This is a genomic window from Streptomyces sp. HPF1205 (genome assembly GCF_020400825.1).
Lineage (GTDB): Bacteria > Actinomycetota > Actinomycetes > Streptomycetales > Streptomycetaceae > Actinacidiphila.
This window is the reverse complement of sequence record NZ_JAINVH010000023.1, coordinates 1-115,343: the sequence shown is the minus strand read 5'-3', so window position 1 is coordinate 115,343 and position 115,343 is coordinate 1. Positions and strand designations below refer to the sequence as shown.

At 74.8% G+C, this 115,343-nt stretch carries 86 protein-coding genes (1 of these 86 running past the window's edge); 52 read left to right on the top strand and 34 right to left on the bottom strand.

Going from position 1 to position 115,343, the window contains the following annotated elements:
* Window positions 1-1,565 carry the final stretch of a type I polyketide synthase gene (locus K7G61_RS24470; protein WP_374204222.1) on the top strand. The gene continues 8,386 nt to the left of window position 1, outside the view, so 1,565 of the gene's 9,951 nt are visible here — the last part of the coding sequence; its start codon lies off the left edge, out of view; the stop codon is at window positions 1,563-1,565.
* 97 nt (window positions 1,566-1,662) lie between these two features.
* The gene (locus tag K7G61_RS24465) at window positions 1,663-2,436 is read left to right on the top strand and encodes a thioesterase II family protein (RefSeq protein ID WP_225849111.1); all 774 of its coding nucleotides are present in this window, start codon (window positions 1,663-1,665) and stop codon (window positions 2,434-2,436) included.
* Between the two features lie 161 nt (window positions 2,437-2,597).
* On the opposite strand, the gene K7G61_RS24455 is transcribed toward K7G61_RS24465, so the two are convergent.
* The 3 genes from K7G61_RS24455 to K7G61_RS24445 form a co-directional block, all read right to left on the bottom strand.
* Window positions 2,598-4,430, bottom strand: coding sequence for a non-ribosomal peptide synthetase (locus K7G61_RS24455; protein WP_308190689.1), 1,833 nt, complete (start codon window positions 4,428-4,430; stop codon window positions 2,598-2,600).
* A 150-nt stretch (window positions 4,431-4,580) separates the two neighbouring features.
* Window positions 4,581-7,538 carry a condensation domain-containing protein gene (locus K7G61_RS24450; protein WP_225849110.1) on the bottom strand — a complete coding sequence of 986 codons (2,958 nt, stop codon included), beginning with the start codon at window positions 7,536-7,538 and terminating at the stop codon, window positions 4,581-4,583.
* A gap of 98 nt (window positions 7,539-7,636) precedes the next feature.
* Entirely contained in the window at window positions 7,637-8,875 is a 1,239-nt protein-coding gene (locus K7G61_RS24445) for a cytochrome P450 (protein ID WP_225849109.1), read from the bottom strand.
* Between the two features lie 458 nt (window positions 8,876-9,333).
* On the opposite strand from K7G61_RS24445, the gene K7G61_RS24440 reads away from it, so the two are divergent.
* On the top strand, window positions 9,334-10,209 hold the full coding sequence (locus K7G61_RS24440) for a 3-hydroxybutyryl-CoA dehydrogenase (RefSeq protein ID WP_225849108.1): 876 nt from the start codon (window positions 9,334-9,336) through the stop codon (window positions 10,207-10,209).
* A 157-nt stretch (window positions 10,210-10,366) separates the two neighbouring features.
* Here K7G61_RS24440 and K7G61_RS24435 read toward each other — a convergent pair whose 3' ends face one another.
* Entirely contained in the window at window positions 10,367-11,167 is an 801-nt protein-coding gene (locus K7G61_RS24435) for a hypothetical protein (protein ID WP_225849107.1), read from the bottom strand.
* Window positions 11,168-11,269: 102 nt separating this feature from the next.
* A complete protein-coding gene (locus tag K7G61_RS24430) occupies window positions 11,270-12,505 on the bottom strand; it encodes a cytochrome P450 (protein ID WP_225849106.1) in 1,236 nt (411 codons plus the stop codon).
* Window positions 12,506-12,955: 450 nt separating this feature from the next.
* Between K7G61_RS24430 and K7G61_RS24425 the strand changes: the two genes are divergently transcribed.
* Both K7G61_RS24425 and K7G61_RS24420 read left to right on the top strand, forming a co-directional pair.
* Window positions 12,956-15,655 (top strand): LuxR family transcriptional regulator, encoded by a 2,700-nt coding sequence (locus K7G61_RS24425; protein ID WP_225849105.1) that lies wholly within the window; start codon window positions 12,956-12,958, stop codon window positions 15,653-15,655.
* 318 nt (window positions 15,656-15,973) lie between these two features.
* On the top strand, window positions 15,974-16,996 hold the full coding sequence (locus K7G61_RS24420; protein WP_225849104.1) for a DMT family transporter: 1,023 nt from the start codon (window positions 15,974-15,976) through the stop codon (window positions 16,994-16,996).
* Window positions 16,997-17,024: 28 nt separating this feature from the next.
* Here K7G61_RS24420 and K7G61_RS24415 read toward each other — a convergent pair whose 3' ends face one another.
* Together K7G61_RS24415 and K7G61_RS24410 are read right to left on the bottom strand one after the other, a co-directional pair.
* Complete coding sequence (locus K7G61_RS24415) at window positions 17,025-18,215, bottom strand: FAD-dependent oxidoreductase (protein WP_225849103.1); 1,191 nt, start codon at window positions 18,213-18,215, stop codon at window positions 17,025-17,027.
* Window positions 18,216-18,223: 8 nt separating this feature from the next.
* Window positions 18,224-19,480: a DegT/DnrJ/EryC1/StrS aminotransferase family protein gene (locus K7G61_RS24410; protein ID WP_225849102.1), complete on the bottom strand. Its 1,257-nt coding sequence runs from the start codon at window positions 19,478-19,480 to the stop codon at window positions 18,224-18,226.
* Window positions 19,481-19,926: 446 nt separating this feature from the next.
* Between K7G61_RS24410 and K7G61_RS24405 the strand changes: the two genes are divergently transcribed.
* From K7G61_RS24405 to K7G61_RS24330, 15 genes are all read left to right on the top strand, one after another.
* Entirely contained in the window at window positions 19,927-20,175 is a 249-nt protein-coding gene (locus K7G61_RS24405; RefSeq protein WP_225849101.1) for an acyl carrier protein, read from the top strand.
* Window positions 20,172-21,911, top strand: coding sequence for a (2,3-dihydroxybenzoyl)adenylate synthase (locus K7G61_RS24400; protein WP_225849100.1), 1,740 nt, complete (start codon window positions 20,172-20,174; stop codon window positions 21,909-21,911). Before K7G61_RS24405 ends, K7G61_RS24400 begins: the two co-directional genes overlap by 4 nt.
* A 189-nt stretch (window positions 21,912-22,100) precedes the next feature.
* The gene (locus K7G61_RS36580; RefSeq protein WP_263984785.1) at window positions 22,101-27,809 is read left to right on the top strand and encodes a type I polyketide synthase; all 5,709 of its coding nucleotides are present in this window, start codon (window positions 22,101-22,103) and stop codon (window positions 27,807-27,809) included.
* The gene (locus K7G61_RS24385; protein WP_225849099.1) at window positions 27,806-28,747 is read left to right on the top strand and encodes a 3-hydroxyacyl-CoA dehydrogenase family protein; all 942 of its coding nucleotides are present in this window, start codon (window positions 27,806-27,808) and stop codon (window positions 28,745-28,747) included. The genes K7G61_RS36580 and K7G61_RS24385 overlap by 4 nt, the downstream gene beginning before the upstream one ends.
* Before the next feature lie 118 nt (window positions 28,748-28,865).
* Complete coding sequence (locus tag K7G61_RS24380; protein ID WP_225849098.1) at window positions 28,866-29,126, top strand: phosphopantetheine-binding protein; 261 nt, start codon at window positions 28,866-28,868, stop codon at window positions 29,124-29,126.
* Complete coding sequence (locus K7G61_RS37030) at window positions 29,123-30,325, top strand: acyl-CoA dehydrogenase family protein (protein ID WP_225849097.1); 1,203 nt, start codon at window positions 29,123-29,125, stop codon at window positions 30,323-30,325. Before K7G61_RS24380 ends, K7G61_RS37030 begins: the two co-directional genes overlap by 4 nt.
* Window positions 30,312-31,379: an HAD family hydrolase gene (locus K7G61_RS24370; protein ID WP_225849096.1), complete on the top strand. Its 1,068-nt coding sequence runs from the start codon at window positions 30,312-30,314 to the stop codon at window positions 31,377-31,379. The genes K7G61_RS37030 and K7G61_RS24370 overlap by 14 nt, the downstream gene beginning before the upstream one ends.
* Window positions 31,380-31,587: 208 nt before the next feature.
* On the top strand, window positions 31,588-32,736 hold the full coding sequence (locus K7G61_RS24365; protein ID WP_225849095.1) for an MFS transporter: 1,149 nt from the start codon (window positions 31,588-31,590) through the stop codon (window positions 32,734-32,736).
* 884 nt (window positions 32,737-33,620) lie between these two features.
* Window positions 33,621-35,396, top strand: coding sequence for a fatty acyl-AMP ligase (locus tag K7G61_RS24360; RefSeq protein ID WP_225849094.1), 1,776 nt, complete (start codon window positions 33,621-33,623; stop codon window positions 35,394-35,396).
* On the top strand, window positions 35,396-41,368 hold the full coding sequence (locus K7G61_RS24355; RefSeq protein WP_225849093.1) for a type I polyketide synthase: 5,973 nt from the start codon (window positions 35,396-35,398) through the stop codon (window positions 41,366-41,368). Before K7G61_RS24360 ends, K7G61_RS24355 begins: the two co-directional genes overlap by 1 nt.
* Window positions 41,365-44,469, top strand: coding sequence for a type I polyketide synthase (locus K7G61_RS24350; RefSeq protein ID WP_225849092.1), 3,105 nt, complete (start codon window positions 41,365-41,367; stop codon window positions 44,467-44,469). Before K7G61_RS24355 ends, K7G61_RS24350 begins: the two co-directional genes overlap by 4 nt.
* Window positions 44,466-44,660 carry a hypothetical protein gene (locus K7G61_RS24345; RefSeq protein ID WP_225849091.1) on the top strand — a complete coding sequence of 65 codons (195 nt, stop codon included), beginning with the start codon at window positions 44,466-44,468 and terminating at the stop codon, window positions 44,658-44,660. The genes K7G61_RS24350 and K7G61_RS24345 overlap by 4 nt, the downstream gene beginning before the upstream one ends.
* 188 nt (window positions 44,661-44,848) lie before the next feature.
* Complete coding sequence (locus K7G61_RS24340; protein ID WP_225849090.1) at window positions 44,849-45,859, top strand: beta-ketoacyl-ACP synthase III; 1,011 nt, start codon at window positions 44,849-44,851, stop codon at window positions 45,857-45,859.
* Between the two features lie 215 nt (window positions 45,860-46,074).
* Window positions 46,075-47,052, top strand: coding sequence for an AfsA-related hotdog domain-containing protein (locus K7G61_RS24335; protein ID WP_225849089.1), 978 nt, complete (start codon window positions 46,075-46,077; stop codon window positions 47,050-47,052).
* Between the two features lie 127 nt (window positions 47,053-47,179).
* Window positions 47,180-47,959, top strand: coding sequence for an SDR family oxidoreductase (locus K7G61_RS24330; RefSeq protein ID WP_225849088.1), 780 nt, complete (start codon window positions 47,180-47,182; stop codon window positions 47,957-47,959).
* A gap of 90 nt (window positions 47,960-48,049) precedes the next feature.
* Here K7G61_RS24330 and K7G61_RS24325 read toward each other — a convergent pair whose 3' ends face one another.
* Window positions 48,050-49,036: an enoyl-CoA hydratase/isomerase family protein gene (locus K7G61_RS24325; RefSeq protein ID WP_308190688.1), complete on the bottom strand. Its 987-nt coding sequence runs from the start codon at window positions 49,034-49,036 to the stop codon at window positions 48,050-48,052.
* 513 nt (window positions 49,037-49,549) lie between these two features.
* Between K7G61_RS24325 and K7G61_RS24320 the strand changes: the two genes are divergently transcribed.
* From K7G61_RS24320 to K7G61_RS24310, 3 genes are all read left to right on the top strand, one after another.
* Window positions 49,550-50,872: an FAD-dependent monooxygenase gene (locus K7G61_RS24320; protein ID WP_225849087.1), complete on the top strand. Its 1,323-nt coding sequence runs from the start codon at window positions 49,550-49,552 to the stop codon at window positions 50,870-50,872.
* Between the two features lie 207 nt (window positions 50,873-51,079).
* On the top strand, window positions 51,080-51,697 hold the full coding sequence (locus tag K7G61_RS24315) for a TIGR03086 family metal-binding protein (protein WP_225849086.1): 618 nt from the start codon (window positions 51,080-51,082) through the stop codon (window positions 51,695-51,697).
* A 1-nt stretch (window position 51,698) separates the two neighbouring features.
* Window positions 51,699-52,424: an HAD-IA family hydrolase gene (locus K7G61_RS24310; RefSeq protein WP_225849085.1), complete on the top strand. Its 726-nt coding sequence runs from the start codon at window positions 51,699-51,701 to the stop codon at window positions 52,422-52,424.
* A gap of 136 nt (window positions 52,425-52,560) precedes the next feature.
* Here the strand turns inward: K7G61_RS24310 and K7G61_RS24305 are convergent, their stop codons facing one another.
* Window positions 52,561-53,604, bottom strand: coding sequence for a transposase domain-containing protein (locus K7G61_RS24305; RefSeq protein WP_225849084.1), 1,044 nt, complete (start codon window positions 53,602-53,604; stop codon window positions 52,561-52,563).
* Window positions 53,605-54,253: 649 nt separating this feature from the next.
* Here K7G61_RS24305 and K7G61_RS24300 point away from each other — a divergent pair.
* The 7 genes from K7G61_RS24300 to K7G61_RS24270 all read left to right on the top strand — a co-directional run bounded on the left by K7G61_RS24300 (window position 54,254) and on the right by K7G61_RS24270 (window position 62,522).
* Complete coding sequence (locus K7G61_RS24300; protein ID WP_225849083.1) at window positions 54,254-55,405, top strand: ABC transporter ATP-binding protein; 1,152 nt, start codon at window positions 54,254-54,256, stop codon at window positions 55,403-55,405.
* A 188-nt stretch (window positions 55,406-55,593) separates the two neighbouring features.
* The gene (locus K7G61_RS24295; protein ID WP_225849082.1) at window positions 55,594-56,805 is read left to right on the top strand and encodes an ABC transporter substrate-binding protein; all 1,212 of its coding nucleotides are present in this window, start codon (window positions 55,594-55,596) and stop codon (window positions 56,803-56,805) included.
* The gene (locus K7G61_RS24290; protein WP_225849081.1) at window positions 56,784-57,671 is read left to right on the top strand and encodes an ABC transporter permease; all 888 of its coding nucleotides are present in this window, start codon (window positions 56,784-56,786) and stop codon (window positions 57,669-57,671) included. Before K7G61_RS24295 ends, K7G61_RS24290 begins: the two co-directional genes overlap by 22 nt.
* A 145-nt stretch (window positions 57,672-57,816) precedes the next feature.
* Entirely contained in the window at window positions 57,817-58,632 is an 816-nt protein-coding gene (locus K7G61_RS24285) for an ABC transporter permease (RefSeq protein WP_225849080.1), read from the top strand.
* Window positions 58,633-58,816: 184 nt separating this feature from the next.
* Complete coding sequence (locus K7G61_RS24280; protein ID WP_225849079.1) at window positions 58,817-60,610, top strand: FAD-dependent oxidoreductase; 1,794 nt, start codon at window positions 58,817-58,819, stop codon at window positions 60,608-60,610.
* A gap of 204 nt (window positions 60,611-60,814) precedes the next feature.
* Window positions 60,815-62,026: a P1 family peptidase gene (locus K7G61_RS24275; protein WP_225849078.1), complete on the top strand. Its 1,212-nt coding sequence runs from the start codon at window positions 60,815-60,817 to the stop codon at window positions 62,024-62,026.
* Window positions 62,027-62,144: 118 nt separating this feature from the next.
* Window positions 62,145-62,522: a nuclear transport factor 2 family protein gene (locus K7G61_RS24270; protein WP_225849077.1), complete on the top strand. Its 378-nt coding sequence runs from the start codon at window positions 62,145-62,147 to the stop codon at window positions 62,520-62,522.
* A gap of 15 nt (window positions 62,523-62,537) precedes the next feature.
* On the opposite strand, the gene K7G61_RS24265 is transcribed toward K7G61_RS24270, so the two are convergent.
* Window positions 62,538-62,984 carry an ATP-binding protein gene (locus tag K7G61_RS24265; RefSeq protein ID WP_225849076.1) on the bottom strand — a complete coding sequence of 149 codons (447 nt, stop codon included), beginning with the start codon at window positions 62,982-62,984 and terminating at the stop codon, window positions 62,538-62,540.
* A 337-nt stretch (window positions 62,985-63,321) separates the two neighbouring features.
* Between K7G61_RS24265 and K7G61_RS24260 the strand changes: the two genes are divergently transcribed.
* The 4 genes from K7G61_RS24260 to K7G61_RS24245 all read left to right on the top strand — a co-directional run bounded on the left by K7G61_RS24260 (window position 63,322) and on the right by K7G61_RS24245 (window position 67,198).
* A complete protein-coding gene (locus K7G61_RS24260; RefSeq protein ID WP_225849075.1) occupies window positions 63,322-64,194 on the top strand; it encodes a helix-turn-helix transcriptional regulator in 873 nt (290 codons plus the stop codon).
* 50 nt (window positions 64,195-64,244) lie between these two features.
* Window positions 64,245-64,523: a DUF397 domain-containing protein gene (locus K7G61_RS24255; protein ID WP_225849118.1), complete on the top strand. Its 279-nt coding sequence runs from the start codon at window positions 64,245-64,247 to the stop codon at window positions 64,521-64,523.
* Window positions 64,524-64,587: 64 nt separating this feature from the next.
* Window positions 64,588-65,406, top strand: a complete 819-nt coding sequence (locus K7G61_RS24250) for an SAM-dependent methyltransferase (protein ID WP_225849074.1) — start codon at window positions 64,588-64,590, stop codon at window positions 65,404-65,406.
* A gap of 238 nt (window positions 65,407-65,644) precedes the next feature.
* On the top strand, window positions 65,645-67,198 hold the full coding sequence (locus tag K7G61_RS24245) for an NB-ARC domain-containing protein (RefSeq protein ID WP_225849073.1): 1,554 nt from the start codon (window positions 65,645-65,647) through the stop codon (window positions 67,196-67,198).
* On the opposite strand, the gene K7G61_RS24240 is transcribed toward K7G61_RS24245, so the two are convergent.
* From K7G61_RS24240 to K7G61_RS24230, 3 genes are read right to left on the bottom strand one after another with little or no spacing between them, the layout of a single operon-like run.
* Complete coding sequence (locus K7G61_RS24240) at window positions 67,105-67,302, bottom strand: DUF397 domain-containing protein (RefSeq protein WP_225849072.1); 198 nt, start codon at window positions 67,300-67,302, stop codon at window positions 67,105-67,107. The two genes, K7G61_RS24245 and K7G61_RS24240, sit on opposite strands and share 94 nt — an antisense overlap.
* A gap of 31 nt (window positions 67,303-67,333) precedes the next feature.
* Window positions 67,334-67,540 carry a DUF397 domain-containing protein gene (locus K7G61_RS24235; protein WP_225849071.1) on the bottom strand — a complete coding sequence of 69 codons (207 nt, stop codon included), beginning with the start codon at window positions 67,538-67,540 and terminating at the stop codon, window positions 67,334-67,336.
* Complete coding sequence (locus K7G61_RS24230; protein ID WP_374204220.1) at window positions 67,537-68,427, bottom strand: helix-turn-helix transcriptional regulator; 891 nt, start codon at window positions 68,425-68,427, stop codon at window positions 67,537-67,539. Before K7G61_RS24230 ends, K7G61_RS24235 begins: the two co-directional genes overlap by 4 nt.
* A 212-nt stretch (window positions 68,428-68,639) precedes the next feature.
* Here K7G61_RS24230 and K7G61_RS24225 point away from each other — a divergent pair, with 212 nt between their 5' ends.
* Window positions 68,640-69,107 (top strand): ATP-binding protein, encoded by a 468-nt coding sequence (locus K7G61_RS24225; protein WP_225849070.1) that lies wholly within the window; start codon window positions 68,640-68,642, stop codon window positions 69,105-69,107.
* A 9-nt stretch (window positions 69,108-69,116) separates the two neighbouring features.
* On the opposite strand, the gene K7G61_RS24220 is transcribed toward K7G61_RS24225, so the two are convergent.
* From K7G61_RS24220 to K7G61_RS24205, 4 genes are all read right to left on the bottom strand, one after another.
* Window positions 69,117-70,457 carry a nucleotidyl transferase AbiEii/AbiGii toxin family protein gene (locus K7G61_RS24220; RefSeq protein ID WP_225849069.1) on the bottom strand — a complete coding sequence of 447 codons (1,341 nt, stop codon included), beginning with the start codon at window positions 70,455-70,457 and terminating at the stop codon, window positions 69,117-69,119.
* Window positions 70,454-71,200, bottom strand: a complete 747-nt coding sequence (locus K7G61_RS24215) for a hypothetical protein (protein WP_225849068.1) — start codon at window positions 71,198-71,200, stop codon at window positions 70,454-70,456. Before K7G61_RS24215 ends, K7G61_RS24220 begins: the two co-directional genes overlap by 4 nt.
* A gap of 60 nt (window positions 71,201-71,260) precedes the next feature.
* On the bottom strand, window positions 71,261-72,442 hold the full coding sequence (locus tag K7G61_RS24210) for a hypothetical protein (RefSeq protein WP_225849067.1): 1,182 nt from the start codon (window positions 72,440-72,442) through the stop codon (window positions 71,261-71,263).
* Between the two features lie 267 nt (window positions 72,443-72,709).
* Window positions 72,710-73,198 carry a hypothetical protein gene (locus K7G61_RS24205; protein ID WP_225849066.1) on the bottom strand — a complete coding sequence of 163 codons (489 nt, stop codon included), beginning with the start codon at window positions 73,196-73,198 and terminating at the stop codon, window positions 72,710-72,712.
* Between the two features lie 272 nt (window positions 73,199-73,470).
* Here K7G61_RS24205 and K7G61_RS24200 point away from each other — a divergent pair, with 272 nt between their 5' ends.
* Both K7G61_RS24200 and K7G61_RS24195 read left to right on the top strand, forming a co-directional pair.
* Entirely contained in the window at window positions 73,471-74,046 is a 576-nt protein-coding gene (locus K7G61_RS24200; RefSeq protein ID WP_225849065.1) for a hypothetical protein, read from the top strand.
* 32 nt (window positions 74,047-74,078) lie between these two features.
* Complete coding sequence (locus K7G61_RS24195; RefSeq protein WP_225849064.1) at window positions 74,079-76,481, top strand: bifunctional polysaccharide deacetylase/glycosyltransferase family 2 protein; 2,403 nt, start codon at window positions 74,079-74,081, stop codon at window positions 76,479-76,481.
* A 73-nt stretch (window positions 76,482-76,554) separates the two neighbouring features.
* On the opposite strand, the gene K7G61_RS24190 is transcribed toward K7G61_RS24195, so the two are convergent.
* A complete protein-coding gene (locus K7G61_RS24190) occupies window positions 76,555-76,920 on the bottom strand; it encodes a helix-turn-helix transcriptional regulator (RefSeq protein ID WP_225849063.1) in 366 nt (121 codons plus the stop codon).
* A 105-nt stretch (window positions 76,921-77,025) separates the two neighbouring features.
* Between K7G61_RS24190 and K7G61_RS24185 the strand changes: the two genes are divergently transcribed.
* Window positions 77,026-78,420, top strand: coding sequence for an FAD-dependent oxidoreductase (locus tag K7G61_RS24185; protein ID WP_225849062.1), 1,395 nt, complete (start codon window positions 77,026-77,028; stop codon window positions 78,418-78,420).
* 45 nt (window positions 78,421-78,465) lie between these two features.
* Here the strand turns inward: K7G61_RS24185 and K7G61_RS24180 are convergent, their stop codons facing one another.
* Together K7G61_RS24180 and K7G61_RS24175 are read right to left on the bottom strand one after the other, a co-directional pair.
* Entirely contained in the window at window positions 78,466-79,095 is a 630-nt protein-coding gene (locus tag K7G61_RS24180) for a GNAT family N-acetyltransferase (protein ID WP_225849061.1), read from the bottom strand.
* On the bottom strand, window positions 79,092-82,070 hold the full coding sequence (locus K7G61_RS24175; RefSeq protein WP_225849060.1) for a glycoside hydrolase family 2 TIM barrel-domain containing protein: 2,979 nt from the start codon (window positions 82,068-82,070) through the stop codon (window positions 79,092-79,094). Before K7G61_RS24175 ends, K7G61_RS24180 begins: the two co-directional genes overlap by 4 nt.
* Window positions 82,071-82,392: 322 nt before the next feature.
* On the opposite strand from K7G61_RS24175, the gene K7G61_RS24170 reads away from it, so the two are divergent.
* Window positions 82,393-83,055, top strand: coding sequence for a hypothetical protein (locus K7G61_RS24170; RefSeq protein ID WP_225849059.1), 663 nt, complete (start codon window positions 82,393-82,395; stop codon window positions 83,053-83,055).
* Window positions 83,056-83,092: 37 nt separating this feature from the next.
* Here the strand turns inward: K7G61_RS24170 and K7G61_RS24165 are convergent, their stop codons facing one another.
* Both K7G61_RS24165 and K7G61_RS24160 read right to left on the bottom strand, forming a co-directional pair.
* On the bottom strand, window positions 83,093-83,995 hold the full coding sequence (locus K7G61_RS24165; protein ID WP_225849058.1) for a transketolase family protein: 903 nt from the start codon (window positions 83,993-83,995) through the stop codon (window positions 83,093-83,095).
* A 115-nt stretch (window positions 83,996-84,110) separates the two neighbouring features.
* Complete coding sequence (locus tag K7G61_RS24160) at window positions 84,111-84,818, bottom strand: transketolase (protein ID WP_225849057.1); 708 nt, start codon at window positions 84,816-84,818, stop codon at window positions 84,111-84,113.
* Between the two features lie 55 nt (window positions 84,819-84,873).
* On the opposite strand from K7G61_RS24160, the gene soxR reads away from it, so the two are divergent.
* From soxR to K7G61_RS24145, 3 genes are all read left to right on the top strand, one after another.
* On the top strand, window positions 84,874-85,326 hold the full coding sequence (gene soxR, locus K7G61_RS24155) for a redox-sensitive transcriptional activator SoxR (protein WP_225849056.1): 453 nt from the start codon (window positions 84,874-84,876) through the stop codon (window positions 85,324-85,326).
* A gap of 185 nt (window positions 85,327-85,511) precedes the next feature.
* Window positions 85,512-86,315 carry an SDR family oxidoreductase gene (locus tag K7G61_RS24150; RefSeq protein ID WP_225849055.1) on the top strand — a complete coding sequence of 268 codons (804 nt, stop codon included), beginning with the start codon at window positions 85,512-85,514 and terminating at the stop codon, window positions 86,313-86,315.
* Window positions 86,312-87,043, top strand: a complete 732-nt coding sequence (locus tag K7G61_RS24145; RefSeq protein WP_225849054.1) for a polysaccharide deacetylase family protein — start codon at window positions 86,312-86,314, stop codon at window positions 87,041-87,043. The genes K7G61_RS24150 and K7G61_RS24145 overlap by 4 nt, the downstream gene beginning before the upstream one ends.
* 46 nt (window positions 87,044-87,089) lie before the next feature.
* On the opposite strand, the gene K7G61_RS24140 is transcribed toward K7G61_RS24145, so the two are convergent.
* Window positions 87,090-88,172, bottom strand: coding sequence for a glycosyltransferase (locus K7G61_RS24140; protein ID WP_225849116.1), 1,083 nt, complete (start codon window positions 88,170-88,172; stop codon window positions 87,090-87,092).
* Window positions 88,173-88,520: 348 nt separating this feature from the next.
* On the opposite strand from K7G61_RS24140, the gene hpnR reads away from it, so the two are divergent.
* The 3 genes from hpnR (at window position 88,521) to K7G61_RS24125 (ending at window position 91,953) form a co-directional block, all read left to right on the top strand.
* A complete protein-coding gene (gene hpnR / locus K7G61_RS24135) occupies window positions 88,521-90,005 on the top strand; it encodes a hopanoid C-3 methylase HpnR (RefSeq protein WP_225849115.1) in 1,485 nt (494 codons plus the stop codon).
* A 36-nt stretch (window positions 90,006-90,041) separates the two neighbouring features.
* A complete protein-coding gene (locus K7G61_RS24130; RefSeq protein ID WP_374204218.1) occupies window positions 90,042-90,926 on the top strand; it encodes a DMT family transporter in 885 nt (294 codons plus the stop codon).
* A gap of 100 nt (window positions 90,927-91,026) precedes the next feature.
* Window positions 91,027-91,953, top strand: coding sequence for a DMT family transporter (locus tag K7G61_RS24125; RefSeq protein ID WP_225849053.1), 927 nt, complete (start codon window positions 91,027-91,029; stop codon window positions 91,951-91,953).
* Between the two features lie 217 nt (window positions 91,954-92,170).
* Here K7G61_RS24125 and K7G61_RS24120 read toward each other — a convergent pair whose 3' ends face one another.
* Complete coding sequence (locus K7G61_RS24120; RefSeq protein WP_225849052.1) at window positions 92,171-92,917, bottom strand: class I SAM-dependent methyltransferase; 747 nt, start codon at window positions 92,915-92,917, stop codon at window positions 92,171-92,173.
* A 110-nt stretch (window positions 92,918-93,027) separates the two neighbouring features.
* Complete coding sequence (locus K7G61_RS24115; protein ID WP_225849051.1) at window positions 93,028-93,591, bottom strand: NUDIX hydrolase; 564 nt, start codon at window positions 93,589-93,591, stop codon at window positions 93,028-93,030.
* A 177-nt stretch (window positions 93,592-93,768) separates the two neighbouring features.
* Here K7G61_RS24115 and K7G61_RS24110 point away from each other — a divergent pair, with 177 nt between their 5' ends.
* Window positions 93,769-94,284, top strand: coding sequence for a hypothetical protein (locus K7G61_RS24110; protein WP_225849050.1), 516 nt, complete (start codon window positions 93,769-93,771; stop codon window positions 94,282-94,284).
* A gap of 69 nt (window positions 94,285-94,353) precedes the next feature.
* On the opposite strand, the gene K7G61_RS24105 is transcribed toward K7G61_RS24110, so the two are convergent.
* From K7G61_RS24105 to K7G61_RS24095, 3 genes are all read right to left on the bottom strand, one after another.
* Window positions 94,354-95,169, bottom strand: a complete 816-nt coding sequence (locus K7G61_RS24105) for an alpha/beta fold hydrolase (protein WP_225849049.1) — start codon at window positions 95,167-95,169, stop codon at window positions 94,354-94,356.
* 216 nt (window positions 95,170-95,385) lie between these two features.
* Entirely contained in the window at window positions 95,386-96,156 is a 771-nt protein-coding gene (locus tag K7G61_RS24100) for a trans-aconitate 2-methyltransferase (protein WP_225849048.1), read from the bottom strand.
* A 112-nt stretch (window positions 96,157-96,268) separates the two neighbouring features.
* A complete protein-coding gene (locus tag K7G61_RS24095) occupies window positions 96,269-97,258 on the bottom strand; it encodes a DUF5937 family protein (protein WP_225849047.1) in 990 nt (329 codons plus the stop codon).
* A 55-nt stretch (window positions 97,259-97,313) separates the two neighbouring features.
* Between K7G61_RS24095 and K7G61_RS24090 the strand changes: the two genes are divergently transcribed.
* A complete protein-coding gene (locus K7G61_RS24090) occupies window positions 97,314-98,567 on the top strand; it encodes an MFS transporter (RefSeq protein WP_225849046.1) in 1,254 nt (417 codons plus the stop codon).
* A 131-nt stretch (window positions 98,568-98,698) separates the two neighbouring features.
* Here the strand turns inward: K7G61_RS24090 and K7G61_RS24085 are convergent, their stop codons facing one another.
* From K7G61_RS24085 to K7G61_RS24060, 6 genes are all read right to left on the bottom strand, one after another.
* Window positions 98,699-99,748 (bottom strand): pectinesterase family protein, encoded by a 1,050-nt coding sequence (locus tag K7G61_RS24085; RefSeq protein WP_225849045.1) that lies wholly within the window; start codon window positions 99,746-99,748, stop codon window positions 98,699-98,701.
* A gap of 254 nt (window positions 99,749-100,002) precedes the next feature.
* On the bottom strand, window positions 100,003-103,467 hold the full coding sequence (locus K7G61_RS24080; protein WP_225849044.1) for an alpha-N-acetylglucosaminidase TIM-barrel domain-containing protein: 3,465 nt from the start codon (window positions 103,465-103,467) through the stop codon (window positions 100,003-100,005).
* Window positions 103,468-103,870: 403 nt separating this feature from the next.
* Window positions 103,871-104,641 carry a hypothetical protein gene (locus tag K7G61_RS24075; protein ID WP_225849043.1) on the bottom strand — a complete coding sequence of 257 codons (771 nt, stop codon included), beginning with the start codon at window positions 104,639-104,641 and terminating at the stop codon, window positions 103,871-103,873.
* Between the two features lie 207 nt (window positions 104,642-104,848).
* Window positions 104,849-105,844, bottom strand: a complete 996-nt coding sequence (locus K7G61_RS24070; RefSeq protein WP_225849042.1) for a Gfo/Idh/MocA family oxidoreductase — start codon at window positions 105,842-105,844, stop codon at window positions 104,849-104,851.
* A 174-nt stretch (window positions 105,845-106,018) separates the two neighbouring features.
* Window positions 106,019-108,460 carry a SpoIIE family protein phosphatase gene (locus tag K7G61_RS24065; RefSeq protein ID WP_225849041.1) on the bottom strand — a complete coding sequence of 814 codons (2,442 nt, stop codon included), beginning with the start codon at window positions 108,458-108,460 and terminating at the stop codon, window positions 106,019-106,021.
* 188 nt (window positions 108,461-108,648) lie between these two features.
* A complete protein-coding gene (locus tag K7G61_RS24060; RefSeq protein ID WP_225849040.1) occupies window positions 108,649-109,311 on the bottom strand; it encodes a class I SAM-dependent methyltransferase in 663 nt (220 codons plus the stop codon).
* A 158-nt stretch (window positions 109,312-109,469) separates the two neighbouring features.
* Between K7G61_RS24060 and K7G61_RS24055 the strand changes: the two genes are divergently transcribed.
* From K7G61_RS24055 to iolD, 5 genes are all read left to right on the top strand, one after another.
* A complete protein-coding gene (locus K7G61_RS24055; RefSeq protein WP_263984787.1) occupies window positions 109,470-110,219 on the top strand; it encodes a GntR family transcriptional regulator in 750 nt (249 codons plus the stop codon).
* A gap of 156 nt (window positions 110,220-110,375) precedes the next feature.
* Window positions 110,376-111,296, top strand: a complete 921-nt coding sequence (locus K7G61_RS24050; protein ID WP_225849039.1) for a TIM barrel protein — start codon at window positions 110,376-110,378, stop codon at window positions 111,294-111,296.
* 3 nt (window positions 111,297-111,299) lie between these two features.
* The gene (gene iolC / locus K7G61_RS24045) at window positions 111,300-112,271 is read left to right on the top strand and encodes a 5-dehydro-2-deoxygluconokinase (RefSeq protein WP_225849038.1); all 972 of its coding nucleotides are present in this window, start codon (window positions 111,300-111,302) and stop codon (window positions 112,269-112,271) included.
* Window positions 112,272-112,362: 91 nt separating this feature from the next.
* Complete coding sequence (gene iolB, locus K7G61_RS24040; RefSeq protein WP_225849037.1) at window positions 112,363-113,304, top strand: 5-deoxy-glucuronate isomerase; 942 nt, start codon at window positions 112,363-112,365, stop codon at window positions 113,302-113,304.
* Complete coding sequence (gene iolD, locus K7G61_RS24035; protein WP_225849036.1) at window positions 113,301-115,280, top strand: 3D-(3,5/4)-trihydroxycyclohexane-1,2-dione acylhydrolase (decyclizing); 1,980 nt, start codon at window positions 113,301-113,303, stop codon at window positions 115,278-115,280. The genes iolB and iolD overlap by 4 nt, the downstream gene beginning before the upstream one ends.
* Window positions 115,281-115,343 lie beyond the last annotated feature (63 nt).

Genomic DNA, 115,343 nt, shown 5'->3' with positions numbered 1-115,343 from the left:
CCGTCCTGTCCGACTGGATCCGCCGCAGCCGCGCCCGCGCCACCCCCGCGTACGCGGGAACCGCCGCCCCCGCCGCCGGGCCCCTGCTGCGCGCCACCCTCGCCGACCTCCCCCGGGACCAGTGGTACGAAACGGCGCTTGACGTCGTCCTCGCCCAGTCCGCCGACGTCCTCGGCCACGCCGGGGCCGACACCATCGAGCCCACCCGCGACTTCCTCGACCAGGGCTTCGCCTCCCTCACCGCCGTCGAACTGCGCGCCCGCCTCGCCGCCCTGACCGGCCTGGACCTGCCCGCCGCCCTCGTCTACGACCACCCCTCCCCGGCCGAACTGGCCGCCCACCTCACCGAGATCCTCGCCACCGCCACGGAGGCGGAGGCCGCCCTCGCCCCCGCGGCACCCGCCCTCGCGCCGGAGCCGGAGACCGCCCCGGCCGCGACGGCCCTTCCCGCCGGGACCGTCCCCGTTCCCGCCGCGGCGTGGGCCGGGACCTCGGCCCAGGCCGCCCATGCGCCCGTCCCGGCCCTCGCGCCGGCCGGTACACCCGCCGTGACGGCCGCGCGCGAGGAGGCACGGGAGCCGGCGGCCCTCGCGGCCGGGGCTCCCGGGACCGCCTTCGCCGCGGTGGGCGCCGCGGCCGCAGGGGCCGCAGGGGCCGCTGTCCAGGCCGCACCGGCCTTCACCGACGCGGCCGTCCGGCGCCAGTCGCCGCAGTCGCCGCAGTCGCCGCAGTCGCCGCCGTCCGCGACCCGGGCCCGCGAGGCCGGGGCCTTCGTCTCGCTGCTCACCGAGGCCTGCAGGACCGGCCGGACCGGACAGTTCCTCGACCTCGTCGGCACCGCGGCCGCGCTGCGCAGGTCACCCGGGTCGGGACGCGGCGCCTGGGCACCGGCGCCGATCCCGCTCGCCGACGGGCCGGACGGCACCACGCTGGTGTGCTGCTCCTCGCTGACCGCGCTCGCCGGCCCGGCCCGGTTCCGGCAGTTCGCGGCGGCCCTGCGCGGACGGCGGCGGACCGCGCTGCTGCCGGTGCCGGGATTCCTGCCGGGCGAGGAACTGCCCCGCTCCTACGACGAGCTGATCGAGCGCCAGGCCGACACCCTGCTCGACCACGCCGACGGCGGCGCGATCGCCCTGCTCGGCCACGCCTCGGGCACCCTGACCGCCTACCACCTCGCCCACGAGCTGGAGCGCCGCGGCCGCGCGGCCCGCGCCCTCGTCCTCATCGACGCACCCGCGCCCGGCACCGACCTCACCGAGACGCTGACCGCCGAACTCGTGGGCGGCCTGGTCACCGCCGACCCGCTCACCGCCGAGGACGACCGGCTCATCGCCACCGGCGGCTACCGGACCCTGCTGCCCGCGTGGACCCCGCGGGCGCTGACCGCCCCCACCCTGCTGCTGGCCCCGCAGGGCCCCGCCCTCACCGGCGAGATCGGCGAGGGGCGGCAGCCCTGGCCCGGGGCGCACGACGCCGCCACCCTTCCCGGGGACCCGCTGGAGATCCTGGGCTCTGGCGCATCCGCCACCGCCGAGGCCGTCCACACCTGGCTCGACGCACACTGAAACCCCGTCCGGGGGCCGGTTCCGCCGCGGCGGAACCGGCCCCCGGACGCCGACCGGCGCACGGCACCCGCCGTCCGCCAAGCGAAAGGACCCGACCGTGCCCAACCCCGTGGAGTCCGGCCTCTGGCTGCGCAACTACCACAAGGCCCCCGGCGCCGGCGCCCGGCTGATCTGCTTTCCCCACGCCGGCGGCTCCGCCAGCTACTACTTCCCCGTCTCCGCCGCGCTCTCGCCGGAGTTCGACGTCCTGGCCGTGCAGTACCCCGGGCGCCAGGACCGCCGGAGCGACCCGTTCGTGGACACCATCGACGCCCTCGCCGACGAACTGCACACCGCGATCGCCCCCGCCATGGAGGGCCCCGTCGCGTTCTTCGGCCACAGCATGGGCGCCGTCCTCGCCTACGAGGTCACCCGCCGCTTCGAGGAGCGCGACGGCATCAGCCCGGTCGTCGTGTTCGCCTCCGGCCGCCGCGCCCCCAGCCGGCAGCGGGACGAGAACGTGCACCTGCGCGACGACGCCGGGATCATCAAGGAGATGCGCAAACTCGGCGGCACCGACTCCCGCGTCCTGGGCGACCCGGAGCTGCTGGAGATGGTGCTGCCCGCGATCCGCAACGACTACCGGGCCGTGGAGCGCTACAGCCGCGGCACCGACGCCCGCATCAGCGCGCCCGTCGTCGTCATGACGGCCGAGGACGACCCGCGCACGACCGTCGAGGAGGCCGCCGCCTGGGAGGACCACACCACCGGCGGCACCACGCTCCACACCTTCGACGGCGGCCACTTCTACCTGGAGCAGCACGCCGGACGGGTCATCGACGTCATCGCCACCACCCTGCGCGACCGCCTCCGCGCATCCGTCGCGGGCTGAGCGGGCCGCCCGGGTACCCGCCCGGACGGCCCGCCGGCGCCACCGGGCCCCCGCGCCGGCCCCGGACCGTACGACGAAGCCCCCGCCCGGATCCACGGATCCCGGCGGGGGCTCACCCGTCTCCGGCCGCATCCCGTGGGACGGCCGGCGGGCGGGGGCGGTCAGCCCGCGGGCGCCGCCGCGGCCTCCAGCAGCGGGGCCAGGGCGCGCACCGACGGGGCGTCGAAGATCTCCGCCAGCCGCAGCCGCGTCCCGAACCGGTCCTGCAGCCGGCCCGCCAGTTGCGCCGCCGTCAGGGACGTACCGCCCAGCGAGAAGAACGACGCGTCACGCGGTACGGAGGCCACACCCAGGATCTCCCCGAACAGCTCGGCCAGCGCCTGTTCCGTCGGACCGACCGGCGCCTCCCCGTCGGCACCCCGGCCGCGCAGCCGTACCGCCAGCGCGGCCAGCGCCCGCACGTCCACCTTGCGGTCCTCCAGCACCGGCAGCATGTCCAGCCGGTGGATCTGCCCCGGCACCAGGTACCCCGGCAGGCGTCCGGCCAGCGCCGCACGCAGCCCGGCCTCCTCCAGCGGCGGCGCGGTCCCCTCGCCGATCGGGACGTAGAACAGGCTCAGGTCCTCGCACCCGCCGTCCGGCCCGGTCAGCGGCACCACGGCGCACGAGCCGACGCCCGCGACCTCGCGGGCATTGCGCTCCACGTCGTCCAGCTCCACCCGGAAGCCGCGCAGCTTCACCTGCCGGTCGACGCGGCCGTCGAAGTACACCAGCCCCTCGTCGGACCAGTGCCCCAGGTCGCCCGTCCGGTACACGCGCAACCGGGCGCCGCCCGGCCCCACCGGCAGGTCGGTGAACTTCCGCGCGGTCAGCTCCGGCTCGTCCAGGTAGCCCAGCGCCAGGCCCGCGCCCGACAGGCAGATCTCCCCGGACTCGCCCACCGCGCACAGCCGTTCACCGTCCACCACGTGCACACCCGTGTTCGGGAACGGCCGGCCGATCGGCACCCCCGTCCCCTCCACGCAGTCCACCGGCCGCACCACGTGCCCGGTCGCCGCGATGGTCGACTCCACCGGCCCGTACATGTTGTGCAGCGGGATGTCCGGATGGGCCCGCAGGAACCGCCGGGCGTGGCCGGGGGAGAGGCGTTCGCCGCCGGTGCCGACCACGCGCAGCCCGCGGAAGGCGTCCAGGTCGGTGTCGACGGCCATGTGGAAGACGGCAGTCGGCAGGAACACCGTGTCGACGCCCTCCTCGGCCACCAGCTCCCGCAGCCGGCGCGCCAGCTCCAGCGTGTCGTCCAGTACGACGGCGGTGCCGCCGCCCAGCAGCACCGACCAGGAGTCCAGGCCGAACGCGTCCCAGGTGGCCGCCAGCGCCTGCGGCATCACCGCGCCGCCGCCGACCGGCGCGAACGCCCAGTCGTCGAACAGCCGCACGTTGCCGCGGTGCGCGGTGAGCACACCCTTGGGCGTGCCGGTGCTGCCGGAGGTGAAGAACACCGCGCTCGGGTCGTCACCGCCCACCACCACAGGCGTCGCCCGCCGGCCCTCGGCGAGCAGCGCGTCGAACGCGGCCGGCGGCACCGTCCACACCGGCTTGGCCCACGGGCCGCTCTCGCCGGTCACCAGCACCGGGCCGTCCAGCCGCCCGATCAGCGCCGCCAGCCGCTCCCGCGGCCAGCGCGGGTCCAGCGCCGCGTAGGCCGCGCCGCGCCGCAGTACGGCGAGCAGCACCGCCAGCAGCTCCGGCGACCGCGGCAGCAGCACCGGCACCACCTGGCCCGGCCCCACCCCCGCGTCCTCCAGACCGGCCGCGTAGGCGTGCGAGGCGGCGGCGAGTTCCGCGTACGTCACCCGGCGCTCGCCGTGCCGCACGGCGACCGCGCGCGGCCACCGCGTCACGCACCAGTCGAAGAGATCGTGCACGGTCCGCCCGCGCCGGGGCGCGTGCGGGGCCGGATTCCACTCCGGCGGGGGTGCCAGTCCTGCCACGGTGTCATTCCTCCTGGGCCAAAGGCCCGGTCGCGCGGGCGTGCCGTCCGGCGCGGCCCGTGAACGGGAAGCCGGCGGGACGCGGTCCCGACGGCCGAGGGGGGCGCGGGGCCCGCGCGCGCACGCGCGGGCCCGGGCCGGGGTGCCGGGTCAGGCGCCGGCCACCGCCGCGAGGCGGTCGGCGAGCCGGGCCGGCGTCGGGTGCTCGAAGGCGTCGGCGAGCTTCAGCTTCACGCCGGTCCGCTCCTCCACCCGCTGCACCAGTTGCGCGGCGAGCAGCGAATGGCCGCCGCTGGTGAAGAAGTTGGCGTCCGCGTCCAGGTCGTCCCGGCCGATCAGCTCACGCCACAGGGCGACAAGGCCCGGCAGGTAGCCGGCCGCCGCGCCGTCCGCGCCCGCGTCCGCGCCGCCGTCCGCCCGGCCGGCCAGTGCGGTGACCGCGGCCAGGTCGAGCAGCCCGTCCGCGGTGACCGGCAGCGCGGCCACCACGGCGTACCGGTCCGGCAGCGCGGCGCCGGGCAGCCGCGCCTCGGCGGCCTCGGCGAGCTCCCGCAGCAGCTTCGCGTCGTCGTTCCGCAGCGCGCCGGCGCGCGCCACCACCGCGACGAGTTCCGGCCCGTCGCCGTCGGCCGCGCCCACCGGTACGACCGCGGCGGCCGACACCGCGGGGTGCCCGGCCAGCAGCGACTCGACCTCCTCGGGCCGCACCTCGCCGCCGCGCCGCCGCAGCCGACGGCTCGCGGCGCCCAGCAGTTCCAGCGTGCCCTCGCCGGTCCACCGGCCGACGACCCCGGTGTCCCGGGCGCCGACGCGGACCACGCCCCGTACCCCGACGGGCAGTTCCGCCCCGTCGGGCGCGGCCACCGACGCCCGCGTGCCGGGCAGCGGCCGCAGCGCCGGGACGGTACGGCCCGTGACCGGAGCGCCGGCCCACCAGCCGCCGCCGTCCGCGCGGGCCGCGTACACCCGGGCGCCGGCCGCGACCAGGCGCCGCGTGACCGGTTCCGTCAGGGCGTCGGGGCCCACCAGGACCGGCCGGCCCTCAAGGCGCGCCTCCACCCGCTCCAGCAGCGTCCACGCCTGGGCGCCGGACGTCCGCAGCAGCGCGCCCGGCGCGGCCTCCAGCGTCCCGGGCAGTGTCCTGTCGTCGTCCGCCCGCACCACCTGCCCGCCCGTGGCCAGCGGCAGCCACACCTCCGCCAGCGCGGCGGCGCTGCCCAGCGGGGCCCGCGCGACCGCGTCGAGCGGCCGGCCCGGTTCGCCCAGCGCCTCACCCAGCCACGCCAGTTGAACGGCGAGGTCCCGGTGCGTCAGGCGCGGTCCGTCGGCCGCGCCGCCGGTCAGCACCAGGGCGGCGCGGCCGGGTTCGGGACTCCCGGTGATGTGCTCGGCCGGCGGCGCGGTGTGCGGGTCGACCAGCGGAAGATCGCCGGGCCCGTCGCCGACGACGGCCTTCACCTGCGCCTGCGCCAGTTCCTCGGCCGTCGCGTCCGGGGCGGCGCCGGTCCAGGCCGCCCCGGCCAGCCAGACGCCCAGGGCGGCGGCCACCAGTTCGGCGCCGGCCGGGCCGCGCAGCCCCACCACGTCCTCGGCGCCCACGCCGCGGTGCGCCAGCGACGCCCGTACGGCCTCGGCGGCCCGCCACAACTGTCCGTAGTCGGTGGTGCGGTGCGGCTCGCGCACGGCCACCGCGTGAGGTGCGGCCGCCGCATGCCGGGCCACCGCGGTCACCACGTCCGGCGCCTGCGGCGCGGGGGAGTGCGCCGCCGCCACCGCCGCCCTGTCGGCGTCCGGCCACGCGAGCACCTCGCCGACCGGGCGGTCCGGCTCGGCGCCCAGCGCCGTCAGCAGCGCGTCGTAGCGGCGCAGCAGCGCCTCGACCTCGGCCGCGGTGTGCACGTCCGTGGAGTGGATCGCCTTGACCCGGTAGCCCTCGCCGAGCGGCACGACCAGGAACTCGATGTCGAACTTGCTGCTGCCGGTCTCCACGATCTCCAGCCGGCCGTCCATCCCGCCGATCCGGTACGTGTCCGTCCCCCGCCCCGGCAGGAAGTTGAAGACGTGCCGGAACAGCGCCGACCGCCACGTCGCGCCGATGCGGGGCGCCTGCGGCAGCAGTACGTCCACGGGGGCGTCCGCGTGCGCGACCGCGTCCATGAACAGGTTCCGCACCCGCAGGGTGAACTCCCGGAAGCTCAGGGCGGGATCGACCCGGACCCGCAGCGGCAGGATGTTGACGTGGTAGCCGATGGTCCGGCTCGCCGCCTGGGAGCGGATGTTCACCGGCAGCCCCACAGCGAAGTCCGGCCCCGCCCCGTGCCGCGCCAGCAGCAGGTACGAGGCGGCCAGCATCACCACCGCGTCCGGCGCCTTCAGCGAGCGCCGGGCGCCCTTGAGCACAGCCGCGGCCGGCGCGGACAGGTCGTGCACCACACTCGCGCCCGCCAGCGTCCCCGACCCCGCGGGACGCGAACCCAGCCACAGCTCACCGCTGTCCGGGTCCAGGCCGTCCAGGTGCTCGCGCCACCACAGCAGGCTCGACCCGTCCGGGACGTGCTCCTGCCACGCCGCCACCTCCTCCACCGGCGCCGTTTCCAGGTCCTGCCCGGCGGCGGCCAGGTCGTAGACGGCGGCCAGCTCCTCCAGGAAGACGATGCTGGAGGTGTTGTCGAACACCAGGTGGTGCACCGCCAGGCACAGCACGTCCGCGCTCTTCGTGGAGAAGCACGCCAGCCGCACCAGCGGAGTGCCGTCCAGCGTGAACGGCCGCACCACGAACTCCCGCAATTCGGAGTCGAGTTCGTCCTCGGCCACCTGCCGGGACTCCAGCGGCAGCCGGGCCTCGTCGGCCGGCAGGACCTCCTTGGTCAGCCGGGTGCCCTCCGCGTGGAAGACGGTCCGCATCACCGGGTGGCGGCGCAGCAGCGCCCGCACCGACGCCACCAGCAGGTCCGGGTCGAGGCGCCCCTCCACCCGGACGGTCGCCCCGGGCACGTTGTTGACGTTGCTGCCCGGCACCAGCCGCTCCAGGAGCCACAGGGCCTCCTCCTTGCGGCCGGCCGGCACCGTACGCCCCGTGCCGTCCGGCGTGATCTCGCGAGGGTCCATCCCCGTCGTCTCCGTCCTCGTCGTCGCTGTCTGCCCGTCGAGGCCGCAACGCCTCGCGCACCACGCCCGGTGGCGCCGGAAACCTCACGGCCCCGGCACTAGCCCGCCGCCACCGGGAACCCGCGCAGGCCCCGCGCGGTCGGCGACACCCAGCGCTCCTCCGGGCCGGTCTGCCGCAGGTCCGGCACGCGCCGGGCCAGCGCGCGGAACGCCGCGTCGCCCTCCATCCGGGCCAGTGGCGCGCCCAGGCAGTAGTGCGGGCCGCCCGAGAACGCCAGGTGCTCGGTCTTGCAGTCACGGGTGATGTCGAACCGGTCCGGGTCCTCGAAGACCGCCGGGTCCCGGTTCGCCGCCGCCGTCAGGACGGCCACCAGGCTGCCCTCCTTCAGCAGGTGCCCGTCGACCTCGACGTCCTCGTGCGCCACCCGGGTGGCCATCTGGGCGGGGGAGTCCCACCGCAGCGTCTCCTCGACCACGCCCGGCGCCAGATCCGGGTCGGCCTTCAGCATTTCCCACTGCTCCGGGCGGTCCAGCAGGGCCTTCATGCCGTTGGCGACCAGGTTCGTGGTGGTCTCGGTGCCGGCGACGGCGATGATGCCGGCCGCGCCGATCGACTCCCGCCGGGTCAGCACACCCTCCCGTTCGGCCTTCACCAGCCGGCTCAGCACGTCGTCACCGGGCTCCGCCGCCCGCATCTCCAGCAGTTCCTGGAACATCGCGTACAGCTCGTCGACGGCCCGCTCCAGCTCCTCGCTGCGCTCCGGCGAGACGAACCCCTCCAGCACCAGCGCGGAACCGTGGCAGCAACGGTCGAAGTCCTCCCGGTAGGCGTCCGGGATGCCCAGCAGGCCCCGGATCAGCGCGATCGGCAGATGCTTGGCGAAGTCCCGCACCAGGTCGAAGCCGCCCGCCGGGTCCACCCCGTCGAGCAGCTCCTCGCACACGTGCTCCACGTGCGGCCGGTAGCCGCCCATCTTCTTCGGGCTGAACAGCGGGATCGTCAGCCGGCGCAGCCGCGAGTGGTCCGGCTCGTCCAGCTTCAGGAACGAGTCGTCCAGCGACGAGAACCTGGGTGCCACCCGCGAGCCGTCCGCCTTGCGCGTGCCGAACCTCGGGTGCCGCAGGATCCGGTTGCCCAGCGCGTGGTCGGCCGTCACCCACGTACCGGTGCGGCTCAGGTGCAGCGGTCCGCGCGCCCGCACCTGCTCGAAGAGCTCGTACGGGTCCTCCTGGCCGCGCAGCAGCAGTGCGTACGGGTCGCCCATCGCGCCCATGTACCAGATGAAGCGGGACGTGTGGAGTTCCGCTTCCTTTTGCTCCCGGGTCGGGACAGGCATCGCGGCTCCTCGAAAAGAGATCGAAAAAAGTAAATGGCCGAACGACGGTTCCGCGCCCCGACGCTAGCAACCCGCCCGCCGCGGACAACCCCCTATTCCGGGCCGGCCACACCCCGCCGCCACCCGTATTCCCGGGCACCCGGAGTGAAAAAGACGCGACGGCAGGGGTGCATAAGGGTTCACGGCCCGAGAAACACCTTCCTAGGGTGTTCGCACGCGACGCGGCCACCCCGGCGGGAAAACGCCGTCGGCCGGCCCGCGCGCGGACAACACCGAGACACCGGGAACACCGAGCACACCGAAACACCGAGAACACCGAACACACCGAAGACCCCGAACACCCCGAACACAGCGATAACGCCGTGTCCCACCGGCCCGAAAGGCGTTCGCAGTATGCGCAGACCCGGATCCGACCCGGCGGACGACGTCCGTTCCGTTCCCGCTCCGGGAGCCGCGGCATGACCGCCGCCGAGGCCCCGGACATCACCCGCGTCGGCCTCGTCGGCGCCGGCGTCATGGGCGCAGGCATCGCCGAGGTCTGCGCCCGTTCCGGCCTGTCGGTGACCGTCGCCGTCTCCGGTCCGGCCTCCGCCGAGCGCGGCCGCGCCAGGGTGCGCGGCTCCCTGGACCGCGCGGTCGCCCGCGGCCGGCTCGACGCCGGCGAGCGCGACGCGGCCTGGGACCGCATCACGTTCACCACCGACCTGGCGGACCTCGCCGACCGCCAACTGGTCGTCGAGGCCGTCCACGAGGACGAGGCAACCAAACTGGAGGTGTTCCGGGCCCTGGATCGCGTCGTCGCCGACGACGACGCGATCCTCGCCTCCAACACCTCCTCCATCCCCGTGATGAAGCTGGCCCGGGCCACGGACCGGTCCCAGCACGTGCTGGGCATGCACTTCTTCAACCCGGTGCCCGCCCTGCCGCTCGTCGAGCTCACCGGCTCGCTGCTGACCGCCGACGCCACGCGCGACCGCGCCGAGCGCTTCGTCGCCGAAACCCTGGGCAAACAGCCCATCAAGGTGGGCGACCGCTCGGGCTTCGTGGTCAACGCCCTGCTCATCCCCTACCTGCTGGCCGCCATCCGCATGGTGGAGTCCGGCTACGCCACACCCGAGGTCATCGACAAGGGCATGGTCCTCGGCTGCTCCCACCCCCTCGGGCCGCTCGCCCTGGCCGACCTGATCGGCCTCGACGTCGTGGCCGCCATCGCGGACGCGCTGCACGAGGAGTTCCGCGAACCGCAGTACGTCCGCCCGCCGCTGCTGTCCCGCATGGTCGAGGGCGGTCTGCGCGGCAGGAAGACCGGTGCCGGCTTCCACACCTACGCCTGATCGCACCACCCCTTCCGGGCCGGCCGCGCGACCGCGCGGCCGGCCCTTCCGTACGCCCTGCCCGCAGGCCCGGGAAGACCGTGAACGGACACGCGAACGCCGCGTGCCGGCCCTCCCCGGGGGAAGGAGCGCCGGCACGCGGCGGGTTCTCGCGGGGTCAGCCGGCCAGCAGGCCGGCGACCTCCTTGGCGACCTCCTCGCTGTTCAGCAGCTCGGAGTGGTCCACGTCGAAGCGGTACTCCTCCAGCACCTCGCCCGGCAGGTCCTTCAGCGCGGAGGAGCACACCACCGTCGACGCCGACAGGTCGAAGGTGCCGTTCAGCTCCGCGGCCGCGATCAGATACGTCACGTACGCCCGGAACCAGGACACCATCTGCTCGCCCAGCTCCGGCGACAGCCCGATCCGGTCGAAGGCGAGCTCGCCGACCGAGCGGTAGACCGCCACGATCTCGGTGCGGAACGCCTCCAGGTCCTCCGCGGTGCGGGCGGCGCACTCCCAGCCGTCCTTCTGCACCTGGACGATCTCCTCCTCGGTCAGCGACGAGGACAGGCTCTCGATGACCTTGAAGAAGCCGAAGTGCAGGATCGCCCAGGCGTTGGACGGCGTCGGGTCGAACAGCACCGGCTTCGGCCCGTCCTCCTGGAACCGCGCCACCCCGTCGGCGATCGCGCTCGCGAACGCGCTGGAGGCGCAGTAGCCCAGCACCGCCGACACCCGCCGGCCGGAGTCGCGGACCACGTCCACCCACCGGTCCACGTACTGGGCGGCGGACATGCCCTCCTCCTCGCCGATGGGCGGCGACAGCGTCTCCCAGACGTTCACGTCCGGGCCGAGTCGCTTGGCGAAGTCCTTGAAGCCCGCCTCCCGCCGCCCGTTGACCGAGTAGTCCACGGCCAGGACCAGGTCGCCCTCGCCGGAGTCGGAGATGACGTCCCAGATCAGTGACTTGTCTTCCATGTTCCTCGTTCCCATCCGTTCCGTCCGTTCCGTCCGATCCCGTCCATGCCGAAGGTGGCGCCGTCCATGCCGAAGGGGTGGCGCCGTCCCCGTGCCCGCCGCTCAGGCGGCCACCGGGAAGGCGTGCAGGCCGCGGATGGACGACGCCATGCGCCGCCGCGGCGGTCCCGCCTTGTGCAGCCCGGGCAGGCGCCGCGCCAGGACCCGGAACGTCATCTCGGCCGCCGTCCTGGCCAGGGCGGCCCCCAGGCAGAAGTGGATGCCGGTGGAGAAGGTCAGCGAGTCGGGACCGGCGCCGCGGGTGATGTCGAACCGGTTCGGGTCCGGGTAGGCCAGCGGATCCCGGTTGGCGCCGCCGGTGAGGATGATGACGGTGTCGCCGGCCTCGATGTGCTGCCCGGCGACCTCCACGTCCACGTGCGCGACCCGGCTGATGAGCTGGTTCGGCGGGTCGTAGCGCAGCGTCTCGTCCACCACCGCGGGCGCCAGGTCCGGGTCGGCCTTCAGCAGCTCCCACTGCTCCGGGTGCTCCAGGAGCGCCAGGACGCCGTTGCCCATCAGGTGCGAGGTCGACTCCGTCCCGGCGATCGACAGCAGACCCAGCACGCCGATCACCTCGTCCAGGCTCAGGCCCCCGTCGCGGTGGGCGGCCAGCAGCTCGCTGACCACGTCGTCGCCCGGCGCCTCCCGGCGCAGCTCCACCAGGTCGCGCAGCACGGCGCTCAGGTCCGCCACGGCCGTCTCCAGCTCGTCGAACTGCTCCACCGACGTGAAGCCCTCGAAGACCCGGCCGGTCGTCGTGCAGTTGCGGTCAAAGCGCTCCGCCTGCGCCTGCGGCACCCGGAACAGGTCGCGCACGAGTGTGTTCATCAGCGGCCGCACCACCGCCGCCATCAGGTCGAAGCGCTGCGTGGTGTCGATCGCGTCCAGTGAGGCGTTCAGCAGCGACTCGATACGCGGCCGCTGCGCGTTGAAGCGCCGCGCCCCGAAGAACGGGGTCACCATCCGTCGCAACCGGGTGTGGTCCGGCGGATCCAGCTTGAGGAACGAGTCGTCCATGGACGTGAACCGGGCGTAGTCCCGCTCACCGTCCGCCCGCCGCACCCCGAACCGCTTGTCGCGCAGGATCGCCAGCGCCGTCGCGTGGTCCGGCGTGACCCACGGCCCCACCTTGCTGCGGTGGATGGGCCCGAGCTCCCGGGCCTGCTCGCAGAACCGGTACGGATTGAGCTGGCGCAGCAGGATCTTCGCGTACGGATCGCCCAGTTCGCTCATCTGCCACACGAACGTGGCGGTCATCGCCTGTTCCTGGAGTTGGTCGCTCGTCGGGATTGTCATCCAAAATCCTTCGCCGGTGCCGAACCCTCCTGCCGCATGCCCCGCACGGCATCACGGAAATGCCGCCGGGGGCGCACGCGCCGGGACACGGGAATGCGAGACACGCCCGTACGGGCCGTCCTGTGCCGGGAAAGCTATCGACCGCCGATCCGGCCGCACACCCCTAGCGGACCCGGCCCGACCCCTCAACCCGGCCGCGCCACCGGGCGGCCGGGCCACGGCGCGTCCGCGGTTCGCGGCGCCGGGTACCCAACCACCTGCACCGTCCCTTACCACGAGCCGGCCCCGGTTGCGCGCGGTGCGTCATGCTGCATTGCAACTTCTGGCCAGCGTAGGGATGTTCGACCCTGGATACACTGGCAACCAGTTTCGGGTCGACCGACCATCGACCGATCGAATTCGCGAGCGCGGCGCCCGTCCGCCGTGCCGGGAAAACCGGGGGCTCCGCAGATGTTGGTACAGCGTGAAACAAGTGTCGCGCAGTTGGAATCCGCTCTTGAATGCAGTGCCGCCGGAAATACCACACTCGTCCTTATCGAGGGCGCGGTCGGCTGCGGGAAAAGCGAACTCGTCGAAACGGTGAGCGCCCAGGCGGCCGGCCGCGGACACCTCGTCCTGAGGGCCGTCGGCACCGAGGCCGAGCGGTCCGTGCCGCTGGGCGTGATCTCCCAGCTCGTACGCGGCGCCCCGGAAGGCTCCCTCCCCGACCCGGCCCAGGCCGAGCAGCCCGTCGGCAGCGAGACCATGCACGCCTTCGCCGCCGCGCTGGTGCGCCTGAGCGAGCACACCCCGGTAGTGCTCTGCGTCGACGACATCCACCAGCTCGACGAACTCTCCAGCCGCTACCTGTTCCACCTCGCCGGATTCCGGCGGTCCGCGCGGATCCTCATGGTGCTCGCGGAACTGCTGCACGAGCGCAGCGCCGACCCCCTCTTCGGCACCGAGCTGCTGCGGCAGCCGAACTTCTCCCGGATCCGCCTGGAGCGTCTGGACCACGCCGGCGTCGGCCAACTGGCGGGCGCGGCGAACGAGTTCGAGACCAACCGGCTGCACGCCGCCAGCGGCGGCAACCCGCTGCTGCTGCGGGCCCTGCTCCAGGACACCGGCCCGCGGGCCGGCGGCCCGTTCGCCCAGGCCGTCCTGGCCTGCCTGTACCGCTGCGGCCCGGCCACCACCCGGCTGGCCGAGGGCATCGCCGTCCTCGACGGGGCCGGCAGCCCCGGCCTGCTGGCCGAGCTGCTCGGCACCAGCGCCGCCACCGTCGCCCAGGGCGTCACCGCGCTGATCGCGGCCGGCCTCGTCGACGGCCTCGCCTTCCGGCACCCGGTCGCCCGATGCGCCGTCCTGGAGCGGATGGAACCGTCCGCACGCCAGGCCGCCCACCGGCGTGCCGCCGAGCTGGCGTGGCGGCGCGACGAGCCGGCCGTGGTGGTGGCCGGCCAGCTGCTGGCCGCCCGGCACGTGGGGGAGGAGTGGGGGCCCGGCGTACTGCGTTCGGCCGCCGACCAGTTCCTGGCCGGCGGTGACGCCGCCCGCGCCGCCGCCGCCCTCGAACTCGCCCTGGAGTCGTGCCAGGACACCGGCTGCGGTACCGAACTGCGGCTGCGCCTGGCCGAGATCGCCTGGCACACCGACCCGGCCGCCGCCGAGCGCCGGCTCGCCGAACTCCTCACTGTGCTGCGCGAGGACGGCCTGGCACCGGCCCACCTCAGCCGGCTGGCCCGCCTGCTGGTGGTGCAGGGCCGGGTCGTGGAGGCCGCCGAGGCGCTGGAGGGACTGCACGACGGGCGGAACGCGGCCGGGCAGCCGGCCCCCGGGCAGCCCGCCCCCGGCTGGGAGGAGATCCGGCGCACCGACCCGCTGGACGGCCTGTCGGCCTTCCCGCAGTGGACCGGCGGGCGCCAGCACACGCCGGCCGAGCCCGGCGCGGCACGGCGCCGCCCGCCGCGGACCGACCCCGCGGTCCTGTGGGCGCTGCCCGACCGCGGCGACGAGATGTCGATCGCGCGCACAGCCGAACTCTTCCTGCGCGGCGCCTCGCTCGCGGAGGGCACCGTCGAACCCGTCGTCCAGGCCCTGCGCGCACTGCTCTACCTCGGCGGCGCGCAGCGCGCCGTGACGCTGTGCGCCGGCTTCGTCGAGCAGGCCCGCCGGCGGGGCGCCACCGGATGGTACGCCGCCCTGTCCGGGGTCCACGCCGAGGCCCTGATGCGGCAGGGGGACCTGGCCGGCGCCACACGGGAGGCATCGGCGGTCCTGTCCGCGATGCCGCAGTGGTCCGACAGCGTGCTCCTGACCGGCGTCGCCGCCACCCTGGTGCGCGCCCACGCCGCCGCCGGCCGCCCCGACGAGGCCGCGGCCCTGCTGTCCCGGTCCGTCCCCAGCGGCCTCGGCGGGACCGTCCACGGCCTGGCCTATCTGCGGGCCCGCGGCCAGTACCTGATGCTCACCAGCCGCTTCCACGCCGCCCTCGGCGACTTCCTCGACGTCGGCCGGCAGCTCAAGCGCTGGGGCCTGGACCGGCCCAAGGCGACCCCGTGGCGCACCGACGCCGCCGAGGCGCTGATGCGGCTGGGCGAGGCCCAGCAGGCCGAGAGGTTCATCGTGGACCAGCTCGCCACGCGCGACGGGCAGGACCCGTGGGTCCGCGGCGTCTCGCTGCGCATCCGCGCCGCCGCCCAGGAACCGCGCGAACGGCAGGTGACGCTCGCCAAGGCCATCGACGAGCTGCGCCGCTCCGGCGACCGGTACGAACTCGCCCGCGCCCTGGTCGAGTTCGGCCGCACCCTGAAGGAGACCGGCGACCCGGCCCGCGCCGCGATGGTCAACCGCCGCGCCTGGCACCTGGCCCACACCTGCGGCGCCGACGCGCTGCGCGAGCGCATCATGCCCGGCCACACCGAGGAGCCCGCCGCCCCCGCGGAACCGCCCGCCGCGCGCCCGGACCTGCTGGACACCCTCAGCGACTCCGAGCGCCGCGTGGCCGTCCTGGCCGTGCACGGCCACACCAACCGCGAGATAGCGCTGAAGCTCTACATCACCGTCAGCACCGTCGAACAGCACCTCACCCGCGTCTACCGCAAACTCGGCATCGCCGGCCGCCAGCAGCTCCCCATGGACCTGCAGCTCGGCGTCCTCGAACCCGCCTGATCCCGCCTGATCCCGCCGATCCCGCCACCGGCGCCCGGGCCCCTCGCGCCGCATGCCGCGCGCCACCCCCCTCCCCGGGGCCGGGCCACCCGGCACGGGCACGGGCACGGGCACGATCCCGGGCACGGGCCACGGGCCGGCGCCCGACATGCCGTCAGGTCGCCCGGTGGCCGCCTCCCCCGTCACTTTCGGCCGTTGATCGACGGCCTGCCGGTCTTCGGCCGCGGGATGTGCGAACGTCGTTCTCGCCATCGGCCCGCCGCCGGGGGCGGCGGGAATCCGGGGCGGGCAGCCGTGACACGCCGCCTGGGGGTTGGTTTGGCGGGCAGGTCCGAGGCCGGAGCCGCGGTTGAGAGCGGCGAGCAGATCGGTCGGGCGGGCGGCGAGCCGGACGAGCCGTCCCGCCGCGCCACCTGGCTGGGGGTCGCCGCGGTGGCGGCCGCCGCGCTGGCGTGGTCCACGTCCTTCGCGGTGACGAAGCTGCTGCTCAGGCACCACGGGGCGATGACGGTGGGCGCGATGCGGTTCGTCCTGGGTGCGCTGCTGCTGGCCGTGGCGGTACGCGCACAGCGCGGCTGGCGGCCGCCCCCGGTACGCCGGCGGGTGGGCATGGGGATCGCCGGGCTGCTGGGCATCACCGCCTACTTCGCCCTGGAGAACTCCGGAGTGGGCCTGGCCACGGCCTCCGACGCCACGCTGATCGTCGCCTCCTACCCCGTCGTCGCGATTGCGGTCGAGTTCCTGCTGTACCGCAGGGGTGTCTCCGTGGTGCGGGCGCTGGGGATGGCCCTGGCCGTCGGCGGAGTGGTCGTGGTGGCCCACGGCAGCTCGTCGGGGAACGGCCACCGGCTCCTCGGCGACGTCCTGCTGAGCCTGGGCGGTGTGGTGTGGACCGCGTACAACCTGGTCGGGGAGCGCACGCAGGGCGGCGTGTCGGCGCTGACCGCCACGTACTACCAGACACTGGCCGGGGCGGCCGGGTTCCTGGTGCTGTCGCTGGGGGAGGCGGGTCGCTGGCGGGCGCCGGCCGCGGGGGACTGGCTGCTGGTGGCCTACCTCGCGGGTGTCTGCTCGATCGGCGGCTTCCTCTGCTACAACCTGGGCCTGCGCCGGGTCTCCTCGACCACCGCGGTGACGGTCCTCAACCTGGTGCCGGTCTTCGGCTCGGTCTCCGCGGTGGTGATCGCCGGCGAGTCGCTGGGGCCGGCCCAGTTCGCCGGGGGCGCGCTGGTCGTCGCGGGCGTGCTGCTCAGTCTGCGGCGGCGCGAGGCGGGGGGCGGCCGCGGCCCCCGGCCGCCGCGGTGGCGGCCGGCCGGGCGCGGCGGCGCCCCGCGCAGGTGAACGGGCACCGGCCGAAGGCTTCGGGACTTCAGGATGCGGCGGCGCGCAGCCCGAGGCGCTCGATGTCGAACCCGGTCTTCCCCCGCTCCGCGAGGTCGGCGCAGATCCGGCCGAGCAGCGGCACGAACTTGAAGCCCCATCCGGCGCCGTAGACCACGAGGTTCTCCCCGTGGGGTACGAGGCCGGCGGCGGTGCCGAGGAAGAACTGCCGGTCGGCGTCGGTCGGCAGCACGGCCAGGCAGGTGCCGGTGCGCACCGGGTCGGGGTCGACCGTGGGCAGGTGCCTTTCCAGCCAGGACGTGAGCCTGCGCACCTGCCGGGGATGGGCGGTGCCGGTCGCCTCGCGCGGGTGGCCGAGCGGGTCGGTCTCGAAGTCCGGGCCGCAGCGCACCAGGTCGCCGGGGGCCCAGGGGTTGCGGCCGAAGCCGTAGAAGAGGTTGGTGTCCTCGTCGGTGGGCTGCTGGAAGACGAACCAGAACGGTGACTCCGGAGCCGGCGAGGTGTGCCGGAAGGCGGCGATGACCATCTCGTACACCGCGTACCCGAGCCGTACCCCGAGCGGGGCGAGGAGGTCGTTGGTGTACGGGCCGTTGGCCAGGATGACCTTCCCGGCGCGGTAGACGCCCCGGTCGGTGTGGACGTCGACGCCGTCGGCGTCGGGCACGAGCCCGGTGACGGTCTCCCCGGCGCGCAGGTCGCACCCGGCGGCCTGCGCGAGGGTGAACAGGGCGGCCGTGGTGCCGCGCACGTCGATGGTGCCGCCGTCCGGCTGCAGGAACCCGGCGTACGAGGACGGCAGCCCGCGGAACCCGAACCGGCGCTCGATGTCCGCCGATTCGAGCCACTCGTAGCGGACGCCGAGCCGGTCCATGTGGTGGACGGTCTCGGAGATCCTGCCCTCGTTGGTGGCCACGTCGATGTCGCCGAACCACAGGCTGCCGATCTCGTGGATCAGCCGCCGCTCGCACCGGCTCTCCAGGCTCTTCCACAGCGGCAGGGTCTCCAGGGTGAGGCGGAAGAGATCCTCCTGGGTGTACTGCAGGCGCCAGTGCCGCTCGGCGCCGCTGGTGCCGCTCTTCTCGTTGAAGAACTGGTCCCGTTCCAGTACGAGCACCCGGCAGCCGCGCTCGGCGGTCTGCCAGGCGGCGGAGAGGCCGACCGGGCCTGCGCCGACCGTCACGACGTCATAGGTGCCGCTGTACGTGGGGGTCGCGTTCACTGGGGCTCCTACCTGGAGGTTGCGGTCATCGGCCGGCGGCTCCGCGGTGCGCGCAGGGCCGTCCTGAGGGAGCTCACGACGTACTCGACCTGGTCGTCGGTCAGGGACGGGTGGCACGGCAGGTTGACCTGCTCGCGGAACCACAGGCGTTCGGCGACCGGGCACTCGCCGTAGCGGTGGCCGCGGCCGCGCCACTCGGGCCGCAGGTGGAGCGGGAAGTACCGCAGCTGCACCTGGATGCCGGCCTCCTCCAGGGCGGCGACCACCGCGTCGCGGCCCACCTCGCTCTCGGGCCGGACGAAGAACGTGAACAGGTGGTAGGGGTGGTTCACCTCCGGCGGCACCTCGGGCAGCCGGACACCGGGCACCGCGCCGAGCACCTCGGCGTACCGGGCGGCGATCTCCTGGCGGCGGCTCACCAAGGCGTCCAGCCGGTCGAGTTGTACGAGGCCCACGGCCGCGCCGGCCTCGCTCATGGTGGCGTTGCTGCCGGGAGCGCGTACCGTGCTGCAGATGTTCTCGTAGGAGTCGTCGACCCACATCATCCACGGCTGGCGCCCGTGACCGACGTGCAGCGGCTTGCTGACGTAATCCCCGTCCACCGCGTTGGACCGGATGCGGTCCACCCGCTCGGCCCAGTCGTCGCGGTCGAACGTGATCATGCCGCCCTCGCCCAGAGAGCTGATGTTCTTGGTGGAGTGGAAGCTGAAACAGCCGATGTCGCCGAGGGAGCCGGGACGGCCGCCCCGGTACTCCGAGCCCAGGGCGTGGGCGCAGTCCTCGACCACCAGGACGCCGTGCCGGCGGGCGATCGCCATGATCTCCCGCATCTCGGCGGGCCGGCCGCCGTAGTGGACCAGCAGCAGCGCCTTGGTGCGCGGGGTGATCAGCGCCTCGAACGCGGCACTGTCGATGTTGAGCGTGTCGGGGTCGACGTCGCAGAACCGGACCGCCACCTTCTCGTGGGCGAGCAGCGGTTCCGCGGTGGCCTTGAACGACTGCGGGGTGACGATCACCTCGTCCCCGGGCCGCAGGTCGAGCAGGTGCACCGCGATGGCGAGCGCGACCGTCCCGCTGGTGACGGTGAGGGCGTGCCGGGTGCCGATGTGGGCGCGCAATCGCTGTTCGAACTCTTCCCTGAGCGGTCCCTGGGAGAGCGTGGCACCGGAACGGATCAAGTCGGTGAGGGCCGCGATTTCGGCGTCGCCGAGGACACTCCCCACCTGGGCAGCGGGTATTGAATACTTACCGATCTCCGTTGGCATGTGGGCGGTCCTAGCTCGCTGAAGGAGTGGGATATGACCGCCCGGGAGCTTAGATTCACGGCGGCGGGAACGCAAAGGGTGGGCTTCCGGCCAACGGGGCGTGTTCTGGTCAAGGGGCCGGCGACTCGAAACGGATCAGGGCACCTACACGTACCGTCCTGATCAGCGACTTCATCGATTCTGGCGGCTCTGGAGGGAGATATTCCGCTCACCGGGGAGAGGTTGACGAAGTCGCCGACACGGTGATGATGGGGTCTGGCGAGATTCCGGATCGGGCCCGCGGCTGCCAGTTCGGTCCGCGGTACCCGTGGACGTCATTGACAGTTCCGAGACGGCGGGGTACTTGCTGGGCCGTAATTCCGGTGATCCGTTTTCCACCCCGGTGCCGGGGCATACCGGCCCCCATTTCTTGATCGCTTTCGCCCTCCCGGAAGGAGAGCGTAGCCATGGCTGTGCTCAGTGAATTGACGGATATTCTCGCGGAACTCGGGGTGGAGCCCGAGCTGCTCACCCCCGACACCCGGCTCCGCTCCGGCCTGGGCCTCACGTCCACGGAGACCACCGAGCTCGGCCTGGAGATGACACGCCGCTTCGGTGCCCACATCGACCTGTGGGACGCCGCCGACTACAGCCTGGCCGAGCTCGCCGACGCCATCAGCGCGGAGCGCGGCGCGGCCGGCGGGGAGCGCGGATGAGCGCCGCCGGGCCCGCGGCCCCTGCCTCCCCCGCCCACGGAGCCGGGCCCGCACCCGCTCCCGGTCCCGCTTCCGGGCTCCCCGCGCCCGCCGCCCTTCCGCGCGTACCGGCGGAACGCGCGCAGGAGTACCGGCGGCGCGGCTGGTGGCTGCCCGAGCGGGTGGACCGGCTGGCGCTGCGCCGGGCCGCTGAGCGGCCGGAGGCCGTCGCCGTGGTGGCCCCGGGCGGGCGGCTGACCTACCGGCAGCTCGCCGACGCGGTGGCCGGCGCGGCCCGGCGGCTGGCCCGGCTGGGCGTGCGCCGCGGGGACCGGGTCCTGGTCCAACTGCCCAACGACGTCGAGCTGGTGGTGCTGCCACTGGCCCTGATGCGGCTCGGCGCGCACCCCGTGATGGCCCATCCCGCCCTGCGCCGGTACGAGTTGGCGCACGTCGTCGAGGCGACCGCGCCGGTGGCGATGGCGGTGCAGCGGCGCGTGGGCCGTTTCGACCACGCCGCCCTGGCCAGGCACCTGGCGGCGGACTGCCCGTCGTTGCGCCTGCTGCTCGTGGCCGACCGCGCGGGCGGCGGCGCGCCCGAGCAGGACACGCACGACCTGGTCGCGCTGTGCCGTCCCGAACCCGGCGAGGGCCCGCTGCCCGAGCTGGGGCCGCCGCAGGACGACGAGCCCGCGGTGATGCTGCTCTCCAGCGGCACCACCGGCCGCCCCAAGGCCATCGCGCGGGCGCACGAGGGCTACGGCTACATGATCCGCGCTTCCGCCGAATGGGCAGCCCTTTCCGCGGACACCGTGTATCTGGCGGTGATGCCGGGCGCCCACGGCTTCGTCCTCAACTGCCCCGGCATCCTCGGCACACTGGCCTTCGGCGGGCGCGTGGTGCTGGCATCGGCCGACGACCCGGACGGCGCGCTCGACCTGGTGGAGCGGGAAGGCGTGACGCACTGCGCCCTCGTACCCGCCCTGGTGGACCAGTGGGTCGCCGCGGCCCGCCGGCGCGGGCGGGGCCCGTCCACCCTGCGCGTGGTGCAGGTCGGCGGCGCGCGCCCCGAGGCGCGGCTGGTAACCGAGGCGATGAAGGCGCTGGGCTGCACCGTGCAGCAGTGCTACGGGATGAGCGAGGGCCTGCTGGTCTTCACCGCGCTGGACGACCCCGAAGGCGTCGTCACCGGGACCCAGGGCAGGCCCGCCTCCCCCGGTGACGAGCTGCGGGTGGTCGACGAGTCCGGCGCGCCCGTACCGCCCGGCACCACGGGCGAACTGCTCACCCGCGGCCCGTACACGGTCCCCGGCTACTACAACGCGCCCGGCGCCGACGAGCGGTCCTTCACCGCGGACGGCTTCTACCGCACCGGCGACGTGGTGCGCCTGCTCCCCTCCGGGGGGCTGGTGGTGGAGGGCCGGCTGGGCGACGTCATCAACCGCGGCGGGGAGAAGATCTCCCCGCTGGACCTGGAGGCGCTGGTCATCGACCACCCCGCGGTGCGGGCGGCCGCGGCCGTCGCCGTACCGCACCCGGTGCTGGGCCAGACGGTGTGCCTCTTCGCCGTCCCGCTGGACCCCGCGGCCCCACCCTCCCTGCTGGAGCTGCGCCGCCACCTCCAGGACCGGGGCCTGGCGACGTTCAAGCTGCCCGAGCGCCTGGAGATCGTCGACACGATCCCCTACGTGGGCATCGGCAAGGTCGACCGCGTCGCCCTGCGCCGGGCCGCCACCGAGGCGGGCGCCCCGGACTGAAGACGCCGGAAAGCCGTACCCGCCCCTTGAGCCCGCCCCTTGAGCCCGCCCCCTGAGCCCGAAGCCGTCCGGAGCCCCGCCCCCGAACCCGCGCCCGCTCGGAGCCCGAACCCCCGAACCCCCGACCCGTACCCGTCCGGAGACGGAGCCGCCGTCCGGAGCCGACGTCCGACCCGAAGGAGCCCCCACATGGCCGCACCCGGCGCCCCCGCCTCCGCCGGCGACATAGCGATCATCGGTATGAGCGGACGCTTCCCGCGTTCGCCGGACCTGCGGGAGTACTGGCGCAACATCAGCGGCGGGGTGGAGTGCGTCACCTTCTTCTCTCCCGGCGAACTCGACGCGGCCGGCACCCCGGCCCGGCTGCGCGACCACCCTCGCTACGTGCCCGCCCAGGGCGCCCTGGACGGGACGGACCTGTTCGACGCGGAGTTCTTCGGCCTGAACCCGAAGGAGGCCGAACTGATCGACCCGCAGCAGCGGCTGCTGCTGGAGTGCGCGTGGCACGCCTTCGAGGACAGCGGCCACCTGCCGGAGCGGGCCGGCGGGCCGGTCGCCCTCTTCGCGGGCGGCTACCGCAACGGCTACTTCGAGCTCATCGGGCAGAGCCGGGACCCGCACCAGTCCTTCCTGCGCGACGTGGGCAACGAGCCGGACTACATGGCCACCCGCATCGCCTACCTGCTGGGGCTGACCGGTGCCGCGGTGACCGTGCAGACCGCCTGCTCCAGCTCACTGGTCGCCGTCCACCTGGCCGCGCGGGCGCTGCTGGCCGGGGAATGCCGGATGGCACTCGCCGGCGGGGTCACCGTCCGCGCCGCGCAGGGCCCGGGCTACATCGCCACCGAGGGCGGGATCTACTCGGCCGACGGCCACTGCCGCTCCTTCGACGCCGCCGCCGAGGGCACGGTGATCGGGGAGGGCGTGGGCCTGGTGGTGCTCAAGCGGCTGGAGGACGCGCTCGCCGACGGCGACCACGTACGGGCCGTGATCAAGGGCTCCGCGGTCGGCAACGACGGCTCGGCCCGCGTCGGCTACACCGCGCCCGGCGTGGCGGGACAGGCCCGGATCGTGGCGGCTGCCCTGGAGGCCGCCGGGGTGCACCCGGACACCGTCGGCTACGTGGAGGCGCACGGCAGCGGCACCCCGATGGGCGACCGCATCGAGGTCGACGCCCTCACCCGCGCCTGGCGGGACCGCGGCTGGAGCGGGGGACGGCGGCCGATCGGATCGGTGAAGACCAACATCGGCCACACCCACGCCGCCGCCGGCATCGCCGGGCTGCTCAAGACGGTGCTCGCCCTGGAACACGAACGCGTGCCCGCCAGCCTCCACTTCGACCGGCCGAACCCGCGCATCGACTTCGACGCCTCCCCCTTCGAGGTCGCGCGCGAGGCCGTGCCCTGGCCGCGCGGGGACCGGCCGCGCCGCGCCGGGGTCAGCTCCTTCGGCCTGGGCGGCACCGGGGCGCACGTGGTCCTGGAGGAGGCCCCCGTACCGGCTCCCGTACCGGCCACCGCACCGGCCACCGCGGCCGGCGGTGGGCGCCGCTGGCACCTCCTGACCGTCTCCGCCCGCTCCGAGGCCGCGGGCGCCGCGCTGTGCCGCGAACTGGCCGGCCGGCTGGGCGAACCGGACGCCCCGGACCTGGCCGACGCCGCCTGGACCACACACGCCGGCCGCCGCGCCTTCGCGCACCGGCGGTTCGCGGTCGCCGACACCCCGGCCGCGGCGGCGGCCGCGTTCGCCGACCCGGACGCGCTGCCCGGCGTGCGGGCCCGGCCGGGCCCGGGCCCGTCGGTCGCCTTCCTGCTGCCCGGCCTCGGCGACCAGCACATCGGGATGGCCCGGCGGATCCGCGAGACCGAGCCGGTCTTCCGCGCCGAACTCGACCGGTGCGCCGACCTCCTGGGCGCCCGGGACGGCCTGGACCTGCTGGGCGCCCTCTACCCGCCGGGTGTCCAGGACGCCGCGGAGCCGGCCCCGGGGGACGGCCTCGACCTGCGGGCCATGCTCGGCCGCGGCCGCCGCCGCGACGACCTGCCCGACACCCGGCTCGCCCAGCCCGCGGTCTTCGCCGTCGAATACGCCCTGGCCAGGCTCTGGGAACACTGGGGGGTGCGGCCGGACGCCCTGCTCGGGTACAGCATCGGGGAGTTCACCGCGGCCTGCCTGTCCGGGGTGCTCGGTCTTGAGGACGCGCTGCACCTGGTGGCGGAACGCGCGCGGATACTCGCCGCGCTGCCCGGCGGGTCGATGCTCGCGGTGCCGCTGGGCGAGGAGCGGCTGCGCGACCTGCTCGCCGCGGACGGGGCCGGCCACAGCCAGGTGGCGGTGGCCGCGGTCAATGGCCCCGAGCTGTGCGTGGCCGCCGGGCCCGCCGACCAGGTACGGCAGTTGGCCGAGCGGCTGGCCGCCGACGGCGTTCCCAGCCGGCCGGTGCAGACCACCCACGCCTTCCACACGCCGATGATGCGCCCCGCCGCCGCCGAGTTCGCTGCCCTGGTGGCCTCGCTCGACCTGCGCGAGCCGCGGATCCCCCTGCTGTCGAACGTCACCGGGGACTGGATGACGCCCGAGCAGGCGCTCGACCCCGGCCACTGGGTGCGGCACCTGTGCGAGCCGGTCCGGTTCGCCCGGAGCGCGGCACGGCTGTGGGAGGTGCCGGGCAGGGTGCTGCTGGAGGTGGGCCCGGGCCGCGCGCTGGGCAGCCTCGCCCTGCAGGCCCGCCCGTCCGGCGCCGCCGAGGGCGTCGAGGTGCTGGCGTCGCTGCCGGCACGGCACGAGCGCGAGCCGGAGGACCGGTTCCTGCTCTCCACCGCCGGACGGTTGTGGCAGGCGGGGGTGCCCGTGGACTGGGACGGGTTCCACTCGGGGGAGCGCCGCCGCCGGGTGCCGCTGCCCGGCTACCCGTTCGAGCGGCGCCGCCACTGGGCGGCCCCGGCCGCCGCCGACGCCCCGGCCGGCACCGCCCGTACCACCGCCCGTTCCGCCGCCGGGACGCGGGACGCGGAAGCCGCCGGCACGCCCGGCGACGGCCTCGCCTCCTGGTTCTCGGTACCCGGGTGGCGCCAACTGCCGCCGCTGACCGCCCGGGTGCGGCCACCGGCGGGGGAGCCATGGCTGGTCTTCCTCGACCCGGCCGGGATCGGCGGCGAGCTGGCCGCCGAACTGCGCCGTCTCGGCGCCGAGGTGGAGACCGTCGCGCCCGAGGGCGTGGCGGTGCCCGGCGAGCCCGACCACGTACTCGACCCGGAGGACCGCGCCGGCTACCTGCGGCTGCTGCGCGGGCCGGGCGGAACCGGCCGGGCGGCGCGCCGGATCGTGCACTTGTGGTCCGTCACCGGTGAGCGGGCAGCCTCCCGCGACACGGACCGGGCGCAACGGCTCGGCTTCGGCAGCCTGCTGCTGCTCGCCCAGGCACTCGGCGAGGACGGCGGCGGCGAACCGGCGCGGGTGACGGTGGTCTCCTCCGGCCTGCACGCTTTCGGGGCCGGGGCGGGCTCCAGCCCCGAGAAGGCGGTGCTGCTCGGCATCAGCCGGGTCTGGCCGCTGGAGAACCCGGCGGTCGACTGCCGGGCGGTCGACATCGCGCCGCCCGCCGAGGCCGACTCCGGGCGCGTCGCCCGCCAGGTCCTGGCCGAGTGCCTGGCCAGGAGCGGGGCCGCGGACGAGGCCGAGGTGGTGCTGCGCGGCCCGGCCAGGTACGCGCGGGACATGCTGCCGGTCCCGCTCCCGCACGGCGGGGGCGACGGCGCCGACCGGCCCGCGCCCGTCCTGCGGGAGCAGGGCGTCTACCTGATCACCGGCGGCCTCGGCGGCCTCGGCCTGACCGTCGCCCGGCACCTGGCCGCCACCGTCCGCGCCCGGCTCGTACTCACCACCCGTACGCCGCTCCCACCGCCCGGGGCACCGCCCGCCGACGCCGCCGCGGCCGCCCGTGTCCGCGCCGTGCAGGAGCTGGAGAAGGCGGGGGCGCGGGTGCTGGTCGTGCGGTCGGACGCGGCCGACGCCGAGGACATGGCGGCGGCCGTACGCGAGGCGGTGGCCAGGTTCGGGACGGTGCACGGCGCGGTGCACGCCGCCGGGATCGCCGGGGGCGGGGTCATCCAGTTCCGCGATCCGGGCTCCGCCGCGGCCGTACTCGCCCCGAAGGTGCGCGGCGCCCGGAACCTGGTGGAGAGCCTGCGACCGCTCGCTCCGGACTTCGTCGCCCTGTTCGCCTCCACGCTCGGCGTCACCGGCGCCCCTGGCCAGGCCGACTACTGCGCGGCCAACGCCTACCTCGACGCGCTCGCCGCGCACGAGCAGGAGCACGGCGGGCCGCCCGTGGTCGCGATCGACTGGGACGGCTGGCAGGAGGTCGGCATGGCGGCCCGGGAGGCCGCGGGCGACGGCCCGGCCCGGCCCACCGGGCATCCGCTGCTCGGCGCGCTGATCGAGGAGGACGCGCGGCACGCGGTCTACGAGAACAGGATCAGCGCGGCCGCGGACTGGCTCGTCGACGAACACCGCATGCACGGCCACCCGGTCGTGCCCGGCACCGGCCACCTGGAGCTCGCCCGCGCCGCCTTCGCCCGCCACCTGCCGCAGCCCGGTGCCGGCCTGGAGCTGGACGAGGTCTCCTTCTTCGCGCCCGTCGTGCTCGACGAACAGGAGACGCGGACCCTGCGCACGGTCCTGGAATGGCACGGAGCCGCAGACGGCGCCCCGGACGGCGCCCCGGACGGCGCCCCGGACGGAGCCCGGCAGGACGGCCCGGACGGCGGTCCGGACGCCCCCCGGGCCCTGAGCGCGCGGTTCTCGGTGCTCAGCCGCCGGGAGGACCGCGGCCCCGACGCGCCCTGGCTGCGCCACTGCACCGGCCTGATCCGCGAGGCCGCGCGGCCGCGGCCCGCCGACCCCGCCGACCCCGCAGCCCCCGTCGACCTCGCGGCGCTGGCCGGGCGGCTGACCGAGGTGTCCGGAGCCGTCCACGACGGCCCCATGGGCTTCGGACCGCGCTCGCGCTGCGTCACGCGGATGTGGAGCGGTCCGCGGGAGACCCTGGCCGAACTGGAGCTGCCCGAGGAGTTCGCCGCGGACCTCGACCGGCTCCACCTGCACCCGTCGCTGCTGGACCTGGCCAACGCCTACCCGGGCGTCTACCTGGCCGAGGAGTTCCGCATCCCGATCGCCTACGGGCGACTGGTCCTGCACGCGCCCCTGCCGCGCCGGTTCTTCAGCCATCACCGCGCCACCGGGTCGGACCACACGGGCAGGCAGACCAGCACGGCCGAGATCGCACTCTACGACCCGGACGGCCGGCTGCTGGCACGGACCGAGGGCTTCGTCCTGAAGCACCCGGGGAACTTGCGCGGGCGGCTGGAGTCCGTGCGCGACGGCACCGCCGCCGACCTGGCACCGTACCGGGGCGCGGGCAGCGGTGAGCGCCGCGGCGGCGGGCCGCTCGGCCTCGCCGGGCAGCTGGCGCGCACCATCGCCCCGGACCGCGGTGTGGAAGCGCTGGTACGGGTGCTGGACGCGGGGCTGCGCCCCCAGGTCGTGGTCGCGCCGGGCGGCCTGCGCCCGCCCGCGCCCACAGGCGAGGGCGACCCCGCGCGGCCCCCGGCCGCCCGGACGGAGGGCCGGCACCCGCGGCCGGCGCTGAGCGTCGCCTACCGCAAACCGCGGGGCGGCACGGAGGAGCGCGTCGCCGCGCTCATGGGCGAACTGCTCGGCGTGGAGGGCGTCGGCGCCCACGACCCCTTCCTCGACCTGGGGGGACACTCCCTGCTCGCCCTCCAGCTCCTGTCCCGGCTGCGGCAGGAGTTCGGCACGTCGATCTCCCTCGGCGAGTTCTTCGACTCGCTCACCGCCGCGGGACTGGCCGGGCGCCTCGCCGCCGAGCCCGCATGACCGCCACCCCCGATCCCCAGGAGAAGCAGGACGTGAACCCCGCAGAGAACAGCTCCGCCCCCTCCGCCGGCCCGCGCCAGGTCGTCGGCGTCGTCGGCGCGGGCGTCATCGGCAGCGGCGTGGCGCAGACGTTCGCCCAGGCCGGACACCCCGTGATCCTGGTGGACGCGGCCAAGGAGGCGCTGGACCGGGCCCGCGCCGAGATCGACGCGAACCTGCGCCTGCAACGGCTGGTCCGCCCGGACGCGACGTTCGCGCCCGGGGGAGCCGCCGGACGCAGGGCCGTCCTGGACCGCATCGTCTTCACCGAGGACCTGGCCGCACTCGCGGACGCCGAGGCCGTGGTGGAGAACGTCACCGAGGACTGGGAGATCAAGCGCCCGCTGTACGGGGAGCTCACCCGGATCTGCCGCCACGACGCGGTCCTGGCCGTGAACACCTCGGTCATCCCGATCACCCGGGTCGCCTCCGTGACCGGCAACCCCGAGCGCGTGCTGGGCATGCACTTCATGAACCCGGTGCCGCTCAAGCCCATGGTCGAGGTCATCCGCGGCCACCACACCTCGGCGGAGACGATCGAGTACGGGGTGCGGCTGCTGTCCGGCGCCGGCAAGGAGGCGGTGGTGGTGGCCGACGCCGCCGGGTTCGTCTCCAACCGGGTGCTGATGCTCACCGTCAACGAGGCCGCCTTCCTCGTCCACGAGGGCGTCGCCGCCGCCGAGGACGTGGACCGGCTCTTCAAGGGCTGCTTCGGCCACCCGATGGGTCCCCTGGAGACCATCGACCTCATCGGGGTCGACACCATCGTGCGCTCCCTGGAGGGGTTGTGCGCGGAGTTCGGCGACCCGAAGTACCGCCCGTGCCCGCTGCTGCGCCGCATGTGGGACGCGGGGCTGCTCGGCCGCAAGAGCGGCCGGGGCTTCTACACGTACTCCTGACCCGCCCCACCCGGCGTGCCGCCGGCCGCCGGCCCGCGACCGGCCGCCGGCCGACCACCACCCGCCACCGACGACCCGCCACCGACGACCCCGCCACCGACGAGGACGGAAACACCCCATGGCAGACACCCGGACCCGGATCAGGGACTTCCTCAGCCGGCACATCCGCGACCGTTTCATCGGCGACGACGAGGACATCTTCGCCACCGGATACGTCAACTCCCTGTTCACCATGCAGCTCGTCCTCTTCGTCGAGCAGGAGTTCGGCCTGGAGGTGGAGGACGAGGACCTGGAACGGGCCAACTTCCGCTCCGTGAACGCCCTGACCGACTTCGTCACCCGCAAGCAGGCGGCCGTGTCCGCCACGGCGGAGCGGTGACCGGGGGCGCCCCGGAGGCGTCCCTCTGGGCGAAGGAGTACGGGCTCACCGACGAGCAGGCCAAGCACCAGCAGGAGTTCGCCGACTTCGCCGAGGAGCACGTCCGCCCGTACGCCGACCGGTGGGACGCGGCCGAGGAACTGCCCGGCGACGTCGTCCGCGCGCTCGCCGCCCGCGGCTGGCTCGGCTCGCCCGCCCCCGCCCGCCACGGCGGCCCGGGACACGACGCGGTGACCTTCGGCCTGCTCAACGAGGCCATGGGACACGCCTGTTCCTCCGTGCGCAGCCTGCTGACCGTGCACGGCATGGCGGTACAGGCGGTCAGCCGGTGGGGGAGCGCGGCGCTGCGGGAGCGCTGGCTGCCGCAGCTGACCTCGGGCCGCACGGTGGGCGCCTTCGCCCTCACCGAGCCGGAGGCCGGCTCGGACGCGGCGGACCTGCGCACCGCGGCCGAGGAGGTTCCCGGCGGCTACCGGCTCACCGGGACCAAGCGCTGGATCACCTTCGGCCGGATCGCGGGGGTCTACCTGCTCTTCGCCCGCGCCGAGGCCGGGGTCACCGCGTTCCTGGTGGCGCGGGACAGCCCGGGACTGCGGGTGGATCCGGTGGGCGGGCTGCTCGGCACCCGGGCCGCGATGACGGCGGAGCTCCGGCTCGACGGGTGCTTCGTGCCCGCCCGGGCCGTGGTGGGCCGGCCCGGGTTCGGCCTGGCCGCGGTCGCCGCCGCGGCGCTGGAATGGGGCCGGTACAGCGTCGCCTGGGGCTGCGCGGGACTGGCCCGGGCCTGTGTGGACGCCTCCGCGGCCTACGCCGTCTCGCGCACGCAGTTCGGCCGCCCGATCGGTGAGCACCAGCTGGTGCAGCGGATGCTCACCGAGATGGCGGTGGGCGCCCATGGCGCGCGGCTCGCCTGCCTGCACGCCGGCCGCCTGATGGACCTGCGCTCCCCGCAGGCGGTCCCGGCCGTGTGGAGCGCGAAGTACCTCGCCGCGGGCGCCGCGTTCCGCGCGGCCGCCGACGCCGTTCAGGTGCACGGCGCGAACGGCTGCGGCGCCGGCAGCCCGGTGCAGCGCCACCTGCGGGACGCCAAGGTCATGGAGATCATCGAGGGCACCACCGAGATCCAGCAGACCATCATCGCCCGGTCCGTGCTGGACCGGCAGCCCAACAGGACGGAGAAGGTCCATGACGGCCCGTGACGCCGTGAAGAAATGCCTGGTGTGGGACCTGGACAACACGGTCTGGGACGGGGTGCTCCTGGAGGGCGACCGGCTCACCCTGCGCGAGGGGGTCGCGGACACGCTGCGCACCCTGGACCGGCGCGGCATCCTGCACTCCGTCGCCAGCCGCAACGACCCCGAGCAGGCGCTCGCCAAGCTGCGGGAGTTCGGCCTCGACGAGTACTTCCTCCACCCGCAGATCGGCTGGCGGCCGAAGTCGCAGTCGGTGCGGGCGGTCGCCGGCGCGCTCGGCATCGGCGTCGACGCGCTCGCCTTCGTCGACGACGACCCGTTCGAACGCGGGGAGGTGGCCTTCGCGGTCCCGGAGGTGCTGTGCCTCGACGCGCGCGAGGTGGCCGGGCTGGCGGGGCGGCCGGAGTTCTCCCCCGCGTACGTCACCGAGGACGCGGGCAGGCGCCGGCAGATGTACCGGGCGGCGCAGCGCCGCACGACCGCCGAGGAGGCGTTCGACGGGCCGCAGGAGGGCTTCCTGGCGGGGCTGGACATGCGGCTGCGGGTCGCCGCGGCCCGCGCCGAGGACCTGCGGCGCGCCGAGGAACTGACCGTGCGCACACACCAGTTGAACGCGACCGGCCGGACCTATTCGTACGCCGAGCTGGACGCCTTCCGGACCTCGGACACCCACGAGCTGCTCGTCGTGGAGCTCACCGACCGCTTCGGCCCGTACGGCACCATCGGCCTGGTCCTGCTGGAGACCGGGGCCGACACGTGGACGCTGCGGCTGCTGCTGATGTCCTGCCGGGTGCTCTCCCGCGGCATCGGCGCCATCCTGGTCAACCTGCTGCGGCAGCGCGCCCGTGCGGCGGGCCGGCGGCTGCTGGCCGACTTCGTGCGCACGGACCGCAACCGGATGATGTACGTCGCCTACCGGCTGGGCGGCTTCCGCGAGGTGGGCCGGCAGAACGGGGTGCTCGTACTGGAGTCCGACCTGTCCGAGGTACCGCCACTGCCTGGCTACGTCACGCTGACCACCTCCTCGCGCCTGTGGCCCGACGCGATGCCGAGCGCGTGACCGCACCCGGGCCGGCTCCCCCTCACCGGCCCGGGTGCCGCTCACGCGGCCGCCGCTCGCCCACCTCCGCCGGCGTACGCCGTGGCGCCGACCGTGACGGGGGAACGCTGGAGCACGTCGACCCGGTCACGGCGGATGCGGTCACTACGCTGAGGGCGTGATCCCATCCGGCCGGCCGCGGCGTCGCACACCCCCGTGGTACGCGCTGATGGCGCTGGCATTCGCGGTGGTCATGGCGGGCACCACGCTGCCGACGCCCCTGTACGGCCTCTACCGCAGGGACATCGGGTTCTCCGAGTTCGTCGTGACGGTGGTGTTCGCCGTCTACGCCTGCGGTGTGATCGCCGCCCTGCTGATCGCGGGCTCGTTCTCGGACGTGCTGGGGCGACGGCCCGTGCTCATGGCGGGAATCGGCCTGTCGGTGATCAGCGCGGTGTGCTTCCTCACCGCCCGTGGGCTCACGCTTCTGTTCGTGGGGCGGGTGTTCTCGGGGTTCTCCGCGGGACTGTTCAGCGGCGCGGCCACGGCGGCCGTCATGGAGCTGGCGACGGCCGGGCAGCGCAGGCGGGCCGCCCTGGCCGCGACCGCGGCCAACATGGGCGGACTGGGGTGCGGGCCCGTGCTCGCCGGCCTGCTGGGGCAGTACGCCCCCCATCCGCTGCGGCTGGCGTTCGTGGTCGACCTCGCGCTCCTCGCGCTGTCCTGCGCCCTGGTGCTCGCGGCCCCGGAGACCGTTCCCCGGCAGGATCCGCGACCGCCGCTGCGGGCGCAGGGGATGGTGGTGCCGGCCCCGGCACGGGCGGTGTTCACCCCGGCGGCCGTCGCCGTGTTCGCGGGGTTCTGCGTGTTCGGGCTGTTCACGGCCGTCGCGCCGGCCTTCCTGGCGACGTACCTGGGAGTGCGCAACATCGCGGCTTCCGGCGCGGTCGTCACCTCCGCGTTCCTCGCGTCCCTCGTGGGGCAGTTCCTGACGGAGCGGCTCGGCGCGGCGAGGTCGCTGTCCCTCGGCTGTCTCGTCATGGTGGCCGGGCTGCTTCTGATCGGCGCGTCGCTGCTGGCCGGCGTGCTGGCACTGCTGGTCGGCGGAGCCGTGGTGAGCGGTCTGGGGCAGGGGCTGTCGTTCAGCAGCAGCGTCCGCGCGGTCAGCCGGGTCGCCCCCGCCGAGCAGCGCGGCGCCACCCTCTCGGCGCTGTTCGTGGCGGGTTACGTCGGGCTGTCCATTCCCGTCGTCGGGATCGGCGCCGTGACGCTGGGGCCGGGTCTGCGCGGCGCGGGAATCGCCTTCGTGGCGGCCTTGACCACGGTGGCCGCCGCGGTCGCCGTGTACCTGCTGCGCAGACCACTGCCCGTGCCGTGACCCGGCCCCTCCCCCGAGCAGCGTGACGACGCCCTTGTACGGGCCGGTCGTGGCGTCATCGGCATGGCCGGCCCGGAGACCGGGGAACCGCATTCGGCGCCCGGGCCGGCGAAACTCCGCACGGCCACGGGGCGGCTATTGTGCCCGGCGCCGCGGCCGGCCCCGAGAAAACCGCGCCTGCCGCGAATCATCGCAACCGTGTCCACGTCGTGTCCTCCCGGACTCGGGTATCCGGGAGGACACCACGGGTCGGCACTACGCGAGGCCCCCGTCCGACCAAGGAATACAACACCAACGCGGGGCGCCGCGGCAACTGTGATCAAGACAGTCCCGGGAGCGTCGAGTGACTTAAGGCGGATTACCGCTGTCGAGGACCGGCGCGCGCTGTGCGGCCGTTGTGCGCACGACCCGCCACCGGGCCGCCCTTCCGCGGTGCACAGGACCCGCCGACCGGACAACTGCCCAGGTGGGGCGGCCGGTCCATGCCCGGCAGGAGCCGCTCGGCGCACCGGAAACACGGCCGGGAATCCCTTGATTTAAGTCACTGGATTCCGCATCCCATTCCCCGCGCTTAAGTCACCGGGACGGCCCGGGACTCGCCCGGCGGACAATTTCCGCCTTCCGTCTCCGATGTCATGAATGCAGCCCGGTGGCAACAAGAATTACGTTGACTGGCGTGACACCCGCAGCTAGTGTTTGGCGTGACATCCGGTGCCAGCGCTTACGGCCGGCCGCGTTGCACAAACCGGCACCGGGGACCGCGCGGGTTCCGAGTATTCTCCGCGAAATGCGGCAGTGTCGCCGCATCGTATCGTATCTGCAAATCGCAGCCGGATACGCACCGCGCCGAGCTGCGATTTTCGCACTACAGGGGGAGCGGGAAATTGGAAACGCAACTCACCGGCCCGACGATCTCCGCGCTGCTCGGCGACAACGCGACGCGCCGGGGCGAGAAGACCGCGTACACCTTCCTCGACAACGGGCACGACGAGTCGCGGACGCTGACGTACCGCCAACTGGACGAGGCCGCGCGGGCGGTGGCCGTCCGGCTGCTGGAGTCGGTACGGCCTGGCGGCCGGGCGATGATCCTCGCCGCCGGCGGCGCCGACTTCGTCACCGCCTTCATGGCCTGCCAGCACGCGGGCGTCATCGCGGTTCCCGTGGCGCCTCCGCAACCGCCGCGCGATCCGCGCAAGGCGGCCACGCTGCGGGCCATCGCCCAGGACAGCGGGGCCGAGGTCGTGCTCACCGGCAGCGCGACGGACCTGCGCACCCCGGTCTGCGAGGTCGCGCCGGAGCTGGGCGCGCTGGAGTGGATCGACGTCGACACGATCGCGCCGTCGGCGGCGGCCGGGTTCCGGGCCCCCGCGATCGCCTCCGAGGACATCTCCTTCCTGCAGTACACCTCGGGCTCGACCTCACTGCCCAAGGGCGTGATGGTCAGCCACCGGGCGCTGCTGCGCAACGAGGAGATGTTCGCCCACATCATGGGGCTCGGCTCCGAGGACGTGATCGTCTCGTGGCTGCCGCTGTACCACGACATGGGCCTGATCGGCATGGTGCTGCAGAACCTCTACCTGGGCGCCCACATCGTGATGATGCCCCCCCTGGCCTTCGTGCAGCGCCCGTCGCGGTGGCTGCGGGCCATCACCCGCTACCGCGCCACCTTCACCGGCGCCCCGGACTTCGCCTACGACGCCTGCGTGCGCCGGATCCGGGAGGAGGACCGGGCCGAGTTCGACCTGAGCAGCCTGCGGGTCGCCTTCAGCGGCGCCGAGCCGATCCGCACCGCCACCCTGGAGTCGTTCGCCAAGGCCTACACGCCCTACGGCCTGGACCCCGGCGCGCTCATGTGCGCCTACGGCCTGGCCGAGGCCACACTGGTCGCCACCGGCACGGTGGCCGGCCAGGGGCCGACCACGCTGCCCGTCGACCGCGAGGCGCTGCGCGGCGGACGGATCGTGCCCGGCACCGACCACCTGATCGTCGGCGTCGGCAAGCCCAGGCTCAGCCGCGAGGTCCTCATCGTCGACCCCGAGACGCTGGCCCGTTGCGAACCCGGCCGGATCGGGGAGATCTGGCTGGCCGGCGCGGACATCCCGCCGGGCTACTGGCGCAACCCCGGGGCGACCGAGGAGACGTACCGGGCGTACACCTCCGACAGCGGAGCCGGTCCCTACCTGCGCACCGGTGACCTCGGCGGGCTGTACGACGGCGAGCTGTACATCACCGGCCGGCTCAAGGACCTCGTCATCGTCGGCGGCCGCAACCACTACCCGCAGGACATCGAGGCCACCGCCGAGGCCGCCCACCCCTGGGTCCGGTACAACTCCAGCGCCGCCTTCGCCGTCGAACGCGACGGCCGCGAACAGGTCGCCCTCGTCGTGGAGGTGCTGCGCCCCCAGGGCGCCAGACGGCACACCGGATCCGGCGAACGGGCGCCCGTACCCACCCTCGCGCAGATCAAGCGCGCGGTGACGGCGGCGGTGGCCGCCGAGCACGGCATCCAACTGGCCGACGTGCACATGGTGGTGCCGGGTTCGGTCGCGAGGACCTCCAGCGGCAAGATCCAGCGTCGCGCCAACCGCGCCGCCTACGAGAGCGGCCGGTTCACCCCGGCTCCCGAGCCCGCGAACCGTGCCCTCGGGAGGACGGCCTGATGGCGGATCAGCAGCCGATCAGGGACTGGCTCGTCGAGCGGATCGCCGCGCTCGCGGGCCTGCCCGCGGAGCAGGTGCCCACCGACGAGGCCTTCACCGAACTCGGACTGTCCTCGCTGCAGGCCGTCGAACTGTCCGAGGACCTGCGGTTACGCGCGGGCGTGGAGCTGGAGCCCACCGCCGCGTACGACCACCCCACGATCGACGCCATCGCCGCGCACGTCGCCGGCCTGCTGGACCGGGCGGCGAACCCGGCCGCCGCCCGCCCGCCGGCCCAGGCCGCGCCGCCCACCGCCGCGCCGCCCCACGCGGTGGAGCCGGCGGCGAGCGGCGCGCCCGTTCCCGTCGCCATCGTCGGGATCGGCTGCCGGGTACCCGGAGCGGACGGCCCCGGGGAGTTCTGGCGGCTGCTGCTGGCCGGCACCGACGCGGTCGGCGAGGTGCCCGCGAACCGCTGGGACGCGGACGCCTACTACGACCCCGACAAGGACGTCCCGGGCCGGATGAACACCCGCTGGGGCGGATTCCTCTCCGACGTCGAAGGCTTCGACGCCGACTTCTTCGGCGTCTCGCCCCGCGAGGCGGCCCGGATGGACCCGCAGCAGCGGCTCGCCCTGGAGACCGCCTGGGAGGCGCTGGAGGACGCGGGTGTCCCCGCCTCCGACCTGGCCGGTTCGCGGACCGGCGTCTACATGGGCGCGTCCACGTTCGACCACGGCACCGCCCTGTGGGGCACCCTGGAGGGCGCCCAGCCGTACGACGGGACCGGCGGCGCGCTGAGCATCGTCGCGAACCGCATCTCGTACATCCTCGACCTGCGCGGCCCCAGCATGGTGGTCGACACCGCCTGCTCCTCGTCGCTGGTGGCCGTGCACACCGCCTGCCAGGCGCTGCGGGACGGTGCGGCCGACCTCGCACTGGCCGGCGGCGTCAACGTCATCACCAGCCCGCGGATCGCGCTGAGCTTCAGCCAGGGCGGCCTGATGGCCGCCGACGGCCGCTGCAAGCCCTTCGACCACCGCGCCGACGGCTACGTCCGCAGCGAGGGCGTCGGCGTGATCGTCCTCAAGCCGCTGCCCAGGGCCGTCGCCGACGGCGACCGGATCTACGCGGTGATCCGCGGCGGCGCCGTCAACCAGGACGGCCGCACCAACGGCCTGACCGCGCCGGGCGGCCCCTCCCAGGAAGCCGTGCTGCGCGCCGCCTGCCGGTCCGCCGGGCTGTCCGGCGCCCACATCGGCTACGTGGAGGCGCACGGCACCGGCACCGCGGTGGGCGACCGGATCGAGGTGGCGGCGCTGGCGAAGGTGCTCGGCGAGGGCCGGCCCGCCGACCGGCCGCTGCGGATCGGCTCGGTGAAGTCCAACGTGGGCCACCTGGAGGCGGCGGCCGGGGTCACCGGCCTGATCAAGACCGCCCTGTCGCTGTACCACCGGCGGCTCCCGCCGACCGTGCACTTCGAGAAGCCCAACCCGCTGCTCGACCTGGACCGGATACCGGTGGCCGTGGTGGCGGACGCCCAGGAGTGGCCGCTGCGGCCCGACGGGACACCCGCCCCGGCCGGCGTCAGCTCGTTCGGGTTCGGCGGCACCAACTCCCACCTGGTGCTGGCCGCGGGCCCCAGCGCCACCGCCGAGCGGGAAGGGGGAGCCGCCACCGCCGCCCGGCCGCCGCTCCCCCTTCCCGGCACCCCGCCGCCGGCCGGCGGCCACGCGGGGGACAACCCCCGCCCGCTGCTCGTCCCGCTGTCCGCCCGGTCCGAGCAGGCCCTGCGCGAACGCGCCGCCGCCTGGTCCGCCGCGGCCCGGGCGCACGCCGGCGACCGGGACTGGGTCCGCCACGCGGCGGCCGCCGCGGCGCTGCGCGTGGACCACGCCCCGTACCGGGCCGCCGTGGTCGCCGCGGAGGGCGGCGAACTCGCCGACGCCATGGCCGCGCTGGCGGCCGGTGAGACGGCCGGCGCCGCGGCAGGACCGGGGCCGGCCGCCCGCCGGGCGCCGAAGGTCGCGCTCGTCTTCCCCGGCCAGGGCTCCCAGTGGCCCGGCATGGGCCGCCGGCTGGCCGCCACCGAGCCGGTCTTCCGCGAGGCGATACGGGAGGCCGACGCGGCGGTCGCCCGCCACCTGGGCCGGTCGCTGTGGAGCGACGAGCACGGCCTGGTCGTGGAGGGCACCGCCGCCGTGCAGCCCGCGCTGTTCGCCACCCAGGTGGCGCTCGCCGCCACATGGCGGGCCTGGGGGCTCGACGTCTGCGGCGTCATCGGGCACAGCATGGGCGAGATCGCCGCCGCGCACGCGGCGGGCGCCCTGTCCCTGGACGACGCCGCCCGGGTGGTGTGCGAACGCAGCCGCCTGCTCACCGGGATATCCGGTCGCGGCGGGCTCGCCCTGGTCGAGCTGAGCGCGGACGAGGCGGCCGGGCTGGTCGCCGGCCGGGAGCACGAGCTGTCCGTCGCGGCGCTCAACGGCCCCCGCGCCACGGTCCTGTCGGGCACCCCCGCGGCGCTGGAGGACGTCCTGGCCACGCTGGCGGCCCGCGGCGTGTTCGCCCGCCGCATCGCGGTGGAGTTCGCCGCGCACAGCCCGCAGGTCGAACCGTTCCAGCCGCGCCTGCGCGAGGCACTCGCCGGCCTGCGGCCCCGCGACGCCGACATCGAGCTGTACTCGACGGTGACCGGCGCCACCGTCCGGGGCCGCGAGCTCGGACCCGGGTACTGGGCCACCAACGTCCGCGCCACGGTGCGCTTCCACCCCGCGCTGGAACTGCTGGCCGCCGCCGGCTACGACGCCTTCGTGGAGATCGCGCCGCACCCGGTGCTGGCCCGGCCCGTCGCGGACCTGCTGGAGGAGCACGGCCGCCCCGACGCCCTGGTGGTGTCCTCCCTGCGCCGCGGCGAGGACGAGACGCGCCACCTGCTGGGCGCGCTCGGCACGCTGTACACCGCGGGCAGCCCGGTCCACTGGCCCGCGCTTTACCCGGGCGGGGCCGCGCACGTCCCGACCCCTCCGCACGGCTGGCGGCGCCGGCACTTCCCGATCGCCCGGCTCGACGGGCCCCGCGCGCCCGCCGCACCGCCCGCCGCCCCCGGCTCGCTGCTGGGCCCGCGGATCCCGGTCGGCGTGGAACCGTCGCTGAAACTGTGGCAGGTCGCCGTCGGCCACGAGCGGACACCCGAACTCCTCGACCACGTCGTCGAGGACGTCCCCGTCGTCGCGGGCGCGTACTGGCTCACCGCCGCCGCCCAGGCCGCCGCCGAGCTGTCCGGCGGCGAACCCGTCGTCCTGCGCGACGTCGGCTTCTCCCAGCCGTACGCCCTCCGGGAAGGGCAGGAGGACGTCGTGCAGTTGAGCGTCCGCCCCGGCGCGGACGGGCGGGAGCGGTTCACCGTCACCTCCTGCCCGCCGCACGGCCGGCCGACAACCCACGCGCACGGCGTCGTCGGCGGCGCCGCGGACCGGACGCCACCCGGTGACGGCCTCGCCGCCATCACCGCCAGGTGCGCGACCGCCAAGCCGGTCGACGCCCAGTACGCCCTGCTGGAAGGCGCCGGACTGCGCTACGGCCCCCGCTTCCGGGCGCTGCGCGAGCTGTACGCGGCCGACGGCGAGGCGCTCGCCCGCTTCCGCCTTCCCGAGGGCCTGCCCGCCGCCGCGCCGCCGCTGCACCCGGCGCTGCTCGACTCGTGCCTGCACACCGTGTCCGCCGCCACCGGGCGGGTCGGGCGTGAGGGATCGCTGCCGCTGCCGGTCGGCGCCGACCTGGTGCGGGCGGAATCGGCGGGACCGGCGCTGACCGAGGGCTGGTGCCACGCCCGGGTCCGCGAGGCCGACGACCGCACCATCACCGCCGACGTCACCGTCTTCGACACCGAAGGCGTCCCCGTGTGGTCCGCGACCGGCTTCCGCGTCCGCATGACCCGGCCCCGGCGGCGCCCCGAGGACGGCCGCGTGTACGACGTGCGCTGGCAGCCGTACGAACCGGGCGCCCCCGCGGCGGACTGCGGCGACTGGCTGGTCCTCGCCGACGACGAGCGCCTGTCCGCGGCCCTGGGCTCGCTGGTGACCCGAAGCGGCGGCCGGGTCGTGGCGGTGTCCGGCCGCCGGGCCGGGGCGCGCGGCGCGCAGGCAGCACGGTACGAGCCGCTGCTCGACCGGGCGCGAGCCGCCGCGGGGGGAGAGCTGCGCGGCGTCATCGACGCGCGGGCGGTCGTGCCGGAACCGTCCGTACGGCAGGAGGAGTCCGATGGCCGAGGCCAGGACGCCGGGCGAGCGGTGCACGCGCCGGAAAGCGCGGACCCGGTGGCGCAACTGCGTCTACGGGCCCAGGACGCGCTGGGACTGGCGAAGGCGGTCGCCGGGCACGCCTGGGAGGCGGCCGCACCCCGGCTGTGGCTGCTGACCACGGGCACCCAGGCGCAGCCCGGCCCGTCGGATCCGCGGGCGCCGGCCGCGGCCGTGCTGTGGGGCCTGGGCCGGGTGTTCTCCAACGAGTTCCCCGAGTCCGGGTGCACCCTGGTCGACCTGGACCGGGCCGCCCCCGACGCCGACCTTGCGCCCCTGGGCGCCGCGCTGCGCGCGGCCGAGCCGCCGCAGCAGGTCGCCGTACGGGACGGCCGCCTGTTCGCCCCGGTCCTGGCGGAGGCGCCGCGCGCGCCCGCCGCGCGGCCCCCGGCGGTGCGGGCGGACCGGACGTACGTCCTGACCGGCGGTCTGGGCGCGCTGGGCCTGCGGGTCGCGCGGCACCTCGTGGAGAACGGGGCGCGGCGGCTGCTCCTGCTGGGCCGCGGCGCCCCGTCCGCCGAGGCCGCGCGGCGGATCGCCGAACTGACCGCGGCGGGCTGCGAGGTGCGCACCGCCCAGGCGGACGCCGCCGACCGGGAGCAGGTACGGGCCGCGCTGTCCGGCCCCGGGACGCGGGTGCCCATCGGCGGCGTCGTGCACCTGGCCGGTGTCCTGGAGGACGCCCTGCTGCCTGACCTGACGGGCGACGCCCTGGACCGGGCGCTGGCGGGCAAGGCGGCGGGCGCCTGGCACCTGCACGAACTGACCCGCGACGAGCCGGTGGAGATGTTCGTGCTGTTCTCCTCGCTCGCCGGGATCATCGGCTCACCCGGACAAGGCGCCTATGCGGCGGCGAACGCCTTCCTGGACGCCCTCGCCCGGCGGCGCGCAGCGGCGGGGCTGCCCGCGCAGAGCCTGGACTGGGGGCCCTGGGCGGGGGACACCCTCGCCGCCGCCGGCGGGGACCTGGACCGGCTGGCCGCGCGCGGTGTCCCGCCGCTCGACCCGGACACCGCGATCGCCCTGTTCGACGAGGCGCTGCGCGGCGGACGGCCGCATCTGGTGGTGTCCGCCTTCGCGCCGGCCGGACTCGCGGGCGCGGGCGGCTGGAGCGCGGCACGCGGCCTGCTCGCGCCGCTGCTGCCGGGCGCCGGACCCGCCGGAGCCGGCCAGGGACCCTCGGCGGCGGCCGGGCGCGGCACGGTACGCGCGCGGATCGCCGCGCTGGGCTCGGAGCCGGAGCGCCGGCACGCGATGCTCGGGTTCCTCACCGAGCAGGTGCGCCAGGTGCTGGGAGCGCGCGAGGGCGCCGTCCAGGCGGACGTCCCCTTCCAGAGCCTCGGCTTCGACTCGCTGATGGCGATCGAACTGCGCGGCCGGCTGGAGGCGGCGCTGGACCTGAAGCTGTCCGCGACCCTCGTCTACGCCCACCCCACCGCCGACGCGCTGACCGAGCAGTTGCTCACCCGTCTCGGGCCCGGGCCGTCCGGAACCCCCGCCCCCGGAACCGCGGGTACGGCCCCCGCCCCCGGAACCCCCGGGCCGGCCCCCGCCCCCGGGCCCGTACCGGACGGCGGGCACACCCCGGCCGGCCCGGAGGACGACCTCGCGGGACTCGACGACGCGGAAGTGGCGGCCCTGCTCGCCGCGGAACTGGACGCCTTGGACGCGGACGGGAAGGAGACGCGATGACGACCGCGACCGACCAGCGCCGGCTGCTGGAGCAGGCACTGCGCCAGGTGCGCGAGGCCCGGGCCCGCGTGGACCGGGCCGAGCGCGCCCGCAGGGAGCCGGTGGCCGTCGTCGGGGCGGCGGTCCGCGCGCCCGGCGGCGTCGAGGACATGGACGGCCTGTGGCGGCTGCTGAGCGAGGGCACCGACACCGTGACGCCGTGGCGCGACGACCCGACCGGCCGCCGGGACGGCTCGGCGGGACGCGACACCGGCCGCTGGGCCGGGCTCCTGTCGCGGATCGACGGCTTCGACGCGGAGTTCTTCGGCATCGGTTCCGACGAGGCCGACCACATGGACCCGCAGCAAAGGCTGCTGCTGGAAGCCGCATGGGAGGCCGTCGAGGACGCGGGGATCCCCGCCGAGACCCTCAAGGACCGCACCACCGGGGTGTTCCTCGGCATCTACGGCTCCGACTACCTGGGCTTCCAGCTGTCCGGCCAGGCCGGGATCAGCGCCTACACCGCGCCCGGCGGCACCCACAGCATCGCCGCCAACCGGCTGTCCTACCTGCTGGACCTGCACGGGCCGAGCATGGCGGTCGACACCGCGTGCTCCTCGTCGCTGGTCGCCCTGCACCTGGCCGTCCAGTCACTTCGCAACGGCGAGTGCGACGCGGCCCTGGTCGGCGGCGTCAACCTGGTCCTGGCGGAGTCGACGATGTCGGCCACCGAGAAGGTGCTCCCGATGGCGTCGGGCGGCCGCTGCCGGGCGTTCGACGCCGACGCGGACGGCATCGTCCGCGCCGAGGGCTGCGGGGTCGTGCTGCTGGAGAAGCTGGACGAGGCGCTGGCCCGGGGCCACCGGATCAGGGCCGTGGTGCGCGGCTCGGCCGTCAACCACAACGGCCGCACCAACGGGCTGACCGCGCCCAGCCCGCGCGGGCAGGCCGAACTGCTGCGCCGCGCCCTGGCCGACGCCGCGGCCGACCCGGCGGACGTGTCGTACGTGGAGGCGCACGGCACCGGCACCCGCCTGGGCGACCCGATCGAGGCCGAGGCCATCCGCCAGGTCTACGGGACCGGGCCGCTGCCGTGCGCGATCGGCTCGGTGAAGACCAACTTCGGCCACCAGGAGGCCGCGGCCGGGATCATCGGCCTGCTCAAGACCGTGCTCGTGCTCGACCGCCGCCAAGTGCCGCCCACGCTGCACCTGGACCGGCTCAACCCGGAGATCGACCTGGACGGCTCCCGGCTGACCGTGCCGACCGCGCTGACCGGACTCGCCGGCCGGGACCGGCCGCTGGCCGCCGTCAGCTCCTTCGGCTTCGGCGGCGCGAACGTCCACGTGGTGCTCCAGGCCGCGCCGCCGCGGGAGCCGGCCCCCGCGGCGGCCGCACCGGTCCGCGACCGCCTGCTGCTGCCGCTGTCGGCCCGCAGCGCCGCCGCGCTCGGGCAGTTGGCCGCGGCCTACGCCGACCGCCTGGACGGCCCCGGCCTCCAGGACGCGCGGGAGGCCGCCCGGCTCTGCGCGGCGGCGGCGAACGGCCGCAGCCACCACCCGTACCGGCTGTGCGCGAGTGCGGCGGACGCCGCCGGGCTCGCGGCCGAACTCCGCTCGGCCCGCACGGAGTTCCTCCGTCCGCAGCCGCCGGGCCGCCGGATCGCCTTCGTCTTCGGCGGACAGGGCACCCAGTGGGCCGGCATGGGCCGTGACCTGCTGGCCCGCGAGCCGGTGGTGCTGGCCGAGGCCGAGGCCTGCGACGCCGTGGTGCGCGAGCTGGCCGGCTGGTCGGTCCTGGAGGAGCTGCGGGCGCCCGCCGGGGCCGACCGGCCGGACCGTACGGAGATGGCCCAAGTGTGCATCGCGGTCCTCCAGTTGGGGCTGGTGGCGCTGTGGCGCTCGTGGGGAGTGCGGCCGCAGGCAGTGGCCGGGCACAGCATGGGCGAGATCGTCGCCGCGTGCGTGGCCGGGGCACTGGACCGGCGGCAGGCGCTGGAACTCCTCGTCGTACGGGCGCGGATCACCGAGGCGGGCGCCCGCGGCGGCGCCATGTCGGGGATCGCGCTGCCCGCGGCCCGTGTGGAGGAACTGGTCGCCGGGGCCGGCGGGCGGATCGCGGTGGCCGCGGTGAACGGGCCGCGGTCCACCGTGGTCGCGGGCGACCCGGACCGGGTGGAGGCGGTGGAGGCGGCCGCGGCCGTGCTGGGCGCCAGGGTGCGGCGGCTGCCGGTCGCGTACGCCTTCCACAGTCCGCTGCTGGACGGCCGGGACACCGAACTCGCCGACGCCGCACGGCATCTGGTGCCGGGCGCGGGCGACCTGCCGCAGTACTCGACGGTGACCGGCGGCCGGATACGCCCGGCCGACCTCACCCCGGAGCACTGGGGCCGCAACCTGCGCGGGGCCGTCCTGTTCGCGGACGCGGTCCGGGCGATGGCCGACGACGGCATCACCGGCTTCGTGGAGATCGGCCCGCACCCGGCGCTCGTCCGCGACATCCTCGCGACGGTCGAGGACCGCGTCCCCTCGCCCGTCGTGGTCGGCTCCCTGCGGCGGGACAGGCCGGCCGGGACCGCCCTGGACGCCGCGCTCGCCGGCCTCTACCGCGGCGGCGCCGACCCGAGCTGGGACACGGTGCTGCCGCCGCCGGACCGCCCGGTGGCCCTGCCCGCGTACCCCTGGCAGCGCCGACGGCACTGGCTCGCGCCGCGGTCCGCCCCGGCGCCCGCCGCCCCGGCGCCCGCCGCCCAGGACCCGGCGCGGCAGGACGACCCGAGCCACGAGCACGACGAGCACCACGAGCGGCACGAGTCGGCGCCGCTCGCCGCAGCCTCCCCCGCGGAGCCGGCGGAGAACCTGGAACGGTACGTCCGGCGGCAACTGGCCGACGCCCTCGACCTGCCGGACGGCTCGGCGCTGCCGCCGGACGGCTCCCTGGAGTCCCTGGGCCTGAACTCGCTGATGATCGTCGAGCTGAAGAACCGCATCGAGCGCGACTTCGCGGTCGCGGTGCCCCTCCAGGCGCTGCTGGAGGGCGGCGGCATCGACGGCCTCGTCCGCACCGTCGCCGAGAGCCTGGCGGCGGACACCGTCACCGTCGAGGGAAGGGGGGCTCGATGAACGGACACGGCGACGACGCGGCGGGGACCGAGTGGAGGGCCGCGGGCGGGACGGCCGCCGCGCCTGCCGGGGGCGCGCTGTCCCGCACGGTCCCGCGGCCCGGGGCGCGGCTGCGCCTGGCCGACCACACCGAACTCGCGCTCGGGGTCGTCCGCCGGCGGCTCTCCGGCGCGCCGGCCGCCGATCGGTGACGCCCCCGCGGGACAACCGCCCCGCCGACGACAGCCGCGCCCCCGCCACCCCAGCCACCCCCGATGTCCCCGCGGCGGCCGAGCGGCGCACGACGACAGCACGACACCCGCCGGCCCGGCCCGGGCGGGTGAGGGCACGACCCGCCGCGCCGGACGCCGGCGGGGCCGACGCAGACAGGGAGGACGCCATGGCCACCTCTACAGCGCTCACCGCACCGCCGGGGACACGCAACAGCCGGGTACTGGGCACCGGATCCTTCCGGCCCGCCCGCGTCGTCACCAACGAGGAGGTCGCGGGACCCATCGGTTCGACCGACGAGTGGATCGTCACCCGGTCGGGCATCCGCACCCGCCGGTTCGCCTCCGGCACCGAGACGCTCGGCATGATGGCCGAGCAGGCCGGGCGCGCCGCGCTGGCCGACGCCGGCCTGCACGCCGAGCAGGTCGACGCCGTCCTGGTCGCCACCATCACCCACCGGATGGCCACCCCGTCACTGGCCGCGGAGGTCGCCGCCCGGCTCGGCACCCGCAGCCCGGCCGCGGTGGACCTCGGCGCGGCCTGCTCGGGTTTCTGCTACGCCACGGCCATCGCCGGCGACATGATCCGCGGCGGCAGCGCCGACCACGTCCTGGTGATCGGCGCCGAGCGGATGTCGGACCTGCTGGACCCGACCGACCGGAGCACGGCCTTCATGTTCGGCGACGGTGCCGGCGCGGCCGTGATCGGGCCCTGCGAGGAGCCGGGCATCGGGCCGGTGGTCTGGGGCTCCGACGGCCGCCGGCGCGACCTGATCCGGATGAACGAGTACTGGCCCGCGGCCGGCCAGGAGCTGTCGGGCCCCTCGCCGTCCCTGGTGATGGAAGGCCCGTCGGTCTACCGGTGGGCGGTCTCGCGGATGGCGGACGTGGCCCTGCTGGCGGTCAAGCAGGCGGGAGTGGCGATCACCGACATCGACGTCTTCGTCCCGCACCAGGCCAACCAGCGGATCGTGGACAACCTGGCCAGGAACCTGGGGCTGCGGGACGACGCGGTGGTGGCCAGGGACGTCGCCGAGGCCGGCAACACCTCCGGCGCCTCGATCCCGCTGGCCCTGGACCGGCTGCGGACCGAGGGCCTCGCGCCCAGCGGCGGCCTCGCCCTGCTCATCGGGTTCGGCGCGGGCCTGGCCTACGCCGCGCAAGTGGTCCGGCTGCCCTGAGCGCGGACCGCGTTCGCCGACTCGCCGACTCATGGACCCGTCGACTCAAGGGGTGGCCGCGGCGGAGCGGTTCGGCGCGGTGGTGACGGCCGGGTCGCGCCCCGACCGCCCTTCCGCCCACCCTCCGTCCGCCCGCTGACCGCCCACCGCCCGTACGCCGACCATCAGGCCGCCGACCGTCAGACCGTTGACCGACCGAGAAAGCAGGGGTTCCCATGCCCGCCAACGCAGCCGCCCGGCAGGCGCTCCTCACCTTCGACCGGACCGTGCCGCGGACCCTCGCCCACCGCCGTGCCGTGGGCGAGGTCTTCGTCACCGACTCCGCATCCGTATCCGACGACGAGTTCCTGCTGGCCTGGCAGATCCCGCGGGCGCACGCCCTGTGGGGCGACCGGCAGGTCCCCTTCCACGACCCCTTCTCGGTGGCCGAGGCCGCCCGGCAGGGGTCCTTCGTGGTCGTCCACCGGCACCTCGGCATCCCCCTGGAACTGCCGTTCACGCTGCGGCGGTTCGCCTTCCAGGTGCCGGACCTGGAGCCGTTCCGCGACAACCGGCACTCCCCGCTGCAGGGCCTGCTGACGTACCGCCTGTCCGACCGGCGGTTCCAGGGCGGCGAGCTGGGCGGCATGACCATCCACGGTGACATCGTGATCGACGGCCGCCCGGCCATGACGGTCGAGGGCGACGTGGTGTTCATGTCCCGCGCCGACTACACGGCGCTGCGCGCCTTCCAGCGCTCGCGCAAGCTGCGCGGCGGCGTCGAGCCGTGGCAGCCGGCCCGGCCGGTGGCACCGGAGCTGGTCGGCCGGGCCGACCGGCGCAACGTCGTGGTCGGCGAGCCGGCCGCGACGTCCCGCCCGGCGGACCCGCCGCGCTACCCGCTGGTCGTCGACCGCACCCACCCCTCGTACTTCGACCACGACTACGACCACGTGCCGGGCCCCTTCATCGTCGAGGGATTCCGGCAGACCGCCCTGCTCGCGGCGAACCGCTCCGGGGACCTCACCTCCCCGGTGGCCGCGCTGACCGGACTGAGCACCACCTTCACCGACTTCGGGGAGTTCGAGGCCCCGCTGGAGTACTCGGCGCGATGCGAGTCCGCCACCGACGGCCGCGCCCATGTCCGGGTGGGGCTGCACCAGTTCGGCTCCGAGATCGCCGAGGGCCGCATCGACCTCACCCCGTACCCGTGAGCAAGCCCCCGGTGAGAGAGGCGTCGAAGCACGCCGAGCCAAGCCCATACGTCGAGTCGCCGAGGCCCCCGGGGGAGTCCTCGGCGCATCCCGGGCCGCGAGACCCGGCACACGAGAAGGAGTCCTGGTGGATCTGCAACTGACCGGCAAGACGGCGGTCGTGACCGGCGGCAGCAAAGGCATCGGCCTGGCCATCGTGCGCGCCCTCGCCGACGAGGGGGCGCGTGTCGTCACCGCCTCGCGTACCGTGAGCAAGGAACTGGAGGCGCTGGGCGAGACGGTCACCGTCGTGCGGGCGGACCTGACCGTGCCGCGGAGCGCCGCGCTGCTCGCCGCGACGGCCGGGGACGCCGACATCCTGGTCAACAACCTGGGCGGCGGGGACACCTCGCGTACGCTCGGGGCCGGCTTCCTCGACATCGAGGACGAGGGCTGGCGCCGGACGTACGAACTCAACCTGTTCAGCACCGTCCGCATCACCCGCGCGCTGCTGCCGGGGCTGCTCACCAAGCGCGGCATCGTGATCAACATCTCCTCGGTCGGCGCCCGCGCCGCCTTCCCGCCGGTGGACTACGGGACCGCCAAGGCCGCGCTGACCAACCTCACCAAGGCGCTCGCCGAGGAGTTCGGCGGCCGGGGCCTGCGCGCGCTGACCGTGACGCCCGGTCCGACCCGGACCCGGCACTGGTCCGAGCCCGACGGCTACGCGGGACAGCTGGCCCGCGCCGCCGGCGTGGACCTCGACCGGTTCCTGGCCGCGGTGCCGCAGCGGATGGGCATCACCACCGGCCGGCTCACCGAGCCCGAGGAGACGGCCGCGCTGGTCGCCTTCCTGGCCTCGCCGCGGTCCGGGAACCTCACCGGGGCGGACTTCCTCGCCGACGGCGGTGTGATCAAGAGCGTCTGAGCCGTCCGCGGACGAACGGCGGGGCCGGGAAGGGCAGATCCCCTCCCGGCCCCGCCGTTCACCCCGCACCGCTCCAGCGGCCGGGATGCCTCACGTGTCCGACGGGCCGGCCGGCGCGTTGTCCTCCCAGTCCGGCAGGTTCTCCCGGTAGAAGTCCGTCGGCGCCTGGCCGCCACGCAGGCTGTCCCGCAGGAACAGGGCGTACCGCCGCACCGTGGCCTGGGCCGGCTTGCGGGTGGCCAGCGCCATGAACTCGCCCCGCTCCAGGGCCATGCCGCGCCACAGCCGGGCCGAACCGGCGTCGTACACCGCGCGTTTGGTGGCCGCGACGGTCCCGGGCCCGCGCCGGCTCAGCCGGGCCGCCACCTCGACCGCCTCGCCGAGCAGGTCCTCCTGCTTGACCCGGCGCTGCACGATGCCCGCCAGGTGCGCTTCCTCCGGGGTGAACAGGCGGCCGGCCAGCAGGGCGTCGATGGTCGTCCCCGAGCCCACCAGCCGGGCCAGCATCTGGGTGCCGCCACCGGTGGGGACCAGACCGAAGGTGATCTCCGGCAGACCGATGCCGTACGAGCCGTCCCCGATGATCCGCACATCGCAGGCGAGCGCCAGCTCGAAACCGGCGCCGAGCGCGTACCCGCCGATGGCGGCCACGAACACCATGTCGCTGCGGCGCATCCGCTGCACCGCCTCCTTGAACCGCAGCAGCGCCCGCAGGCCGCCGGTGGGGCCGCGGTCCAGCAGCGGGCCCGCGCCGGGAACGCGGCCGAGGCCGGCGACCAGCCGCAGCACCGGACCGACCACGTGCCGGTTCAGCGGCACACCGCCCCGCCGGGAGCCGGCCAGGAGCTCGTCGGAGTCGTAGTGGCCGATGAACATGCCGGGAACGGTGCTGCACAGTACGACGGCGCGGACCGAGGGGTCCCGCTCCGCGGCGGCGACCACCCGGCACAGTTCGGCGACGACGGAGTCGGTGATGAAGTTTCCCGGCTCGTTGCCGAACCGCACGACGAGTACCGGCCCCTGCTGTTCCGTGGTGAGCCGCCGGTCGGCTCCGGGGTCCCGCGACGGCTGTGGCATGGCATCACGCTCCGCGATGGTCGTCGACCCCGTCCCGTCCACCGTGACGGCCGGGACGGTCGAGTGGTCATGGGAAATGACATGGGTGGCCTGCGGTGCTCCGCCGCGGACGTCCTTCCCGCGACGTCCCGAATGCGCGGCCGTGTCCTTTTCCGCGAATACGGGGGAGGGCCTCAAGGATTCACCGGGGGGATTCTCAGGGCGGCTCCCCCGATGCTAGGCGCGGCCCGGCCGGCCGGGAAACCGGTGAGTTAAGAACGCGGTCCAGGGCCTGCGGTGGGCGAAATGTGCGCCACGACGTGAATGACCTCCCCCGCGCCGCCCGCAGGCGGCAGGTGCCCACCCGCGGGCCCGGTTGAAGTCACCGGTTAAAGTCACCAGCGCCGGCGGGACCCCGGAATTGAATCGCCTTCCCGTCCGGTAAGCGGCGTGGCACAATCACGTCCGGGGATTTTCGCTTTGCGGGCAGCTCTGCCGTGTCACGGATACCGATGGCCGAGGGGGAGCGCGCACGTGAGCGCTGGAGAACACGCGATAGTGGTCGGCGGCAGTATCGCCGGCCTGCTGGCAGCCCGTGTGCTGTCGGATTTCTACTCGAACGTCACGGTCGTCGAGCGGGATCCGCTCACCGACGACGTCGCGCCGCGCAAAGCGGTGCCCCAGGGGCACCACGTCCACGCGCTGCTCGCCCGCGGCCAGCAGATCCTGGAACGGCTGCTGCCGGGACTGAGGGACGAACTCGTCGCGGCGGGAGCGCCGGTCGGCGATTTCGGCACCAGTGTGAGCTGGTACTTCGACGGCCGGATGATGAGCAGGACGCGTACCAGCATGACCTGCGTGGCGGCCGGCCGGCCACTGCTCGAACAGCGCATCCGCCGCCGGGTGACCGGCCTGCCGAACGTCGCCGTGATGGACGCCACCGACGTCACCGACCTGCTCACCGACCCGGGCCGGACCCGGGTCACCGGTGTGCGGGTGGCCGCGCGGGACGGGCGGGACGGCGGCTCCGCCCGGCTGGAGGGCGACCTCGTCGTCGACGCCGCCGGACGCGGCTCCCAGCTGGCCCGCTGGCTGACCGAGCTGGGGCGCGCGGCCGTCGACGAGGAGGTCGTCAGGGTCGGGCTGGGCTATGTCACCCAGGAGTTCCACAGCCTGCCCGACTTCGACCCGATCGGCGACGGCATAGGAATGGTCCCGGTGGCCACCCCCGGACACCCGCGCGGCGCTGTCCTCGGCCGGCTGCCCGGCCGCTACGCGCTGGCCCTGACCGGCATCCGCGGCGACCACCCGCCGCGCGACCGCGAGGGGTTCCTCGCCTTCGCCGCGACCGTGCCCGTACCCGAGATCCACCGCGCGGTGGCCGCGGCCGAACCCCTGGGCCCGCCGCACGTCTTCCACTACACGGCCAACGTCCGCCACCGGTACGAGCGGATGAAAGATTTCCCCGACGGGCTCGTCGTGGTCGGCGACGCGTTCAGCACCTTCAACCCGATGTACGGGCAGGGCATGACGGTGGCCGCGCTCGCGGCCGAGCTGCTGCGGCGGCACATCGAGCGGTACGCGGGCGTGCGCCCCGCCGTCTTCCTGCGCGAGCTGAGCCGGGCGGTCGACGCGCCCTGGGGGCTCGCGGTCGGCGCGGACCTGGGTTTCCCGCACGCCGAGGGCCACCGCTCGCTGGCCGTGCGCCTGGGCAACACGTACGTCCCGCGGCTGCAGCGGGCCGCGGCCAAGGACCCCGTGCTGGCCCGCGCCTTCCTGCGGGTGACCGGCCTGGTGGATCCGCCGTCGGCCCTGTTCCGGCCGGGCGTCGTGGCACGTGCCCTGGCCGGCCGCTGAGGGTCCGCCGCGTCGATCGACCCGTTCCCTCGATCGGCCGCTCCTTCGATCGATCGGTTGCTTCGGCCAATCGGTTCCTTTCACGGGTCGGCTGCTTCAACCGGCCGGCTCGTTCGAGGCCGCGCTTTCCGGGGCCCGGCCCCTTCCCGGGGGCCGCCCTCTTGGCAGCACGTTCCTTTTCCGCACGCGACGAGAGAAAGGCGAACCATGACGAAGACGGTTCCCACGGGCGCCGGCGCCCCGGTCGTGCTCGACCTCGGCCCGGCCGCCGAAAGGGTCGGCGAACTGGTGGGCGGTATCACCGACGAGCACCTCGCCTTGCCGACGCCCTGCGCGAAGTACCAGGTGCGCGAGGTGATCGGGCACGTCATCGCGGTGACCGCGGGGCTGTGCGACGCCGGACGCAAGGTTCCCCCCGTACCGCCCTTCCCGGAACCGACGCACATCGTGGCGGACCTCGACGGGATCGGGGACTGGCGGACCGCGCTGACCGGCCTGCTGCGGGATCTCACCGCCGTCTGGCGGGAACCGGCGGCCTGGGAGGGCATGACCCAGGGCGCGGGCTTCACCTTCCCGGCCGCGCGGGCCGGCTCCATCGCCCTCACCGAACTCGTCGTCCACGGCTGGGACCTGGCGGTCGCCACCGGCCGGCCGTACCGGCCGGGCACCGCGGACCTGGAACTGTCCCTGGCGATACTCGCCGAGACCGCCGCCGACCGGCAGCCCGGCGGCACCTTCGACCCGCCGGTCGCGGTACCGGCCGACGCGCCGCTGCTGGACCGGGTCATCGGGCTGAGCGGACGCGACCCGTCCTGGACACCATGACATGACCGGCTCACCCCTGGCGACCGCGGGACCTCAGGAGACGACCATGGACGTGCGGATGATCTGGTTCGACTTCGGCGGAGTGCTCGGCCCGTCGCCGAAGGACCTGTTCACCGCCTACCACCGCAAGACCGGCATCACCGCGGAGCAACTCGCGGTCGCGTTGGGCGAAGTCAGCGAGGAACTGGGGCGGCCGGCCCTCGCCGCCCTGGAACTGTGCGCGATCAGCGAGCCCGACTGGGGCCGCCTGCTGGGCGCGGCGCTGACCGGCGCCGGGGTGGACCTGTCCAGGGCCCGGCCGGAGGAGTTCGGCCGGCAGTGGTTCGAGGGCACGCACGCCAACGCACCCATGCTCCGCGCGGTCCGGTACGTACGCGACGCCGGTCACCGGGTCGGCGTGCTGTCCAACAACGTGCGCGAATGGCAGCCCTATTGGCGGCGGATGATCGAGCCGGCCGGGGAATTCGACCGGATCGTGGATTCGAGCGAGATCGGCGTCCGCAAGCCGGACCCGCGGATCCTGCGGATCGCCGAGGCGGCGGCGGGGGCCGCGGCCGCCGAATGCGTCCTGGTGGACGACCTGGCGGAGAACTGCGCGGCCGCCACGGCGGCCGGCTGGCGCGCGGTGGGCTTCGGGACCACGCGCCAGTGCCTCACCGACCTCGGCGCCGCCTTGGACCTCCCCGGCATGGCGGCAGCCTGCCTCGGCGATCCCGCGACCGGCTGAACCCGGGCCCGCCGGTGGTGGGGCGGCGCGACCCCCGCCCCACCACCGGCCCCCCGGTCACCGGCCTTCCGGCCGCCGGCCCCCGGTCACCGGCCCGGCCCCCGGCCCACCCGCCCCGCCCGTCCGGCGGCGGGATTCAGGCGAGCCCGGAGTTGGCGAGGCGTCTGATGGCCGAGTACACCAGCAGGTGCCCCCAGATCTCCTGCTCGACCATCTCCGGGGAGCGCGACCTGAGCGGCAGCTTCTGCCGGTCGCCGAAGACCTCGCACTGCTGGAAGCTCCACCGCCGCTCGTACAGGTCGCGCAGGTCGTGGGCGGGTGCCGCGGCCGGATCCAGGACGGTGGTCGCCAGCAGCCCGCGTCCGCCAGGCCGGACGGTGCCCAGCAGCCGCACGACCCCGCCGGCCGACGACCCGCCGGCATCGCGCAGGGCGCACAGGCGGGAGCCGTCGGCCAGTAACTCACCGCCGGGCTGCGCCGCGGACACCGGCACCTTCCACAGCAGGTCCGCCCCGGCCTCGGCCAGCGTCCGGCGCACCGCCGGGCGCGCGTAATCGCCCTCGGCGAGCACCAGATCACCCGGCCCGAGCTGCCGCGCCAGCGTCTTGACGGGCACCGACGGGCAGCCGCCCCCGGCCGACACGTCCGCCGCCAGCAGCTCGGAGCCGCCGTTCTCCACCAGGACGGAGACCCGCGCGCTGGGCGGCGCGGGCCGGTGCGGCCCGCCCGCGGCCCTGCCGTACGTCGCCGCGTTCTGCGGGCTGTGCGGTACGACGGCCTGGTACCCGTCCATGACCCGCAGCCGCCAGCCCCGGTACCGCGAGCCCGGCCGGTCCTCACCGGCCCCGTCGCGGGCCGCCGCGGTTTGCGCGAACAGCGACTTCAGCGGTGCGGCGCCCAGCCGGACCCGCGCTCTGGACACCGCCGCCGTGGACGGCGGGTCCGCCAGCCGCTCGCTGGCCGGGTACCCCGACAAGGAGAGCCCCTGCGCGAGCCGCCGGGCCACCTCCTCGTACCCCTCATCGGCGAACAGGCTCATGGCCAGGACGAAATAGACCACGACCCTCGGTGGCAGCAGGCGGTTCCTCGCCCCCGCCCGCCCCGTGCTCGTAATGGCCCGCTCGACCAGTTCCGGTGGATAGGCTCCGATCACCACCTGGACCGCGAGTCGATCGGACAACCTCTGTTCGGACACTCGCATCCGCTAACCCCCGTGGTTGGCGCACTCGACGGCAGGCGTCCGACCCGAGCGGCCGCCCGGGCCCGCTCGGTGGTTTCCGCGATCCGCCGCGGTCGACCCCGCATCTGCCATAGCCGTCCTGATAAGAGTCTGCGGCAATGCGGGGGGAGCGGTCGAGACTGTTAGGTGGTGCTGAAACTACTAATTACCGCGGTGCCCCGATGAGTTGACGGACGTGTGTGTGCGGGCACCTCCGCCCGCGTTGTGTATTGACGACGACCGGCCGAGCCGCCTTCCGCCGCGCGATGAGTGCGATGAGTGCGATGAGTGCGATGAGCGCGATGAATACCGTGAATACCGTGAATGGGGTGAATACGGCGGGCGGAACGGCCTATTCATGGTTTCCGGCACCGCCGGACGAGGGCGAATTCCGGCCAGGCGTCAACGCCGCGTCAAATCCGTTGGAGCGGAGGGAATCGGTCCATTTGTTGTTGTGTTCAGCCGCGATCGTGCCGGCCGAGGCGCGGCGCGACGGGGCCGGGGGAGGGACCGCACGGGTACGGTGGCGGATTTCCCGCATACGAGGGCCCTCGTGCGGGCAAAGTTGCTCAAGTGCCGCAGGAGGCGGCGCTGGAGGCGGAGGTCCGACGTGGCCCGTACCGGAGCAGCCATTCGCCTGCGCGGCCTGCGCAAGTCCTACGGCGGGACCGACGCCGTGGCCGGGATCGACCTCGACGTGCGCCACGGTGAGTTCTTCTCGCTGCTCGGCCCCTCCGGGTCCGGCAAGACCACGACCCTCCGGCTGATCGCGGGGTTCGAGGAGCCCACCGAAGGCAGCGTCGAACTGGCCGGCCAGGACGTCACGGGCCTGGCCCCGTACGAGCGGGACGTGCACACCGTCTTCCAGGACTACGCCCTCTTCCCGCACATGACGGTCGAGCAGAACGTCGGCTACGCGCTGAAGGTGCGGGGAGTGCCCCGCGCCGAGCGGGCCGAGCGGGTACGGGCCGCGCTGGCATCGGTGCGGCTCGAAGGGCACGGCCGGCGCCGCCCCGCGCGGCTGTCCGGCGGCCAGCGCCAGCGGGTGGCGCTGGCCCGGGCCCTGATCGACCGCCCGGCCGTGCTGCTGCTGGACGAGCCGCTGGCCGCCCTCGACCCGCAGTTGCGCGGCCGGATGCAGGCCGAGCTCAAGGAACTGCAGCGCGAGGTGGGCATCACCTTCGTCTTCGTCACCCACGACCAGGGCGAGGCGCTCAGCATGAGCGACCGGGTCGCGGTGTTCCACGCCGGCCGGATCGAACAGGTCGGCACGCCGGCCGAGGTGTACGAGCGGCCCGCCACCGCCTTCGTCGCGGGCTTCGTCGGCGGGTCCAACCTGCTCGGCGGCGAACCGGCCCGCCGCGTCACCGGAGGCCCGGGACCGTACAGCGTCCGCCCGGAGCGGATCACGCTGTCCGCGGCGTCCGAGGACCCGGCGGGCGGCGGGGCGCCGTACGGCGGCGCCGGCCGGGAGGGCGCGGCGCGGCACCGGGTGAGCGGCGTCGTGGCCGACGCGGTGTACCTCGGGCACGCGGTCCGGGTCCTGGTCGACCTCGACACCGGCGGGCGGCTGACCGTGCTGCGGCACGCCGGGGAACCCGCCGCGGAGGCCGCCACCGGCGCCCGGGTGACGCTGAGCTGGCCCGCGGCCCACGCCGTCCCCCTGCCCGCGGACCCCGCACGGCGGCCGGAACCCGCCGCCGGCCCGGATCACGACCCGGACTCCGGCCCCGGCGCGCCCGCGACCGTACCGGCCCCCTGAACGCGGCCCGAACCGGCCCCCGACGGACAGCCGCGCCCGGCGACAGCCCCCAGCCCCCAAGCCAGTTCCCCGGTCCCCAGCCCCCAGCCCCCAGCCAGTTCCCCGGTCCACAGCCTCAGCCCCCAGCCCTCAAGCCGGCCCCCCAACCCCGGCCCCCCACCCCAGCCCCCGAGAGACAAGGAGACACCGTGCGTGTGACCAGGCGCCTCGCGGCCCCCGCCGCCGCCCTCACCGCCGTCCTCGCCCTCGCCGCCGCCTGCGGCGGCTCCTCCGGCCGGTCCGGATCGGTCGGGCCCGACGGCAGGCTGCACCCGCCGAAGCTGACCGCCCAGCAGACCCTCGGCCCGAGGGAGGGCGCGGTGAACCTCATCGCGTGGGCGGGATACGTCGAGGACGGCTCCGACGACCCGAAGGCCGACTGGGTGCACCCCTTCGAACGGCAGACCGGCTGCACCGTCCACGTCAAGGTGGCCGGCACCTCCGACGACATGGTCAGCCTGATGAAGACCGGGCAGTACGACGCCGTGTCCGCGTCCGGCGACGCCTCGTTGCGGCTGATCGCCTCCGGCGACGCGGCCCCGGTCAACACCGCCCTGGTGCCGAACTACAAGGACGTCTTCGGCGGCCTGAAACTCCAGGCGTGGAACTCGGTGGGGTCGGTCGCGTACGGCATCCCGCACGGCTACGGCGCCAACCTGCTGATGTACCGCACCGACAAGGTCTCCCCGGCGCCCACCTCCTGGGGCGCGGTCTTCGCGAAGGACTCGCCGTACAAGGGACACATCACCGCGTACGACTCGCCGATCTACATCGCCGACGCGGCCCTGTACCTCATGCGGACCCGGCCGGAACTCGGCATCAAGAACCCCTACGCGCTGGACCAGAAGCAGTTCGACGCGGCCGTGGCGCTGCTGCGGCAGCAGAACACCAACATCGGCGAGTACTGGAGCGACTACCTCAAGGAGGTCTCGGCCTTCAAGAGCGGCGACTCGGTGCTCGGCACCACCTGGCAGGTGATCGCCAACACCGCGCGGTCGGAGAAGGTCCCGGTCAGGGCGGTGCTGCCGAGCGAGGGCGCCACCGGCTGGTCGGACACCTGGATGCTCTCGGCGAAGGCCGCGCACCCCAACTGCGCCTACGCCTGGTTCGACTGGATCGTCTCGCCGCGGGTCAACGCCCAGGTCGCCGAGTACTTCGGGGAGGCCCCGGCGAACCGGCTGGCCTGCGAGCACACGGTGAGCCGGACGTTCTGCACCGACTACCACGCCGGGGACAGCGCGTACTACAAGCGGGTGTGGTTCTGGACCACACCCATCCCGCAGTGTGTCGACGGGCGCAAGGACGTCACCTGCGTTCCGTACGCGAAGTGGGCGCAGGCGTGGACGTCCGTCAAGGGCTGAGCCCGCGGCCCGCGCGGGCCCTGGTACGCGCACTGCACCGGCGGCCCCGGCTGCGCCTGGCCCTGCTGCTGTCGGCCCCGCTGGCCTGGCTGGTCGTGGCGTACCTCGGCGCGCTGGCGGCACTGTTCCTGTCCGCCTTCTGGACCACCGACCCCTTCACCTCGGACGTCGTGCGGACCTGGACCACCGCCAACTTCCGCGAGGTGCTGACCACCTCCGTCTACTGGCACGTGGCCCTGCGCAGCCTCGGCACCGCCCTGGCCGTGACCGCCGTGGACGTGGTCGTGGCCTTCCCGATCGCCTTCTGGACGGCCCGGGTGGCCGCCCCGCGCCACCGCCACCTGCTGGTGGTCGCCGTGCTCACCCCGCTGTGGGCGAGCTATCTGGTCAAGGCGTACGCCTGGCGGACCGTCCTGTCCGCGGACGGGCCGCTGGACTGGGCCCTGAAACCGTTCGGGCTGAACGGACCCGGGTACGGCCTGCCCGCGGTGATCACCGTACTGGCGTACCTGTGGCTGCCGTACATGATCCTGCCGATCCACGCGGGGCTGGCCAACCTGCCCGACGACGTCCTGGAGGCCGCCGCCGACCTCGGCGCGGGCACCTGGCGCACCTTCCGCTCGGTGGTGCTGCCGATGGTCCTGCCGTCGGTGGCCGCCGGATCGGTGTTCACCTTCTCGCTCAGCCTCGGCGACTACATCGCGGTCCAGATCGTCGGCGGCAGGACCCAGCTCATCGGCAACGTCGTCTACTCCGACATCACCCTCGACCTGCCGCTGGCCGCGGCCCTGGGCACCCTGCCGGTGGCGGCGGTGGTGCTCTACCTGCTCGCGGTACGCCGGACGGGCGCGCTCGACTCGCTGTGAGCCGAGGCGATCCCCGCGCGCCCGCCCCCTGTCCCTCCCGCCCCCTGTCCCTCCCACCCCGACCCTTTCGCTCATCCGACGCCCCCGGCCCGCCGCCCCCTCGAAGACGGCGCCCTTTCCCCCGAAGGCGAGGCGACCCACGCCGATGCGACTCTCCCGCACCGCACGGATCCTGCTGGGCACGGCGGCGATGCTCGGCTTCGCCGTGATCTACCTGCCGCTGCTGCTGGTACTGGTCGATTCGGTGAACCCCGACCGCTCCTTCGGCTGGCCGCCCAGCGGTGTCACCGGGCGGTGGTGGGCCGACGCCTGGCACAGCGCCGGGGCCCGCTCGGCGCTGTGGGTGTCGGTCCGGGCCGGTCTCGGCGCCACCGCCGTCGCCCTGGTCCTCGGCACGCTCGTCGCCTTCGCCGTGCAGCGGTACGCCTTCTTCGGGCGGCAGACCCTGTCCTTCCTCGTGGTGCTGCCCATCGCGCTGCCCGGCGTGGTCACCGGCATCGCCCTCAACAGCGCCTTCCGGTACGTGCTGCCGCCGCTCGGCCTGGGCTTCGGGCTGCTGACCGTGATCATCGGGCACGCCACCTTCTGCGTGGTCGTCGTGTTCAACAACGTGGTGGCGCGGCTGCGCCGGGTGTCGGGTTCCTACGAGGAGGCTGCGCGGGACCTGGGCGCCGGCCCCTTCCGGACCTTCCGCGACGTGACCTGGCCGCTCGTCAGATCCTCTGTGCTGGCCGGCGGCCTGCTGGCCTTCGCCCTGTCCTTCGACGAGATCGTGGTCACCACCTTCACCGCGGGCGCCGGCGTGCAGACCCTGCCGGTGTGGATCTTCGGCAACCTGGCCCGCCCGCGGCAGGCCCCGGTGGTCAACGTGGTCGCCGCGGTCCTGGTCCTGCTCTCGGTGGTCCCGGTGTACGCGGCCCAGCGGCTGTCGGGCGACACCGCCGCGGGCGGCAGGATCTGAGCGCGTCCGCACCCCGAACGCCCCCTGCCGGCGCGTATCGCTCGCTCGTCCTCGAACGTGGTGTGAGGGTGCTGTGCGCCGCGGGCCGGACGCTTCCCGGCCGTTCTGCCCGTCCCTAGCATGACGCTCCGCACCAGGTGGCGGGCCGTCCGACGCACGGACGGCGGACGGGAAGGGCGGAGCCATGGGACCGGGACGGGAACGGACACGGCGCGAGGTGCTGTCGGCCGCCGGGGGGATCGGCGGCGCGCTCGCGCTGGGCGCCGTGGCCCCGGCCGCGGTGGCGGCGGCGGACACGCGGCGCTCGGTCGCCGTGCTCGGCGGCGGTGTCTCCGGGTTGAGCGCGGCCCACGAACTGGCCGAACGCGGCTACGCGGTGACCGTCTACGAGTACTACGGGCGGCTCGGCGGCAAGGCCCGCAGCATGGACGTGCCCGGCTCCGCGGCCGGCGGCCGGGCGCCCCTGCCCGGCGAGCACGGCTTCCGCTTCTTCCCCGGGTTCTACCGCAACCTGCCCGACACGCTGCGCCGCATCCCCTTCCCAGGCAATCCGGACGGCGTCCACGGCAACCTCCGCAGCGGCACCGAGACCCGGCTCGCCCGCTCCGGCGGCCGCCCCGACGTCACCCTGCCCTTCCACGCCCTCACCAGCCCGCCCGCCGCGGGCGACCTCAGTGTCGAGGCGCTGCGCAAGCTGATCGCCGGCGGCCTCGACACCGCCCTGCACCTGCCCGCGGACGAGGTCGCGTACTTCGCCGACCGGGTACTGGTCCACCTCACCAGCTGCGACCGGCGGCGCGACGAGCAGTGGGAGAAGGTCCCCTGGTGGGACTTCATCAAGGCGGGCCGGATGTCGTACGACTATCAGCGGCTGCTCGGCGTCGGGCTGACGCGGGACCTGGTGGCGACGAAGGCGGAACAGGCCAGCACCCGCACCGTCGCCCGGACGATCATCGAGGCGTGGCTGCTGAACGGCATCCTCGGCCGCGGCACCGACGGCGACCTGGACCGGGTGCTCAACGCCCCCACCAGCGAGGCGTGGATCGACCCCTGGGAACAGCACCTGCGCGCGCTCGGCGTGCGCTTCGAACTCGGCACCGAGGTCAGGCAGGTGGTGTACGAGGGCGGCCGGATCACCGGCGTGCGGGTGGCCGCGTCCGACGGGAGCGGCGCCGAGCGGACCGTCACCGCCGACCACTACCTCTCGGCGCTGCCGGTCGAGCACGCCCGCCCCACCTGGGGCCCGGCGCTGCGCGCCGCCGACCCGCAACTGGCCGCCTGCGACGCCCTGAACACCGACTGGATGGTGGGCGTGCAGTTCTACCTGCGCCGCCGCCCGCGTATCGCGCACGGCCACGCGATCTACCCGGACTCGCCGTGGTCGCTCACCACGATCGACCAGGCCCAGTTCTGGGACCACCGCGACTTCCCGGCCGACTACGGCGACGGGCGGGCGGTGGACTGCCTGTCGGTGTGCGTATCGGAGTGGAACCAGCCGGGCATCCTCTACGGCAGGACCGCCAAGCAGTGCACCCGCGAGCAGGTGGTCGCCGAGACCTGGGCGCAGCTCAAGGCGGCGCTCAACGACACGGGTGAGGAGGTGCTCTCCGACGGCGACCTGCACACCTGGTTCATGGACCCGGCCGTCACGGGCCTGGGCGGCTCCGCCCCGGCCAACCGCGAGCAGTTGCTGATCCACCCGGCCGGCACCCTCTACCACCGCCCGTCGGCGGCCACCCGCGTGCCCAACTTCTTCCTCGCCGGCGACTACGTGCGCACCGACGTCGACCTGGCCACCATGGAGGGCGCCAACGAGTCCGCCCGGCGCGCGGTCAACGCCCTGCTCGACGCGGACGGCTCGCCCGAGCCGCGCTGCCGGGTGTGGACGCTGTTCCGCGCCCCGGAACTGACCGCCCTGCAGCGGGTCGACGACGTCCGCTACCGGCTCGGCCTGCCCAACACCTTCGACCTGGGCTGACCGGGGAAACCTCGTCCACGGCGCCGCCCGTCCCGCGCGGGCTGCGGCGCCCGGGCGGACACCGGACCACGAACGGCCCAGTGCCTGGCGTGCCACCGGCCGCCGGACGCCCCGTCCCGGTAGCTTCCGATCGCCGCCGCCGGGCAGAGCGGCGGTGTCCGGCGCGGCGCGCGCGGACCACCAGGAACGTGAGAAGAGGTCGGCATGGTGTTCCCGAGCACCCGTCCGCTGGCGGTGGGGCTGGCCTGCGCGGCCGCCGCGTCGTCCCTCCTGCTCGCAGGCGCCGAGGCGTCCCCGGCCCCGCGGCCGGCCCAGCGGACGGCGGCGGCACCCGGGCCCGTACCCGGCCCGCTCAACGCCATCACCGACGTCCCCGGCATCCTGGTCGGCCAGGTGCAGTCCACCCGCCCGCCGTACCTCACCGGATCCACCGTCCTCTACACGCCCGACCAGCCGCTCGCCGGCGTCAGCGTACGCGGCGGATCGCCGGGCACCTGGACGACCGACACGCTCGCCCCCACCAGCGCCAACCCGGGCGTCGACGCGATCGTCCTGACCGGCGGCAGCGATTGGGGCATGGACGTCGCCGTCGGCGCGATGCACTGGCTGGAGGACCACAAGGACATCACCGTCCCCATCGTGCCCGGAGCGGTGATCTGGGACATCGGGAGGGGCGGCAGCGACCGGGCGCGCCCGACGGCCTCCTGGGGCTACCGGGCGATGCAGGAGGCCAAGGGCGGGCCGGTGCGGCAGGGCACCGTCGGCGCCGGAACGGGCGCGCTCACCGCGCTCGGCACCCTCAAGGGCGGCGTGGGCACGGCCAGTTCTGTGCTGGACGACGGGACCGTCGTGGGCGCGGTCGTCGTGGTCAACGCCCTCGGGAGCACCGTCGATCCGAAGGACTGCACACTGCTGGGAGCCGCGCTCGGCATCGGCGGCGAGTTCGCCGGGCTGCGCCCGCCGACCCCCGCGCAGTGCAAGGCGTTCACACGGAGCCTGCGGGCGGGGTCGCGCGGGGCGGCCCGCAACACCACGATCGCGATCGTCGCCACCAGCGCGGCCATGCAGAACGGCGCACTGACCAGGATGGCCTCGTCGGCGCAGGACGGGCTGGCCCGGGCCATGATTCCCTCGCACACCCTGTCCGACGGCGACACCGTCTTCTCCGTGGCCACCGGCACCGGCCGCCAACTGTCCAACGACAACGGGGACGATCTGGCGGAACTGACCCGGATCGACGCGGTGGCGGCCGACACCCTGTCACGGGCGGTCGCCCACGCCATGCTCGCGGCCACGTCGGTGCGGACGTACAAGAGCTACTGCGACACCTTCCCCTCGGCCTGCGCGCACCTGAGGCGGGAGCCGTCGCGGACCGCGCCCCGAGGCGGGACGCGGTCGCCGCACGGCCTGGGATGATCCCCGGGCCGGGCGGGAGGTGACCGGGCGTCCCGGTGACGCCCGGTGGCCGGACGCGTCGGGTGGACCCGGCGGCTCGCGGGACGAGCGCACGCGCAACGGCTGGTATTACTGGGACATGCAGGAAGAGACGGCACGTTCCGCGATCGACACCTTCATCTCCGCGTTCAACGCCTCGGACGACAGCTATGTGACTGCCCTGCTCTCCCAGGCCCTGACCTCGGACGTGGTCTTCTGGGGGCCGTTGGGCCGCAGCGAAGGGATCGCGGCGGTCGAGCGGTTCGTGCTGGACATCCGGCGCCACCCGGCGGGGACCGGTACGATGGTGCGCTGCTCAGCGGTGGACATGCCTGGCGAGTGGGCCCGGTACCAGTGGGTCTTCACCACGCCGGGTGGAGGCCCCCGCCTGGCGGGCACGGACGTCGTTCATCTGCGGCGGAGCCTCATCGACCAGGTCATCGTCTTCGCGGGGGAGATCGAGTCGTTCGCCTCCTGAGCCGTCCTTCTTTCATCAGCCGGCACCTAAGCGCGCCCACACCGCGTTCCCGCCGGTGATGACCGACCGGGCCACGCCCCAGCGCCGGGACAGGTGCTGGACCAGCAGCAGGCCGCGGCCGCCCTCGTCGTCCAGACCGGGGCTGCGCGGGTCGAGGCTGCCGATGAGGGGGCCGCGGTCGTGGACCTCCAGGTGCACCAGATCGCCCGCGGTCAGCCCGACGCAGCACAGGAAGTTGCTGCTCGCGGTGTGCCGCAGCGCGTTGGTGGCGAGTTCGGACAGGACGAGCACCGCGTCCTCGCAGACGCCCTCGGGCAGCTTCCAGGTACCCAGCCAGGCGGCGGCGGCCGAGCGGGCCGCGCCGATGCCGGGGCGACCGGGCGGCAGGTCCAGCCAGTGGACTCTGTCCCGCGGCGCGGGGTCGAGGAGCTGGGGAGAGCGGTAGAACGCGGCAAGGGGCACGGTTTCGCCTTCCGTCGGCGAGGGCGCAGGCGGGTGGGGGGACGGGGGACGGGCGGACGGGGGATGGCGGACGGGGATGGCGGACGGGCGGAACGGGGGACCGCCACACGGACCGGCCCGATCGGGACCGCTGCGGCCGCACGAGGTGCACTTGTGGCTGGTGAGGCAAACGATCACGGTCTGTGCCGACTGTGACTCACGACAGTGACACTATGGTGGTTGCCAGTCTCAACGCGCAACCGTCTCCCTGATAATTTCAGTTCGTGATTGTCTGGCTGCCGTCCTCACCATGTCGCCTATTGTTTGGTGCTGGTGACAGTCCCTCAGGAGGTACATCGTGAGCGAGGCCCGTCCTGGCGGCGGCACCAGCGCCCCCACCGTGCTCCGCATGATCCTCGGCCGGCGGCTGAAGGACCTGCGGGAGAACGCCGGGGTGTCGCTGGAGGCCGCGGCGCGGGCTCTGCACGTCACGCCGCTGACGATCCGGCGGATGGAGAAGGCCGAAGTCGGCCTGAAGATCCCCTACGTCGAGAAGCTGCTGCGGATCTACGGCGCCGACGAGCAGGAGACCGGCGAGTTCGTCGGCATGGCCGAGCAGGCCGCCCGGCCCGGCTGGTGGCACCGCTACCGCGACGTCCTGCCCTCCTGGTTCACCGCGTACGTGAGCCTGGAGAGCGACGCGCGGACGCTGCGCACGTACGAACCGCACTACGTCACCGGGCTGCTGCAGACGCACGACTACGCCCGGGCCATCCTGCGGGCCGGCTTCCCCAACGACAGCCCGGAGGACCTGGCCCGCCGGGTGGAACTGCGACTGCGCCGTGCGGTGCTGCTGGAACGCCCCGACGCGCCCACCTTGTGGATGGTGATGGAGGAGGCGGTGCTGCACAAGGTCATCGGCGGCGCGGAGGTGATGCGGGAGCAGATCGACCGGCTGCTGGAGGCGGCCGAGCTGCCCAACGTCACCATCGACATCGTGCCGTTCACCGCCGGCGCCCACGTCGGGGCGTTCGCCCCGTTCACCTACTTCCGGTTCGACGCCCCCGAACTGCCCGACATCGTCTACACCGAGCTGCTGTCCGGGTCGATCTACCTCGACCAGCGGCCCGATGTCGTCGCGCACCTGGAAGCCCACAACCGGATGTCCCTCCTGACCTCAGCAAGCGAGAGCAAGGCGCTCTTGAACCGCATGCGGAAGGAGTACTCGTGACCGTCACCGACAATCCGTTCACCGACACCCCGTTCACCGACAGCCCGTTCATCGACAGGGCACTCACCGACGACAGACCCGGACGTACGGACACAGGCGTCTACAACGGCATCCCGGCCCGCCAACTGGGCGAGAGCGGCTGGGAGCGCCCCTGGAGCGGGACCAGCGGCGGCCAGTGCGTGGAGATGAAGCGGCTGCCCGACGGCCGCATCGCCGTACGGCAGTCCACCGACCCGGCGGGCCCCGCGCTGATCTACACCCCCGAGGAGATCGGCGCCTTCGTCACCGGCGTCAAGAACGGCCTCGCCGACCACATGACCACACCCTGACGCACCCCCTCGGCACCCTCGCTCCACCCGAACCCGCCACCACCGCACCTCCTGGAGGTACCCGTTGACCGGCCCCCGCACCCCACAGGACATCGACACCAGCAAGCCGCACTCCGCCCGGATGTACGACTACTACCTCGGCGGGAAGGACCACTTCGACGTCGACAAGCAGGCGGCCGAGCGCGTTGCCGAGGCGTACCCGGGGATCTTCGTCTGCGCCCGGGAGAACCGCGCCTTCATGCACCGCGCCACCCGGGTGCTCGCCCGTGACCACGGCATCCGCCAGTGGCTCGACATCGGCACCGGCATCCCGACGGAACCCAACCTGCACCAGGTGGCCCAGGCGATCGCACCCGAGGCACGGGTGGTGTACGCGGACAACGACCCGCTGGTGCTGAAGTACGCCGAGGCGCTCATGCGCAGCGCCCCCGAGGGCCGCACCACCTACATCCACGCCGACGCCAACGACCCCGACACGCTGCTGGCCGCCCCCGAACTGACCGAAGTGCTCGACCTGACACGGCCGGTGGCGCTGTCCCTGAACGCCCTGCTGCACTTCGTCACCGACGCCCAGGACCCGTACGGCCTGGTCGAACGCCTGGTGAGCGAACTGCCCTCCGGCAGCGCGCTCGCCATCAGCCACTGCACCCCCGACTTCGACCCCGAGACCTGGCAGAAGGTCACCGACATCTACACCGCCGCCGGAACCCCCGTGCGCTTCCGCTCCCAGGCGGAGGTCGCGCGCTTCTTCGACGGCCTCGACCTGCTCGACCCCGGGATCGCGATCGGCCACCGCTGGCGCCCCGACGCCGGCGCCGAACCCGACGAGAGCGTCACCGACGCCACCGTCAGCCTGTGGGTGGGCGTCGGCGTCAAACCCTGAAAGACCGCGGGTTGCCGAAGGCCGCGGCCGGGAGCGGGGAGTCCCGGCCGCGGCAAAGGGGCGACGCGGTGTGTGAACCCCTTGCGCAAGCGGTGACCGCAGCCGAGATCCGACCGGCCCCCTACCATCGGCGCCCGGTTCGCGACAATGCTTTACCGCCGGCCGAAACCTTCGACACGTCCCGGGCGCCGACGCGACGCTGACGGTCGTAAGGGAAACCCCGCCGGACGGATGACGAATGACTCGCCCTGCCCCACGATCCACCGCGACCGTCCCGCACCAAGGGACGCGCCCCGATCCCGAACGGGCCGCGGACCTGGCCGAGTTCATCGTGACCCTGAACCAGTACCGCCTCTGGGCCGGCGCACCGTCCTACCGTGCGCTGGCCAGGCGGGTCGGACCGCTGCTCAGGTCCGCGCAGGCGGTGTCCCAGTCGACGATCGGTGACGTGTTCCAGACGCGCCGCAGGCGCCTGGACGTCGACCTCGTGGTCGGCATCGTACGCGCGCTCGGAGCCGACGAGACGACGGTGGACCGCTGGCGTTCGGCCTGCGTGGCCGTGCAGGCGGCGGCCAAGGACGGCGGTCCGGCGGGCGTGTTCAGGCAGTTGCCCCGCGTCCCGTCCGGGTGCACGGGCCGGGAGCGGGAACTCGCCGCGATCCTGCGGGCGGCGGCCTCCCCGGTGGGCAGCACCGCCGCACACACGGCCGCGGTGCTGTCGATCGAGGGGATGGGCGGGGTCGGCAAGACCCATCTGGCCCTGCGGGCCGCCCACACGCTGGTGCGAGCCGGACGGTTCCCCGACGCCCAGCTCTACGTGGACCTGCGCGGCGTCGACCCGGAGCGTGCGCCCGCCGCGCCGGCCGACGTACTGGGCGGGTTCCTGCGCGCCCTCGGAGTGCCGGGCCGGCACGTACCGGACGGGCAGGACGCGCGCGCCGCGATGTTCCGCGACCGCCTCCACGGCAAGGAAGCGCTGCTCCTGCTGGACAACGCGGCCGACGAGACGCAGGTTCGCGACCTGATCCCGTCCGGCCCCGACTGCCTCGTCCTCATCACCAGCCGGCGCAGCCTGGCGGGTCTCGACGGGCTCGACCCGCACGGACTCGACACGTTGCCGGTACCTGACGCGGTGGACCTGCTCGCGACCGTCGCCGGCCCCGGCCGGATCGCCGCGGATCCCCGCGCCGCCGCCCACGTGGCCCGCCTGTGCGGCGGGCTGCCGCTCGCCGTCGCCCTTGCCGGAGCACGGTTACGGGCGAGGCCCGCGTGGACCGTCGCCGACCTCGCCGAGCACCTGAGAACCGGCGGGGTGGACGCGGTCAGCGCCGGGGGACGGGCCCTGCGGCCGGTCCTCGACGGCTCCTACGCGGGCCTGCCCGACCCGGCCCGCAGGATGTTCCGCCTGCTCGGACTGCACCCGAACGGCGGCATCACCCCGCGGACGGCCGCCGTCCTCGCCCGCACCGACTGCGCGGCGGCCCGCCGCCTGCTGGAGCGTCTGCAGGACGAGCACCTGGTACGCCAGGAAGCCGCGGGCCACTACAGCCTGCACCTACTGCTGCGTGCCTACGCCGTCGGCCTCGCGCGGGAGCGCCCCGAGGAAGCGGATGCCGCGCGTGCGCGAATGCTGGCGTTCTCCCTGTACGGAGCCCTGTACGCCGGCGGACCCCTGACGGCGCCCGCCGACGCCCACCCCTACCCGGCCGCGTACGCCACGAAGGCCGCCCACGCGGCCGGACCGACCCGCAGTGTCGGCCCGTCGCCTGCGGTTTTCGAGTCGCGTACGTAGATGGCGTCCGGCGTGGCGGCGACCTCGACGCAGTTACCGCCTCCCGAGCCGCTGTAGCTGCTCTTGCACCAGGTCAGGTCGGTAGTCTGCTGGTTGGTGCTCATGGCTCCCCTGCGATGCAGAAGGGTGTCGGTCCTAGCTCGCGGTGTGCGCCACGAAGGCCGCCCACTGTGCCCGGTCGACGCGCAGTATGGGTCCGTTGCCTGCGGTCTTTGAGTCGCGTACGTAGATGGCGTTCGGTGTGGTGGCGACCTCGACGCAGTCGCCGCCGTTCGTCCCGCTGTAGCTGCTCTTGAACCAGGCCAGGTCAGCGGTCTGAGTAGTCTGCTGGTCAGTGCTCATAGCTCCCCTGCCATGCGCTCGATGAGACGACAGGACTCCTCGGTACTGAGGGCCTGCGTCCGCAGCATCCCATACCTCAGCCAGAATTCGCTGACCTCGTCATCGTCGGACCTGACCGTCACCACACCCTGCGCGTCGACGTAGACGTGGCGCCGGCGATCCCTCGACTCCAGCAGCACCATGGGTCCGTTGAGTCCGCTGTGGGCACCCCGCGCGGTGGGCATGACCTGCAGTTCGACATTGCGCATCCTTGAGCATGCCAGCAGGCGCTCCAACTGCTCGCGCACCACTGCCTTGCTACCGACCGCTCGTCGCAGGGCGTCCTCCTCCACGACGAACACGAACACCGTGCGTGGGCTCTTGCGGGACAGCAGGGCCTGTCGTGCCAGACGCGCCGCGACCCGCTGCTCGATGACCTCCTCGTCCAGTGGCGGGAAGTGCGCGTCGAGCAAAGCCTGCGCGTAGGCCTCGGTTTGCAGCAGCCCGGGAACGAGCAACGGATCGTACGAGAACCTGCTCAGCGCCTCGGCCTCCAGCAACGCCACGTTGCGAAAGAACCTCGGCAGCTTCGCCCGGTCCACCTCGTCCTGGAGGACGTCCAGGACGCCGCCGGCCTGCAGCACCCGCTCGGCCGCGGCCGTGAACACCGCCTTCGCCGGGCGCCTGCCCTGTTCGACGGACGCCACCTGCTCCAGCGAGTAGCCGATCGCGTCGCCGAGTTGCTGCTGGCTCAACCCGGCGCGCTTGCGCACGTGCTGGAGCAGTACGCCGTACGCCGACCACACGCCCGGCAGGTCGGGCCCCTCCTCCTTCGTCCGCGCCGTGCGCCCCGCCGCCCGCGTGTCCCGCGCGTCCCGCGTGCCGTGCCCGTCCCGTGCCGTCCTCACGATCCCACGCCCCTTTCGTCCCATCACCGCAACCGCCGCCGGGCCATGTCCAACGCGACGCGGAGGAACGGGGACACGCCGCGGGACCCGTACAACGGCCGTACGAGACCCGTACGACCAAGGTCGCGCCCGGTCGTTCTCCCCGTACGAGCCGCCCGGCGTACGGGCATCGCACCTGGTCAGCCGCTCATTGCCCGTACGACGCTGACGAAGTGACACAGCATCAGACGACCGATCAGGCGGCGCAGCCCATCGTCCCCACCGCTCACCTGGCCACGCTCTTCAGCAGCACCAATCGCGGTGCGCACCTCGCACGCCGGTTCGCCGTGCGGCAGTTCACGCGGTGGACCGGCCTGCCGGACGACTCCGATCCGGTGCGCGCCGTCGCCCTCGTCACGGCCGAGCTGGCGTCGAACGCGGTCCGCCACGGGCACCTGCCCGGCCGGGATTTCCGGCTGGGACTGTTCCTGCTGGCCGACGGCCTGCGGATCGAGGTCACGGACACCCGGCCCGAGCGGCTGCCGCCGCTCGCGACGCCGCCGGGCGGCGAGGGGACGTCCGGCCGCGGGCTGCTCCTCGTACAGGCCTACGCCGACCGCTGGGGCTGCCGGGTCGACGACGCACTCACGAAGACGGTGTGGGCGCGGATCCGCACCCAGGAGGGCGAACCGGCGACGTGACGGTGCTCGTCACGCCCCGATGTCCATGCGGGCGACCGCCTCGGTCAGCTCCGCCCGGAACTCCGGTCGGCGGGCGACCAGTTGGGCCGCGCCGGACGAGGCGGGGTGCGCCAGCACGAGGGAGACAGCCCGCGCCGGGTCGCACGAGGAGGTGCCGAGGAACTCGCGGACGAGGGCGGCGGCCACCGCCGTCGAGGTCTGCCGTTCCGCCAGGTGGCCGAGCAGCGCGTCGAGGCCGCCCGCCGCGTACACCTCCCGGCAGGTGCCGATCCAGTGCGCGGACCAGCGGCGGTGCATGGCCCGCGCGTCGGTCGAGGCGGTAGCCGAGGCGGTACGGAAGACGGGCTCCAGTGCGGCTCGCAGCCGGGCGAGCAGCGCCTCCGGATCACCGGCCAGGGAGGGGTACTCGGCCGCGAAGTGCCGCCACTCCCAGGCGGGGTGCATGTCCGACGTCATGTCGAGCGTCAGAGGGTTCGCGGCGTAGTAGGGGTCGGCGGCGACGAACGCCGCGCCCAGCGTCCCGTAGTCGAGCTCGTCCAGCTCGCGGTGCTCGGCCAGGAGCACGGCGTCGTAGAGGTCCTTGCCCTGCGGGTGCATGTCGGTGACCAGCCAGACGAGCTTCCAGGCCAGGCACAGCGCCGGCGTGGCGGCGAGCAGCCGTGAGCCGCCGAAGGACACCTCGCGCGGCGGCACCGGCAGCGATTCGTTGAAGACGAAGTCGAGCTGGACGACGCCGCCCGGGGTCGTGTCGCAGGTCCAGGGCAGCACCAGCCGGCGGCCGGGCACGCGATCGTACGTCCAGATGTCCTCGCTGACCGCGTCCCCGGCGTCGAAACGGATGACCGGTTGTTCCGCGGGCGCGGGCGCGGACCCGGTGGTGGCGCGCGCCGCCGAGGCCGCCCGGTCCGCGGCCCGCGCGATGCCGTCCAGCATGGCCGCGGTGCGCTCCTCCTCGATCCGCCACCGCTCGGGTACGACGACGAAGTCCAGGTCGGCGGGTTCGCGCGCCGCCGCGCCGAACCACCGCGCGAGCAGCACACTGCCGCGCAGCACCAAGTGCTCCCGCCACCCCGAGTCCGCGACGGCGGCCAGCACGAGGTCCATCGCGGTGCGGCGCGCCGGCGACCACCGGGCGCGGGCCGCCGGATCGGCGAAGTCCGGGTCGCTCGCCCGGTAGGCGTTGCGGTGGTGCTTGAGCGCGGGGTCGAACAGGGGCTGCTGGACGGCGGATTCGTCGTCGATGCGGCGCAAGGTGAGCGGCAGGCCGCGCCGGGCCAGCTCCGCCTCGCCCAAGGGCGAGCGCGGCATCTCTTCGCGCCGCACGCCCAAGTGCTCCCAGCTCTCGGTCACCGCTGCCCCGCCTCCGCCCATCCGTCCCCGACCCGTCCGTCCCCGACCCGTCCGTCCCCGACCCGTCCGTCCCCGATCCATCCGTCGTCGACGGACGTGTCGCTGTCGTGGACCACGAACTCCTGCTCGATCTCGGTGATCTCGACCCGCAGCCGTGTCACGGCCCGCCTCAGCGCCGCCAGCCGCTCGCGGGCCGTCGGGAGTCCGACGCCGTAGCAGCGCTGCGTGACGAACCGCTCCTCGCGGCGGTCGTCGCCGGCCAGCGTCCGCCGGGCGTTCCACGACAGGTGCGCGCCGTGGGCGACGGCCGTCGCGGTGAGCGCGCGCAGGCGCGCGGCGGCGTCGGGACCGGCCGGGTCCAGCCGCACCTTCAGGTGGTGCTCGAAGTACCGCTCGCCCGCGCCTTCCTGGCCGCCGGCGGGGCCGGCCGGCTGCCGCGCCTGCTCGTCGGAGCGAGGTACCAGCGGCGCCCACGGGGCGACCTCGATCTTCACCCGCACCGGTACGAAGCCCGCGTCCCGCAGCGCCGCGCAGGCCCGGCGGCAGGCGCCGAACTGCTCCTCGTACGACCCGCCGCCGCGCAGTGTCAGCATCGGCTGCGAGGGCGTGCGCCCCCGGGCCAGCACGATGTGCGTGAACTTCCAGCCGCGTGCCGCCGACCACCGCTCCAGCCGGGCGGCCGGAGCGGCTCCGTCGTCGTCGCAGCGCACGGTGATGTGCGCCTCGAACTCGCCCGTTTTCACGGTGGGATCATGCCAAGCGCACCCGCGGCGGGGGAAACGACTTTGCGGTCCGCGCCCTCGTCAGGAGGTCGAAGGCGTCCACAGGGCCGCGTGGGAAGGGCCGTTCGAGCTGTACGGGTCGAGTGGTGGGGTGGCCGCCTCACCGGCCACCGCGCCCTGTGCGTCGATCGCCGCCGCCCCCGAGTTGAGGCCGCCGAGCGAGGGCAGCAGCGTGAAGTCGGCCGTGTCGGTGCGGTAGGTGAAGGCGAAGGAGTTCGCGGCGAACTGGTCGCCGACCGCCACGTTCCCCCTGACCGCCAGCGGCTGGGTCACGCCACGGGAGCCGACTTCGGAGAGGGTGCCGGTCCGCAGGTCGTAGGCCCACCCGGCCTCGCCGTCCCAGCCCACCACGTGGCGGCCGGACACCGAGAGGGGGACGAAGACGCCGTTGCCCAGGTCGGTCCACACGCCGGTGCCGACGTCGTACGCGAACCCGCACGGCCTGGCACCCCCGCCGTTCACCGGCGCGCCGTACGTGCCCACGACGGTCCGGCCGGACACGGCGGTGATCCTGCTGTAGGTGCCCCCGTTGGTGCCGATGTCGGTCGTGGTGCCCGTGACCAGGTCGTGGACGAAGCCGTGGGTGGCGGCCGCCGGCTGTCCGGGGACGGACGAGTTGCCCACGACGTACCGTCCCCCGGTGATCCCGACGGCCTGACTCGTGCCACCGGGACCGGCGAGGCTGCCGAGATCGGTCATGGCGCGGGTGCGCAACGAGTAGGCGAAGGCGTGGGTGGCCGCGTCGCCGGCGGTGGAGGCGCTGCCCACGACGGTGCGGCCGTCGAAAGCGGCGACCGTGCTGGTGGCGCCGCCGAGGGTGCCGATGTCCGTCATCGTGTGCCCGCGCAGGTCGCGGACGAAGCCGTGGGTCGCCGCGTCACCCGCGGTGGTGGAGTCCCCGGCGACGTAGCGGCCGTGGACGGCGACGGCCGTGCTGTACGTGCCGCCGAGGCTGCCCAGGTCGGTCAGCCGGCCGCTGCCGCGGTCGTAGGCGAAGGCATGGGTGTCGTCGCCCGCGGTGCCGGAGTCGCCGACGACGGTCGCGGCGTCCAGCGCGGTGGCCCGGCTGGTGGAGCCGCCGAGCGTGCCCAGGTCCTGGACGGTCCAGCCGGCCGGTGCCGCCGCCGGGGCCCGGCCGGGCGGCGGTGGCGCCGCGTCGGCCGGGCCCGCGGACAGCCCGACGAGGGCGCAGGTGAGGAACACCGGCGACACCAAAGCGGCGGCACGCGCCGGACGTAACGACCTCAAGGGCCTCAAGGACTTCACGATCCCCCCAGCGGTGTTGGCGGCCCCGCGCCGGTCCGTCCCGCACGCGCGGCCGTTGCACCACCTTCCTACGCCGCCGACCGCGGCGGCGCGGGCGGGCCGCCCGTATCTGGGCCTTTTGCCGGACGGCCGTCTGCGGCAGACGGCCCTGCCCGCCTCGGTCCGCGTGGCCGCGGGGAGCGGACCTCACGCGCGCCCGGCGCCTCAGAAGCCGAGCGACCGGGCGGCCCCGCCGGACCTCGGGCCCCGGGCCCCGTGGTCCGGCGGGGGGCGCATCGCGGCGCGGCCGGCCACGGAGAGGCAGAACAGGCGCAGACTGTCCTCGGCCCCGTTCTCGTACCGCTTGACCGCCTTGCCGAGCGGGTTCCACACCCGGCCGTCGGGAGTGATGACGCCGAACGGCTGCCCGAACATGGCGCGCTGGTCGGCGCCGAAATCCACCCACGCCGCCGCGGCCGCCCCGACGAGTACCTGGCCGGTGTAGGCGCCGAAGCCGAGCAGGACCTCCCGCGCCGGGGCGCCGGAGCCGTCCGTCCGCCGCATGCCGTCGATGATCCGGTCGACCAGCGTCAGGCTGCCCGGCAGGTAGTCGAGCCGGATACCGGCCCTGGCCCGCACCATCGCCACGACGCCGGCCGCGAGACGGGGGCCGAGCACGGTCGCCGGCGCGTCGCTCACCATGTGCTCGGCCATCGCGTTCTCCTGACTCGTCCCACCGCGTCCACACGGCTCGAACCCAGAAGCGCGGGCCACCGGAAAAGCGTTACGCCGGCCGCGTCGCCACCCGCCCCGCGCCTCGAGCCGATCGCGCGGTCCGGCGCGGCCCGCGGCGCGGCGACCGGCGCGGCATCCAGCGCGGCATCCAGCGCGGAATTCGATGCGGCAACCGCCGGGAATACCCGTCCTTAGGCAGAAATATGGTGCGTGTCGCGACCAGTCGGCGGCCTCTTGTAAGGTGCGCCGCCGTGCACACCACATCCGAACCCGAGGCGACGCCCGGCGCCCGCCGCAGCCGCGCCGATGGCGGCCGCGCCGCCACCGCGCCGGTGTTCCTCGACGCCTCGGGCCGACGGCAGCGGCGGGTACGGCGGGCGGGCCGGATCCTGGTCGTGCCGGCCGCCGGCTACATCGCGCTGCTGCTCAGCTCGGCCCTGGGCGGCCCCACCGTGGACTCGCCGTACCTTCCGCTGCCCGAGGCGGGGAGCCACCATTCCGGCGGCCACTCCGGCGGCGGCCACTCCACCGGACACTCCCCGGGCCGCACGACGGGAACCGGCAAGGGCCCCGGCGGCGCCACGGGCGGCACGCCGCGCGGCTCCGCGAGCGCGGCTCCCGGCCCGGCGACCGGCGGCGCCGCCCCCACGGCGGCGGCCACCGCGCCCACCGCCTCCGGACTCTCGCCGTCGCCGTCGCTGCCGCCCACCTCCGCACCGGCCACGACCGCCACGGCCTCGCCCACCCCCACCGTCACCCACGGCAAGAGCGCGAGCCACCCCACACCCTCCCCCCAGCCCACCCACACCGGCCGCGGCCACGCGTGAGCCCGGACGACCGCCGTGAAGGAACCCGCACGATGACCTCCGCGTCCGCCGGCCCGCGGCAGGCAGCGCGCTCCAGAAGGCGCCACGGCACGGTCCGCAACCGCCCTCTGCGCACCCACTGGCTGCTGCTGACCACCCTGCTGCTCACCCTCGCCGCCGCGCTGCTGCTGCAGGGCTACACCCAGCACATGTTCGGGATCAGCGACGACTCGGCGGGCTCCGGCGGCGGCCCGGCCGGCCAGGTCCCGCCCGCGGTCGCGCTCGGCGGCCCGGTGATCGACAGCGCCTCCGTACCGGCCCGCACCGCCCGGCCCCGGGAGCGTACGGTCGCGCTGACCTTCGACGACGGCCCGGACCCGGCTTGGACCCCGAAGATCCTCGACGTGCTGCGCCGCCACCACGTGCACGCCACCTTCTTCGTCGTCGGCACGCAGGTGGCCGCCCATCCGGGCCTGGTGCGGCGGATCCTCGCCGACGGCAACGAGATCGGCCTGCACACCTTCACCCACGCCGACCTCGGTTCGATCCCCGCCTGGCAGCGCCGGCTCGAACTGCGGGAGGCCCAGCTCGCGGTGGCCGGAGCCACCGGCCGGACCACGTCGCTGCTGCGCCCGCCGTACTCCTCGGTCAACGACGCCCTCACCGACAAGGACTGGACCGCCGTCCGCTCGGCCGGCGCCGCCGGCTACCTGACGGTGCTGTCCACCCTCGACAGCGACGACTGGAAGCGGCCGGGCGCCGACCGGATCCTCGCCGACGCGACCCCCCGCGGGACCGCCGGGCAGATCCTGCTCATGCACGACGCCGGCGGTGACCGCTCCCAGACCGTCGCCGCCCTGGACCGGCTGCTGCCGCGGCTGGCCGCCCGCGGCATGCGTGTCACCACCGTCTCGGACGCGGTCGGCATCCGCGGGCCGATGACCCGTGCCTCGGCGGGCGACCGCTGGCTGGGCCGCGGCCTGCTCGCGGCGATGACGGGAAGCGCCTGGACGCTGCGGATCATCGGCTGGCTGATGTACGCGGCGGGGGCGCTGGCGGTCCTGCGCGCCGTGGCCGTGCTGGTGGCCGCCCGCCGCCACGTACGCAGGCGGGGCCGCGGCTGGGGGCCGCCGGTGACCGAACCGGTCAGCGTGATCGTGCCCGCGTACAACGAGAGCGCCGGCATCGAGGCCGCGGTGCGTTCCCTGCTCGCCTCCGACCACCCGGTCGAGATCGTGGTCGTCGACGACGGCTCCACCGACGGCACCGCCGACCTCGTCGAGTCGCTGGGCCTGCCGGGCGTGCGCGTCGTCCGCCAGGCCAACGCCGGAAAACCCGCCGCCCTCAACACCGGCATCGCGGCGGCCTCCTGCGACCTGCTGGTGATGGTCGACGGCGACACGGTCTTCGAACCCGGGACCGTCCGCACCCTCGTCCAGCCCTTCGCCGACCCGCGCGTGGGCGCCGTCTCCGGCAACGCCAAGGTCGTCAACCGCGGCGGCCTGCTCGGCCGCTGGCAGCACATCGAGTACGTCGTCGGCTTCAACCTCGACCGCCGCCTGTTCGACCTCGGCCAGTGCATGCCCACCGTGCCCGGCGCGGTCGGCGGCTTCCGCCGTGCCGCCCTCGTCCGGGTCGGCGGCGTCAGCGACGCCACCCTCGCCGAGGACACCGACCTGACCATGGCCATCTGCCGCGACGGCTGGCGCGTGGTCTACGAGGAGAACGCCGTCGCCTGGACCGAGGCCCCCGCCTCCCTGGGCGCCCTGTGGCGGCAGCGCTACCGGTGGTGCTACGGCACCCTGCAGGCGATGTGGAAGCACCGCGGCGCCTTCTGGCGGCGCGGCGCGGCCGGGAAGCTCGGCCGGCGGGGGCTGACGTACCTGCTGCTGTTCCAGGTCCTGCTGCCGCTGCTGGCGCCGGTGGTCGACCTCTTCGCCGTCTACGGCCTGGTCTTCCTCGACCCGGTGCGCGTCGCGGCCCTGTGGCTCGGCTTCCTCGCCGTCCAGGCGCTGATGGGCCTGTACGCCTTCCGGCTCGACGGGGAGAGCCCGCGTCCGCTGTGGACGCTGCCGCTGCAGCAGTTCGTCTACCGGCAGCTCATGTACCTGGTCGTGATCCAGTCGGTGGTCACGGCCGTGGCCGGGAACCGGCTGCGGTGGCAGCGCATGGAACGCTACGGCAGCCTGTCCGTACCCGCGCCCGCGTCTGCTCCCGCCCCAACGCCCGCCGCCCCCGGCCCGGTGGCCTCGCCGACCCACGAGGTGTACGCGGGAGGCACCGGCGCGGCGGACCCGTACTTCGGCGGCGGCGCGGACGGCTCGTACTACGACCCCCGCGCGGACGGCCCGTACTACGACGGCGGGCCCGCGAACTCCCCGTACTTCGGCGGCGGGGCCCCGGACCGCCGGCCCTACGGTCCCGCGGCCGACCGGGACAGCGGCGACCGCTGGTGACGGGCGTCCCGCCGCGCCGCACGACCGGCGCCGGACGCCCCCGTCCGCCGGAAGCCGGTGGCCGGCCGACCGCTCACGCGGGCATGGCCAGCAGCCGGCTCATCGCGGCCGGCGCCGAGGGCGTGACCGTGTAGTACACCCACGTCCCGCGCCGCTCGGAGGTCAGCAGCCCGGCCTCGCGCAGCTTCCTCAGGTGGTGGGAGACGGTCGGCTGGGAGACGCCGACGTCCTGGATGTCGCAGACGCACGCCTCCCCGCCCGGACGGGAGGCGATCCTGGAGAACAGGCGCAGCCGGACCGGGTCGGACAGGGCCTTGAACATCGCGGCCATCTTCTCCGAGTCGGCCACCGACAGCTCCCCGGAGGTGATCGGCGGGCAGCACGGCACGGCCGGCTCGTCCTGGAGGACCGGCAGCGCGGCCGTGGGTGACTTCGACATACGTCTATGTTGACACTCGTCGATGTGTGCGGCAACCTTCGCTGTATAGACAAGCGTCGAAGCAGCGTCGGGGCCCACCCGGGCGCATCGGAGAGGGGCACCGCCATGTCGTCACCCGCCACCACCGGCCTTCCGGTCGTCGTGATCGGCGCCGGCCCGGTCGGACTCGCCGCGGCGGCCCATCTGACCGGGCACGGCCTGGACGTCGTGGTGCTGGAGCGCGGTCCGGCCGCCGCCGACTCCGTACGCCGATGGGGACACGTGCGGCTGTTCTCCACCTGGGCCGAACTGACCGACCCCGCCGCCGAGAAGCTGCTCGCCCCCACCGGGTGGGCCAAGCCGGACCCCGGCACGTACCCGACCGGGGCCGACTGGGTGGAGCGCTACCTGCGGCCGCTCGCCGGCGTACTCGGCGACGCCGTGCGGTACGGCGCCACCGTCACCGGGGTCTCCCGCCTGGGCCGGGACCGGATCGTGGACGCCGACCGGGCCGGCGTGCCCTTCACCGTCGACCACACCACCGCCGACGGCGCCGAGCACCGCGTCCTGGCCCGTGCCGTCATCGACGCCTCCGGCACCTTCACCCTGCCCTCGCCCGCCGGCGGCAACGGCCTGCCGGCCCTGGGGGAGCGCGCCGCCGCCGACCGTGTGACCTACCGCGTCCCGGACCTGGCGGACCGTGCCGTACGCGCCCGGTACGCGGGCCGCCGCACCGCCGTCATCGGATCCGGCGCCTCGGCGTTCACCGCCCTGGCCGCGCTGGCCGACCTGGCCGGGCGGGAGCCCGGCACGCACGCGGTGTGGGTGCTGCGCCGCGGCATCTCCGGCGCCACCTTCGGGGGCGGCAGCGCCGACCAGCTCCCCGCGCGCGGCGCCCTCGGGCTGGCGGCCAAGGCCGCCGTCGACGAAGGACACGCCGACGCCGTCACCGGCTTCCGCACCGCCGCCGTCGAACGCGACGAGGCCGGGCGCCTGGTCCTGGTGGGCGACGACGGCACGCGGCTCGACCCCGTCGACGAGGCGATCGTGCTGACCGGCCTGCGGCCCGACCTGTCCTTCCTCACCGAAGTGCGGCTCGGCCTGGACGACCGCCTCCAGGCGCCGCACGCCCTCGCCGGCGGGATCGACCCCAACCAGCACTCCTGCGGCAGCGTCCGCCCGCACGGCCACCGCGAACTCGCCCACCCCGAGCCCGGTTTCTACCTGGTCGGCATGAAGTCCTACGGCCGCGCCCCCACGTTCCTCGCCATGACCGGCTACGAACAGGCGCGTTCGGTGGCCGCGGCCCTCGCCGGCGACCTGGAGGCCGCCGACCGCGTCGAACTCACCCTTCCCGAAACGGGGGTGTGCGGCGGCTCCGGCCTCTTCGACGCCCCCGGCGGCCAGGCGGCCGGCGGCTGCTGCACCCCGGCCCCGCAACCGGTCCGGATCGGCATCGGCCCCGCCGCCGCCGTCGACATCGGCGGGGCGGGCGAGCCGTCCGGGGGCTGCTGCGGCTGACCCCTCCGGCGGGAGGCGCCGGCCGCCTCGCAGCGCCGGGACCCGCTACGAGGTGGCCCGGCCCAGGTAGGTCAGCACACCCGCGTCGGGCACGGCGATCTCGTGGAAGCCGAGCCGGTCGTAGAAGGCGCGGGCGCGGGTGTTGACGGTGACCATTCCCAGGTGCACCGCCGGCACCCCGCGTGCCGCGAGCGCCGCGAGGAACGTCTCCATCAGCGCCCGCCCCAGCCCCGCGCCCTGGAAGTCCGGCAGCAGGTCGATGTGCAGGTGCGCGGGATAGCCGGCCAGCGCCGGTACGACCATGCGCTCCGGGGCGTGCAGCAGACCGGCCATCACCTCGGCGGGGCCGGCCGGTTCGCCCTCGGGCGCGGGCCACCGGTCCGCGACGCGCGGCAGCCACTCCTCCCGGAACCGCCGCGCGAACCCCGCGGTGTCACCGGTCCCCAGGCTGTAGCCCACCGCCTGCCCGTGCCCGTCGTCGACCACGAACGTCAGCTCCGGCTCCAGCACCGCGTACGGCGCCGCGAAGATCGCCCCGAGCAACTCGTGGTCGCGCGGCGCGTAGTTCGGTGTCGCGTCCTCGCCCGCCTCTGCCGTGCGCAGGCAGATGTCGTACAGCGCGGGCAGGTCGCCGGGCCGGTACGGTCGTACGGTCGCGGTGGTCGTCCGGCTCATCGCCGTACTCCTCCCATGGTCGTGTCGTCGTCGGTCGGGCCGTCGCCGGCCAGCGGTTCGAAGGTGAAGGCGAACGCGGCCGGGGCCGCCGTCAGCCGGTACGCGGGCAGCACCCCCGGGCCGCAGGCGGCCGTGCCCACGCCGTGCAGGGCGTGGTCCAGGTGCAGCCACACCGTGCGCGACCGCGCCAGCTCGTGGGTGTGCTCCGCCGCGTCCAGGGCCTGGGTGCTCCAGGGCCGCGCGGTGAACCAGAACGGCGGGTCGCCCTCGACCCGCAGCCCTGCGCCGTCCTCGCGGCGCAGTTCGGCCCAGCGCACGTCGGCCCGCGCCCCGTTCTCCTGCGGGCGCACGTACGGCGTCTGCAGCGCGTCGAGCGTCGACGTCCAGTGCCCGATCCGGGACGCCGCCCGGGTGTCCGGGTACGCCTCGCCGGGCCCGCCGCCGTACCACTCGACCGAGGACAGCTGCGGGCAGACGCCCAGCCGTATCCCCAGCCGGGGCAGGGGCAGCCGCCAGTCGCCCTCGGGGGCGACCTCCACGGCAAGGCGGAGCCGGGCGCCGGTGGCCGACCAGGAGTAGACGGTACGCAGGCCCAGGTCGGAGGCGGCGGGGGCGACGCGGGTGACGACGGTGAGGGTGTCGCCGCCCGGGGTCACGCGCTCGACGCGGTGCCGCATGCGGTGCAGGCCCAGCCCCCGCCACTGGCGGTCGAGTTGGCCCTCGGGGTACCAGGGGGCGCCCCGGTCGTTGTCGACCGGCGCGCGCCACACGTCGAGCGCCAGGTCGTCCACCTTCAGGCCGCCGAAGTACTTCAGCGCGCCGCTCGCCGCGTCGAAGGTGCCGGGACCGAGGACGATCATGCCGCCCTCGACGCGGCGCGGGCTGTGCGGGGCGCCCCCGGTCGCCCGCGAAACGGCCCGGGCGCCGGGCCCGGGCGCCGCCGCGAACTGCGTCCAGGCGACCTCGTGCCCGGAGGGCGCCCAGGCGGTGTCCTCGGCCAGCACCGCGCGCACCGTCCAGAACGCCTCACCGCTCCCCGTGGTCCGTGGCATCAGCGGCAGTTCCACCACCGCGCTGCGCCCGGGCCCGAGTTCGGGCACCTCCAGCCGGCCGGCGTCGCTCAACTCGCCGGCCACCTCGTACACCCAGCGGAAGGACAGCCCGGACAGGTCGGTGAAGTCGTAGAGGTTGGTGACGGTCACCGTGCCCCCGGCCGCGTCGCCCTCGATCCGCACCGGCTCGACGACCTTCTTGTACTCGACCAGGCCGGGGGAGGGGGTGCGGTCGGGGAAGACCAGCCCGTCGCAGACGAAGTTCCCGTCGTGCAGCTCCTCGCCGAAGTCGCCGCCGTAGGCGAAGTACCGCGTGCCGTCCGCGGCGCGCCGGCGCAGCCCGTGGTCGATCCACTCCCAGACGAAACCGCCCTGGCAGCGCTCGTACGTCTCGAAGATCCGCTGGTACTCCGGCAGGCCGCCGGGGCCGTTGCCCATGGCGTGCGCGTACTCGCACAGCACGAACGGCATCGCCCGGCGCCGCCTGTCCAGGCCGGCGTCGGCCAGCGGCGGTTCCTCGCGCCGGCCGATCAGCTCGGTCTCGGCGTGGTCGGCGTACATCCGCGAGTACACGTCAACGTCCGCGCAGGACGGGTCGCCCTCGTAGTGGATCGGCCGGGCCGGGTCGCGCTCGCGCATCCAGTCGGCCATCGCGGACAGGCCGCGTCCGGTGCCGCACTCGTTGCCCAGCGACCACATGATCACCGACGGGTGGTTCTTGTCCCGCTCGACCATGCGGGCCGCCCGGTCCAGCAGGGCCGGCGTCCACCGCTCGTCGTCGACGGGGTTGCCCCGCCAGCCGGCCTCCTGGAAGCCGTGCGTCTCCAGGTCGCACTCGTCGACCACCCACAGGCCCAGCTCGTCGCACAGGTCCAGGAAGGCCGGGTGCGGCGGGTAGTGGCTGGTGCGGACCGCGTTGATGTTGTGCCGCTTCATCAGCAGCAGGTCCCGGCGCATGGTCTCGCCGTCCACCACCCGGCCGTGGTCGGGGTCGAACTCGTGCCGGTTCACGCCGCGCAGCAGGATCCGGCGGCCGTTGACCTTCAGCACCCCGTCCTCGACGGCGACCGTGCGAAAGCCGATCCGCAGCGGTATCCGCTCGCCCTCGGTGGCCAGTTCGGCGTCGTACAGCCGCGGCCGCTCCGCCGACCACGGCTGCACGGGCACGACGGCCGGCTCACCGGTCGGGATGTCCAGACCCAGTTCGGGCACGCTGATCGTGCCGGCCGGCTCGCAGTCCACCCGCAGGGTGCCCAGGCCCGTGACGTCGTCGTAGCCGCAGTGCACGAAGAAGTCGGTGACCGCGCCCTCCGGCCGCTCGATCAGCGTGACGTCCCGGAAGATCCCGGGCAGCCACCACATGTCCTGGTCCTCCAGGTAGCTGCCCGAGGACCACTGGTGGACGCGCACCGCCAGGACGTTGCCGCGCGGCAGCAGCAGCTCGCCGACCTCGAACTCCACCGGCAGCCTGCTGCCCTTGAAGGTGCCCAGCTCGTGGCCGTTGAGCCAGACCCGCGCGCAGGAGTCCACCCCGTCGAAGCGCAGCACCGCCGCCCCGCCCGGCCAGTCGTCGGGCAGGTCGAAGGCGCGCAGGTGGTCACCGGTCGGGTTCTCGGTGGGCACCCGCGGCGGGTCGAGCGGAAAGGGGTAGCGGACGTTGGTGTACGCGGGGCGGCCGTGCCCCTGCAGCGGCCAGTGCGAGGGCACCGCGATCACGTCCCACCGCGAGGCGTCGTAACCGGGCCGCGCGAACGAGTCGTCCTCGGCCTGCGCGGTCGCCGACAGCCGGAACCGCCACGCGCCGCCCAGACCGACCCGCCGGGCGTCCGAGGTGCCCCACCACGCCCGCGGTGGGAGCGCTCCCGTGCTCGGCGAGACGTCCTCGTAATAGGGAAGCGTCCCGGACGGCGGCGCCTCGTGCATGGTGCGGCTCCTCGAAATGCGCGGTGTTCGCGTGCGGTTCTGGACGCGCGCGGTGCTCGTGCGCGCGGGGTGCGGGCGGGGACGCGGGCGCGCGCGTGGGACCGCGCGTCCGCGGGATCGATTCTGCTGAGGTGGGGGCGCGGATGCCAGATGTATTGATCACGGATTTGGCGCGCCGGACGCCTGCCCGGCCCCGAGGCAGCGCGCCGCGGCCGGTACGCGGCGCCGGAAGTCGGCCCCGGCGCACCGGACTTGACCCGCCGGCTCCGGCGCTGGGAGCATGCCCGCCCGTAGCAGTCGGGGGAAGTTGGGGGAAACCGCCATGGCGCACGCCGCCGCCGCCGCGTCCTTGGCCTTGGCCGCGGGCGCCGGCCAGCCGGTACCCGGACTCAAGGGCCCGGCCGCCTTCGTGCTGATCGCCGCCGTGGTCGTGGTCGTCGCCGTGGTCGCCGTCATCCCGCTGATCATGGACGTACGGCGGGCGACCGACTGGCGCCGCGAGATCACCGAGCGGCTGATCGACCAGGCAGGCACGGACCCGGAGGTCCGCGACTTCCTGCGCGACCTGCGCGAGCCGCGCGGGGTGCGCGGCCTGACCCGCAGCGTCATCGCCGTGCTCATCCTCGCGCTGGTCGCCTTCGCCCTCGCCGTCGCCATGCTCTCCTCCGGCGCCGACTCCGGCGACCTGCGCAAGACCATCGTCACCTCGCTGATGACCGTGCTCGCGACGGTGGCGGGCTTCTACTTCGGGACGCTGGGCGCGCAGAACAGCGCGGAGGACGCGCGGCGGCACGTGCGGGCGGTGGCCGGCGTCAGGAAGACCGACGGCCCGGGTGCCGCCGCCTCCGGGCCGTCGGCCGGCTCGGTCTCGGGAGAGGCTTCGAGCGGAGCGGGCGGGGCGGACGCGGCCGTCGTCGCGGTCGCCGGGCAGCCGGGCGAGGGCGTGGACCAGGCGACCGGCGACGCGACCGCCGAGGGGACCTGAGCCGGCGGCGAAGCCGCGAGGCCCGGCCCCCCGGGGCTCACACCGCGAGGAAGGCGTCGATTCTCGCGCGCAGGCCGGGGGCGTCCAGGCCGTGCCCCGCGACATGGTCCTGCCAGGTGCCGTAGCGGCGCATCTCCTCGCGCCCGGTGCCCAGGCCCAGCACGCGGTGCGGCAGGTGGGCCAGCGCCTGGCTCGCGAAGGGCACGGAGGTGCCGGCCAGGTACGGCTCGACCAGCACCAGGTCCGCCGCGTCCGCCCCGGCCACCGCCCGCCGCACCGCCGCCGCGTCGAAGGGCCGCACCGTCGAGGCGTACAGCACCGTCACGTCCCGCCCGCCGGTCGCCTCCAGCGTCGCGTCGAGCAGCGGCCCCACCGCCACCACCACACCGGCGCGGCCCTCGCGTACCACCTGGAAGCGCCCGGGGGAGGCGGGCAGCGCAGTGCGGTTCTCCTGCGCGCTCAGGCGTACGTACACCCGGTTGTCGCCGTCCGCGACGGCGTGCCGCAGCAGCGCCTCCGCCTCGTCCGGGTGCCCCGGCACGTGCACCGTCCACCCGTCCAGCGTGTCCAGCAGCGCCACGTCGCCGGGCGCCTGGTGAGTGCGGCCGCCGGCCGCGGCGTCGTACGAGGCGGCCGCGCTGACCAGCACCGCGCCCACCCCCTGGTGGTCGATGTCGAGCTTCACCTGCTCGAAGGGCCGCTCGACGAGGAAGCTCGCGAAGGTGTGCGCGAGGGGCCGCATCCCGGTCAGCGCCAGCCCGCCGGTCACGCCCACCAGCAACTGCTCCCTGATCCCGACGTCGATCACCCGGTCGGGATGGGCGCGGGCGGCGTCCTGGAACCGGTCCGCGGAGATGGCCGCCAGGACCAGGGCCAGGCGCGGGTCCTCGTCGAGGAGTTCGGTGGTGACGGTGGCGAAACGTTCACGCATGGTGTCCATGGGGGTCCTCGGGGGTTGGACGTTCGGGGATTCGGGGATTCGGGGACTCGGGACTTGGGGGGTCGGGGACTTCGGGGGATTCGGGGGTTCGCGGGCGGTGCCGGGGCCGCGCGGCTCAGCCCTTGGGCTCGACGCGGGCGACGACGGCGTGCGGCCGGCCCGGGTGCGGCGCGGTGAAGGCGTCGTACAGGGCCGAGTGGTCGCGCCCGTCGACGGTCGGCGCGGACCAGCCCTCGGCGGTGAACCGGGAGGCGAGGCCGCCCGGCCAGCCGTGGGTGGCCGAGTCGTTGTCGACCACCACCACGTGGAGCCGGTCGAGCCCGGCGGCGGCGGCGTACCGCAGCGCCTCGTGGTTGCTGCCCTCGTCCATCTCGGCGTCCCCGACGAGCACCCAGACGGCCGGGTCCGTCAGCCCCTGCGCCCGCAGCCCGAGCGCCGTGCCCACCGCAAGCCCCAGCCCGTGGCCCAGCGACCCCGACCCGATCTCGGCGCCGGGCACCAGGGTGCGGTCCGGATGGTGCCCGAGCGGGGACCCGTAGCCCCCGAAGCCGCTCAGCCACTCGACCGGTACGAAGCCCTTGGCGGCCAGCACCGCGTAATAGGCCATCGGGCCATGGCCCTTGGACAGCAGGAAACGGTCCCGCCCGGGATCGTCGGCGGTCGCGGGGGAGACCCGCAGGACCCTGTCGTACAGCACCCACAGCACGTCGAGGGTGGAGGTGGCCGCGGGACCGTGCTTCTCGTCGCCGGTCATGCGGGACATCAGCGCGCGCAGGTCGGCGTATCCGTACGCGGGGGCGGGCCCCGCGGAGGTCGTGGTCATGCCGTCGACGATGCAATGTCAAGTCCACTTGAGGTCAAGCGCTACCCTCGGCCGCATGACGCTCTCCTCCCGCGACCGCCTGCCGATCGGCGAGCTGTCCGCCCGCAGCGGCATGGCGCCCTCCGCCCTGCGCTACTACGAGGAGCTCGGCCTCATCCACTCCGAGCGCACCTCGGGCGGCCGCCGCCGCTACCGCCGCGCCACCCTGCGCCGGCTCGCCTTCATCCGAGCCGCCCGGACCATCGGCCTCTCCCTCGACGAGGTCAGCGCCTGCCTGGCCCGGCTCCCGGCCGGTCAGGTCCCCACCGCCGCCGAGTGGAGCGAGGTCGCCCGCACCTGGGAGCGCCGCATCGACGACCGGATCGCCGAACTCCAGCGCCTGAAGGCCAAGCTCACCGGATGCGTCGGCTGCGGCTGCCTGTCCCTGACGCGGTGCGCCCTGTACAACGCCGGGGACACGGCCGCCGAGCGGGGCGCGGGGGCGCGCTTCCTCATCGAGGACGACTGACGGCGGACGGCGGCCGTCACCGCCGGCCGCGGTCGGTCCGGTGCCGCCACCGCGCCACGTCCCGCCGGGCGCCGTTGGGGTGAACCGGGTGAGCCGGCGGCCGGACCCGGCGGGGCCGGGTGGTTGCGGACCCCGCCGGCCGGTTACACGGCTCTGGTCAGCGCGCGAAGCCGAGGGGAGAGGTCGTGCCGCATCCGCCGTCGCCCGCCGCCGGGCCCGCCCCTCGCGTACGGGAGCGCCATGGCCGCCGCGTCGCCTTGGTGACGGGGGCGTCCTCCGGAATCGGCGCGGCGATCGCCGAACGGCTGGCCGCGGACCGGCAGTGGCGGCTGATCCTCAGCGGCCGGGACCCCGGCAGGCTGGAGGCCGCGGCGGGCCGCACCTCGGGCCTGGCCCTGCCGTACGACCTGCGCGAACCCGGCATGGCGCGCTCCCTGGCCGACCGGGCCCTGGGCATCTGCGGCCGCATCGACCTGCTGGTCGCCGCGGCCGGGGTCGGCTGGGCCGGTCCCTTCCTGCGCATGCCGCACAGCGCCGTCGACCAGGTGCTGACGGTCGACCTGGCCGCGGTGGTGCACCTGGTACGGCGGGTGCTGCCGCGGATGGCCGAGGCGGGCCGCGGGCACGTGGTCCTGATCGGCTCGCTGGCCGGTTCGGTCGGAGTGCGCGACGAGGCCGTGTACGCGGCCGCCAAGGCCGGGCTCGGCGCCTTCGCCGACTCCCTCCGCTACGAGCTGGCCGGGACGGGCGTGAAGGTCCTCCACGTGGTGCCCGGCGTGGTCGACACGCCGTTCTTCGCCCGCCGGGGCGCCCTGTACACGCGCGGCTGGCCGCGGCCGATGGCGCCCGAGCGGGTGGCCGAGGCGGTCGTGCGGGCGGTGCGGCGGGACCGCGACGAGGTGTACGTACCGGGGTGGCTGCGCTGGCCCGTCGGCGTCCGGGCGCTGGCCCCGTCCTCGTTCCGCCGCCTGGCCGCGCGGTTCGGATGACGCGCCCCGCCGCGGCGGGGCGCGCGGCGGCGGCCGTCACGGCCGCGGTCCTCGCCGGACACGTCGTCCCGGCCGCCACCTGGCTGCCGCGGCTGCGGCGGGTCTGCTTCCCGTCTCTCGCCGGGATCGGGCGCCCGGACCACGTGGCCCTGACCTTCGACGACGGCCCCGACCCGCGGTCCACCGCCGCCTTCCTCGACGTCCTGGACGCGCTCGACACCAAGGCCACCTTCTTCGTCCTGGGGGAGTCCCTGGCGCGCGCCCGGCACCTGGGGCGGGAGATCGCGGCACGCGGCCACGAACTGGCCGTGCACGGCTGGACGCACGAGCCGCGCCTGCTGCCGGCCCCGGTGGCCGAGGCCGCCGCGATCGCGCGGACGGCGGCGGCCGTCGAGAACCTGGCCGGGGCCCCGCCCCTGTGGTACCGGCCGCCGTTCGGTGTCCTCACCGGCGACCGCCTGCTCGCCGCCCGGGCCGCGGGACTGCGGCCGGTGCTGTGGTCCGCCTGGGGCAGGGACTGGACGGCCGCCGCGACACCGGCGTCGGTGCTGGCCGCCACGCGCGCGGACCTGCGCGGAGGAGGCACCGTCCTGCTCCACGACAGCGACAGCCGGTCCGCCCCGGGCTGCTGGAGGGCGACCCTGGCGGCCCTCCCCGCCCTGGTCGCCGGCTGCCGGTCGGCCGGCCTCGCCGTGGGGCCGCTGCGCGAGCACGGGATCGGCCGCTGAACCCGGGCCGCTGCCCGGGCGCAGGGCTGCCCGGGAACGGGGCGGGCTACCCGGCGGACACGGCCGGCGTCCCCGGCGGCCTACCGGCGGCCAGCGCTTCGAGCGGCGCGACGGCGCCGGGCCGTTCGAAGAGCGCCAGCCCGGCCGCGACGCGCCGCTGCCGGGCGGCCCCCTGGGCGGTCAGCCGGTCGGCGCACTGCACCAGCTCCCAGGGCCCGCGGGCGTAGTCGCTCAGGCCGAGCGCGGCCATCCGGCGGACCCCGTCGGCCCCGTGACCGGGAATCGGCCGGTACCCGACGACGGGGACACCGCGGGCGAGCGCTTCCAGGGCGGTCTGCCCGGCCGCGTTGTCGACCACGACCGAGGCCGCCGCCAGCAGCCCCGGCATGTCGTCGACCCAGCCCAGGGCCCGCACCCCGGGATGGCGCGAGAGCCGGCGCCGCAGGCGCTCGTCCCGGCCGCAGGCCACCACCGGCAGGTAGCCGGCCCCCCGCAGCAGGCGCGCGGTCGCCTCCAGACCGCTGCCCACGCCCCACGCCCCCGCCGACACCAGCACCGTCTCCCCGCCGTCCGGAGCCGGCCCGCGCCGCCCGGCGGCGGACCGCGGGGCACGGAACCGGTCGGACACCAGCGGCCCCGACACCACCGCCGGCCGTCCGGCGCGCCGGCGCACCTCGTCGGCGGCGTCCGCGGTCAGGCACAGGTGGAGGTCGTTGCCGGGGTGCAGCCACTGGCGGTGGACGGCGAAATCCGTGACGACCACCGCGGACGGGACGCCCAGCGAACCGTCGGCGCGCATGCGGCCGGTGAGCTGCGCGGCGAGGTGGAACACGGGGACGACGACGTCCGCGCGCATTTCCGCCACCACTGCCGCCAGCCGCTCGCGGGCCAGGTCCGCCAGGGGCGCGCTGCTCGGCCCCCGCCCGTCGTCGCGCCCGCGGAAGAACGCCGCGTAGATGCCGCCGTACACGACGGGAAAGTGCCGCACGGTGGTCCGGTAGAAAGCGCGCACGCCCGCACCGAGCGGCGGGGGCAGGAGAGCGAGCACGTCCGCGGTCCGCGTGCTGTGGCCGGCCGCCCGGAGCCTGCGGGCCAGCTCCGCCGCCACCGCGTCGTGGCCGCCGCCCATACTGGCGCTGACCAGCAGGACGCGGCTCACCGGGCCCGTGCTCCGCCCGGCGCCGGGCGCGCCGCCGCCACCGCGGCCCTCGTGCGGACGGCCCTCGTGCGGACGGCCCGCGTGTGGACCGCCCTCGCACGGACCGCCCTCGTGCGGCCGGCCGCCGTCCGGGCGGCCCGCGTCCGGGCGGCGCGCACACCCACCAGTCGCATGCTCACCTCGTTCCACGAGAACCGGGCGGTCCCCCCGGCTCCGCTCCGACGGCGGGCGCCCGGCCGGGCGATATTGGCCCACCGCCGGTTGCCCGCACCCCATCGCGGATACCCCGAATGAGTCCGCCCACTCACCGAGGTGATCATGCGTCTCCTGCTCGTCCACCCCAGCGCCTTGATGTACTCGGAGATCTTCCTGCGGCTGGAGCCGCTCGGACTCGAACGAGTGGCGGGCGCCGCGCGCGCGGCGGGCCACGACGTACGCGTCGTGGACCTGCAGGTGTTCTCCCACGACGAGCTGCGCCGGGAGGTGAGTGCCTTCCGGCCGCAGGCCATGGGCGTCTCGCTCAACTACCTGGCCAACATCCCCGAGGCGATCGACCTCGCCAGGAAGGTGAAGCTGTCCTTCCCCGACTGCTTCGTCTTCCTGGGCGGCCACAGCGTGTCCTTCGTCGCCGAGGACGTACTCGACCAGGCACAGGGCGCGGTCGACGCGGTGGTACGAGGGGAGGGGGAACCGGCGGTCGCCCCCCTGCTGGAGGCGGTGCGCGACGGCGGCGTGGACGCGGTGCCCGGCGTGGTCACGGCGTCCGGACGGGGACCCGAGCCGGTGATGCTGCACTCGATCGACAATCCCCTTCCGGCGCGCGACCTGACGCGCCGCCGGCGCCGCTACTTCATCGGGGAGCTCGACCCCTGCGCGTCGATCGAGTTCACCCGCGGCTGCCCGTGGGACTGCTCGTTCTGCTCGGCGTGGACGTTCTACGGGCGCAGCTACCGCAAGGCGTCCCCGCAGGCCGCGGGCGAGGAGATGGCTTCCATCGCCGAGCCCAACGTGTTCATCGTGGACGACGTGGCGTTCATCCGCCCCGAGCACGGCCACGCCATCGCCGCGGAACTGGAACGCCGCAGGATCCGCAAGCGCTACTACCTGGAGACCAGGAGCGACGTCCTGCTGCGCAACGAGGAGGTCTTCGCGCGCTGGACCCGCCTGGGCCTGCGCTACATGTTCCTGGGCATGGAGGCCATCGACGCCGAGGGCCTGGACCTGTACCGCAAGCGCGTCAGTCCCGACGAGAACTTCCGCGCCCTGGAGACCGCGCGCCGGCTGGGCATCAACGTGGCGATCAACCTCATCGTCGACCCTGCCTGGGACGCCGAGCGCTTCCGTGTCGTGCGCGAGTTCGCCATGTCGGTACCGGAGATCGTGCACCTGACGGTGATGACGCCGTACCCGGGAACCGAGATCTGGCACACCGAGTCCCGGCGGCTGACCACCCGCGACTACCGGCTCTTCGACATCCAGCACGCCGTCGTGCCGACCACGCTGCCGCTGGAGGAGTTCTACCGGGAGCTGGTGCGTACGCAGGCGGTCATCAACCGCAAGCACCTCGGCCTGCGCACGGCGGTCGGCGCCATACGGCTCCTCGCCGGCAACCTCGCCCGCGGCCAGACCAACTTCGCCCGGATGCTGTGGAAGTTCAACAGCGTCTACAACGTCGACCGGCAGGTCGCCGACCACCTCCGCCCGGTCCGCTACGAGCTGCCGCTGCCCCGGCACCTCGACGTGGGGAACCGGCGGCAGCTCTACGTGCACTCGCGTCCGCCCGTACGGGACACCGCCGACTGACCCCCGGGCCATGTCCGGCGCTGCCTCGACGGATGGGTGAGGGTAGTGGTCTACGCGTTCGGTCTGGTAGCCGCGTGTCTGCTCGGGCTGGGCTACGTGCTGCAGCAGCACGCCGCCGAACGCGCGCCGCTGTCGGACATGCTCTCGTTCCGGCTGCTGCTGGACCTGGTGCGGGTACCGCTGTGGCTGGGCGGCATCGGCTGCATGGTGGTGGGGCAGATCCTCGGCGCGCTCGCCCTGACCGTGGGGGACCTGTCACGGGTGGAGCCGCTGCTGGCCACCAACCTGCTGTTCGCGATGGCGCTCGCGCGGTGGCTGAGCGACCAGGCCCTCGGCCGGGCGGGCTGGGCCGGCGTCGTGGCGCTCAGCGGAGGCGTCGCCGTGTTCATCGTGGCCGGCCGGCCCGAGCAGGGCGGCGGGCACGTCGGCCCGCTCAGGTACTGGCTGGTGCTGGCCCTGCTGCTGGCCGTCTCCGGGGCCCTCGTCCTGGCCGCCCTCGCCGTCGACCTCGTGCACCGGCCGCCGCTGCTGGCCGGCTCCGCGGGGGTGCTGTACGGCGTCCAGGACGCGATGACCCGCGCGTCGGGCACCATCGCCTCCCACTCCGGGATTTCGCGGCTCGTGGTCTCCTGGCAGCCCTGGGCCGTGGTCGCGGCCGCGGTCGTGGGCCTGATGCTGGTGCAGAGCGCCTTCGAGGCCGGTCCCCTGCGCGAGTCGCTGCCCCCCATGACCGCCGCCGAACCGCTGGCGGGCATCGCCTGCGGCATCGGGCTGTTCGACGACAGGCTGTCGTCCACGCCCGCCGCGCTGGCCGGTCAGGCGGTCGCGGTCGTCGCCGTGTTCGCCGGGGTCTTCCTGCTGGGGCGCCACCCGGCCATGCCGGCCGGCCGGCGGAAGGAGACCGGGCAGGACACCCGTTGAGCGGCCCTGTGCGCGGCGGCGCGCCGACCGTACGACGAAGGGACCGGCGGCCCGCACACATCGCGCGACCGGGCGCGATGTGTGCGGGAAGGAACCGCCTGTGCTGAGCATTCTCCTCGCCGTCGTCGCGGCCGGGGTCAACGCCACGTCGTCGGTGCTGCAGCGCAAGGCCAACCGCGACCTGCCCGCCGGCGGGGGCGGCCCGCGGCGCGCGGTGGTCGCCGGGCTCCTGCGCAGCCCCGCGTGGTGCGCCGGGATCGCCGGTGTGGTGGCCGGCTTCCTGCTGCAGGCGGCCGCTCTGGGCGCGGGTGAACTGACGACGGTCGAGCCGATCCTCGTCATCGAGCTCCCGCTGACCCTGCTGCTCGCCGCCCGTGTCTTCCGCGCGCCGCTGCGGGCCCGGGAGCTGGCCGCGACGGTCGGCATGGCCGCGGGCCTGGCCGGGCTGCTCGTCTTCCTGGAGCCGCGGGCCGGTACGCGGTCGTCGGTGCAGTGGTACGTGTGGGTCGCCGGGGCCGGGACCAACCTGGCCGTGGTGGCCGCGGTCGCCTACTGGGGGAGCAGGCAGCCGCGGGACCGGGCCGACCGGCACGGCAGCGATCGCCGCGCCGCCGCGTACGGTGTGGCGGCGGGCAGCCAGTTCGGGCTGACGGCCGCGCTGATCAAAAGCATGACGGACCGCTTCAGCCAGGGCTTCGGCGCCCTGTTCACCGGCTGGCAGTTCTACGCGATGGCCGTGTCCGGCCTGATGGGACTGCTCCTGCTGCAGGCCGCGATGAACGCCGGACGGCTCGTCGCCGCGCAGCCGGGACTCACCCTGTCCGATCCGCTGGTGTCCGTCCTGTGGGGCGTCCTGGCCTTCGGCGAGGAGATCCGCGGCGGCCTCCGCCTGGCCCTGGCGATCGTGTGCGCCGTGGTGATGGCCGGTTCCGTCCTCGTCCTGGTGCGCGCGCCCGCGCTCAGCGGGGGAGAGAGCCGCCCACCGCCCGAGGCGGCCGGCGAGGCGGCCGGTGAGGGCGGCCCGTGAGAACAGCGGGTGGTGACGGCCCGTGATGACAGCCGGTGGTGACGGCGTGCGCCGCCCGCGGACGTGCGGTGCCCCGAGGCGGTGACCGCTCGGGCCGGCGCGTGAGGCCGTCCTGGCCGCGCGCCGGATCCGGTCGCCGTTCGCGGGGCGCTCACCCGCCGGCAGACGGTGGTCCGGCCGGGGTCGGGCAGGTCCGCGGCTTGTCCGCGGGGGCGTTTCAGCCCGAGGCGGCGCCGGGGACCGGTTGCTCCGGGCGCTCGGCGACGCCGAGGATGTGGGCGGTGGCCGGAGAGGGGACGCGGGTGTCGGGGAAGGCGAAGTCCTCTACCCGGACGAGGGTGAAACCGGCCGCGGCGATGGCGCCCCGGGTGTCGCGTCCGGTGTGGCAGCCGCCGCACAGCAGCGGCCAGAAGGTCGCGTCCACCGCCCGCTGGACCCGGCGCATGCCCGGGGTCCGCGCCCGGACGTGTTCGAGGAAACGCAACTGCCCGCCGGGACGAAGGACGCGACGGATCTCGGCCAGAGCGGCGGCCTGGTCGGCCACCGAGCACAGGGTCAGGCAGACCACGGCCGCGTCGAACGCCCCCGACGCGGCCGGAAGCCGCTCGGCGCGCCCGCCCACCACCCGCACCTCGGGCGGCGCCGGGCGGACCGTCGTGCCGGTGACCCCGGCAGCGCGCTCCCCGGCGGGTACGCCTCCGGGTTCTCGGGCGAGCCTTCTCGCGCGTTCCCCGGCGAGCGCGCGCAGCCGCGGCTCCGGCTCGACGGCCAGGACGCGGGTCACCTCCGGCGGGTAGTAGGGGAAGGTCAGCCCGTTCCCCGCCCCGATCTCGACGACCCGGCCCGACAGGCCCGCCAGCAGGCGGGCGCGATGGGGTCCGATACCCGCCCTGTCGAGACCGGGACCTGCCACCGCGGCCCAGAAGCGGGCGAAGTGGGGGTGCCGGCAGGGCTGTCGGGCCATGGGACTCTCCGGATTCTCTCAGTGGCCGCCCGGCGGCCGGTGGCTCCACCACCTGGCCGCGGGGTCCCGGCACGGACGCCCCGTCCCGGCCGCGGGGGCCCCGGACGCGCTCAGCGCGCGAGCAGGGGTTCCACCCGGGTCAGCGTGTCACGGACATTGGCCTCGGTGACCGTCGTGCGTGCCTCGTCCATCGGCAGCCAGCGCAGCGGCGCCTCCGGGTTCTCCGGCCGCGCCTGTTCCGGCAGCTTCGTGGCCAGTACGAACCGCAGGTCGGCGTGCTCGTGCGCCGGCTCCCGGCTGTTCGCGGGAACCGGCACGATCACCACGTGCAGCAGATGCTCCCGCGGCCACGCGACGAGATCGCTCAGGCCCGTCTCCTCCCGCCCCTCGCGCAGGGCGACGGCGAGCGGGTCGTGCTCGCCGGGATCCGCGTGCCCCCCGACCAGCAGCCACGATTGGTGGCGCTGGTGCCGGCGCAGCAGCACCCGGCCGCTGTCCGGATGCACGATCACCGCCGACGCCGTGACGTGCAGCGGGGCCGACCTGGCCCACGGCTCGCCGCCCTCGACGAGGGCGCGTATCCGGTCCACGTCGGCCCGCTCGGACACGGTGGCCGGCCGGTAGCGGGCAAGGACACCGAGGAGGCCGACGACTGCCGGGCGGACTGGGGTCATGCGCCCGATCCTACGGCCGCGGGTCCCGTGCCGTCCGGACTGCCACGGCCGGGGCCCGCCCGAGCACCCGCCCGGTCGCCCGGCCCGCGGCACAGGCGAAGGCGGCGACGGCGACGGCGACGGCGACGGCGGAAAGTGTGCTACCGGCGGGGCCCGTCCACCTGGAATGCTGGGCCCATGCGTCATGTCAGCGCGTCCCGTGACCGGGCACGGGCACTCATGGAAGACGGGTACGCGAAGCTGGCGCGGGCGTTCGCGGCGGATCCGGACCCGGTGTACCAGTTGCGTGCCCCCTGGCTCGCGCCCTGCACGCTCGGCGAGTCCCACACCGTCAACGGCTCCCTGCAGGCGGTGACCCTCATCCACGGCCCCTGGACGACCGGCGAGCCGCACATCCGGGTCACGACCTGGCGCGACCTGCCGGGCCAGGACTTCGTCCCGGACGTGCCCGACGACCTTCCGGCGGCGGCGCCGGAGGACATCGGCATCGACGTCGACGGCAGCGTGATTCCGGCCACGCTCGTACGCGGCCCCGCCGGATCCTGGCTGCTGCGCGCGGATCCCGGCCGCGTGCACCTGCTCGCGAGCGGCCGGGGCCCGATCGGCGACCTCTCCTTCGAGCCGCTGACCGATCTCGAAGCCGTCGTCAACGCCCGCCGGGTCTTCCTGGCCTCCCTGCTTCCCGAGGCGTAGGACGCCCGCCGCTTCCCGAGGCGTGGGCCGCTCGCCCGCCCGCGGGCGCGGACCCCGTCCGGTGTCCTCTCACGCCTTGATGAAGTCGAGGATGTCGTTGTTGAGCTGCTCGGCGTGGCTGACGTAGAGACCGTGGCCGCCGGTGGGGTACTCGCGGTACGCGCAGTGCGGCAGCAGTTCGGCGGTGCGGCGGCCGGTGACGTCGACGGGGGCGGAGAAGTCGGCGGCGCCGTGCACGACGAGCGCGGGCACGGTGATCCGGCGCAGCGCCTCCCGGTTGTCGGCGTGGAAGCAGGCCTGCTGCATCTTCAGCGTGGCCCACGGGGATGTCGACATGCACTGGCGGTAGGTGGCGTCGGCCTGTTCGGGGGAGACGTCGTTGCCCAGGTGGGTGGCGAAGTACGCCTGGGTCTGCCGGGCCATCCACTTGCCGCGGTCGGTGCGGATGCTGTGGAACAGGTGCTCGGCGAGCTCCTCCGGTATGCCGGCCGGGTTGTCGTCGGTCAGCTTCATGAACGGCAGGATCGCGGAGAGGAACACCACCCGCGCCACCCGCTCGTCACCGTGCCGGGCGAGGTAACGGGCGGCCTCGGCGCCGCCGGTGGAGTGGCCGACGAGCGTGGCGTCCCGCAGGTCGAGGTGGTCCAGCAGCGCGGCCAGGTCGGCGGCGGTGGTGTCGATGTCGTAGCCCGTCGAGGGGCGGTCGGAGCGGCCGTGGCCGCGGCGGTCGAGGGCGACGCAGCGGTAGCCGCGTTCGGCGAAGAAGGGGATCTGGTACTCCCACATGTCCGTGTTGAGCATGGCGCCGGCGATGAAGACGACCGGCGTGCCGGTGCCGTAGTCCTCGTAGGCCAGCCGGGTGCCGTCGTGCGTCTCGAAGAACATGGTCTCCCCTTCGTACCGGCCCCTTCGGGGCCCTGGCGTCGCGTCGCGTTGCCTCCGCGGCGCGGCGCCCTCTTTCCCGTCGGGCGCCGGTACCGACGTTAGGCGGGCGGCGGGAGGACGGAATCAGTCATCCATCAGTACGCCGCCCCGCGGCCGACCGGTCGTCCCGGCCGCCGGCCGTCGTCCCGGCCCGGCCGGTCATCGGCCGGCGGCGGGTCACCGCGGTTCGGCGCGCCGGCGCGCGAGATGGACGGTGATGTCGGCGACGATGCCGACCGTCTCCGGCAGGACCCGGGCCATCAGGCCGAACACCTGCTCCCGCCGCGGTGCGGGCAGCATCAGGTAGGCGGAGACGGTCGACAGGTAGCCGAGGTAGTCGCCGCGGCTCATTGTCAGGCGCCACTCGACCACGGACTGCCGGACATCGGTGAACGCCCCGGAACGCAGCAGCTCCGTACCGGGCCACTGCATGGCCTCGCCGGCGGGTGTGCCGTCGGGGGACGGGATCTCGTCGCTGACCAGGAACGGCGCCCGGGCCGCGCGGACGGCCTCCCGCAGCGCCGGGTCGGCCAGGTCGACCGGCCCGCCGAACGAGGCGAACACACCACCGGGCGCGAGCAGCGCGGCCACCCGCTCCCACCGGTTCTCGGGCTTCGTCCAGTGCAGCGCCGCCGCCGCGTAGACCAACTCGTACGTCTCGCCGGGGCGCAGCTCCTCGAACGCGGCCCGCACCGTCCGCACACCCGCGGGCACGTGCCCGGCCAGTTCGCGGAGCATGGCCGCGTCGGGCTCGGTCGCGGTGACGGCGACGCCCCGCCCGGCGAACAGGCGGGTCGCCTTGCCCGTCCCGGCGCCGATCTCCAGGGCGGTGCGCGGCGGACCGCCCGCGTAGGCCGCCACCCGGTCGAACAGCTCCGGGGGATACCCCGGCCGGAACCGTTCGTAGGCCTGCGCCACCACTCCGAAACTCAAGCTGCGATCGGGCATGCCGAGCATCCTGACATGATCAGCGCGGTCGGCGCCCCGGCTTTTCGCCCGGCCCCGCGACCGGCAGGAGCTGCTGCCGCTTCCCCCGGCGGGCGGGGACGACGCGCGGGTTTCAGCCGCACAGGGCGTCACCCAGGGCGCTGCGGGCGTAGAGGACGACACGGCCGTGGCGGGCGCGGTTGACCAGCCGGGCCTCGTGCAGCACCCGCAGGTGCTGGCTTACCGCCCCCGGCGTCACGTCGAGGCGGCGGGCCAGCTCCGTCGTCGACGCGGGTTCGGCCAGGAGCAGCAGCAGGCGTGCGCGCGGCGGACCGAGCAGGCGCGCGAGCGCGGGCCCGGCCGGCGGCGGCTGCGCGTTCTCGGCCATCGTGGCCCGGCCGCGCGCCGGGTACGTGATGACCGGCACCGCCCCGGGGTCGATGTACGTGCAGGCGCCCCGCGTGAAGCACGTCGGGACCAGCACCAGGCCCCGGCCGTCCACGTCCACTTCGGTACGGGCCAGCCGCACCGGCCGGTCCCAGCGGATCGTCAGCACCCCGTCCTGCCAGCGCAGCCGGGGGGACAGGTCCGCGAACACGGTGTCGGCCCCGCCCTCCGCCAGCATCCGCGCCCGGTGGACGAGATCGGCCTGCAGCACCGAGCGGGCGCGCGGCCACCACGCCGGCTCCAGGCACCGCTCCCAGTACGCGGCCATCGCGTCGGCGATCCGGTCCAGCAACCCCCGCGGGTCGTCGAGACCGTCCGCGAGCGGCGCGGGGATCACGCCGTCGTGCGGCAGGAACGTCCGCTCCAGATCGGGGCGTACGAGCTCGGGCGGCGTCGCCCGCAACACCGCGAGCTCGGCCTGGAAGTCCGGCCAGGCGGTGGTGGGGCGGGGGGTGAGGAAGTCCGGGACGAAGCGGTTGGAGGCGACCAGGGACAGCAACAGCCCGCGGCACTCCAATGCCTCGAAGTCCGGGCGCATGTGCCGGAACCAGCGCGTCTGCTCCGGGTAACGGCCCGGGTGCTCCCACATGCGCAGGCTCAACGCCGCCTCCTGCAGCGCCGAGCACGCGAAGGAGGCCGAGGCGAGGTCGGCGAGGCCGAGCCGGAAGCGGATCATTGAGCGCCAGACTAAATCAGTTCCCGGCGGCGCGGTGAGCCGTTGTGATCAGGACATGACCTCGACCGCCGTCAAAGCCGGCCCGCCCGCCGCACCCCGCCGCCTCCTGCACCCGGACCCGGTGATCCGCCGGCTGTCCTGGATGGTGCTGGTCAACACCTTCGGCAACGGCCTGTTCATGACGGTCAGCGCCCTGTACTTCACCCGCGTCGTGGGGCTCGGTGTGGGCCGGGTCGGAGTCGGCCTCACCGCCGCCGGCCTGTGCGGTGTCGTGTCGAGCATCCCGGCCGGGCGCGCCTCGGACCGCTGGGGCAGCCGGCGGGTGCTGATCGTGCTGTGCGTCGCGGAGGCCGCGGGCATGGCCTCGTACGTCCTCGTGCACTCGTACGCCGTCTTCCTGCTGGTGGTGTGCGCGGAGACCGCCGTCGACCGCGGCGCGGCGACGGCGCGCAACGCGCTCTACGCGGACGCGCTGCCCCAGCAGACCCGGGTGGCGGGCCGGGCCTACCTGCGGGCGGTCACCAACGTCGGCATCGGCGCCGGTGCGGCCCTGGCCGCCCTCGCCCTGCAGGCCGACACGCGGGGAGCGTACGTGGCGGCGATCCTCGCCAACGCGGCCTCCTTCGCCGCGGTCGCCGCGATGCTGCCGGGCATACCGGTGGTGGTGCGCGCGGCGGACGCGGCGCCGGACGCCGGCGCCGAGCCGGGCGCGTCGCGCCGCGGCGCCCTGCGCGACCTGCCCTACCTGGTCGTCACGTCGCTCAACGCCCTGCTGACCCTGCAGTTCGCCGTTCTCACCGTGGGGATTCCGCTGTGGGTGGTGCGCGACACCCACGCGCCGCGCGCCGTCGTCGGCGCCACGATGATCCTCAACACCGTGCTGGTCGTGGCCTTCCAGGTCCGCGCCACCCGTGCCACCCGCGACCTGCGCTCCGCGGCTCGCGCCTGCCGCTGGTCCGGGCTGCTGCTGGCGGGCGCCTGCCTGGTCGTCGCGGCCAGTCACGGCCTGCCGGCGGCCGCGGCCTCGGCGGTCCTGCTGGCCGCCGTCGTCATGCAGACGGCCGGTGAGGTGTTCTCCCAGGCCGCCGGCTGGCTGCTCAGCTACGACCTCGCCGACCCGAACGCCACCGGGGCCTACCAGGGCGTGTTCAACGCCGGTTCGTCCGCGGGCCTGATGGCCGGTCCGGCCGTCGTCACCGCCACGGCCATCGGCCACGGCCCGGCCGGCTGGGCGGTGCCCGCCGCGGTGTTCGCGCTCAGCGGCGCGGCGATGGTCCCGGCCGTGCGGTGGGCCGAGCACAGGCGCTGAACCCTCGCCCGATACGGACACGGACACGGACACGGGCACGGGCGCGGACACGGGCACGGGCGCGGACACGGGCACGGGCGCGGACACGGGCGCGGCGGCCGGGGGACGGATTCCGGCCGCCGCGCCGTCGGCTACTGCACCGGGTTCCAGCCGTCGGAACCGGCCAGGTACGCGGCGGCGGTGTAGGCGCCGGCGGAGGAGCTGTTCAGCTGCGGACGCGCGGAGTTGACGGTCGCGCCGGCGCCGGTGTTGGCGTACTCGTAGTAGCGGCCGCTGGTCCAGGTCGCGCCCGAGATGCCGGTCCAGGGGTTGGACGTGTTGAGCGCGGCGGGCAGGCTCGTGTCGCGCACCACCATCTGCGGGGACGCGTTGCCGAACGGCTTCCACGCGCGGGCCAGGTAGAGCCGTCCTGCCGCGAACGTGCTGGTCACCGTGGAGCCGGTGATGAGGATGCCGTACCTCTGGCCGGCGTCGGTGGCCGGTGCGGCGAGGTAGCCGCCGGTGAAGCCGTCGTCGTCGAGGACCTTGATGTGCGAGCGGTCCACCACGAGGCTGCCGTCGCCGAAGATGAAGTCGACGTCGCCCTCGACCTCGCCGCCGTAGACGTACTGGCGGATGTCGGTGGTCGGGCTGGAGCTCCAGGACAGCAGGGTGTCCTGGTGGCCGTAGAAGATGCAGTCGAGGTAGGTCTGCCGGTCGCCCTCCATGGACACCGCCACCGCCTGGGTGGCTGTCACGGAGGGGTTGGCGAGCCGGCTGAAGAGGTTGCGGAAGCTCACGTACTTCGCGGTGAAGCCCGGCGCCTGGACGTGGACGGTCGCCGAGCCCTGCGTCCCGTAGGTGCCGCCGCCGGGCTTGGACTGGCCGGCGTAGTGAGAGCCGTCGATCTTCACGTCGGCGGGATTGCCGGTGGCGCCGGCAAGGGTGAGGTGCAGCTTGCTCGCGGGCACGGTGAGGTACTCGTCGTACGTGCCGGCCGCGACCGAAATGGTGTACGGCGTCGAGGAGTTGTTCGGCACCGCGTTGATCGCGGCCTGGATGCTGCTGTACTGGGCGCCGCTGTGGGCCACGGTCAGCGTGACGCCGCTCGCCGCCTGTACGGGCGCGGCCGTGACGGACAGTCCCGCGGCGCAGAGCATGCCGGTCACGGTCAGGGCAAGGGTGCGGGGCAAGGTGGGCATCGCATCGTCCTCGCATGTGGGGGGGGAGGAGTGGTGGGGGGAACCGCCGGGCCGCAGCGAAGACGACTGAGCGTATGTGAGCGCTAACATCCCGGTCGCCACGGCACCGCGGTGCTTTCGAGGGAACGTAGGCCATCGCGCGCGGACCGACAAGACTCCCCGCGGCGGTTTGGCGCGTTCCGGCTCCCCGGAGGCGGAGGCGGAGGCGACGGCGGAACGCGGGGCGCCGCCAGGAAGCCGGAACGCGCCGCGCGCTACGCCGGTGCGCCGGTGACGGTCACCTCCGTCAGGTGGAACGAGGAGTTGGCGGTGTTGCTCAGGCCGACGACGCGCACGTACCGTGCCGCGGCCTCCAGGGTGAACGCGTCACCCGCGTCCGTCGCCACCGCGGAGGTGTTCTTCCCGCCGAGCACGAACCAGTGCACGCCGTCGGTGCTGCCTTCCAGCGTGTACGTGTAGGCACGTTTGCCGTCGACGTAAGGACGCACATCGACCGACGACAGCTCGTGCTGCGCGCCGAGGTCGACCTGCCACCAGGTGTACCCGCCGCTCAGCGGACTGCCCCAGTACGCCTTGTCGGTGCGGTCGCCGTCGACCGCCGCGGAGGGCGGGGTGCCGGCCTCGGAGGACAGGGCGGCGGTCGGCCGGCCGAGGCTCAGCACGGTGTCGCCCGAGGTGTCGCGCGGGGTGAACGGTGTCACCGCCAGTCCGTCGAATCGCGCGGCGCCCAGGCGGTGGGTGGCGGCGTCGACCGCGGTGAACAGCAGGCCGGCGTCCTCGGCGTCCGTCGCGCCGGGCAGCCGGGCCGAACCGACCTCCGCCCAGTCGCCGCCGTCCTGGCCGCACCAGCCGGTGAACGTGTCGCCGTCCCTGCTGATCCTCAGGCGGACCGGGCCGGTGAAGCCGCCGCTGGTGGTGTAGTGGTCGAGGGTTCCGTCGCCGTCGGCGTCCCACATGAAGTCGCAGCCGTGGCCGGGGGTGACGGCCAGGATGGCATAGCCGGGGCTTCCCGGGCGGGACAGGTCGGAGCGGACGACCAGTCCGGCCCTCGCCCAGGGGCCGCTGTCCTCCTGGTCCACCACCGCGGTGGCCACGGCCTGCCCGGAGGCCAGCCACCGCGAGCGGTAGACGGTGCCGTACTCGTCCTTCGACCCGCCCACGTCCGCCCCGCCGCCGGCCAGGGCGAACACGTCGCCCCGCTGGGCGGCGGCGACCGGCGCGGAGGCCGCGGTGCGGTACGGCTCCGCCACCGGCGGCCCGGTCACCATGACGTCGGTCGTGCCGGACGCCGAGGCGGTACGGCCGCCCGCGGACCAGCGGACCGTCGCCGTCAGGTGCGCCAGATCGGCGGGGGCCGCGCCGGCGGGAACGGTGACGTCCCAGGCACCGGTCGCCGTCGCCCCCGGGGCCACCGGCGCGGCGGAGACATCGACCGGGTGGACGCCGTACCCGGGCGGCGCCGTCAGGGCGAACCGCGCGGCCCCGGCCGGGCGCAGGGTGTTGTCGTTGGTGAACGCCGCGGTGATCCGGACGGTCGCGCCCGGCGGCGCGGCCTTCGGGTCCGCGGAGGGCACGAGGTGCCCTCGCGGGTACGCGGCGACTTCCTGGGCCACCGCGTAGGAGTCGCCGACCGGTGTGCTCGGGTAGCGCGTGTCCTGGTGGACCCAGGTGGACGCCACCGCGTGCCAGTCGATGGCGCCGGGGTCGTCCCCGGTCCGCAGCGACGTGCGCAGCGAGGCGAAGAATGCGCGCCAGCGGGTGCCGTAGTAGTCCCCGACCAGGCCGTTCCACTCGCGGCCCGCGTAGTCCTGGATGGGGTGCTCCTCGGACCAGTCGCTGACCAGCGTCCGCACGTCGTACTCCAGCCGCCGGGCCTCGGCCGCGGTCGCCGCCTCGGCGGCCGCCTCCTTCTGCCAGACGCCGAACAGGGACGTGGCGTCGGTGCCGAGCAGGCGGTCCATCAGGTCGAGCTCCGCCGTCCACTGCCCGGTCAGCGCGTCGAAGGACACGGTGTCGCGCGCGAGGTACGCCTGCCGGATCGCCGGCAGCAGCGCCTTGGTGTCGTCGGACAGCACCTGGCGGCCGAGGTCCACGACGTCGTGGCCGTACGCGGTGCTGCCGCGCAGCCCCGGCCCGACCCGCAGGAGGTCGTCGAAGGCCCGCACGATGTCCCGCGGGTCGTACGGGACGCTGCCCGCGCTCGCCCACAGCCCCGGCTGCACGGAGAACAGGCTGCCGGCGTACCGGGTCTGGGAGTTGCCCGGCCAGGAGTACACGGTCCGGCCCAGGGTCTGCCAGGCGGCGACCGCGTCGGGGTCGGCGGCGCCGTAGCGGGCCGTCGCGTACCCGGCCATCCACGTGTCCATGTCGACGGGCGCAGGTTCCCACGCCAGATCGGTGAAGAACTCCGCGGCGACCGGGTTGTTGTCGATCGCCTCGGGCATGAGCGCGATGCCGCGCAGCGCCGTGCCCGGCTTGGCGAGCCAGGCATGGAACTTCTCGTTCCACAGGCTCATGCTCGCGCCCATGCCGGTGCTGCCGCCGAAGTTCCAGATCGTGCCGAAGGCGTACGGGGCGCCGAGCCAGTCCTGGTCGCGGTCGGTCGCGGCAGTGGTGTCGGAGTTGCCGTCGAGGACGAGCACGCGGGAGGTGTCGACCGCCCGCAGCGTCTGCGGGCGCGGGTTGCTCTGCCAGCCGAGTACCGCCCAGATCGCCCCGGGGTGGGCCCGCTCCAGCGCGTTCTGCACGGCGCGGGAGGCGTCGCCGATGTCGACGTCGCCGGGCCGGCCCCCCTCGTGCAGGAGGTCCATCTTGTACATCGCGCTGTCGCCGAACAGCGCGCTCTGCCGGCGGTAGAAGGTGTCCGCGACCTGGTCGAACAGCGCCGATGTCGGGTCCAGCCAGTCCGAGCGGGCGAATCCGTTCCAGGTGCCCTGCGCGACGACGTGCGCGCCGGGGTTCCTCGCCGCGAACTCCGGGGGGACGGTGCCGAAATAGCCGGGCAGCACCGGGGTGAGCCCGAGTTGCCGCAGGTAGCCTGTCATGTGCTGCCCGAGCGCCACCCGCCGGTCCATGAGGCGGCGGCTGATCGGGCCGTCCAGGCAGCACATGTTCTGCAGCAGCCACCACGGCTGGTGGCCCGGCTGCGGGATCCAGGCACGCAGTTCGCCGTCCGTGTAGCCGAACCGCTGGAACGTCTCGTCGTAGACGGCCTCCTGGCCCTCGTGGACGAGGACCTCGTTGATGCCGTTCAGCGCCAGCACGTCGATCCGCCGCTGCCACTGCGGCCAGTCCAGGTAGGCGCCCGCGTAGCCCTCGTTCGTGTCGTTGAGGGCGAAGCGGTGGGGGACGGCGGCGGAGCGGACGACGGGGGAGGTCGGCAGCGGGAGGCGCGCGGGCAGGCGCAGTTGCTCGCCGTTCAGCGAGATGTCGGCGTGGGCGACGACGCGCAGGTACTGGCCGAAGCCCGCGAGGATCGTGCCCGGGGTGGTGCCGCTGATCCGCGTGCGGCCGTCGGCCGCCTCGATCCGGTAGCGGTCCTGGCCGGACCCGGCGTCGAGTTCCCGCAGGTCGAGCTGCCCGGCGAGCGCCGGGCCGACGAGGCGGGTGATCGCCGCCCGGGCGACGGAAGTGCCCGCGGCGGAACGCGGCGCGGGGCCGGTGGGCTTCGCGGTCGCGGCCGCCGCGGGCAGTGCGGCCGTCATCAGGGCCGAGAACACCGCGAGAACGGTCAGGAGTGAGCCGGCGAGCAAGGACGTCGAACGCGACGGCCGCCCGGCTCGCGACCCGTGGCCCCGCACCTGTCCCCCCGCACCGGGCGCCGCGAGCCGACCGGACACCCGTCTCGTACGGAATTCCAGGTTGGTACGGAGCTCCGGGGATCCGTCGTGCGGGGCCCGTGGTGGGGGGAGGCGTCTGGACACGGAGCTCCTTCGTCGAAAGGAACCGTACGGACGTCGAACACAGGCAGCGTGACCGCCCGCTGACATTCAGTCAACAGATGCCACACCCGTCACAGAAATTCACCCGGGTCGGCCGCCGGCTGCCCCACCACGCCGGCGGCACCCACCACATCCACCTTGTCGTCCCGCGGTGCGACGTCCGCGGGTGCTTCCGGAACCCTCAGACGGCGGCGGGCTCGGCCTGTTCGGCCGGGCGGTCCGCGGTGTCCTCGGCGGCGACGTAGAACACCGACGAGCCCTGCTTGGTGCGCTGCGCCGCGCCCTTGGCGACCAGTCCCTCGACGGTGGTGCGCACCACGTTCGCCTTGACGGTGCGGTCGGGGTGGCGCTCGGACAGCGCCGCGGCGATCTCGGCCGCCGAGCGCGGCTCGGCCTCCTGCCGCAGGTACTCGCGGACGAGCGTGACCAGCGTGGGAGCGGCGGCGGGCGCCGCGGGGGCGGTAGCGGCGGGGGCGGCGGCGGGCGTGGCGCTCTTGGCGGGTTCGGCCTTCTTCCCGCGCCTGCTCCGGCCCTTGCCCGTGGCCGACTTGTCGGTCTCGGCGGGGGCCTTCTTGCGTGCGGTCCGCTTCTTGCGCTCGGCGGGGGCGGGACGGGGGCCGGGCACCTGCGCCGCCTGGCCGTCCTGCGACTCACCGGACGGCTCGGCCGCCGGGGCCTCGGCCTGCGGTGCCGTTGTCCCCGCCTCCGCTGTCGCCTCCGCGGAAGGTTCGGGCGCCGCCTCGGCGGCCGAACCGGCGGACTCGACGCCGAGGGCCTGCTGGACGCTCACCAGCAGGCCGTGGTCACGGCGCAGCACCCGCAACTGGTCCTCCAGGGCGGCGATCTCGGTGGCGACGCGCTCTTGCTCCTTGGTGTTGCGTTCGAGGTCGGCAGTCACCTGGGCGGCGTACTGCGCGTGGATTCCTGTGGTTTCCGAGGGCGTTTCGGACACGGCCGGTCCCTTTCTGCGGTGCATGTGGAGTTTGGGAGAGGATGCTACCCGCATCTTTGGGCGCGACCGCCTGTGGAGTCACCGTGCACCGCGCCGCGGTGCCTCCCGGGAAACATGTGAACCCGCCCGCGGGTGTGTGTTGTCCGGCATGTGGCACCGGCTCGCGCCTCCCGTGCCGTCCGGCGATCGCGGCGGCACACGCACGGGTCAAGCCGCCTCCCGCGGGCGCAGCGGCCGCCCCTCGGCGCGCGAGCGGGAGGCGGCGTCGGCGATCGCGAGGGCCGCGCGCGCGTCCCGCGCGGTGCAGGGGCTGGGGCGGGCACCGGCGACGACCTCGGTGAAAGCGGTGAGTTCGGCGCGGTAGGCGTCCCGGAAGCGCTCCATGAAACCGGGGTACGGGGTGCCGCCCGGCCATGCGGCGTCCTCGGCGGAGGCGAGCGGGCTCTCCTCGGTCAGGCCGGCGACCAGCGTCCCCTTGGAGCCGCACACCTCCAGGCGCACGTCGTAGCCGGCGCCGTTGTAGCGGCCGGCCGTGCACACGGCCAACGTGCCGTCGTCCAGGGTGAGAACGGTGACGCCGGTGTCGACGTCGCCCGCCGCCGCGAAGAAGTCGTCGCCGCGATTGCCGCCGGTCGCGTAGACCTCGGTGACCTCGCGGCCGGTGACCCAGCGGATGATGTCGTAGTCGTGCACGGCGCAGTCGCGGAAGATGCCGCCGGAGCCCGCGATGTAGCCGGGGTGCGGGGGCGCGGGGTCGAAGGTGCAGGCACGCAGGGTGTGGGTCCAGCCGAGCCGGCCGCTCGCCACGGCCTCGCGCAGCGCCTGGTACCCGGCGTCGAAGCGGCGCTGGAAGCCGATGTGCACCGGAACCCCGGACCCGTCGAGCGCGGCCAGGACCGCGTCGGTCTCCTCCAGGGACGCGGCGACCGGCTTCTCGCAGAACGTCGGCAGCCCCGCGCGCTGCGCGGCCAGGATCAGCTCGGCGTGCGCGGCGGTGGGAGCGGTGATGACGACGCCGTCCAGGTTCGCGCCCAGCAGCCCGTCCAGGTCGGCGGCGCACTCGCCGCCGATCCGGTCGGCGACGGCACGGGCGCGGTCCCCGTCGGCGTCGTGCACCACGACGCCCGCGACCGGGGGGAGGCCGGCGAGCGTCATGGCGTGGAACGCGCCGATGCGGCCGGTGCCGATGAGTCCTATACGCATTGCGGAAGCCTTTCGTGCGGGGCTTTCGGGGCGCCCAGGGGTTCAGTATCCGGTCGTCGGCGCCCAGGACCCAGTATTTGTTATGACATACGAACGTCACGACCATGTGTCGGGGCCGTGCCGGACCGGGCCGGCACGGCGCACGACCGGGACCCCGACGGGCGACGGCGCGGCTCAGCCGGCGGGAAGGCGCAGTTCCGCCCAGATGGTCTTGCCGGCGGAGGTCTGGCGGGTGCCCCAGCCCGCGCTGAGCCGGGCGACCAGGAGCAGGCCGCGGCCGCCTTCGTCGAACGTCCGGGCGCGGCGTGGATGGGGCGTGGTGCCGCTGCCGTCGGACACCTCGCAGATGAGGTCGTGGTCGCGGATGAGCCGGAGCTGGATGGGGGGACCGCCGTAGCGGATGGCGTTGGTGACGAGTTCGCTGACGACGAGTTCGGTGACGAACGTGGCCGCGTCCAGGCCCCAGTCGGCCAGCAGCCGCGAGACGTTCCCGCGCGCCGCGGCGACCGCGGAGGGGTCGCAGGGCACGTCCCAGGTGACGACGTGGTCCCCGTCAAGGGCGCGGGTGCGCGCGATCAGCAGCGCCACGTCGTCGGCGGCGCGTTCCGGTGGAAGCGCCCGTACGACCGCGTCGCACAGGCTCTCCAGCGACGGTGCCGGCCGGGCCAGCACCTCGCGCAGCGTGTCGACGCCCTCGTCGATGTCGCGGCCGGGAGCCTCGACCAGTCCGTCGGTGTAGAGCGCGAGGAGGCTTCCCTCCGGCAGTTCGATCTCGGTGGCCTCGAACGGCAGGCCGCCCAGCCCCAGCGGCGGCCCCGCCGGCACGTCGAGGAGCGTGACGCGGCCGTCCGGGGTCGCCAGCACGGGTACGGGGTGGCCCGCGCGGGCCACGGCGCAGCGCCGGGAGACCGGGTCGTAGACGGCGTACAGGCAGGTGGCGCCCATGTCGCCGCCCGGAGCCGCGGTGTCGGCCTCCGCGGACAGGTGCAGGACGAGGTCGTCGAGGTGGGTCAGCAGTTCCTCGGGCGGAAGGTCGACGTCGGCGAGGGTGCGGACGGCGGTGCGCAGCCGCCCCATGGCGGCCGAGGCACGCACACCGTGGCCGACGACGTCGCCGACGACGAGCGCGACCCTGGCGCCGGACAGCGGGATCACGTCGAACCAGTCGCCGCCGACGCCGGCCTGCGCGCTCGCGGGCAGGTAGCGGGAGGCGACGTCCACCCCGGCCTGCCGGGGCAGCCGCTGCGGCAGGAGACTGCGCTGCAGCGTCAGGGAGGTGCGCCGCTCACGGGCGTAGCGGCGGGCGTTGTCGATGCAGACCGCCGCCCGCGCGGTGATCTCCTCGCCCAGCAGCAGGTCGTCCCGCACGAAGGGCTCCGGACGCCGGTGGCGGGAGAACGTGGCCACCCCGAGGGTGATGCCGCGGGCGCGCATCGGCACGGCCAGCACCGAGTGGAAGCCGTACTCGCGCACCCGGTCGGCCCGGTCGGCGGTGTCCCGGGTCTCCCACGCGCCGATCGCGGATTCGGTCACCGCGCGGATCAGGGGCCGGTCCGCGGCAAGGCACTCGGCGGCGGGCGACCCGTCCGGATAGGCCGCCAGCGCCCCGTACTCGACGACCGCCTCCGGGCAGCCCTCCAGGATCGACTGCGCGGCCAGACGCCGCAGCATGACGGGACCGGGCGGCGGCCCCGCGGGCGGGTCGTCGCCGCCCTCGACCGCGGGCAGCAGGTCGACGGTGACGAAGTCAGCGAAGCGCGGAACGGCGACGTCCGCGAGTTCCTGCGCGGTGCGGGCCAGGTCCAGGGTGGTGCCTACGCGGACGCCGGCGTCGTTGAGCAGGACCAGGCGGCTCCTGGCCAGGTGCTCCTCGGTCACGTCCTGCGAGGAGAGCGCGACTCCCCGCACCACCCCGGCGCCGTCCCGTACCGGCGTGAGCGTGGTCGTCCAGACGCTCTCGCGCGAGTGGCCCGTGAGCTGGAGGGTGTGCCGCAGGTACTGGGGCTCGCCGGTCTCCAGCGCCCGCCGCATGCCGGCTTCCGTACGCTCGCTCTCGGGGTCGGTCACGATCTCCGTGACGCGCAGGCCCCGCATGGCCTCCTCGGGCAGACCGACGACGCGCTCCATGTCCGCGTTCGCGCGCCGCAGCCGCAGGCCCGTGTCGTAGAGCGCCATCGTGGTGGGGGAGCGGGAGAAGGCGCTCACCACCAGCGCGTCGTCCTGCGCGGGCGACGGCGGGGTGCGCGAGCAGAACAGCAGCCACTGCTCGCCCGCGTCGCCCTCGCCCGCGGACCGGCGGCGGTGGGCCAGCAGCCGCACCGGCACACGGTGCCCGTCCCGGTGCAGGAGTTCCACCGTGCCGCTCCACCTCGGCAGCGCCCGCAGGGACCGCGGTGCCCCCGCGAGCTGTCCGTCGGCGAGCAGCCGGGCCGCGGGCAGGCCGACGACGTCGGCGCAGCCGTATCCGAGCAGCAGTTCGGCCCCCCGGCTCCAGGTGGACACCGCGCCGTGCGCGTCCACGGTCGCCCTGGCCGTGCACGCCTCGTCGACCGGGCCGTCGGGCGCCCGCACCGGCCCGTCGTGCCCGGCGGACGCAGGACCCGCCGTCGTGTTCATCCGCTCCACCCTCGGTCCTTCCACGGTGCGCCCCGCCCGCGCCGACGGCAAATGGCGGGACCGGCCACCGTCGCCGCGGGAGCGCCGCGGGACCTGCCGCGCCGCCGCCGCGGGCCGGCGCGCACGGATCTCGGCGGACCCCCGTTCCGGCGGGCGGACCACGAACGCGGGACCGCCGAGGCCCGCGGTCACCCCGCGTCGGGAGCCGGCGCCTCGCGCAGCACGTCGTACCCGACGAAGGTGAACATCCGCGTGCCCGGGGCGAGTTGCCGCGGCTCGCCGGTGAAACGGTGCACCGCGACACCGAAGCCCGCGTCCGGCTCCGACAGCCACTGCCGGGTGAACCCGCGCGTCTCGAACCACTCGCAGATCCGCGGCACCATGTCGGGAGCGCCGCGGTGGCGGGTCCAGATCACGGTGCCGCCGGTCCGGCACAGACCGGCGCACGTGTCGACGGTCCGCTCGATGTCCTCGTCGCGGATGTTGCCGAACACCCCGCAGACCAGGACGAGATCCGCCGGCGCCATCCCGAGGTAGTGGTCGGTGAGCGAGGCGTCGGCGGTCACCACTTCGACCTGCCGCAGCCCGGCGGCACGGGCCCTGTCCTCGGCCAGTGCCGTGTTGCGCGGGTCGAGTTCGACCAGCCGGGCGCGGACGTCGTCGCGGCGCGGGTGGCCGGCCAGTACCTCCAGCAGGTCACGGCCCTGACCGGCGCACAGGCTGACCGCCCGCAGCGGCCCGGGCGGGCTGCCGTCCAGGGCCTCCCCGATCCGTGCCTGGACGGTCTCCAGCCGCCGCGCCATCCAGGTGCCGGGGCGGTCGTACTTGTCGTGCCAGGTCTGCCAGTCCATGGCCGGAACCCTAGGGCGGCGCCCGCTCGCCCGGCGACACGATTTCGACCACCGGCCCCGGCGGAGAGCCGGTGTCAGTTTGTTATGACATATGGACGACAGAGCCTAGGATGGAATACGCCCTACTGGTGGGGGCGGCGGTCCCGGGAGGGGTGGACATGGACGCGATCCTGCGGCGGATCACCATCGACCGCGGCAGTCCGGTGCCGCTGTACTTCCAGTTCGCCGAGCAGCTGGAGCAGCTCATCGAGTCCGGCGCGCTGCCGCCCGGCACCCGGTTGAGCAACGAGGTCGCCATGGCCGACCAGTTCGGTCTTTCCCGGCCCACCATGCGCCAGGCCATGCAGCACCTGGTCAACAAGGGGCTGCTCAGCCGCAGGCGCGGGGTGGGCACCGAGGTGCTGACCAACCGCGTCCACCGCAGGGTCCAGTTCACCAGCCTGTACGAGGACCTGGAGCGCGCCCGGCGCCACCCGCGCACCGAGGTGCTGGCCCTGCGGACCGTTCCCGCCCGCGGCGAGGTCGCCGCCGCGCTGCGGGTGGAGGAGGGCTCCGACGTGCTGGACGTCGAACGGATCCGCTACGCCGACGACGAGCCGATAGCGCTCCTGCGCAACCACCTGCACCTGCCGGCGGGCTCGGCGGAGCTGACCGAGGAGGCGCTGGCGGGGGCCAGCCTGTACCAGCTCCTGCGCCGCGCCGGCACGGCCTTGAGCACCGCCGACCAGACCATCGGCGCCCGCCGCGCCACCGCCGCCGAGGCCGGGCTCCTCCACGAGACCCGGGGCGCCACGCTGCTGACGCTGGTCCGCACCGCCTACGACGACGCCGGCCGGCCGGTCGAGTACGGCTCCCACGTCTACCGCGCCTCCCGCTACTCCTTCGAGATGACCCTGTCGGCCCGCTGACCTCGCGGGCCGCGCTGACCTCGCGGGCCGCGGCCGTCCACCGCGCTCTGCGTATCTCGGCAATAGTCAGGATGTCAGGACAAATAGTTGACACGTCGCCGCCCGGAAGGCACGCTCGTGCAGGCGTGATCCCCGCCGGCCGAAGGGAGCCCGGTCATGACCGTTCCGCTCGCACAGCGCATCGCCGGCGCGCCGATCTCCTGGGGGGTGTGCGAGGTGCCCGGATGGGGGCACCAGTTGCCCGCGCCGCTGGTGCTGCGGCAGATGCGCGAGGCCGGCCTGGTGGCCACCGAGTTCGGCCCCGAGGGCTTCCTGCCCGACGCCACCCCGGACAAGGCCGCGACCCTCGCCGCACACGGGCTGCGGGCCGTGGGCCAGTTCGTCCCCGTCGTCCTGCACGATCCCGGCCACGACCCGCTCCCCGAGGTCGAGGCGGCGGTCACCGCCCTCGCTGCCGCGGGCGCCGGGACCGTGGTCGTGGCGGCGGCCACCGGGGCCGACGGCTACGACGCCCGCCCGGTGCTCGACGCGGCGGGCTGGGGCCGCCTGCTCGCCAACCTCGACCGCGTCCGCGCCACCGCGTCCGCGGCCGGACTCACCGCCGCCCTCCACCCGCACGTGGGCACCATGATCGAGTCGGGCGAGGAGACCGAGCGCGTGCTGGAGGGCTCCGGCATCGACCTGTGCCTGGACACCGGGCACCTGCTCATCGGCGGCGGCGACCCGGTCGCGGTGGCGGCCCGCCGGCCCGACCGCGTCGCGCACGTGCACCTGAAGGACGTCCGGCTGGACCTGGCCGCCAAGGTGCGCGCGGGCGTCATGACGTACACCGCCGCCGTCGCCGAGGGCATGTACGTGCCCCTCGGCGCCGGCGACGTCGACATCGCGGCCGTCGTCCGCCTCCTGGAAGGCAGCGGATACGGCGGGTGGTACGTGCTGGAGCAGGACACCGTCCTCACCGCGGCACCCGGCTCGCCCGGCGGCGCCGACCCCCTGGACGACGTGCGCGCCTGCGTGGCGTACCTGCTGTCCCTCGACGGCGCCCCGGGCCGGGCGCACGCCCCGGCGGAGGCGTGACCGATGGCCCACGACCTCGTCACCATGGGGCGGACCGGGGTGGACATCTACCCGCTCGACCATGGTGTCGGTCTGGAGGACGTGCGGACGTTCCGGAAGTTCCTCGGTGGCAGCGCGACGAACGTCGCCGTCGCGGCGGCGCGGCACGGCCGAGCCGTGGCGCTGATCACGCGGGTCGGTGACGATCCCTTCGGCCGGTACGTCAGGCGCGAGGTGGCGCGGCTGGGCGTGGACGCCACGCACGTCGCGCCGCTGACCGCTCCGGGCGGGCCGCCGACTCCGGTGACGTTCTGCGAGGTGTTCCCGCCGGACGACTTCCCTCTGTACTTCTACCGGTACGGCGCGGCGCCGGACCTGCTGATCGAGGCGGCGGCCCTGCCGCTGGACGCCATCCGTGACGCGGCCGTCTTCTGGGCGACGGTCACCGGGCTGTCCGCGGAGCCGAGCCGGTCGGCGCACTTCGCCGCCTGGCGGGCGCGAGGGCGCCGGCGCGCGACCGTGCTCGACCTCGATTACCGGCCCATGTTCTGGGCCGGCCCCGAGCAGGCCCGGCAGCAGGTGGAGCGGGCCCTGGAACACGTGACGGTCGCGGTGGGGAACCGCGAGGAGTGCCGGGTGGCGGTGGGGGAGAGCGAACCGGAACGGGCGGCGGACGCGCTGCTGGCGCGTGGCGTGGAGCTGGCCGTCGTCAAACAGGGCCCCCGGGGCGTGCTGGCGGCCACGCGGGACGAGCGGATCGAGGTGCCGTCGTTTCCGGTCGAGGTCGTCAACGGACTGGGCGCCGGCGACGCGTTCGGCGGCGCGCTGGTCCACGGCCTGCTCAGCGGATGGGAGTTGCGCCGGGTGATCGAGTTCGCCAACGTCGCCGGGGCCCTCGTCGCGTCCCGGCTCGAATGCTCCACCGCCATGCCGACCACCGCAGAGGTCGAGACCGCCCTCGCCTCCCGGGAGCGCGGCCCCGGAAGGACGCCGTGACGGACGCCGCCCGGTTCACCGGGATCCGGGCCGACGGCGACGTCGCCGCGGCCGTCGACGCCGCGGCCGAACTCACGCATGGGAGCAGCAGGTGAACAACGACGCCCGGTGGGTCCTGCCGCGCGGAACGACGGGCGGCGGCGGGTGGGAACCCGCCGTCACCGACACGCAACCGGGCTGGCGCCACACCAGTCTGCGGGTGGCGGCCCTGGACGGACCGGACGTCCGCACCGTGGCGGCAGGCCCCTGGGAGTACGCCGTCGTACCCCTGTCCGGCGCGGCGCACGTCACCGTCGAGACGGCCGACGGGAGCGTCCACGAGGCCGCACTCGCCGGCCGGCCGGACGTCTTCGCCGGGCCCACCGACATCGCGTACGCGCCCGCCGGGTCGCGCGTCACCGTCCGCGCCCCGTCCGGTCCCGCGCGTGTGGCGCTGACCGGGGCGCTGGTTCCCGGCGGCGCCGCCGGCTCACCCGGCGGCCACGGCTTCCGGCACCTGGCCGCTGGTGACGTACCGGTGGAAAGGCGCGGGGCGGGTCCGGCGTCACGGGAGGTGCGCACCATGGGCATGCCAGGGGTGCTGGACGCCGACGCGCTCGTGGTGTGCGAGGTGGTGACACCCGCGGGCAACTGGAGCTCGTGGCCGCCGCACAAGCACGACGAGGAGCGGCCGGGCGAGGAGAGCGCGCTGGAGGAGATCTACTACTTCGAGACGCGCTCCACCGACCCCCGTGGCCTGGATCCGGTGGGCTACCAGCGGGTGTACGCCTCGGACCCGGACCGGCCGATCGACGTGCTGGCCGAGGTGCGCACGGGCGACGTGGTGCTGGTCCCGTACGGGTGGCACGGGCCGTCGGTGGCCGCGCCGGACGCCGACCTGTACTACCTGAACGTCATGGCCGGCCCGGGTCCCGAGCGGGCGTGGCTGATCCGTGACGACCCCGCGCACGCGTGGGTCCGCGACACCTGGCCCGACCAGCCCTTCGACCAGCGGCTTCCGCTGTCCGCACCGGCCCACGGGGAGACACGATGAGTACGCGGCGCGCGGCGACGGTGCGGTTGACGGTGGCGCAGGCCGTCGTGAGGTTCCTGGCCGCCCAGTGGTCCGAGCGCGACGGGGAGCGCCGGCGGTTGTTCGCCGGCGTACTGGGCATCCTCGGCCACGGCAATGTGGCGGGGATCGGGCAGGCGCTGCTGCAGGCCGAGCAGGAGGCCGCCGGCGCGCCCGACCTGCCGTACGTCCTGGCGCGCAACGAGCAGGCGATGGTGCACACGGCGGTGGCGTACGCCCGGCACCGGGACCGGCTGGCGATGTGGGCGTGCACCGCGTCGGTGGGGCCCGGCTCGACGAACATGCTCACGGGCGCGGCATTGGCGACGGTGAACCGGGTGCCGGTGCTGCTGCTGCCCTCGGACACGTTCGCCACACGCGTGTCGGCACCCGTGCTGCAGGAACTGGAAGTGCCCTACGCGGCGGACGTGAGCGTCAACGACGCGTTCCGTCCGCTGTCGCGGTTCTTCGACCGCGTGCTGCGGCCCGAGCAGTTGCCGTCGGCGCTGCTGGCCGCGATGCGGGTGCTGACCGATCCGGCGGACACCGGTGCGGTGACGCTGGCGCTGCCGCAGGACGTCCAGGCCGAGGCCTACGACTGGCCGGCGGAGTTGTTCGCCGAGCGGGTGTGGCACGTGGCGCGGCCGCCCGCCGAGGCGTCCGTGGTCGCGGCCGCGGCGGAGCTGATCGCCTCGGCCCGGCGGCCGCTGATCGTGGCCGGTGGCGGTGTCCACTACTCCGGCGCCGAGGACGCCTTGCGCGCGTTCGCCGAGGCGACGGGTGTCGCGGTGGGGGAGACGCAGGCGGGCAAGGGGTCGCTGCCGCACGGGCATCCGCAGGCGGTGGGCGGTATCGGTTCGACGGGTACGGCCGCGGCCAACGCGCTGGCCCGCGAGGCCGACGTGGTGATCGGTGTCGGGACGCGGTGGACGGATTTCACCACGGCCTCGCGTACGGCGTTCCAGGATCCGGGAGTGCGTTTCGTCAATGTCAACATCGCGGCCTTCGACGCGGGCAAACACGCGGGACTGGCGGTCGTCGGCGACGCGCGGGAGGCGCTGACGGCCCTGACCGCGGCCCTGCGGGGCTACCGGGTGCCGACCGGGTACGACGAGCGGCGGGCCGCGTTGTGGCGGGCATGGGACCGGGAGGTCGAGGCGGCCTACGACCCGCCGGAGTCGGTGACGCGGTCACTGGCCGAGGGGGTGCTGACCCAGGGGACGGTCCTGGGGTGCGTCAACGAGTCGTCGGATCCGCGCGACGTGGTGGTGTGCGCGGCCGGGTCGATGCCCGGTGACCTGCACAAACTGTGGCGGGTCCGGGACCGCAAGGCCTACCACGTGGAGTACGGGTACTCCTGCATGGGCTACGAGATCCCGGCGGCCATCGGTGTGCGGCTCGCCGACGCCTCCCGGGACGTGTTCGCGATGGTGGGCGACGGCGGGTACCTGATGATGCCGACCGAGCTCGTGACGGCCGTTCAGGAACGGGTGAAGATCGTCGTGGTGCTGGTGCAGAACAACGGCTTCCACTCCATCGGGTCGCTGTCGCAGTCCCTGGGCTCGCAGCGGTACGGCACCAGCTACCGCTACCGCTCGGCCGGCGGGCGCCTTGACGGACCCGTGCTGCCGACCGACCTCGCCGCCAACGCCCGCAGCTTGGGCGCTCATGTCATCGAGGTGCGGTCGCGCGCCGAGTTGCGGGCGGCGATCGCTGAGGCGAAGGCATGGCCGGACGACGGCGGCCCCGTGGTCATCCATGTCGAGACCGACCCCCTGGTGCCCACTCCCGGCAGCGACAGCTGGTGGGACGTCCCGGTCGGCCAGGAATCGCGACTGGACTCCACACGCTCGGCCTACGAGACGTACGCCCGGCACAAGCGTGCGCAGCGCCCGCTCGTCGCCCCGGCACTCGGGCCCGAACCCCGCGAGGACGACCGCGGAACGCGCGACGAGTGAGCCGGAGCGGCCCTGATACCCGCAGGTGGCGGTAGCGAATCGCGCCGGTGCCGGCCGGGACCC

Bases quoted from the DNA above. Each gene is read 5' to 3' on its own strand.
- K7G61_RS24310 (WP_225849085.1), top strand. From the start codon at position 51,699: ATGACCGGCTCACCCCTGGCGACCGCGGGACCTCAGGAGACGACCATG.
- K7G61_RS24175 (WP_225849060.1), bottom strand. From the start codon at position 82,070: ATGCACGAGGCGCCGCCGTCCGGGACGCTTCCCTATTACGAGGACGTC.
- K7G61_RS24170 (WP_225849059.1), top strand. From the start codon at position 82,393: ATGGCGCACGCCGCCGCCGCCGCGTCCTTGGCCTTGGCCGCGGGCGCC.
- K7G61_RS24120 (WP_225849052.1), bottom strand. From the start codon at position 92,917: ATGGCCCGACAGCCCTGCCGGCACCCCCACTTCGCCCGCTTCTGGGCC.
- K7G61_RS24105 (WP_225849049.1), bottom strand. From the start codon at position 95,169: ATGTTCTTCGAGACGCACGACGGCACCCGGCTGGCCTACGAGGACTAC.
- K7G61_RS24280 (WP_225849079.1), top strand. From the start codon at position 58,817: ATGGGACCGGGACGGGAACGGACACGGCGCGAGGTGCTGTCGGCCGCC.
- K7G61_RS24205 (WP_225849066.1), bottom strand. From the start codon at position 73,198: ATGGCCGAGCACATGGTGAGCGACGCGCCGGCGACCGTGCTCGGCCCC.
- K7G61_RS24445 (WP_225849109.1), bottom strand. From the start codon at position 8,875: ATGCCTGTCCCGACCCGGGAGCAAAAGGAAGCGGAACTCCACACGTCC.
- hpnR (WP_225849115.1), top strand. From the start codon at position 88,521: ATGCGTCTCCTGCTCGTCCACCCCAGCGCCTTGATGTACTCGGAGATC.
- K7G61_RS24245 (WP_225849073.1), top strand. From the start codon at position 65,645: ATGACTCGCCCTGCCCCACGATCCACCGCGACCGTCCCGCACCAAGGG.
- K7G61_RS24285 (WP_225849080.1), top strand. From the start codon at position 57,817: ATGCGACTCTCCCGCACCGCACGGATCCTGCTGGGCACGGCGGCGATG.
- K7G61_RS24110 (WP_225849050.1), top strand. From the start codon at position 93,769: ATGCGTCATGTCAGCGCGTCCCGTGACCGGGCACGGGCACTCATGGAA.
- K7G61_RS24190 (WP_225849063.1), bottom strand. From the start codon at position 76,920: ATGTCGAAGTCACCCACGGCCGCGCTGCCGGTCCTCCAGGACGAGCCG.
- K7G61_RS24145 (WP_225849054.1), top strand. From the start codon at position 86,312: ATGACGCGCCCCGCCGCGGCGGGGCGCGCGGCGGCGGCCGTCACGGCC.
- K7G61_RS24180 (WP_225849061.1), bottom strand. From the start codon at position 79,095: ATGAGCCGGACGACCACCGCGACCGTACGACCGTACCGGCCCGGCGAC.
- K7G61_RS24425 (WP_225849105.1), top strand. From the start codon at position 12,956: ATGTTGGTACAGCGTGAAACAAGTGTCGCGCAGTTGGAATCCGCTCTT.
- iolC (WP_225849038.1), top strand. From the start codon at position 111,300: ATGGCCCACGACCTCGTCACCATGGGGCGGACCGGGGTGGACATCTAC.
- K7G61_RS24435 (WP_225849107.1), bottom strand. From the start codon at position 11,167: ATGGAAGACAAGTCACTGATCTGGGACGTCATCTCCGACTCCGGCGAG.
- K7G61_RS24085 (WP_225849045.1), bottom strand. From the start codon at position 99,748: ATGCCCACCTTGCCCCGCACCCTTGCCCTGACCGTGACCGGCATGCTC.
- K7G61_RS24440 (WP_225849108.1), top strand. From the start codon at position 9,334: ATGACCGCCGCCGAGGCCCCGGACATCACCCGCGTCGGCCTCGTCGGC.
- iolD (WP_225849036.1), top strand. From the start codon at position 113,301: ATGAGTACGCGGCGCGCGGCGACGGTGCGGTTGACGGTGGCGCAGGCC.
- K7G61_RS24240 (WP_225849072.1), bottom strand. From the start codon at position 67,302: ATGAGCACCAACCAGCAGACTACCGACCTGACCTGGTGCAAGAGCAGC.
- K7G61_RS24100 (WP_225849048.1), bottom strand. From the start codon at position 96,156: ATGCCCGATCGCAGCTTGAGTTTCGGAGTGGTGGCGCAGGCCTACGAA.
- K7G61_RS24365 (WP_225849095.1), top strand. From the start codon at position 31,588: ATGGCGCTGGCATTCGCGGTGGTCATGGCGGGCACCACGCTGCCGACG.
- K7G61_RS24325 (WP_308190688.1), bottom strand. From the start codon at position 49,036: ATGCCACAGCCGTCGCGGGACCCCGGAGCCGACCGGCGGCTCACCACG.
- K7G61_RS24115 (WP_225849051.1), bottom strand. From the start codon at position 93,591: ATGACCCCAGTCCGCCCGGCAGTCGTCGGCCTCCTCGGTGTCCTTGCC.
- K7G61_RS24380 (WP_225849098.1), top strand. From the start codon at position 28,866: ATGGCAGACACCCGGACCCGGATCAGGGACTTCCTCAGCCGGCACATC.
- K7G61_RS24345 (WP_225849091.1), top strand. From the start codon at position 44,466: ATGAACGGACACGGCGACGACGCGGCGGGGACCGAGTGGAGGGCCGCG.
- K7G61_RS24410 (WP_225849102.1), bottom strand. From the start codon at position 19,480: ATGCCAACGGAGATCGGTAAGTATTCAATACCCGCTGCCCAGGTGGGG.
- K7G61_RS24370 (WP_225849096.1), top strand. From the start codon at position 30,312: ATGACGGCCCGTGACGCCGTGAAGAAATGCCTGGTGTGGGACCTGGAC.
- K7G61_RS24275 (WP_225849078.1), top strand. From the start codon at position 60,815: ATGGTGTTCCCGAGCACCCGTCCGCTGGCGGTGGGGCTGGCCTGCGCG.
- K7G61_RS24355 (WP_225849093.1), top strand. From the start codon at position 35,396: ATGGCGGATCAGCAGCCGATCAGGGACTGGCTCGTCGAGCGGATCGCC.
- K7G61_RS24400 (WP_225849100.1), top strand. From the start codon at position 20,172: ATGAGCGCCGCCGGGCCCGCGGCCCCTGCCTCCCCCGCCCACGGAGCC.
- K7G61_RS24340 (WP_225849090.1), top strand. From the start codon at position 44,849: ATGGCCACCTCTACAGCGCTCACCGCACCGCCGGGGACACGCAACAGC.
- K7G61_RS24430 (WP_225849106.1), bottom strand. From the start codon at position 12,505: ATGACAATCCCGACGAGCGACCAACTCCAGGAACAGGCGATGACCGCC.
- K7G61_RS24060 (WP_225849040.1), bottom strand. From the start codon at position 109,311: ATGGACTGGCAGACCTGGCACGACAAGTACGACCGCCCCGGCACCTGG.
- K7G61_RS24235 (WP_225849071.1), bottom strand. From the start codon at position 67,540: ATGAGCACTGACCAGCAGACTACTCAGACCGCTGACCTGGCCTGGTTC.
- K7G61_RS24185 (WP_225849062.1), top strand. From the start codon at position 77,026: ATGTCGTCACCCGCCACCACCGGCCTTCCGGTCGTCGTGATCGGCGCC.
- K7G61_RS24405 (WP_225849101.1), top strand. From the start codon at position 19,927: ATGGCTGTGCTCAGTGAATTGACGGATATTCTCGCGGAACTCGGGGTG.
- K7G61_RS24270 (WP_225849077.1), top strand. From the start codon at position 62,145: ATGCAGGAAGAGACGGCACGTTCCGCGATCGACACCTTCATCTCCGCG.
- K7G61_RS24315 (WP_225849086.1), top strand. From the start codon at position 51,080: ATGACGAAGACGGTTCCCACGGGCGCCGGCGCCCCGGTCGTGCTCGAC.
- K7G61_RS24450 (WP_225849110.1), bottom strand. From the start codon at position 7,538: ATGGACCCTCGCGAGATCACGCCGGACGGCACGGGGCGTACGGTGCCG.
- K7G61_RS24385 (WP_225849099.1), top strand. From the start codon at position 27,806: ATGACCGCCACCCCCGATCCCCAGGAGAAGCAGGACGTGAACCCCGCA.
- K7G61_RS24350 (WP_225849092.1), top strand. From the start codon at position 41,365: ATGACGACCGCGACCGACCAGCGCCGGCTGCTGGAGCAGGCACTGCGC.
- K7G61_RS24165 (WP_225849058.1), bottom strand. From the start codon at position 83,995: ATGGACACCATGCGTGAACGTTTCGCCACCGTCACCACCGAACTCCTC.
- K7G61_RS24065 (WP_225849041.1), bottom strand. From the start codon at position 108,460: ATGAACACGACGGCGGGTCCTGCGTCCGCCGGGCACGACGGGCCGGTG.
- K7G61_RS24055 (WP_263984787.1), top strand. From the start codon at position 109,470: ATGGACGCGATCCTGCGGCGGATCACCATCGACCGCGGCAGTCCGGTG.
- K7G61_RS24090 (WP_225849046.1), top strand. From the start codon at position 97,314: ATGACCTCGACCGCCGTCAAAGCCGGCCCGCCCGCCGCACCCCGCCGC.
- K7G61_RS24095 (WP_225849047.1), bottom strand. From the start codon at position 97,258: ATGATCCGCTTCCGGCTCGGCCTCGCCGACCTCGCCTCGGCCTCCTTC.
- K7G61_RS24160 (WP_225849057.1), bottom strand. From the start codon at position 84,818: ATGACCACGACCTCCGCGGGGCCCGCCCCCGCGTACGGATACGCCGAC.
- K7G61_RS24050 (WP_225849039.1), top strand. From the start codon at position 110,376: ATGACCGTTCCGCTCGCACAGCGCATCGCCGGCGCGCCGATCTCCTGG.
- soxR (WP_225849056.1), top strand. From the start codon at position 84,874: ATGACGCTCTCCTCCCGCGACCGCCTGCCGATCGGCGAGCTGTCCGCC.
- K7G61_RS36580 (WP_263984785.1), top strand. From the start codon at position 22,101: ATGGCCGCACCCGGCGCCCCCGCCTCCGCCGGCGACATAGCGATCATC.
- K7G61_RS24140 (WP_225849116.1), bottom strand. From the start codon at position 88,172: ATGGGCGGCGGCCACGACGCGGTGGCGGCGGAGCTGGCCCGCAGGCTC.
- K7G61_RS24335 (WP_225849089.1), top strand. From the start codon at position 46,075: ATGCCCGCCAACGCAGCCGCCCGGCAGGCGCTCCTCACCTTCGACCGG.
- K7G61_RS24070 (WP_225849042.1), bottom strand. From the start codon at position 105,844: ATGCGTATAGGACTCATCGGCACCGGCCGCATCGGCGCGTTCCACGCC.
- K7G61_RS24195 (WP_225849064.1), top strand. From the start codon at position 74,079: ATGACCTCCGCGTCCGCCGGCCCGCGGCAGGCAGCGCGCTCCAGAAGG.